Annotated in this window: 108 protein-coding genes (2 of these 108 only partly in view); 57 read left to right on the top strand and 51 right to left on the bottom strand. The window is 73.0% G+C overall.

Annotated elements, in window-relative coordinates; all coding sequences use genetic code 11:
• From AC6JBM_RS35850 to pspM, 3 genes are all read left to right on the top strand, one after another.
• Positions 1-819, top strand: partial view of a hypothetical protein gene (locus AC6JBM_RS35850; protein ID WP_497978382.1) — the 3' portion only. Its footprint begins 6 nt before the window's first position; the window shows 819 of its 825 coding nt (coding positions 7-825); its start codon lies beyond the left edge, outside the window; the stop codon is at positions 817-819.
• Between the two features lie 142 nt (positions 820-961).
• Positions 962-1,816: a PspA/IM30 family protein gene (locus AC6JBM_RS35845; RefSeq protein WP_497978381.1), complete on the top strand. Its 855-nt coding sequence runs from the start codon at positions 962-964 to the stop codon at positions 1,814-1,816.
• Between the two features lie 19 nt (positions 1,817-1,835).
• Positions 1,836-2,597 carry a phage shock envelope stress response protein PspM gene (gene pspM, locus AC6JBM_RS35840; protein ID WP_350621981.1) on the top strand — a complete coding sequence of 254 codons (762 nt, stop codon included), beginning with the start codon at positions 1,836-1,838 and terminating at the stop codon, positions 2,595-2,597.
• A gap of 411 nt (positions 2,598-3,008) precedes the next feature.
• Here the strand turns inward: pspM and AC6JBM_RS35835 are convergent, their stop codons facing one another.
• The 6 genes from AC6JBM_RS35835 to AC6JBM_RS35810 form a co-directional block, all read right to left on the bottom strand.
• Entirely contained in the window at positions 3,009-3,830 is an 822-nt protein-coding gene (locus AC6JBM_RS35835; protein ID WP_497978380.1) for a hypothetical protein, read from the bottom strand.
• Between the two features lie 265 nt (positions 3,831-4,095).
• Positions 4,096-4,908, bottom strand: coding sequence for a DNA-formamidopyrimidine glycosylase family protein (locus AC6JBM_RS35830; RefSeq protein WP_497978379.1), 813 nt, complete (start codon positions 4,906-4,908; stop codon positions 4,096-4,098).
• Positions 4,909-4,911: 3 nt separating this feature from the next.
• Positions 4,912-5,364 (bottom strand): hypothetical protein, encoded by a 453-nt coding sequence (locus AC6JBM_RS35825; protein WP_497978378.1) that lies wholly within the window; start codon positions 5,362-5,364, stop codon positions 4,912-4,914.
• A gap of 21 nt (positions 5,365-5,385) precedes the next feature.
• Positions 5,386-5,859 carry a GNAT family N-acetyltransferase gene (locus AC6JBM_RS35820; protein WP_497978377.1) on the bottom strand — a complete coding sequence of 158 codons (474 nt, stop codon included), beginning with the start codon at positions 5,857-5,859 and terminating at the stop codon, positions 5,386-5,388.
• Positions 5,860-7,032: a glycoside hydrolase family 5 protein gene (locus AC6JBM_RS35815; protein WP_497978376.1), complete on the bottom strand. Its 1,173-nt coding sequence runs from the start codon at positions 7,030-7,032 to the stop codon at positions 5,860-5,862.
• A gap of 440 nt (positions 7,033-7,472) precedes the next feature.
• Positions 7,473-8,405: an LLM class F420-dependent oxidoreductase gene (locus AC6JBM_RS35810; protein ID WP_497978375.1), complete on the bottom strand. Its 933-nt coding sequence runs from the start codon at positions 8,403-8,405 to the stop codon at positions 7,473-7,475.
• An 18-nt stretch (positions 8,406-8,423) separates the two neighbouring features.
• Between AC6JBM_RS35810 and AC6JBM_RS35805 the strand changes: the two genes are divergently transcribed.
• Positions 8,424-9,188, top strand: coding sequence for an SAM hydrolase/SAM-dependent halogenase family protein (locus AC6JBM_RS35805; protein ID WP_497978374.1), 765 nt, complete (start codon positions 8,424-8,426; stop codon positions 9,186-9,188).
• A gap of 268 nt (positions 9,189-9,456) precedes the next feature.
• Here AC6JBM_RS35805 and AC6JBM_RS35800 read toward each other — a convergent pair whose 3' ends face one another.
• The 3 genes from AC6JBM_RS35800 to AC6JBM_RS35790 form a co-directional block, all read right to left on the bottom strand.
• On the bottom strand, positions 9,457-13,959 hold the full coding sequence (locus AC6JBM_RS35800) for an ATP-dependent helicase (protein ID WP_497978373.1): 4,503 nt from the start codon (positions 13,957-13,959) through the stop codon (positions 9,457-9,459).
• Between the two features lie 187 nt (positions 13,960-14,146).
• On the bottom strand, positions 14,147-14,782 hold the full coding sequence (gene leuE / locus AC6JBM_RS35795) for a leucine efflux protein LeuE (protein WP_497978372.1): 636 nt from the start codon (positions 14,780-14,782) through the stop codon (positions 14,147-14,149).
• Positions 14,758-16,017, bottom strand: coding sequence for a bifunctional pyridoxamine 5'-phosphate oxidase family protein/GNAT family N-acetyltransferase (locus tag AC6JBM_RS35790; protein WP_497986585.1), 1,260 nt, complete (start codon positions 16,015-16,017; stop codon positions 14,758-14,760). The genes leuE and AC6JBM_RS35790 overlap by 25 nt, the downstream gene beginning before the upstream one ends.
• Before the next feature lie 679 nt (positions 16,018-16,696).
• On the opposite strand from AC6JBM_RS35790, the gene AC6JBM_RS35785 reads away from it, so the two are divergent.
• The 3 genes from AC6JBM_RS35785 (at position 16,697) to AC6JBM_RS35775 (ending at position 21,237) form a co-directional block, all read left to right on the top strand.
• Entirely contained in the window at positions 16,697-18,577 is a 1,881-nt protein-coding gene (locus tag AC6JBM_RS35785; RefSeq protein WP_497978371.1) for a hypothetical protein, read from the top strand.
• Between the two features lie 651 nt (positions 18,578-19,228).
• On the top strand, positions 19,229-19,795 hold the full coding sequence (locus tag AC6JBM_RS35780; RefSeq protein WP_497978370.1) for a hypothetical protein: 567 nt from the start codon (positions 19,229-19,231) through the stop codon (positions 19,793-19,795).
• A gap of 299 nt (positions 19,796-20,094) precedes the next feature.
• On the top strand, positions 20,095-21,237 hold the full coding sequence (locus tag AC6JBM_RS35775; protein ID WP_497978369.1) for an acyl-CoA dehydrogenase family protein: 1,143 nt from the start codon (positions 20,095-20,097) through the stop codon (positions 21,235-21,237).
• 63 nt (positions 21,238-21,300) lie between these two features.
• On the opposite strand, the gene dhaL is transcribed toward AC6JBM_RS35775, so the two are convergent.
• A complete protein-coding gene (gene dhaL, locus AC6JBM_RS35770; RefSeq protein ID WP_497978368.1) occupies positions 21,301-21,921 on the bottom strand; it encodes a dihydroxyacetone kinase subunit DhaL in 621 nt (206 codons plus the stop codon).
• Complete coding sequence (gene dhaK / locus AC6JBM_RS35765; RefSeq protein WP_497978367.1) at positions 21,918-22,913, bottom strand: dihydroxyacetone kinase subunit DhaK; 996 nt, start codon at positions 22,911-22,913, stop codon at positions 21,918-21,920. Before dhaK ends, dhaL begins: the two co-directional genes overlap by 4 nt.
• A gap of 18 nt (positions 22,914-22,931) precedes the next feature.
• Between dhaK and dhaM the strand changes: the two genes are divergently transcribed.
• The 8 genes from dhaM to rny all read left to right on the top strand — a co-directional run bounded on the left by dhaM (position 22,932) and on the right by rny (position 31,119).
• Positions 22,932-23,324, top strand: a complete 393-nt coding sequence (dhaM, locus tag AC6JBM_RS35760; protein WP_433614192.1) for a dihydroxyacetone kinase phosphoryl donor subunit DhaM — start codon at positions 22,932-22,934, stop codon at positions 23,322-23,324.
• Positions 23,308-23,562: an HPr family phosphocarrier protein gene (locus tag AC6JBM_RS35755; RefSeq protein ID WP_350622013.1), complete on the top strand. Its 255-nt coding sequence runs from the start codon at positions 23,308-23,310 to the stop codon at positions 23,560-23,562. The genes dhaM and AC6JBM_RS35755 overlap by 17 nt, the downstream gene beginning before the upstream one ends.
• Entirely contained in the window at positions 23,552-24,772 is a 1,221-nt protein-coding gene (locus tag AC6JBM_RS35750; RefSeq protein WP_497978366.1) for an MFS transporter, read from the top strand. Before AC6JBM_RS35755 ends, AC6JBM_RS35750 begins: the two co-directional genes overlap by 11 nt.
• A 9-nt stretch (positions 24,773-24,781) precedes the next feature.
• Positions 24,782-24,982, top strand: coding sequence for a DUF3046 domain-containing protein (locus AC6JBM_RS35745; RefSeq protein ID WP_350622017.1), 201 nt, complete (start codon positions 24,782-24,784; stop codon positions 24,980-24,982).
• 156 nt (positions 24,983-25,138) lie between these two features.
• The gene (gene recA, locus AC6JBM_RS35740) at positions 25,139-26,188 is read left to right on the top strand and encodes a recombinase RecA (protein ID WP_497978365.1); all 1,050 of its coding nucleotides are present in this window, start codon (positions 25,139-25,141) and stop codon (positions 26,186-26,188) included.
• 1,015 nt (positions 26,189-27,203) lie between these two features.
• Entirely contained in the window at positions 27,204-27,743 is a 540-nt protein-coding gene (locus AC6JBM_RS35735; RefSeq protein ID WP_497978364.1) for a regulatory protein RecX, read from the top strand.
• A 23-nt stretch (positions 27,744-27,766) separates the two neighbouring features.
• Positions 27,767-28,057 (top strand): hypothetical protein, encoded by a 291-nt coding sequence (locus AC6JBM_RS35730; RefSeq protein WP_497978363.1) that lies wholly within the window; start codon positions 27,767-27,769, stop codon positions 28,055-28,057.
• 1,280 nt (positions 28,058-29,337) lie between these two features.
• Positions 29,338-31,119 (top strand): ribonuclease Y, encoded by a 1,782-nt coding sequence (gene rny / locus AC6JBM_RS35725; RefSeq protein WP_497978362.1) that lies wholly within the window; start codon positions 29,338-29,340, stop codon positions 31,117-31,119.
• Between the two features lie 307 nt (positions 31,120-31,426).
• Here the strand turns inward: rny and AC6JBM_RS35720 are convergent, their stop codons facing one another.
• The 5 genes from AC6JBM_RS35720 to AC6JBM_RS35700 form a co-directional block, all read right to left on the bottom strand.
• Positions 31,427-34,132, bottom strand: a complete 2,706-nt coding sequence (locus AC6JBM_RS35720; protein WP_497978361.1) for an ABC transporter substrate-binding protein — start codon at positions 34,130-34,132, stop codon at positions 31,427-31,429.
• 53 nt (positions 34,133-34,185) lie between these two features.
• Complete coding sequence (locus tag AC6JBM_RS35715) at positions 34,186-35,058, bottom strand: amino acid ABC transporter permease (protein WP_497978360.1); 873 nt, start codon at positions 35,056-35,058, stop codon at positions 34,186-34,188.
• Entirely contained in the window at positions 35,055-35,711 is a 657-nt protein-coding gene (locus AC6JBM_RS35710) for an amino acid ABC transporter permease (protein ID WP_433084487.1), read from the bottom strand. Before AC6JBM_RS35710 ends, AC6JBM_RS35715 begins: the two co-directional genes overlap by 4 nt.
• An 82-nt stretch (positions 35,712-35,793) precedes the next feature.
• Positions 35,794-36,759: a glutamate ABC transporter substrate-binding protein gene (locus AC6JBM_RS35705; RefSeq protein ID WP_497978359.1), complete on the bottom strand. Its 966-nt coding sequence runs from the start codon at positions 36,757-36,759 to the stop codon at positions 35,794-35,796.
• Positions 36,760-36,872: 113 nt separating this feature from the next.
• On the bottom strand, positions 36,873-37,616 hold the full coding sequence (locus AC6JBM_RS35700; RefSeq protein WP_497978358.1) for an amino acid ABC transporter ATP-binding protein: 744 nt from the start codon (positions 37,614-37,616) through the stop codon (positions 36,873-36,875).
• Between the two features lie 222 nt (positions 37,617-37,838).
• Between AC6JBM_RS35700 and surE the strand changes: the two genes are divergently transcribed.
• On the top strand, positions 37,839-38,606 hold the full coding sequence (surE, locus tag AC6JBM_RS35695; RefSeq protein ID WP_497978357.1) for a 5'/3'-nucleotidase SurE: 768 nt from the start codon (positions 37,839-37,841) through the stop codon (positions 38,604-38,606).
• Between the two features lie 13 nt (positions 38,607-38,619).
• Positions 38,620-40,089, top strand: a complete 1,470-nt coding sequence (miaB, locus tag AC6JBM_RS35690; RefSeq protein ID WP_350622037.1) for a tRNA (N6-isopentenyl adenosine(37)-C2)-methylthiotransferase MiaB — start codon at positions 38,620-38,622, stop codon at positions 40,087-40,089.
• A gap of 135 nt (positions 40,090-40,224) precedes the next feature.
• Here the strand turns inward: miaB and AC6JBM_RS35685 are convergent, their stop codons facing one another.
• A complete protein-coding gene (locus AC6JBM_RS35685; protein WP_497978356.1) occupies positions 40,225-41,433 on the bottom strand; it encodes a DUF349 domain-containing protein in 1,209 nt (402 codons plus the stop codon).
• Positions 41,434-41,629: 196 nt separating this feature from the next.
• Between AC6JBM_RS35685 and AC6JBM_RS35680 the strand changes: the two genes are divergently transcribed.
• From AC6JBM_RS35680 to dapF, 3 genes are read left to right on the top strand one after another with little or no spacing between them, the layout of a single operon-like run.
• Positions 41,630-42,304 carry a class III extradiol ring-cleavage dioxygenase family protein gene (locus tag AC6JBM_RS35680; protein ID WP_497978355.1) on the top strand — a complete coding sequence of 225 codons (675 nt, stop codon included), beginning with the start codon at positions 41,630-41,632 and terminating at the stop codon, positions 42,302-42,304.
• Positions 42,301-43,203, top strand: a complete 903-nt coding sequence (gene miaA, locus AC6JBM_RS35675) for a tRNA (adenosine(37)-N6)-dimethylallyltransferase MiaA (RefSeq protein WP_497978354.1) — start codon at positions 42,301-42,303, stop codon at positions 43,201-43,203. The genes AC6JBM_RS35680 and miaA overlap by 4 nt, the downstream gene beginning before the upstream one ends.
• A 4-nt stretch (positions 43,204-43,207) precedes the next feature.
• Positions 43,208-44,062 (top strand): diaminopimelate epimerase, encoded by an 855-nt coding sequence (gene dapF / locus AC6JBM_RS35670; protein WP_497978353.1) that lies wholly within the window; start codon positions 43,208-43,210, stop codon positions 44,060-44,062.
• On the opposite strand, the gene AC6JBM_RS35665 is transcribed toward dapF, so the two are convergent.
• On the bottom strand, positions 44,053-45,495 hold the full coding sequence (locus AC6JBM_RS35665; RefSeq protein ID WP_497978352.1) for an NAD-dependent malic enzyme: 1,443 nt from the start codon (positions 45,493-45,495) through the stop codon (positions 44,053-44,055). The two genes, dapF and AC6JBM_RS35665, sit on opposite strands and share 10 nt — an antisense overlap.
• Positions 45,496-45,723: 228 nt before the next feature.
• Here AC6JBM_RS35665 and hflX point away from each other — a divergent pair, with 228 nt between their 5' ends.
• On the top strand, positions 45,724-47,055 hold the full coding sequence (gene hflX, locus AC6JBM_RS35660; protein WP_497986584.1) for a GTPase HflX: 1,332 nt from the start codon (positions 45,724-45,726) through the stop codon (positions 47,053-47,055).
• Positions 47,056-47,142: 87 nt separating this feature from the next.
• Complete coding sequence (locus AC6JBM_RS35655) at positions 47,143-48,795, top strand: hypothetical protein (RefSeq protein WP_497978351.1); 1,653 nt, start codon at positions 47,143-47,145, stop codon at positions 48,793-48,795.
• A 128-nt stretch (positions 48,796-48,923) separates the two neighbouring features.
• Here the strand turns inward: AC6JBM_RS35655 and AC6JBM_RS35650 are convergent, their stop codons facing one another.
• Both AC6JBM_RS35650 and lexA read right to left on the bottom strand, forming a co-directional pair.
• Positions 48,924-49,130, bottom strand: a complete 207-nt coding sequence (locus tag AC6JBM_RS35650; protein WP_497978350.1) for a peptidoglycan-binding domain-containing protein — start codon at positions 49,128-49,130, stop codon at positions 48,924-48,926.
• Positions 49,131-49,249: 119 nt separating this feature from the next.
• Positions 49,250-49,930, bottom strand: coding sequence for a transcriptional repressor LexA (gene lexA, locus AC6JBM_RS35645; protein WP_350622156.1), 681 nt, complete (start codon positions 49,928-49,930; stop codon positions 49,250-49,252).
• A gap of 508 nt (positions 49,931-50,438) precedes the next feature.
• Here lexA and AC6JBM_RS35640 point away from each other — a divergent pair.
• The 3 genes from AC6JBM_RS35640 to AC6JBM_RS35630 all read left to right on the top strand — a co-directional run bounded on the left by AC6JBM_RS35640 (position 50,439) and on the right by AC6JBM_RS35630 (position 54,586).
• A complete protein-coding gene (locus AC6JBM_RS35640; protein WP_497978349.1) occupies positions 50,439-50,762 on the top strand; it encodes a LysM peptidoglycan-binding domain-containing protein in 324 nt (107 codons plus the stop codon).
• Between the two features lie 338 nt (positions 50,763-51,100).
• On the top strand, positions 51,101-51,613 hold the full coding sequence (gene nrdR, locus AC6JBM_RS35635; protein WP_497978348.1) for a transcriptional regulator NrdR: 513 nt from the start codon (positions 51,101-51,103) through the stop codon (positions 51,611-51,613).
• Between the two features lie 120 nt (positions 51,614-51,733).
• Entirely contained in the window at positions 51,734-54,586 is a 2,853-nt protein-coding gene (locus tag AC6JBM_RS35630) for a vitamin B12-dependent ribonucleotide reductase (RefSeq protein ID WP_497978347.1), read from the top strand.
• Positions 54,587-54,635: 49 nt separating this feature from the next.
• Here the strand turns inward: AC6JBM_RS35630 and AC6JBM_RS35625 are convergent, their stop codons facing one another.
• The gene (locus AC6JBM_RS35625; protein ID WP_497978346.1) at positions 54,636-55,631 is read right to left on the bottom strand and encodes an ADP-ribosylglycohydrolase family protein; all 996 of its coding nucleotides are present in this window, start codon (positions 55,629-55,631) and stop codon (positions 54,636-54,638) included.
• Between the two features lie 9 nt (positions 55,632-55,640).
• Positions 55,641-57,515, bottom strand: a complete 1,875-nt coding sequence (locus AC6JBM_RS35620; protein ID WP_497978345.1) for a hypothetical protein — start codon at positions 57,513-57,515, stop codon at positions 55,641-55,643.
• A 49-nt stretch (positions 57,516-57,564) separates the two neighbouring features.
• Here AC6JBM_RS35620 and AC6JBM_RS35615 point away from each other — a divergent pair, with 49 nt between their 5' ends.
• Together AC6JBM_RS35615 and AC6JBM_RS35610 are read left to right on the top strand one after the other, a co-directional pair.
• A complete protein-coding gene (locus tag AC6JBM_RS35615) occupies positions 57,565-58,659 on the top strand; it encodes an acyltransferase family protein (RefSeq protein ID WP_497978344.1) in 1,095 nt (364 codons plus the stop codon).
• Complete coding sequence (locus tag AC6JBM_RS35610; protein WP_497978343.1) at positions 58,656-59,057, top strand: GNAT family N-acetyltransferase; 402 nt, start codon at positions 58,656-58,658, stop codon at positions 59,055-59,057. Before AC6JBM_RS35615 ends, AC6JBM_RS35610 begins: the two co-directional genes overlap by 4 nt.
• Here the strand turns inward: AC6JBM_RS35610 and AC6JBM_RS35605 are convergent.
• The 4 genes from AC6JBM_RS35605 to AC6JBM_RS35590 form a co-directional block, all read right to left on the bottom strand.
• A complete protein-coding gene (locus tag AC6JBM_RS35605; protein ID WP_497978342.1) occupies positions 59,040-59,606 on the bottom strand; it encodes a hypothetical protein in 567 nt (188 codons plus the stop codon). The genes AC6JBM_RS35610 and AC6JBM_RS35605 overlap by 18 nt on opposite strands.
• Complete coding sequence (locus AC6JBM_RS35600; RefSeq protein WP_497978341.1) at positions 59,606-59,836, bottom strand: hypothetical protein; 231 nt, start codon at positions 59,834-59,836, stop codon at positions 59,606-59,608. Before AC6JBM_RS35600 ends, AC6JBM_RS35605 begins: the two co-directional genes overlap by 1 nt.
• A gap of 233 nt (positions 59,837-60,069) precedes the next feature.
• Entirely contained in the window at positions 60,070-60,471 is a 402-nt protein-coding gene (locus tag AC6JBM_RS35595) for a RidA family protein (protein WP_497978340.1), read from the bottom strand.
• Positions 60,472-60,474: 3 nt separating this feature from the next.
• A complete protein-coding gene (locus AC6JBM_RS35590) occupies positions 60,475-61,434 on the bottom strand; it encodes an NAD(P)-dependent oxidoreductase (protein WP_497978339.1) in 960 nt (319 codons plus the stop codon).
• A gap of 31 nt (positions 61,435-61,465) precedes the next feature.
• Here AC6JBM_RS35590 and AC6JBM_RS35585 point away from each other — a divergent pair, with 31 nt between their 5' ends.
• Positions 61,466-62,488, top strand: coding sequence for a LysR family transcriptional regulator (locus tag AC6JBM_RS35585; RefSeq protein ID WP_497978338.1), 1,023 nt, complete (start codon positions 61,466-61,468; stop codon positions 62,486-62,488).
• Between the two features lie 287 nt (positions 62,489-62,775).
• Here AC6JBM_RS35585 and AC6JBM_RS35580 read toward each other — a convergent pair whose 3' ends face one another.
• Complete coding sequence (locus tag AC6JBM_RS35580) at positions 62,776-63,819, bottom strand: lysylphosphatidylglycerol synthase domain-containing protein (RefSeq protein ID WP_497978337.1); 1,044 nt, start codon at positions 63,817-63,819, stop codon at positions 62,776-62,778.
• A 67-nt stretch (positions 63,820-63,886) separates the two neighbouring features.
• On the opposite strand from AC6JBM_RS35580, the gene lhgD reads away from it, so the two are divergent.
• Both lhgD and AC6JBM_RS35570 read left to right on the top strand, forming a co-directional pair.
• Positions 63,887-65,068, top strand: coding sequence for an L-2-hydroxyglutarate dehydrogenase (lhgD, locus tag AC6JBM_RS35575; protein ID WP_497978336.1), 1,182 nt, complete (start codon positions 63,887-63,889; stop codon positions 65,066-65,068).
• Positions 65,069-65,078: 10 nt separating this feature from the next.
• A complete protein-coding gene (locus tag AC6JBM_RS35570; RefSeq protein WP_497978335.1) occupies positions 65,079-65,636 on the top strand; it encodes a hypothetical protein in 558 nt (185 codons plus the stop codon).
• 73 nt (positions 65,637-65,709) lie between these two features.
• Here AC6JBM_RS35570 and AC6JBM_RS35565 read toward each other — a convergent pair whose 3' ends face one another.
• The 3 genes from AC6JBM_RS35565 to AC6JBM_RS35555 form a co-directional block, all read right to left on the bottom strand.
• Complete coding sequence (locus AC6JBM_RS35565; RefSeq protein ID WP_497978334.1) at positions 65,710-66,648, bottom strand: hypothetical protein; 939 nt, start codon at positions 66,646-66,648, stop codon at positions 65,710-65,712.
• A 194-nt stretch (positions 66,649-66,842) separates the two neighbouring features.
• Positions 66,843-67,223, bottom strand: a complete 381-nt coding sequence (locus tag AC6JBM_RS35560; RefSeq protein WP_497978333.1) for a winged helix-turn-helix transcriptional regulator — start codon at positions 67,221-67,223, stop codon at positions 66,843-66,845.
• A gap of 36 nt (positions 67,224-67,259) precedes the next feature.
• Positions 67,260-67,937, bottom strand: a complete 678-nt coding sequence (locus tag AC6JBM_RS35555; protein WP_350622083.1) for an iron-dependent transcriptional repressor DtxR — start codon at positions 67,935-67,937, stop codon at positions 67,260-67,262.
• A gap of 55 nt (positions 67,938-67,992) precedes the next feature.
• Between AC6JBM_RS35555 and AC6JBM_RS35550 the strand changes: the two genes are divergently transcribed.
• Together AC6JBM_RS35550 and AC6JBM_RS35545 are read left to right on the top strand one after the other, a co-directional pair.
• Positions 67,993-68,796 (top strand): sulfurtransferase, encoded by an 804-nt coding sequence (locus AC6JBM_RS35550; RefSeq protein ID WP_497978332.1) that lies wholly within the window; start codon positions 67,993-67,995, stop codon positions 68,794-68,796.
• Entirely contained in the window at positions 68,793-69,968 is a 1,176-nt protein-coding gene (locus AC6JBM_RS35545; protein WP_497978331.1) for an acetoin utilization protein AcuC, read from the top strand. Before AC6JBM_RS35550 ends, AC6JBM_RS35545 begins: the two co-directional genes overlap by 4 nt.
• Here AC6JBM_RS35545 and AC6JBM_RS35540 read toward each other — a convergent pair.
• The gene (locus AC6JBM_RS35540) at positions 69,965-70,234 is read right to left on the bottom strand and encodes a DivIVA domain-containing protein (RefSeq protein WP_497978330.1); all 270 of its coding nucleotides are present in this window, start codon (positions 70,232-70,234) and stop codon (positions 69,965-69,967) included. The two genes, AC6JBM_RS35545 and AC6JBM_RS35540, sit on opposite strands and share 4 nt — an antisense overlap.
• Before the next feature lie 38 nt (positions 70,235-70,272).
• Here AC6JBM_RS35540 and AC6JBM_RS35535 point away from each other — a divergent pair, with 38 nt between their 5' ends.
• Entirely contained in the window at positions 70,273-72,885 is a 2,613-nt protein-coding gene (locus AC6JBM_RS35535) for a bifunctional acetate--CoA ligase family protein/GNAT family N-acetyltransferase (RefSeq protein WP_497978329.1), read from the top strand.
• Positions 72,886-72,906: 21 nt separating this feature from the next.
• Here the strand turns inward: AC6JBM_RS35535 and AC6JBM_RS35530 are convergent, their stop codons facing one another.
• The 11 genes from AC6JBM_RS35530 to AC6JBM_RS35480 form a co-directional block, all read right to left on the bottom strand.
• Entirely contained in the window at positions 72,907-73,263 is a 357-nt protein-coding gene (locus tag AC6JBM_RS35530) for a MerR family transcriptional regulator (RefSeq protein ID WP_497978328.1), read from the bottom strand.
• Positions 73,264-73,308: 45 nt separating this feature from the next.
• Entirely contained in the window at positions 73,309-74,067 is a 759-nt protein-coding gene (locus AC6JBM_RS35525) for an SDR family NAD(P)-dependent oxidoreductase (protein ID WP_497978327.1), read from the bottom strand.
• Positions 74,068-74,173: 106 nt separating this feature from the next.
• Complete coding sequence (gene sigB / locus AC6JBM_RS35520; RefSeq protein ID WP_497978326.1) at positions 74,174-75,178, bottom strand: RNA polymerase sigma factor SigB; 1,005 nt, start codon at positions 75,176-75,178, stop codon at positions 74,174-74,176.
• A gap of 118 nt (positions 75,179-75,296) precedes the next feature.
• The gene (gene dtd, locus AC6JBM_RS35515) at positions 75,297-75,719 is read right to left on the bottom strand and encodes a D-aminoacyl-tRNA deacylase (protein ID WP_497978325.1); all 423 of its coding nucleotides are present in this window, start codon (positions 75,717-75,719) and stop codon (positions 75,297-75,299) included.
• Positions 75,707-77,143 (bottom strand): DUF7782 domain-containing protein, encoded by a 1,437-nt coding sequence (locus tag AC6JBM_RS35510; protein WP_497986583.1) that lies wholly within the window; start codon positions 77,141-77,143, stop codon positions 75,707-75,709. The genes dtd and AC6JBM_RS35510 overlap by 13 nt, the downstream gene beginning before the upstream one ends.
• Positions 77,144-77,187: 44 nt before the next feature.
• A complete protein-coding gene (locus tag AC6JBM_RS35505; RefSeq protein ID WP_497978324.1) occupies positions 77,188-77,529 on the bottom strand; it encodes a hypothetical protein in 342 nt (113 codons plus the stop codon).
• Positions 77,530-77,568: 39 nt separating this feature from the next.
• A complete protein-coding gene (locus tag AC6JBM_RS35500) occupies positions 77,569-78,000 on the bottom strand; it encodes a hypothetical protein (RefSeq protein WP_497978323.1) in 432 nt (143 codons plus the stop codon).
• 27 nt (positions 78,001-78,027) lie between these two features.
• Complete coding sequence (locus AC6JBM_RS35495) at positions 78,028-78,513, bottom strand: hypothetical protein (protein WP_497978322.1); 486 nt, start codon at positions 78,511-78,513, stop codon at positions 78,028-78,030.
• Positions 78,514-78,557: 44 nt separating this feature from the next.
• Positions 78,558-79,025: a heme-degrading domain-containing protein gene (locus AC6JBM_RS35490; protein ID WP_433084561.1), complete on the bottom strand. Its 468-nt coding sequence runs from the start codon at positions 79,023-79,025 to the stop codon at positions 78,558-78,560.
• Positions 79,026-79,035: 10 nt separating this feature from the next.
• Positions 79,036-80,574: a glycosyltransferase 87 family protein gene (locus AC6JBM_RS35485; protein ID WP_497978321.1), complete on the bottom strand. Its 1,539-nt coding sequence runs from the start codon at positions 80,572-80,574 to the stop codon at positions 79,036-79,038.
• A 23-nt stretch (positions 80,575-80,597) separates the two neighbouring features.
• Positions 80,598-81,077 (bottom strand): toxin-antitoxin system HicB family antitoxin, encoded by a 480-nt coding sequence (locus AC6JBM_RS35480; protein ID WP_497978320.1) that lies wholly within the window; start codon positions 81,075-81,077, stop codon positions 80,598-80,600.
• 113 nt (positions 81,078-81,190) lie between these two features.
• Between AC6JBM_RS35480 and AC6JBM_RS35475 the strand changes: the two genes are divergently transcribed.
• Genes AC6JBM_RS35475 through AC6JBM_RS35450 form a run of 6 tightly spaced genes read left to right on the top strand, consistent with a single transcriptional unit; the run spans position 81,191 to position 85,474 of the window.
• Positions 81,191-82,240 (top strand): thiamine pyrophosphate-dependent dehydrogenase E1 component subunit alpha, encoded by a 1,050-nt coding sequence (locus AC6JBM_RS35475; protein WP_497978319.1) that lies wholly within the window; start codon positions 81,191-81,193, stop codon positions 82,238-82,240.
• Between the two features lie 40 nt (positions 82,241-82,280).
• The gene (locus AC6JBM_RS35470) at positions 82,281-83,228 is read left to right on the top strand and encodes an ATP-binding cassette domain-containing protein (RefSeq protein ID WP_497978318.1); all 948 of its coding nucleotides are present in this window, start codon (positions 82,281-82,283) and stop codon (positions 83,226-83,228) included.
• A complete protein-coding gene (locus AC6JBM_RS35465) occupies positions 83,225-83,974 on the top strand; it encodes an ABC transporter permease (protein WP_497978317.1) in 750 nt (249 codons plus the stop codon). The genes AC6JBM_RS35470 and AC6JBM_RS35465 overlap by 4 nt, the downstream gene beginning before the upstream one ends.
• Before the next feature lie 14 nt (positions 83,975-83,988).
• The gene (locus tag AC6JBM_RS35460) at positions 83,989-84,567 is read left to right on the top strand and encodes an HhH-GPD-type base excision DNA repair protein (RefSeq protein ID WP_497978316.1); all 579 of its coding nucleotides are present in this window, start codon (positions 83,989-83,991) and stop codon (positions 84,565-84,567) included.
• A gap of 56 nt (positions 84,568-84,623) precedes the next feature.
• The gene (gene mscL, locus AC6JBM_RS35455) at positions 84,624-85,073 is read left to right on the top strand and encodes a large conductance mechanosensitive channel protein MscL (protein WP_497978315.1); all 450 of its coding nucleotides are present in this window, start codon (positions 84,624-84,626) and stop codon (positions 85,071-85,073) included.
• Positions 85,074-85,111: 38 nt separating this feature from the next.
• Complete coding sequence (locus tag AC6JBM_RS35450; RefSeq protein ID WP_497978314.1) at positions 85,112-85,474, top strand: DUF3099 domain-containing protein; 363 nt, start codon at positions 85,112-85,114, stop codon at positions 85,472-85,474.
• Here AC6JBM_RS35450 and AC6JBM_RS35445 read toward each other — a convergent pair.
• On the bottom strand, positions 85,471-86,334 hold the full coding sequence (locus tag AC6JBM_RS35445) for a carbohydrate kinase family protein (protein ID WP_497978313.1): 864 nt from the start codon (positions 86,332-86,334) through the stop codon (positions 85,471-85,473). The two genes, AC6JBM_RS35450 and AC6JBM_RS35445, sit on opposite strands and share 4 nt — an antisense overlap.
• The gene (locus tag AC6JBM_RS35440; RefSeq protein ID WP_497978312.1) at positions 86,335-87,243 is read right to left on the bottom strand and encodes a pseudouridine-5'-phosphate glycosidase; all 909 of its coding nucleotides are present in this window, start codon (positions 87,241-87,243) and stop codon (positions 86,335-86,337) included. It abuts the gene before it with no gap.
• A 159-nt stretch (positions 87,244-87,402) separates the two neighbouring features.
• Here AC6JBM_RS35440 and AC6JBM_RS35435 point away from each other — a divergent pair, with 159 nt between their 5' ends.
• Both AC6JBM_RS35435 and AC6JBM_RS35430 read left to right on the top strand, forming a co-directional pair.
• Entirely contained in the window at positions 87,403-87,681 is a 279-nt protein-coding gene (locus AC6JBM_RS35435) for a DUF3039 domain-containing protein (RefSeq protein WP_350622123.1), read from the top strand.
• 244 nt (positions 87,682-87,925) lie between these two features.
• A complete protein-coding gene (locus AC6JBM_RS35430; RefSeq protein ID WP_497978311.1) occupies positions 87,926-89,650 on the top strand; it encodes a DEAD/DEAH box helicase in 1,725 nt (574 codons plus the stop codon).
• Between the two features lie 824 nt (positions 89,651-90,474).
• On the opposite strand, the gene AC6JBM_RS35425 is transcribed toward AC6JBM_RS35430, so the two are convergent.
• Together AC6JBM_RS35425 and AC6JBM_RS35420 are read right to left on the bottom strand one after the other, a co-directional pair.
• A complete protein-coding gene (locus tag AC6JBM_RS35425; RefSeq protein WP_350622164.1) occupies positions 90,475-90,708 on the bottom strand; it encodes a DUF7455 domain-containing protein in 234 nt (77 codons plus the stop codon).
• Between the two features lie 304 nt (positions 90,709-91,012).
• Positions 91,013-92,692, bottom strand: coding sequence for an RNA polymerase sigma factor (locus AC6JBM_RS35420; RefSeq protein ID WP_497978310.1), 1,680 nt, complete (start codon positions 92,690-92,692; stop codon positions 91,013-91,015).
• 256 nt (positions 92,693-92,948) lie between these two features.
• Between AC6JBM_RS35420 and AC6JBM_RS35415 the strand changes: the two genes are divergently transcribed.
• Entirely contained in the window at positions 92,949-93,755 is an 807-nt protein-coding gene (locus AC6JBM_RS35415; protein ID WP_497978309.1) for an inositol monophosphatase family protein, read from the top strand.
• Between the two features lie 74 nt (positions 93,756-93,829).
• On the opposite strand, the gene AC6JBM_RS35410 is transcribed toward AC6JBM_RS35415, so the two are convergent.
• On the bottom strand, positions 93,830-94,363 hold the full coding sequence (locus AC6JBM_RS35410) for a LytR C-terminal domain-containing protein (RefSeq protein ID WP_497978308.1): 534 nt from the start codon (positions 94,361-94,363) through the stop codon (positions 93,830-93,832).
• A 397-nt stretch (positions 94,364-94,760) separates the two neighbouring features.
• Between AC6JBM_RS35410 and AC6JBM_RS35405 the strand changes: the two genes are divergently transcribed.
• Positions 94,761-95,057, top strand: a complete 297-nt coding sequence (locus AC6JBM_RS35405) for a DUF4193 domain-containing protein (RefSeq protein WP_350622132.1) — start codon at positions 94,761-94,763, stop codon at positions 95,055-95,057.
• A 158-nt stretch (positions 95,058-95,215) separates the two neighbouring features.
• Entirely contained in the window at positions 95,216-96,061 is an 846-nt protein-coding gene (locus AC6JBM_RS35400; RefSeq protein WP_497978307.1) for a hypothetical protein, read from the top strand.
• On the opposite strand, the gene AC6JBM_RS35395 is transcribed toward AC6JBM_RS35400, so the two are convergent.
• A complete protein-coding gene (locus AC6JBM_RS35395) occupies positions 96,040-96,510 on the bottom strand; it encodes a DUF3093 domain-containing protein (protein WP_497978306.1) in 471 nt (156 codons plus the stop codon). The two genes, AC6JBM_RS35400 and AC6JBM_RS35395, sit on opposite strands and share 22 nt — an antisense overlap.
• Before the next feature lie 57 nt (positions 96,511-96,567).
• Here AC6JBM_RS35395 and dut point away from each other — a divergent pair, with 57 nt between their 5' ends.
• From dut to AC6JBM_RS35375, 4 genes are all read left to right on the top strand, one after another.
• On the top strand, positions 96,568-97,041 hold the full coding sequence (gene dut, locus AC6JBM_RS35390) for a dUTP diphosphatase (protein ID WP_433084595.1): 474 nt from the start codon (positions 96,568-96,570) through the stop codon (positions 97,039-97,041).
• Positions 97,038-97,823 carry a DUF3710 domain-containing protein gene (locus tag AC6JBM_RS35385; protein ID WP_497978305.1) on the top strand — a complete coding sequence of 262 codons (786 nt, stop codon included), beginning with the start codon at positions 97,038-97,040 and terminating at the stop codon, positions 97,821-97,823. The genes dut and AC6JBM_RS35385 overlap by 4 nt, the downstream gene beginning before the upstream one ends.
• A 138-nt stretch (positions 97,824-97,961) precedes the next feature.
• Complete coding sequence (locus AC6JBM_RS35380; RefSeq protein WP_497986582.1) at positions 97,962-98,354, top strand: OB-fold nucleic acid binding domain-containing protein; 393 nt, start codon at positions 97,962-97,964, stop codon at positions 98,352-98,354.
• A gap of 26 nt (positions 98,355-98,380) precedes the next feature.
• Positions 98,381-99,112 carry a DUF3159 domain-containing protein gene (locus AC6JBM_RS35375; RefSeq protein ID WP_497978304.1) on the top strand — a complete coding sequence of 244 codons (732 nt, stop codon included), beginning with the start codon at positions 98,381-98,383 and terminating at the stop codon, positions 99,110-99,112.
• A gap of 108 nt (positions 99,113-99,220) precedes the next feature.
• Here AC6JBM_RS35375 and AC6JBM_RS35370 read toward each other — a convergent pair whose 3' ends face one another.
• Both AC6JBM_RS35370 and AC6JBM_RS35365 read right to left on the bottom strand, forming a co-directional pair.
• Positions 99,221-99,919 carry a potassium channel family protein gene (locus AC6JBM_RS35370; RefSeq protein WP_433089910.1) on the bottom strand — a complete coding sequence of 233 codons (699 nt, stop codon included), beginning with the start codon at positions 99,917-99,919 and terminating at the stop codon, positions 99,221-99,223.
• Positions 99,916-100,581, bottom strand: coding sequence for a potassium channel family protein (locus tag AC6JBM_RS35365; protein WP_350622170.1), 666 nt, complete (start codon positions 100,579-100,581; stop codon positions 99,916-99,918). The genes AC6JBM_RS35370 and AC6JBM_RS35365 overlap by 4 nt, the downstream gene beginning before the upstream one ends.
• A gap of 100 nt (positions 100,582-100,681) precedes the next feature.
• Between AC6JBM_RS35365 and AC6JBM_RS35360 the strand changes: the two genes are divergently transcribed.
• The gene (locus tag AC6JBM_RS35360) at positions 100,682-102,685 is read left to right on the top strand and encodes an APC family permease (protein ID WP_497978303.1); all 2,004 of its coding nucleotides are present in this window, start codon (positions 100,682-100,684) and stop codon (positions 102,683-102,685) included.
• The gene (locus AC6JBM_RS35355; protein ID WP_497978302.1) at positions 102,682-103,863 is read left to right on the top strand and encodes a class I SAM-dependent RNA methyltransferase; all 1,182 of its coding nucleotides are present in this window, start codon (positions 102,682-102,684) and stop codon (positions 103,861-103,863) included. The genes AC6JBM_RS35360 and AC6JBM_RS35355 overlap by 4 nt, the downstream gene beginning before the upstream one ends.
• Here AC6JBM_RS35355 and AC6JBM_RS35350 read toward each other — a convergent pair.
• Positions 103,850-104,623, bottom strand: coding sequence for an RNA ligase family protein (locus tag AC6JBM_RS35350; protein ID WP_497978301.1), 774 nt, complete (start codon positions 104,621-104,623; stop codon positions 103,850-103,852). The genes AC6JBM_RS35355 and AC6JBM_RS35350 overlap by 14 nt on opposite strands.
• Before the next feature lie 66 nt (positions 104,624-104,689).
• On the opposite strand from AC6JBM_RS35350, the gene AC6JBM_RS35345 reads away from it, so the two are divergent.
• The 7 genes from AC6JBM_RS35345 to AC6JBM_RS35315 form a co-directional block, all read left to right on the top strand.
• Entirely contained in the window at positions 104,690-106,264 is a 1,575-nt protein-coding gene (locus AC6JBM_RS35345) for a vWA domain-containing protein (RefSeq protein ID WP_497978300.1), read from the top strand.
• Positions 106,265-106,306: 42 nt separating this feature from the next.
• Positions 106,307-107,047 carry a type I 3-dehydroquinate dehydratase gene (locus AC6JBM_RS35340; protein WP_497978299.1) on the top strand — a complete coding sequence of 247 codons (741 nt, stop codon included), beginning with the start codon at positions 106,307-106,309 and terminating at the stop codon, positions 107,045-107,047.
• Positions 107,044-107,391, top strand: a complete 348-nt coding sequence (locus AC6JBM_RS35335) for a hypothetical protein (protein WP_497978298.1) — start codon at positions 107,044-107,046, stop codon at positions 107,389-107,391. Before AC6JBM_RS35340 ends, AC6JBM_RS35335 begins: the two co-directional genes overlap by 4 nt.
• Positions 107,392-107,465: 74 nt before the next feature.
• Entirely contained in the window at positions 107,466-108,629 is a 1,164-nt protein-coding gene (locus AC6JBM_RS35330) for a hypothetical protein (protein ID WP_497978297.1), read from the top strand.
• A 60-nt stretch (positions 108,630-108,689) separates the two neighbouring features.
• Positions 108,690-109,943 carry an ABC transporter substrate-binding protein gene (locus AC6JBM_RS35325; protein ID WP_497978296.1) on the top strand — a complete coding sequence of 418 codons (1,254 nt, stop codon included), beginning with the start codon at positions 108,690-108,692 and terminating at the stop codon, positions 109,941-109,943.
• A gap of 86 nt (positions 109,944-110,029) precedes the next feature.
• Positions 110,030-111,994 (top strand): 1-deoxy-D-xylulose-5-phosphate synthase, encoded by a 1,965-nt coding sequence (dxs, locus tag AC6JBM_RS35320; RefSeq protein WP_497978295.1) that lies wholly within the window; start codon positions 110,030-110,032, stop codon positions 111,992-111,994.
• Positions 111,995-112,847: 853 nt separating this feature from the next.
• Positions 112,848-113,155, top strand: the start of a protein-coding gene (locus tag AC6JBM_RS35315; RefSeq protein ID WP_497978294.1) for an outer membrane protein assembly factor BamB family protein. Its footprint extends 1,084 nt past the window's final position; 308 of the gene's 1,392 nt are visible here — the first part of the coding sequence; it begins with the start codon at positions 112,848-112,850; its stop codon lies off the right edge, out of view.

The following is a 113,155-nucleotide window of genomic DNA, read 5'->3' as shown; positions in this document are numbered from 1 at the left end:
GTCAAGGAGCAGCTGACCGAGCCGTGGGGACTCGTCGCCGCGGGCGTGCTGGGGGGCATGGGCGGTGCGGTGGCGGCCGCCCTGGCCCCGGCCGGCCTGCTCGTCGGCGTGCCGGTCGGGCTCGCGGTCGCGGGCGCGGTGTACGGGATTCGGGTCGGCCTCGGCGTGCTCACCGACCGCGGCGGGTCATCGCCCCGGCCGGTGAACGCCGCGCCGCCCCCGAGCCTGCCCACCCCGCCGCGGGGCAGCGATGCCGAGCGGTTCCTCAAGCGCGCCGAGGCCGCGGTGCGCACGCTGCGCCGCCAGGCGGAGGGCACCGGCGATCCGATCCTGAGGAGCCAGATCTCCGAGGTCGACGACTCGGCCGCCGGTGCGCTCGGGGACCTCGCCCGCTTCGCGGGGCAGGTGACGCTGATCGACCAGACGGCGGCGGGGATCAACACGCAGCGGCTTCGGCAGGAGTACAACCAGCTCCAGCGCGGCCTGTCCGGCCTCGCCCCGGGACCGTTGCGCGACGAACGGGAGCGGGCCCGGCGCGCCGTCGCGGACCAGCTCGACGTCGGTCAGCGGCTGCGCGAGGCCCGCGAGATGCTCCTGGCCCGCATGCAGTCCGCGGTGCTGGGCATGGAAGGCCTGGTCGCGCGGATGGCGGAGCTGGTCGCTCTGCACGCGACCACGGTCGGCGGCGCACCGCTGACCGCGTCCAAGGTGGCGGAGCTCACGAACGACCTCGAGGGCCTGCGCGCCGGCCTGGCCGAGGCCGAGCGGCTGTCGCGCTCGGCGCTCTCGGGTGGGGATGTCCCGGGTCCACAGCCCTGAGATCCCCCTGACTTGTGTCCGCAATGTACGTGTTTGGCAGTGATTTTCCGGGGGTTGGCCCGCGACCGGACGTGACGCTCTAGCGCGAGCCTGACACGATAGAAGCTGCACGTCCCCGTGCTGGCCGAGAGAGGACCGCGAAATGGCGAATCCGTTCGCTAAGGGCTGGAAGTACCTCATGGCGCTGTTCGGTGCCAAGATCGACGAGTACGCCGATCCGAAGGTGCAGATCCAGCAGGCGATCGAGGACGCGCAGCGTCAGCACCAGGCGCTCGTGCAGCAGGCCGCGGCGGTGATCGGCAACCAGCGGCAGCTGGAGATGCGGCTGTCCCGGCAGATGTCCGAGGTCGAGAAGCTGCAGGGTTCCGCGCGGCAGGCGCTGATGCTCGCCGACAAGTCCCGCGCCGAGGGGGACGAGGCGAAGGCGACGCAGTACGAGCAGACGGCGCAGGTGTTCGCCACCCAGCTCGTCGCGGCCGAGCAGGGCATGGAGGACCTCAAGACCCTCCACGACCAGTCGCTCAACGCCGCCGCCCAGGCGCGCAAGGCGGTCGAGAACAACGCGATGATGCTCCAGCAGAAGCTCGCCGAGCGCACGAAGCTGCTCAGCCAGCTCGAGCAGGCGAAGATGCAGGAGACCGTCGCCAAGTCGCTCGAGTCGATGAGCGGCCTCGCCGCCCCCGGCAACACCCCGTCGCTGGACGAGGTGCGGGAGAAGATCGAGCGGCGGTACGCCAACGCGATGGGCCGCGCCGAGCTCGCCTCGAACTCGGTGGAGGGCCGCATGCTCGAGGTGCAGCGCTCGACCCTCGACATGGCCGGCAGCTCCCGCCTCGACCAGATCCGCGCGAGCATGGCCGGCGAGAAGCTCGCCGCCGCGCCGGAGTCGCCCTCGGTCGCCTCGGCCGGGCCGAAGGACGCCAGCATTTCCCGGCTCGACGAGATCCGGGCCAGCATGAAGGACAAGCAGGCGGGAGACTCGGCCAGCGCAGGCTGACCGGGATCGGGGGGCGGTCATGGCCAGCGATCGGACCAAGCACCTCAAGCGGCTGCGGAAACTGCACCGCTCTGCCCGCGGCTGGACCGTGCGCGCGGGCCTGCTCACCGGGGCGACCGCCGTCCTCGTGCCGTATGCCGGCCTCGGCCTGCCCGACGCGTTCTGGGCGGCCGCGGCCGGCGGCTCCATCGCCATCGCCTGGTGGCGCTGGCTGGACTTCCGGGCCTTCCGTGCGCTGCCGGTGCCGGCCGAGCCCGATCCGGCGCTCGCGGGCACCATGGCGCGGGAGAAGCTCGTCGGGCTCGTCCAGCGGCTTCCGGCCGGGCGCACCGCGATCGCCGAGTTCGACCGGCAGCGCGACGTGTTCAAGCTGCGGGGCCTCACCGTCGCCGAGCCCTGGCGGCGCCTGGACCGCGCCGCCACCATGCTCAGCGGGCTGGTCGGACGACTCGGGCCGGCCGCCGAGGGAGCCGTACTGGACGCGGCGGTGGCCGAGCGGCAGCTGCGCGATCTCGCCCAGCGGTGCGCGTCCGTCGAGCGCACGATGCGCATCGGGCCCTCGGGTGATGCGCTGCGGCCCGCTCATCGGATGCTCGCGGAGCAGCTCGAGCAGGGGGTCACCGCGTACGAGCAGTTCGTGACCGCGGCCGCTGGGTGTGTTGCCGAGGACAATGCGGCGGTGGGCAGTCTCGCGGATGCGACGGCGTTCTTGCGCGGGGTTGCGGAGGGGCTTGCGGATCTGCGCAGTCCTCAGGCTGCGCCTCGCCCGCAGACCGCTTGATTCCGGGGCTTGCGGACGGGGCTTGCGGATCTGCGCAGTCGTCGGGCCGCGCCGCGTCCGCAGACGGTTTGAGCCCGAGGTTGCGCCGCGGCAGGGTCGCGCGGAGGGGACTTGCGGAGCTGCGCAGTCCTCAGGCCGCACTGCGCCCGCAAACCGCTTCATTCTGAGCCCGCGCCGCGCCGGGCCTGATTCCGCGCCGCGCCGGGCCTGACTCCGCGCCGCGCCGGGCCTGACTCCGCGCCGCGCCGGGCCTGACTCCGCGCCGCGCCGCGCTTGGCCGCGGAATGGCGTTCCGTTCACCGAAAAGTCCGACACTTCGTGATCGGACTTTTCGCATTTATGCCCCGACAGGCGAAAAATCCGAAAAGTCGTGGCGCGGAGCGCCCGACTTTTCGAAGATCACTCGCGAGGTCACTCCGTCGGCAGCAGGTAACGCCAGCTCGCCCGGACCACGGTGCCGTCGGCCATACGGTACGTCGGCCAGGCCCCGCGCTGGTCCAGGTCCCGCGTGAGCATGCGCACCGCCGCCCGCGCCGCGTCGCCGTCCAAGTCGGTGCGGCGCAGGCCCTCCGCGTCGGGGGACGGCAGCGTGACGCCGCTCGGCCACGGGTTCACCGTCGCCGACGGGCTCGGGTCGGGCACGATCGGGGTGCCGGTGCCCGCCTGCCCTTCGAGCGCCGGAACGGCCACGACGCGGACGCGGGTGGCGAGGTACGGCTGCGCGGTCGCGGACACCGTCTTGTGCACGGCGGCGAGGCGGTCGCGGGCGTCGTAGAGCACATCGGCGTACACGTGATCGGATTTGAGCTCGTCGAGCCCCTCGGCCGTGAACGTCAGCGGCCCCGTCGGCGACCACACCGAGACCTTCGTCACGGGCGCGTCGGCGATCGTCATGGAGGGCGTCGGCTTCTTCTGCGAGGCGCCCGCGCGCAGGTCGTCCGCGATGCCGCCGGCGAGGGTGCGCAGCTGGTCGGGGTCCAGGCGGGAGCGGTACGTCGCGTCCGCGATGGCGTCGCCGTCGCCGTAGACGACCAGGCGGGGCGGGCGCAGCGCGGCGATCCCGGCCGCGGTGAACCCGCCGGTGAGCTCCCAGGTCGCGATCGGCTGGTCCTGAGGCGGGTTGAACGAGGTCGTCGGGGTGGGCGTCACCAGAGGCGCACCGTCGCACGCGGACAGCGTGGCCGCCGCGAAGAACCCGGCGAGCAGGCCGCGCCGGGTCATGCGGTGATCCATCGCGCCCCTCCCCATGAGACGTACCGGCCAGCACCCTACCCGGTGCGCGCGATCTCGAAGCACGCCGGTCACGGGGGTAACAACCGCCGAGCGGCCGATGCGGATACGTCGCGAAATAACGGGGCTTCAAATTTGGCTTAGGGAATGGGGCATTCCGGGGCAGGCTGGATAGCGTGACGAGGGTGCACATGCCGTACGACATCCAGCGCTTCTGGCTTGTCGACCTCGACGCCGAGGGCGACCTCGTGCTCGTGCGGCCGCGCGGTCACGTCCGGTCCGGGGGTCCGTTCCCCGGCTGGCAGTGCGGGCACCAGTACGTGATGCGATCGTGGTCACCGCCGGTCCAGCGGCGGATGGTGGTGCGGCACCGCCGGCAGGGCTGACCGGCGCGCTCGAACACCCAGTTGGTCTCGCCGCGGCGCAGCGAGCCCGTCGTGGTCTGGGTGAAGCGGCCCCGGTTCGAGTTGAGCAGCGCGTGGGCCTTCGCGACCAGCGCGCCCGGGTCCGCGACCTCGCCGGTGGGCGTCCACGGGGACACGCCGCGCAGGAACAGCGTTTCGGCCTTGTACAGGTTCCCGATCCCGGCGAGGTTGCGCTGGTCGAGCAGCGCGTCGGCGATCCAGCGCTCGGGCCTGGCCAGCAGCCGGCGCACCGCCTCGTCGGCGTCCCAGTCCTCGCCCATCAGGTCGGGGCCGAGGTGCCCGACGAGCCGCGCCTCCTCGCGCGTGGGCACCAGGTCGAGCTCGTGCAGGTGGAAGCCGACGGCGACCGCGGCCGGCGTGTGCAGCGCGACGCGGATCAGGTGCGCGGGGCGGCCGGTCCAGCGCTCGCCCGGCCCGTACGTGCGCCACGCGCCGTCCATGCGCAGGTGGGAGTGCAGGGTGAGCGGCTCCCGGCCGTCCTTCGTCAGCCGCAGCAGCAGGTGCTTGCCCCGGCACGCGGACTCGGCGACGGTCCAGCCGGACAGGTCGGCCGCCGCCAGCCGCGGCACCCGGAAGTCGCTGCGCGTGATGGTCTGGCCGGTGATCACCGAGCCGAGCACGCGCGCGGTGTTCCAGACGGTGTCACCCTCGGGCACGCGTCAGCCGCCGGCCGGGGCCACGGAGTAGCGCTGCAGGTGCCCGCGGGCCTCGAGCGCGGCGACGACCGAGTCGGCGTCCGAGCGCGACTCGAGGCGGGCCACCTCGTACCGCTCGCCGTCGTCGCCCTCGCGCAGCACGAGCCACAGCCCGGCCTCGACGCGGGCGCGCACCTTCCGGGCGTCCTTCTCGGCCTGCCGGAGGTGGCCGGCGGCCTGCTCCTCGGCGATGCGCAGGATCTGGTCGACCCGGGTGCCGAGACCGGAGAGCGTCGGGCGGCCGTCCTCGCCCTCCTCGCTCGGCTCGTAGGTCGCCGGCCCGCTCGCGGCGAGCATGACGAGCCCGATGACCGTCGCGGCGACGCCCGTCCACAGGGCCGTGGCCTGCGCCCGGGACGCGGCGAGCTGCGAGCCGGCGAACAGCCCCACGCCGAGCCCGATCAGCACCAACGCCACACGCCTCATGACACTGAGAGGCTAGCCGATCCGTTCCAGCTGCATGATCCCGTCGCCGGCGGGCAGCGCCGAGGTCCGCCCGGTCGGGCGGTACCCGGCCTTCTCGTAGAGCCGGCGCGCCCGCGCGTTGCTCGTGCGCGTCCACAGCGTGGTGCGGGCCCACCCGGCGGCGTGCAGCGCGTCGAGGACCAGGCCGCCGAGGCCCGCACCCCAGCGCGCGGGCGCGACGAAGACCATGGACACGTGGCCCTCCCCGGCGACCGGCGCCCCCGCGCCGTCGTCCGCCCGGCCCGGCTCGGCCAGCCCCATCGCCACCGTCTCGCCGTCGCCCTGGTCAACGGCCACGACGACGAGCGCGCCGGGCTCGCGGAGCTTGGCGCGCACCCGTTCCACGCGCGCGGGCGCGGGCGCGTGCCCGCGCGCCTCGTTGGCGGCCCGCCACACCTCCAGCGCGGGTTCGAGGTCGCCTGGTCCGGCCCGCCGCACATCGATCACCTACGCAGTGAGCACCTGGCGGCCCATCGGTGTCAACCGCTGGCACAGCGCGGGCGGGGGCCAGGTGACGCTGCGCAGCTCGTCGTCGTACGACATCCAGTAGTGCCCGCTGCCGTCGTGGTCGAAGTACGCGTGCGACTCGTAGGCGACCCGGTGCGCGGGGTCCCGGATCCAGGCGACCGGGTGCATCTCGCCCCACGAGGGCGGTCCGATGGGGGTGTACCCGCTGACGAGGATCGCCCGCCGGTCCCCGGTCGCGCGGATGGCGTCGACCGCCTCCTGGGCCGCACGCTGCCAGATCAGCGCGCCCGCGCGCCCGTCCGCGGCCAGCCGCGTCGGCTCGTTCAGCAGCCCGAGCCCGATCACCGACGGGTCGTCGGCCGCGACGCTCAGCCGCCGCCAGAAGTCGGCCAGGGCCGTCGTCGGCAGCGCGAACTCGCCGAGCCGCAGCATGCGCGGCGGCCCGTCCCGGCCGCCCCCGAGCGCGTAGTCGCCGTAGTTGTGCAGGTCGATGATGACCGCGAGCCCGGCCCGCCGCGCGTGCTCGAGCGCGTCGCGCACCCGCGCGAGCTCGGTCGCGTCCAGCGGCCCGAACGGCCGCGGCTGCAGCCGCTCCCAGTTGACCGCGAGCCGCACGAGGCGCACGCCGCGGCCGGCCAGGAACGCGTAGCTCGACGGCGTCTCGTACGTGTAGTCCAGGCCGTAGCGGCCCGGGTTCGTGGTGCCGAAGCCGCCGTCGCTGTCCGAGGCGGCGAACGAGCCCGCGGCCAGGTTCACGCCGCGCAGATATCCGGGTGTACTCGCATGCCGCTCGACGATGTGCGCCTGCGGCCCGGCCACGTCGACCCGCAGGCCCTGCGCGACCGGGCGGTACACGGCCATCGGGTAGTTCGCGGGCCACGTGCCGGCGGCCCAGGCGGTGACGGGGAGCCCGATCGCGTCGGCCGCCTCGTACCAGACCTCGGCGACCCGGCTCCACTGCTCCGCGTCCCGGTCGCCGGGCCAGCCGATCTCGCCGATGAACCCGGTCGCGTGGTTGCGCCGCAGCCAGGCGGAGAAGTTGGCGAGCCCGGCCACGGCGCGGGCCTGCACGACGTCGTCGACGCAGAGCACCTTGACGGGCCGGGGTTGCGCCATCGGTACCGCCAGCGCCGCCACCATGATCAGCAGCACGCCACCGAGCGCGAAGCCCCGTTGCAGCCTTCTCGCGACCGCCCCGGCACCGGGCCGTCCCCGGGTGACGCGCCGCCCGGGCGGCCTCGGCTGAGATCTCGGGCCACCCGGCGGCTCCGTCGCGCGATCGTCCCGCTCGGACGCGTCCTGGCCTTCGGACGCGTCGTCCCGCTCGGACGCATCGTCTTGCTCGGGCGCGTCGTCTCGCTCGGACGCGTCGTGCTGCTCCCGCGCGTCGTCTCGCTCGGGCGCGTCGTCTCGCTCGGACGCGTCGTGCTGCTCCCGCGTGTCGTCTCGCTCGGGCGCGTCCTCCCGTTGTCGCGCCTCATGTCGCTCGGGCGGCCGCGGTGTTCTCGGCGGGTGGGCGCTTTCGTGTGCTGCGTCGCTCCCGGGCACGCACGGGGACTGCCCACTTTTCGGCGTTGTATCGCCGCGCGGGCTCAGTCGAGCAGGGGTGCGACCTCGGTCGCGATCAGCTCCAGGTGCTCGAGGTCGCGCAGGTCCAGCACCTGCAGGAACGCGCGGGAGGCGCCCGCCTTCACGAAGCCGCGGATCTGCTCGGCGAGGCGTTGCGGCGTGCCGTACAGCTGACCGGCCTGCGGCCCGCCGGGGTTCAGGCCGACCGCCTCCGCGCGGCGACGGACCTCGGCCTCGGTCGCGCCGCACACGATCGTCTGCGCGAACGAGAACACGATCGGCGCGCGCCCGTCGCGACCCTCGGCCTCGATCGCCTCGACCACGCGCCGGTACTGCGCGTCGGTGTCGTCCAGCGACGCGAACGGGACGTTGAACTCGTCGGCGTACCGAGCGGCGAGCCGCGGCGTGCGCTTCGGCCCCGTCCCGCCGATGATCACCGGCGGCCCCGCGGGCTGCACGGGCTTGGGCAGCGCCGGGGACTCGACGATGTCGTAGTAGCGGCCTTCGAAGGAGTACGCCATCCCGGGCGGCGTCGCCCAGAGCCGCTTGATGATCTCCAGCTGCTCGGTGAGCCGGTCGAAGCGCTCGCCCACGGACGGGAACGGGATGCCGTACGCGGCGTGCTCCCGCTCGTACCAGCCCGTGCCCAGTCCCAGCTCGACCCGCCCGCCGCTCATCGCGTCGACCTGCGCCACCGCGATCGCGAGCGGCCCCGGGAGCCGGAACGTCGCCGAGGTCACGAGCGTGCCGAGCCGGATCGTCGAGGTCTCCCGCGCGAGCGCTCCGAGCGTCACCCACGAGTCGGTCGGCCCCGGCATCCCGTCGCCGGACTCGGTCAGATAGTGGTCGGACCGGAAGAACGCCTCAAAGCCGAGCTCCTCGGCCCGCCGCGCGATGGCAAGCTGGTCCTCGTACGTAGCCCCCAGCTGAGGCTCGGTGAACACGCAAAGCCGCATGGAGCGGACACTATCGCGATGATCTCGTTCACGACCGACTACGGCCTGTCGGACGGCTTCGTGGCGGCCTGCCACGGCGTGCTCGCCCGCCTCGCCCCGCAGGCCCGAGTCCTCGACATCACCCACCTGATCCCACCCGGCGACATCCGCCGCGGCGCCGCGATCCTGGCCCAGACGGTCCCGTCGCTGCCACGCGGCGTACACCTGGCCGTGGTCGACCCCGGCGTGGGCACGGCCCGCCGCCCGATCGCCATCGCCACGGCCGGCGGCAGCTTCCTCGTCGGCCCGGACAACGGCCTGCTCATCCCGGCGGCCCTAGCGCTGGGCGGCGTGACCACGGCCGTGGCATTGACGAACCGCTCGTGGTTCGCGCCGGAGGTCTCGCACACCTTCCACGGCCGCGACATCTTCGCCCCCGTGGCCGCCCGCCTGTCCGAGGGCGCGGCCCTGCTCGACGGGGGCGAGGAGATCACGGACTGGGTGACACTGCCGCAGCCGTACGTCGAGCAGACCCCCGGCCGCCTGGTCGCCGAAGTCCAGACGGTGGACCATTTCGGCAACGTCCAGCTGGCCGCCACGGCCGCGGCCCTGTCCCCGATTCCCGCCCACGCCGAGGTGAACGGCACCCCGGCCGTGCACACGACGACCTTCGGCAACGCGGACCCGAACGCCCTGGTACTCCTGGCCGACTCGGCGGGCTACGCGGCGATCGCGGTGAACGGCGGCAACGCGGCCCGGCGCCTGGCCCTGTCCCCGGGCGACCGCGTGACCATCACGTACTGACCCGCACCTCGCGCACATTCACCGCGCGCCGGGTCACGCCGGACCGCCGCGCGCCGGTTGCCTTCACGGCCGCCCCTTGCCGCGTTTCGCTTCCACCGCACGGCCATCGCGCTCGGCTCTGTCAGGTACCGCACGATTCCCGCGCACCGCACGCGACCCGATCCACCGGGCCGTCGCGAGCCGACCCGCCGGCCGCCGCGAGCCGCGTCGCCCCGGAGCGGCGAGCTGTTCTTCGTGCCAGCTCTTCGATTCGGTCAAAGGCCAGTCGTCAGCCGCGTAGTCGTAGTCCTCTCGGTGTGCTGCGGAATCCCGCGCTCGCCAGCGCATCGCGCAAGGACGACTGCAGGATCGACTCCCCGTCCGCGCGTTCGACCGACAGCGCCCCCAGCGCGCCCCCGTGCACCGCGTCCGCCAGCGCCTTCGCGGCCAGGGCGAGCAGCTCCGGGTCGTCGGCGTAGGACAGCAGGGTGCGGCCGCCGCGCTCGACGTAGAGGATCAGGTCGCCGCCCACGGTGACGACCAGCGAGCCGGCCTTGCGACCCGCGCGGTGGCCGGACCGCTCGCCGTCGCCTACGTCGACGACACGCTCGGGCCAGGGCAGGGCCGCGCCGTACGGGTTGGCCGGGTCGGTCGCGGCCAGCACGAGCGCGTCGCGGTGCTCGGTCCCGCCGCGCAGGCGGTCGACCGCGCCCGGCAGGGCGAACTGGGCGGCGCCGAGCCCCTCGACGAAGTAGCCGCGCCGGGCCGCGCCGCGCTCCTCCATCGCGGCGAGCACCGGGTAGACGCCGGCGAAGGCGCCCGGCAGGTCCTCGGCCATGACCGCGCCGCGGGTGACGACCCCGTGCCGGTCCAGCAGCAGCTCGGCGTTGGCGGTCGCGCGCCGGGTCGGGTCGAGGTCGCGCTCGGGCAGCCGATACCACCGGCCCGCGGCCGTCGGCGGGCCGCTGCGGGCGACGGCGAGCGCGGCGCGGCCGAGCGAGAGCGAGCCCGCCCGCCGGTACCGCGACTTCGGCGCCGAGGGCCGCGACCGGTGCGCCCCGCCGCCGCCGAGCTTCGTCCGCAGCGGCGCGATCGTGTCGTTGGACAGGTGGCCGGCCCAGACGAGGTCCCAGAGGGCGGCGACGAGCTCCTCCTCGGGCGCGTGGATGTGCTCGGCGAGCCCGCGGAAGAACAGCGCCTGCCCGCCGGCGAGGGCGTCGAGCACGGCCTCGTGCAGCGGCCCGCCCACCTCGGCGGCCGGCGGCAGGAGCAGCGGCGCGGCGTCGGCGAAGGCGAGGGTCACCCAGCCGTCGTGCTCGCCGATCGAGCCGGTGCCGGCCCACACCAGGTCGCCGGAGGCGGTGAGCTCGTCGAGGTAGGCCTGGCTGTAGTCCCCGACCCGGGCCGGCAGGATGAGCCGCTCCAGCGCCGAGGCGGGCATCGCCACCCCCTGCAGCTGCTCGATCGCCGACGCCACGGCCTCCACGCCGCGGGCCCGGGAGGAGCCGCTGATGTGGTGCCACTGCGGCAGGAACCGGGCCAGCACGCGTGGCGGCACCGGCTCGATCTCGCGGCGCAGCGCGGCCAGCGAGCGGCGGCGCAGCAGGCGCAGGATCTCGGCGTCGCACCACTCGGTGCCGGCGCCGTCGGGGGAGAACTCGCCGGACACGGCCGAGGGCAGCCGGCGCAGCGCCTGCTCGACGACGAACACCCCGAGCCCGAAGCGCGCCGCGCACGCCGCGGCGGTGAACGGCGCGTGGGTGCGCGCGTAGCGGCTCACCAGGTCGCCGAGCGGGTCCGCGACCGGCTCCAGGTAGGCGGAGGGCAGCCCGACCGGCAGCGCCACCCCCAGCGCGTCGCGGTATCGCCCGGCATCCTCGACGGCGATCCAGCGCGCCTCCCCGGCGACGCGGACCTGGATCGCACGCCGCCGGTCGGCCAGCTCCCGCGCCCAGGCCGGGTCGGCGCCGCGGGCCGCGAGCCCGTCGTCGCCGAGGTCGCCGAGCACCCGGAGCATCTCGGCGACGTCCTCGGCGTCGCGCGGGGTGCGCTGCTCGCCGAGCCACTGCAGGCTCGACTCGGTCTCGGCGACCACGGCCGGGTCGAGCAGCTCCCGCAGCTCCACCCGCCCGAGCAGCTCCGCGAGCAGGGTCGGGTCGAGCGCGAGGGCGGCGGCGCGGCGCTCGGCCAGCGGCGCGTCGCCCTCGTAGAGAAACGCCCCGACGTAGCCGAACAGCAGCGACCGGGCGAACGGGGAGGGCCGCTCGGTCTCGACCTCGACCAGCCGCAGCTTGCGCCCGGCCACGTCGCGCATCACCCCGACGAGCCCGGCCACGTCGAACACGTCCTGCAGGCACTCCCGCGCGGCCTCCAGCGTGATCGGGAAGTCGGCGTAGTCGCGGGCCACGTCGAGCAGCTGGGCGGAGCGCTGACGCTGCTGCCACAGCGGCTGCCGGCGGCGCGGGTCCCGCCGCGGCAGGAGCAGGGCCCGGGCCGCGCACTCGCGGAACCGCGCCGCGAACATCGCCGACGTGCCGACCGTCTCCTCGACGATCCCGGCGATCTCGTCCGGGTCGAAGGCGACCAGCTCGGCGCCGGGCGGCTCGTCGGCCACGTCGGGCAGCCGGACCACGATCCCGTCGTCGCTGGGCATGACCTGGGCATCCACCCCGTACCGCTCCTGCAGCCGCCGCCCGATCGCCAGCGCCCACGGCGCGTTGACGCGGGCCCCGAGGACACAGTGGACGGTCATCCGCCAGTCCCCGAGCTCGTCGCGGAACCGCTCGACCAGCACCGTGCGGTCGTCGGGCAGGTGCCGGGTCGCGGCCCGCTGCTCGCGCAGGTAGGCCAGCAGGTTGTCGGCCGCCCAGTCGTCGAGCCCGCCGGCCCGCAGGTGCGCCCGGGCCGCCTCGTCGCCGGACTTCACGAATCCGCGCAGCCGCGCCCCGATCGCCCGCCCCAGCTCCACCGGCCGCCCCGGCGAGTCGCCCTTCCAGAACGGCATCTTCGCCGCGGCGCCGGGCGCGGGGGAGACCAGCACCCGGTCGGGGGTGATGTCCTCGATCCGCCACGACGTCGAGCCGAGCAGGAACACGTCGCCGACCCGCGACTCGTAGACCATCTCCTCGTCGAGCTCGCCGACCCGGGCCGCCTTCTCCGCGCCCGCCAGGAACACGCCGAACATGCCCCGGTCGGGGATCGTGCCGCCGCTGGTGACCGCGAGCCGCTGGGCGCCGGGCCGGGCCGAGAGCTGCCCCTCGGTGCGGTCCCACACGAGCCGCGGCCGGAGTTCGGCGAAGGCGGTGGACGGGTAGCGCCCGGCCAGCATGTCCAGCACGGCGAACAGCGCCGAGTCGGGCAGATCGGCGTAGACCGCGGCCCGCCGCACGAGCTTGGCGAGGTCGTCGACGGACCAGGCCTCCATCGACACCATCGCGACGATCTGCTGGGCCAGGACGTCGAGCGGGTTGCGCGGGTAGCGCAGCTCCTCGATGCCGCCCTCCACCATGCGCTCGGCCACGACCGCGCACGAGACCAGGTCGCCGCGGTGCTTGGGGAAGACCACGCCGCGGGAGACGGCCCCGACCTGGTGCCCGGCCCGCCCGACCCGCTGCAGCCCGGCCGCGACGCTCGGCGGCGCCTCGATCTGCACCACCAGGTCGACGGCGCCCATGTCGATGCCCAGCTCCAGGCTGGAGGTGGCGACGACGGCCGGCAGCTGCCCGGACTTGAGCGCCTCCTCGATGTGCTTGCGCTCCTCGCGGGAGACGCTGCCGTGGTGCGCGCGGGCCACGACCGGCGGCGCGCCCCCGGCCATGCCGGCCTGGGCCATCATCTCGGCCGGGGTGCGGGCCGGCTCCGGCTGCGGCACCCCGGCGCGGGCCCCGGCCAGCTCGTTGATCCGGGCGCAGAGCCGCTCGGCGCCGCGCCGCGAGTTGGTGAACACGATGGTCGAGCGGTGGGCCTGGATCAGGTCGAGCACGCGCTCCTCGACGGCCGGCCAGATGGACGCCTGCCGGGGCGCCCCGTCGTCGTCCTCGCCGGGTGCGGCCTCGCCCAGCGCCGTCATGTCCTCGACCGGCACCTGGACCTCGACCTCGATGGTCTTGGCGCTGGGCGGCTGGACGATCTCCACCGACGCCGCCCCGCCCAGGAAGCGCGCGGTCTCGTCGATGGGGCGCACGGTCGCCGAGAGCCCGATGCGCTGCGCCGGCCGCTCCAGCAGCGCGTCGAGCCGTTCGAGTGACAGCGCCAGGTGCGCCCCGCGCTTGGTGGCGCAGACCGCGTGCACCTCGTCGATGATCACGGTCTCGACGCCGCGCAGCGACTCCCGCGCCTGCGAGGTGAGCAGCAGGAACAGCGACTCGGGGGTGGTGATCAGGATGTCCGGCGGGGTGCGGGCGAAGGCCCGGCGCTCGTCGGCCGGGGTGTCGCCGGTGCGCATGCCCACCCGGATGTCGGGCGGCTCCTGGCCCAGCCGCGCGGCGGCCTGCCGGATGCCGGCCAGCGGGGCCCGCAGGTTGCGCTCGACGTCGACGGCCAGGGCCTTGAGCGGGCTGACGTAGAGCACCCGGCACCGGCGGGCGGGCTCGACGGGCGGCTCGGCGGCCAGCTGATCGAGGGACCACAGGAACGCGGCGAGGGTCTTGCCGGAGCCGGTCGGCGCCACCACGAGCGCGTGCCGGCCGGCGCTGATCGCCCGCCACGCGCCCGCCTGTGCCCTGGTCGGTGCCGCGAACGCGGCGCGGAACCACTCGCGTGTCGCCGCTCCGAAACCATCCAGCTCTGCCATGCCCACAATCCTGCACCGGGGGTACGACACTTTTTGAGGGCGGCAGCGATTTGCCCGAATTGGTCCGTTTGGCTACTGTATTGCACACCCGAAGGGACACCCGAACTTGCCTGGCCGGGCAACGAGGGGTCCCCTGCCCGGCCAGGCGGGGGACCCCGATGCGGCCGCACGGCCCCAGGAGCGTGCCTCAGGAGAGGCTGGCCGTCGCGAGCTTCACGCTGAAGGCCAGGAACGCGCCCCCGACCAGCGTCGTCAGCCCCTTGGCGAGCCGGCGCCGCGCCCGGAAGCGATCGGCCAGGAACCGCCCGCCGAAGATCAGCCCCGTCAGGTACAGCGCGCTGAGCACCTCCGCGACCGCCCCGAGCACCAGGAAGCTGACCGCTGGGAGCGGGTACGACGGATCCACGAACAGGATGAAGAACGACACGAAGAACAGGATCGCCTTCGGGTTGAGCAGGCTGATCACGAGCGCCCGGCGGAAGGGCCGGTCCGCGGGCGCGGCCGCTGCCGTCGCGTCCTCGGCGCCCCCGCGCCGCAGCGTGCTCACGACGAGCCGGACGCCGACGAAGGCCAGGTACGCCGCGCCGACGTACTTCACGATGCCGAACAGCCACGGAGTGCTGTGCAGCAGCGAGGCGACCCCGCCGGCCGACAGCGTCATGAGCACCGCGTCGCCGAGCCACACCCCGGCCGCCGCCCGGTAGCCGTCGCGCACTCCGCGCCGCGCGGCGACGGAGAGCACGTACAGCGAGTTGGGCCCCGGCAGCAGCACGATCGCGAGGGTGCCGAGCACGTACGTCAGGGGGTTGGTGATGCCGAGCACGTGCCGCCTCCGTTGTCCAGCGCCGCGGCCAGCCGGTCTCGTGCGGCGGGCCATTCGTCGGTGATCATGGAGTACAGCACGGTGTCACGCTGGCTGCCATCAGCCCTTCGGCGGTGGCTGCGCAGGACGCCCTCCCGCTGCGCGCCGAGCCGCTCGATCGCCCGCTGGGAGCGCTCGTTGCGCACGTCCGTGTGCCACTCGACCCGCAGCGCGCCGAGGGTGTCGAAGGCGTGCCGCAGCATGAGCAGCTTCGACTCGGTGTTGACCGCGGTACGCCACCAGGGCCGGCCGATCATGGTGTGCCCGATGGCGACGCCTCGTTGCACCGGATTGACGGCGTAGTACGAGGTGCTGCCGACGATCCGCCCGGTCGCGACGTCGCGCTGCACGAAGGGCACCCGATCGGCGTCGGCCAGCGCCGCGGCGACGATCGCCGCCGTCTCCGCGACCGAGCGCGGCCGCGGGATCGTGAGGTGCGTCCAGACCTCGGCGTCGTCCAGCGCCGCGAACAGCCCGGGCGCGTGGGCGTGATCGAGCGGCTCGAGCACGATGTGGCGGCCCCGCAGCGCGCCCGGGTGCCGCCAAGGATCACTGTCCGGACGCAGATAACCCGGCAGCGGTACCTCCTGAGCCTCCGCCGGCACCGGAAGCCCCCGAGTGAGCACGAGCGGTACGACCCCTGCCCAGTGCGGCAACGAGGCGTCCTCGGGATCGTCCTTCGGGCCGCCGCGCCGGACCTTGGCCGAGGCCTCGGCGAGGGGCAGCGCGAGCAGCGACGTCTGCGCGGACTCGCGGCGGCTCGGGCGCCGGCTGTCGGCGTCGCGCCCGGGCGCCACCTTGTCCACGAGCGCGGCGAACGCGCGGGCGCGCTCGTCCTCGTCCGCGACCGGGCGCGCGATGCCGTGGACGATCACGGAGCGGTAGTTGGCGCTGTGGTTGAACTGCGAGCGGGCCAGCACGAGCCCGTCGATGATCGTCGCCGCGACGCACACGGGCAGCCCCTCCGCGCGCGCGGCGAGCATCGGGCGGCTGCCGGTGGAGCCGTGCAGGTACAGCGTGTCGCCGACGCGCGCGTGCAGCGTCGGCAGCACCCGCGGCTCGCCGTCGGCGACGTAGCTGAGGTGGCAGACGTACGCCTCGTCCAGCACCTCGTGCACCAGCTCGACGTCGTAGGAGGCCCGTTCGGGCATGCGCCGCGGCGTGCTGCGCGCCGTCTGCTGATACGTCTCCACGATGCTCCTTATGTACTAGTACAAAAGCGCGAATGTGGCAGTACAATAGCAGCCCGCCTCTGAGCAGCGGCAACCGAAAAATGTCGGACCCCCTCGCTAATGTCCCCACCGATCGGGGGCACCGCTCGCAAAACGGGGGCGAGCGGTGCCCGCATTCGGGGGAGGCACCACCATGCAGATCGTTCTCGCACTCCTGGCCGCATCGGCGCTCATCACGGCCCGCTTCGGCAACGGCCGCAAGAGGCGAGCCACGACAGAGCCCTGTGTCCCTCGCCGCCGACCCAGGTTCCGGGCGACCGCGATCGGCGGCGCGGTCCTGGCCGCACCAGCGCGCATCGGCCGGCCTGCTCCCGCGCTCCAGCAACCGCTTCCGCGGCGACGGCGGGAGGCGAGCCATCTCCGGACAGCCGCCGCCGAGGCGCTCGCCACGAAGGTGTCGCCCTCCCGCGTCGACTCCGACGCCGCCGAACGCCTCGACGCCCGGGCGGTCGCGGCCGAGAGGGCCCCTGACCTCGGCGAAGTTGATCGTGGCGGTCGTCGGCGGGCACGGGGACGACCGCGACTCCGGCCGTTTCCGAAATATTTGCGCACCCGCAACGGCCTATCGACGGTTGAAGGGGGAGTAGGCGGCCCCGCCGCAGGGTCCGGCCGCGCGCCGGCCGCTCACTCAGGGAGGAAGAGCATGCGACCCGACCACCCCCGGTCAATCCTCACGCCGACGATTCCTCGCCTGCCGGCGGCCCGGCTCCTGACCCTCCCGACCGCCCGGCGCTCGCCGGCCCCGCTGTCCGCGCGGACGACGTGCACGCTGGACTTCACGTCCACCGCCAACGCTCCAGCCCTCGCCACGCCCGCCTTGGCCCCAACTCTCGGCGCCGCCACGACATCCGCCCACGTCCTAGTCCTCAGCGCCGCCACGCCCGCCGTCGCCCCGGCCTTGCGCCCCGGACCCCGCCCGAAGCCGGAAGCCGCCAGCCCCGGGCTCGCCCGGCTCGTGCCGGTCGTCCGCGTCCTCGCCGCGCCGGGATCCCTCTTACCGGCCCGGGCCTGGTGCTCGCTCGACATGACCGCCCCGTCCGCGGCTCCCACACCTCTCGTCCACGGCCTCCCGCTCCCGCCGGCGTCACTCCCGTCCGCCCCGGCCGCCCGTACCCCGGCGCTGTCCGGCCGGACCTGGTGCTCGCTCGCGGTCGCGGCGCCCTGTCCGCCGCCCATCTCCTCGACCTTCCAGCCGTCGACGAAGACGAGCGCGGCGCCGGTGTCCGCGCGCGGGCTCGCGATTTCGCCGGCCCCGTGGCTCCTCGTTCCGGTCGGCCCCGCACCTGAGCTGCCGGCCCGCACCTCCTGCTCGCTCGACGTCGTCGACCCCGTCGCCGAACTCCTGCCCTCCGACTGGGGAATCAAGGGCGTCTACCCGGTGCTGGTCGCTCCCGCGATCGTCTCGGGCCGGCCTGGACTGTCGGCCCGGGCCTCGTGCGAGCTCGTCCCGCCACCGGCCCCCGCGGAAGCCGCCGCCCGGGTGCGTCTGCTCCTGCCCTTGGCCGCGAACGTCGAACCGCACGCACCCGTCGACGCCCAGCCGCCCGTGTCCGTGGCGCCCGTGTCCGTGGCGCACAGGGCTGCGGCGGAGCCGGTCGCGGCCGGAGACGTGCGGCGCGAACACGAAAATGCCGGGGAGCCGGTCGCGGCTGGGGGTGTGCGGCGGGAGCGTGAGAGCGCGGCGGAGCCGGTGCCGGGGCTTCGCGATCGAGGGCGCAACGGCGGGCGCGGGCAGTGGCGGCGCTTCGGTGGGCGGGCGAAGGAGCTCGCCGGGGTCGTGGTCGCGGTGCTCGTGGCGCTCGTGATGGGCGGGTGCGGGGTCGGCGGCGAGCAGCCCGGGTCGACCTCGGCGGCGGCGTCGACCGACCCGGCCGGGAAGGACGCGCTGGTGGGGGCGGTGAAGGCGCTGCAGGGGACGACGTACGGGTACACGATGAAGATCGACAACGGGACCGTCACCGGGGTCGTGGACCCGACCGGGAAGCGGCAGGCGCGGCTCGACTCGGTCGCGTCGGGGGTGAAGTTCTCGCTCGAGGGGATCGTGCTCGGGGGCGGGGAGCGGTACTTCCGCACGAGCATTCCGGCGGCCGGGGTGAGCTCGAAGAAGTGGTACCGGTTCGATCGGACCAAGGTGACGCGGACCGAGATCATCGGGCTGTTCGAGACCAAGGACCCGACCAGCAGCCAGGACTTCGTGGCCCGGGTCGCCCGGGCTCGGCTCGAGGACGGCGGGAAGATCACGGGCACCTACGACCTCACGCGCGGCGGTGACCTCGGGCTCGCGGACCAGGCGGGGCTCACGGCGCTCGGGGATCGCGCGAAGGCGGTGCCGTTCGTGGTGACGCTCGACGCGCAGGGGCGGCTGGCCTCGGTGCGGGTGACGGTGCCCGCCTACGCGGGGGCCGCCGAGCGCACGCTCACCGTCGACTACCGCGACCAGGGCAAGCCGGCGCAGGTCACGGTTCCGAAGGCGGCGGAGGTCGCACCCGCGAATGCCGCTGTCTACAACCTGTTGAACAACTGAACTTTGGCTTTGGCCGCGGGCCCAGGGCGCGCGGAGGCCGGTACGCTCCGCCGCGTGACGAGGACGACCGCCCGGCCGGCGCGACCCGAGGACACGGTGCGTCGCACGCACCGGAAGGACCGCGGCTCCGGAGCCGGCGGCTCGCATCGACGCGTGGCTCGAAGAAGACGGGACGGTGCTCGTCTCCGGCCCGGCTCTGGTTCGTCCGCGGCGGCCGCGCGCGAGGGTTCGGCGGGCGGGCCGCGGGTGCCTGGCCCGGCTGGCGCAACGGTCGGCGTCTGGATGCCTGCCCCGGGTGGCGGCGCACCGGTCGGCGCCCGGGTTCCTGCCCCGGGTGCTGCCCCGGTTGGTGCCCGGATATCTGGCCCGAGCCGTGCAAAGGTCGGCGTCCGGGTTCCTGGCCCGGACCATGCACCGGGCGGCGTCCGGGGGCGTGGTTTCGGTGCGGGGGCGGTTCGAGGGCTGGGCGCGGCCCGGGTGTGGAGTGCTCGGTGCGGGCGAGTGGTGGCTGCGGCTCTGCTCGTCGCGGTGGGTCTCGCGGGCTGTACGCACCAAGGGGCTCAGCCGGCGCCTACGGTCAGTGTCAAGCCGTCGCCCAGCGGGTTGGCGGCCGGGGTCTGGCATCTCGGGTTCAGCAGCTACCGGTTCAAGGTGGTCGCCAAGGAGGGCAGCTACACCGGCGGGATCGATCCGCTCGCGGACCTGCTCGACGCCTCGGTCTCCGTCAGCTCCAGCGGGGCCTCGCTCACGATCGACACCGTTGAGGTGCGGGGGAGCGCGTACACGCGGCTCACCGGGTTGCCGCTGCCGGGGTTCGACGGGCAGGCCTGGTATCGGATCGACTCGGCCCGGGTCACGAAGCCGGGGGCGCTCGGGCTCAGCGCCACCAAGGACCCTACCGGCGTGCAGGCGCTCATCGCGGCCTCGCACGACGTCCGGCGCGATGGGCGCACGTACTCCGGCACCGTCGACATGACCCGGATCGTCGCGTGGGGGCCGGTCAACGTCGGGCAGGTCATGCAGCTCGGGGACGCGGCCCGGGCGGTGCCGTTCGAGGCGAGCGTGGACGAGCAGGAGCGGCTGATCTCGGTCACGGTGCGCATCCCGGACAACCCGGTGACGGCGACCTACTCGGACTTCGGCACGGCGGTGAACGCCGTGGAGCCCAAGGACGCGCAGCCGCTGCCCGACCACCTCTACGGCATGCTCGGACTCTAGGCAGGACGCGAAGGCGGTGCGACCCCGCCAATCGCCGCCGGGGCGAGAGCCGAGGCGCAAGACGGTGAGGGCCGTGAAGGCGGTACGCCCACGTCGGCGCGCCGTCCGTTGCCGCCGGGGCGTTGCCGTCGGGGCGAGAGCCGAGGCGCAAGACGGTGAGGGCCGTGAAGGCGGTGCGCCCACGTCGGCGCGCCGTCCGTTGCCGCCGGGGCGGGAGCCGGGACGCGAGGCGGCGAAGGGCCGCGAAGCCAGGGTGCGAGGCTAGGCGAGACAGTGTCTCGCGTCGCACACTTGCGCCCATGGAGCAGCACCTGTACGAGGCCGAGCACCACGCGTTCCGGGACCTCTGCCGGGAGTTTCTCGCCCGCGAGGCCGTGCCGCACAACGACGAGTGGGACAAGGCCGGCATCGTCGACCGGGAGATCTGGCGCAAGGCCGGCGCGGCGGGGCTGCTCGGCATGGACGTCGACGAGGAGTACGGCGGCGGGGGGCAGCGGGACTTCCGGTTCAACGCGGTCCTCGTCGAGGAGATCATCGCGGCGGGGGCGTCGGGGCTCGGGTTCGGGCTGCACAACGACGTCGTCGCGCCGTACCTGACGGATCTCACCACCGGCGAGCAGAAGAAGCGCTGGCTGCCCGGCTTCTGCTCCGGCGACATCGTCACCGCGATCGCGATGAGCGAGCCGGGCGCGGGCAGCGACCTGGCCGGCATCCGTACGAACGCGGTGCGCGACGGCGACTCCTGGGTGCTCAACGGGCAGAAGACGTTCATCACCAACGGCGAGATGGCCGACCTGGTCGTGGTCGTGGCCAAGACCGACGCGTCCAAGGGCGCGCACGGCATCAGCCTGTTCGCGGTGGAGACGGGCACGCCCGGGTTCACGCGCGGGCGCCGGCTGGAGAAGGTCGGGCTCAAGGCGAACGACACGGCCGAGCTGTTCTTCGACGACTGCCGCATCCCCGCCGAGAACCTGATCGGCCAGGAGGACGCCGGCTTCTACCACCTGATGGCGAACCTGCCCCGGGAGCGGCTCGGCATCGCGGTGGCGGCGGTCGCGGCGGCGGAGTCGGTGCTCGCCATGACGCTGGAGTACGTCCGCGGGCGCGAGGCCTTCGGGCGCCCCATCGGCACGTTCCAGCACAACCGGTTCCTGCTCGCCGAGCTCGACACCGAGGTGACCATCGCGCGGACGTTCCTCAACCACTGCATCCTGGAGCAGAACGCGGGCCGGCTCAGCGTCGCCGACGCGGCCAAGGCGAAGTGGTGGACGACGGAGCTGCAGAACAAGGTCGCGGACCGGTGCGTGCAGCTGCACGGCGGGTACGGCTTCATGATGGAGTACCCGGTCGCCAAGGCGTGGCTCAACAGCCGGGTCCAGACCATCTACGGCGGCACCACCGAGATCATGAAGGAGATCATCGGTCGTTCGCTCGGGCTGTGATGAGTGCGGTCGATGTGGCGCCGGGGTCTGGGTGTCCGGCGCCGTGCTCGCCCGGGGCGAGCGTCATCGGTCGTTCGCCCGGGCTGTGACCCGGGCGAGGGCCTCGAAGATCAGCACCGTCGACGCGGCGCCGGGGTCGAGGTGGCCGGCGCTGCGTTCGCCCAGGTAGGAGGCGCGGCCTTTGCGGGCTACCAGCGGTACCGTCGAAGCTGCTCCTGTTTTTGCCGCTGCAGCGGCGGCTCGAGCGGCATCGGTCTCATCGGCTTCCGTCAAAGCGTAGGCGTCCACGGCGGGGGCCAGCGCGTCGACCATGGTCTTGTCGCCGACTTCCGCCTTGCCCAGTTGCCGCACGCCGTCCAGCGCCGCCCGCAGCCCCTCGGCGAACGTCCCGCCCTGGCGCATCGTCTTGCCCAGGGCGCGGAACACGGTGCCGTAGAGCGGCCCGGACGCGCCGCCGACCTTCGACAGCAGCGTGGTGCCGGTCTTGCCGAGCACGTCGCCGGCGGAGGCCGGCTCCAGGCCGCCGAGCGCGGTGGTCACGGCGTCGAAGCCGCGGCGCAGGTTCACGCCGTGGTCGCCGTCGCCGATCGCGGTGTCGAGGTCGGTGAGGTGCTGCGCCTCCGCGCGCACGGACTCGGCGACGGCGGCGATCCACTCCCGGGCCAGGGCCTCGTCCACGCTCACACCCCCCAGCGCAGCGCGGGCGTGCGCACGGGCGCGTCCCACAGGCGCAGCAGCTCGTCGTCGGCGCGGCACACGGTCAGGGAGATGCCGGCCATGTCGAGGCTGGTGACGTAGCTGCCGACGAGGGAGCGCGCGATGGTCGCCCCGGACTCCTCGAGCAGGCGGCTGATCTCGCCGAACATGAGGTACAACTCCATCAGCGGCGTGCCGCCCAGCCCGTTCACGAGCAGGATGAGGGGCTCGGAGCCGACCGGTTTCGCGGTGAGCACCGCGTCGACGACCAGCGCGGCCAGCTCCCGGGCCGGGCGCATCCGCTCGCGGCTGCGGCCGGGCTCGCCGTGGATGCCGACGCCCACCTCGATCTCGTCCGCGGCGAGCTCGAATCCGGGCTTTCCAGAAGCGGGAGTCGTACCGGCTGTGAGCGCGACGGCGAACGACGCCGAACGTTCGTTGACGGTGCGACCGATCGCGGTGACGGCATCGAGGTCCGCGCCCTCCTCGGCGAGCGCCCCGGCGATCTTCTCGACCAGCAGGGTCGCCCCGGTGCCGCGGCGCCCCGCGGTCCAGGTCGAGTCCTCGACCGCCACGTCGTCGTCGACGAGCACGGTGGTGACCCGCAGGCCCTCCTCGTCGGCGAGCTCGGCGGCCATCTGGAAGTTCATCACGTCGCCGGTGTAGTTCTTGACCACGTGCACCACCCCGGCGCCCGTGTCGGCGGCCTTGGTGGCGGCGAGGATCTGGTCCGGGACGGGGGAGGTGAACACCTCGCCCGGGCAGGCGGCGTCGAGCATCCCGAGCCCGACGAACCCGGCGTGCAGCGGCTCGTGCCCGGAGCCGCCGCCGGAGACCAGGCCGACCTTGCCCGGCCGCGGCGGCTCCGCCCGCGCGACGTACTGCTCCTCGAGGTCCACCCGCAGCTCGGGATGGGCGGCGGCGAGCCCGGCGAGCGCCTCCCGGACGACGTCGGCCGGGTCGTTGATGAACTTTTTCATGCACATAGCATGCCTGGTATGGCGCAACTGGTGGGGATCGTGTTGGTGTCGCACAGCGAGCGGCTGGCCCACGGCCTGCGGGACATGCTCGTGCAGGTCGCGGGCGAGGAGGTGCCGATCGAGGCGGCGGGCGGGACCGACGACGGAGGGCTCGGCACCAGCTACGACCGCATCCTCGTGGCCATCGACCGGGCCGACCGCGGGGCCGGGGTGCTCGTGCTCACCGACCTGGGCAGCGCCGTGCTCACCGCGCGTACGGTCCTCGAGGACCGGGTCGCCAACGACGCCGTGCTCGTCGACGCGCCGTTCGTCGAGGGCGCGGTCGCGGCGGCGGTGCTGGCCGGCACCGGGGCCCCGCTCGACGCGGTCACCGAGGCGGCGGTGGAGGCCCGCGATGTCCGCAAGCTCTGAGCGCTCGGTGGTGCTGCCCGAGGATCTGCACGCCCGGCCCGCCGGGGCGCTGGTGCGGGCGGCGGCGCGGTTTCGCAGTACCGTCGAGGTGATCTTCGGCGAGAAGTCCGCGAACGCTCGCAGCGTGCTCGCGGTGATGGGGCTCAACGCGACGGCGGGCTCCACGGTGCTGGTGCGCGCCGCCGGCGAGGACGCCGCCGAGGCCGCGGACGCGATAGTGTCTGTGCTTGCTCACTGAATCGGCCCCCGTCGACCTCGCGTCGCTGCAGCGCCGGACGCTCGGGCTGCTCGTCGGGGCGCAGATCGTGGGTGGGCTCGGCGTCGCCAGCGGCGTGTCCGTCGGGGCGCTGCTCGCCTCTTCGCTCGCCGGGCCGTGGGCCGCGGGCATCGCCGGCAGCTGCGCGGTCGTGGGCGCGGCGGTGATCGCGATCCCGGCGACCCGCCTGATGCGCACCGGCGGGCGGCGGCCGGGGCTGGTGTTCGCGTACTCCCTCGGGTCCCTCGGCGCGCTGCTGGTCGTCGTGTCGGTGTGGGCGGCGTCCGTACCGCTGCTGTTCCTCGGCACCCTGCTGTTCGGCGGCTCCAGCGCGGCGAACCTGCAGTCCCGCTACGCCGCCGTCGACCTCGCGGCGCCCGATCGGCGGGCCCGCCACCTGTCGGTCGTCGTCTGGGCCGCGACGGTCGGGGCGGTCGCGGGGCCCAACCTGGCGCCGCTGGCCGATCGGCTGCTCGGGCGCTGGGGCGTGCCGGAGTACGGCGGGCCGTACCTCTTCAGCGTGCTCGCCTTCGCGCTCACCGCGATCGTGATCTTCGTGGCCCTGCGCCCCGACCCGCTGCTCACCGCCGGGGGCACCCGGCCCGGGGAGAAGGCCGTCTGGCGCCAGGCCGCCCGCACCATCCGCGACAGCGCCGGCGCCCGGACCGGGGTCGCCGCCGTGGCGGTCGGGCACGTGGTGATGGTCGGCGTGATGTCGATGACGCCGGTGCACATCGGGGAGTACGTCCACGACCACGGCGACCTGCTGCGCGTCGTCGGCCTCGTGATCAGCGTGCACATCACCGGGATGTACGTGCTCTCGCCCGTCATGGGCCTGCTCGCCGACCGGTTCGGGCGCCGTCCGGTGATCCTCGGCGGGGTCGGGCTGCTGGTGGCGGCCTGCGTGTTCGCCGGGACCGCGGGCTCCGACACGGTCCGCCTCTCGATCGGGCTGGCCCTGCTCGGGATGGGCTGGAGCGGCACCATGGTGGCCGGATCGACGCTGCTGTCGGAGTCGGTGCCGACCGAGCAGCGGGCCGGCGTCCAGGGGCTCTCCGACGTGATCATGGGGGTCGCGGGGGCCTCGGCGGGCGCATTGTCCGGGGTAGTCGTTGATTTCTTCGGGTACCCCGTGCTGGCGCTCCTCGCCGGGGTGACCGTGATTCCGTTGATCGCCCGTGTACTCCGTTAGGTTGACCCCGTGCGTCTGACAGATTTTTGGCAGCGGCTCGAGGAGGTCTTCGGGCCCGCATACGCCCGAAGCATCGCCCACGACCAGGTGTTGTCCCAGCTCGGCGGCCTGACCATCGAGGAGGCCCTCGCGGGCCGCTTCGATACCGCGGAGGTGTGGCGCGCTGTAGTCGCCGCATATCCGGAGCGTGTTCCCGCACGTCTACGCTGATGTTTTTCGGCGTGTCGGCGTGCTAATCGTACAGATGTACGGGTACTCTTCTCGCTCGTTGGGCGTCGCTTCGAATTTTTTGTCATACCCGGCGCTTAACGTGTCAGCGTGACCAAGCGAACGCCGACGAAGACCGCGAACCCAGGGGTGACGGACATGGCAGTGCAACCTGACCGGGAGAAGGCGCTGGGACTCGCCCTCTCGCAGATCGACAAGCAGTTCGGCAAGGGCTCCGTGATGCGGCTCGGCGAGCGCGTCCAGCAGCCGCAGGCCATCATCCCGACCGGCTCCATCGCCCTTGACGTGGCGCTGGGCATCGGGGGCCTGCCGCGCGGCCGCGTGATCGAGGTCTTCGGCCCGGAGTCCAGCGGTAAGACCACCGTGGCGCTGCACGCGATCGCCAACGCGCAGGCCCAGGGCGGCATCGCGGCGTTCATCGACGCCGAGCACGCCCTCGACCCCGACTACGCCAAGGCCCTCGGTGTCGACACCGACGCGCTGCTCGTGTCCCAGCCCGACACCGGTGAGCAGGCCCTCGAGATCGTCGACATGCTGGTGCGCTCCGGCGCCCTCGACATCATCGTCATCGACTCCGTCGCCGCCCTCGTGCCGCGCGCCGAGATCGAGGGCGAGATGGGCGACAGTCACGTCGGCCTCCAGGCCCGCCTCATGAGCCAGGCGCTGCGCAAGATCACCGGTGCCCTCAACAACTCCGGCACCACGGCGATCTTCATCAACCAGCTCCGCGAGAAGATCGGCGTCATGTTCGGCAGCCCGGAGACCACGACCGGTGGCCGCGCGCTGAAGTTCTACGCCTCGGTGCGCCTCGACGTGCGGCGCATCGAGAGCCTCAAGGACGGCACCGACGTCGTGGGCAACCGCACGCGCGTCAAGGTGGTCAAGAACAAGGTGGCCTCGCCGTTCAAGCAGGCCGAGTTCGACATCATGTATGGCAAGGGCATCTCACGCGAGGGCTCGCTCATCGACGTGGGCGTCGAGCAGTCGATCATCCGCAAGTCCGGCGCCTGGTACACCTACGATGGCGACCAGCTCGGCCAGGGCAAGGAGAACTCGCGCAAGTTCCTGCGCGACAACCCCGACGTCGCCGCCGAGATCGAGAAGAAGATCAAGGAGAAGCTCGGGGTCGGGGTCGGCCAGTCCACGGACGCGGCCAGCGGCCCGGAGGCGGCTCCGGTCGACTTCTGATCCCGCTCGCGTCGCTTGGTCGCCGTCCCTGACGGCGTGGCTCTCGCCGCTCTTGCGGTCGCGTGGCTCTCGTTGCCGTTGTGGTGGCGCTGCTCTCGTCGCTCTTGCGGTCGCGTGGCTCTCGTCGCCCTCGTGGCGGCGTTGCTTGAGACCCCCGGTGCCGGTCCAGTGGGCCAAGCCGCTCGGGGCGGCACCGGGTCTCTTGCTCGTGTTTTGTTGTGCGTGGAGGTAGGGCTTGTCCGGCGAGGACGACGAGAACCCTTGGCTTACGGCCGAGGGGTCGGGGGAGCCGCGGGCGGCTCGCCGCTCCGATCGGTCCGTGCCTCCGGTGGCGCCGTGGACTGATCCCGGTGGCTCGAATCCTTGGACGACTCCCTCTTCCGGCTCGCCCTCCGCTTCCGCTGCCGGTCCGGCTTCGGGGGACGAGGTTGCTCGGCCGGCCTGGGAGCTCGAGCCTGGGAATCCCTGGGCGGCGGCCGATGATCCCGCGCTGTCGGACTCGGCTCGTCCTGTGTTCGAGCCGGGGCCGGGCAATCCGTGGGCCGATCCCGGCTCCGCGCCGCCTAGCCTTCCGCCTTCCGGCCCGGCCTCGGACCGGGCGTCGAAGTCGCTGCCGTGGGCTGATTCCGACTCGCCCTCTGGTTCATCTTCGGGTGGGCGTCGGGCGTCGAAGTCGGTGCCGTGGGCTGATTCTGACTCGCCTTCCGGTTCATCCTCGGGTGGGCGTCGGGCGTCGAGGTCGGTGCCGTGGGGTGATCCTGACTCGCCCTCCGGCTCCTCCTCCGGGCGGCGGGACTCGAGGTCTGCGTCGCGGACGCCTGGTGATTCGGCTGCCGGCTCGTCGTCGGGTGGGCGGCGGGCCTCTCGGTCGTTGCCGTGGAGTGCCCCCGCTTCGGACATTTCCGAAATTCCCGATTCGCGGGCCGAAGACGCCGACGAGCGTGCCGGGGGCGATGGGCGGCGGGGGCGGCGCGGGCGCGGCAAGCGGGATCGTGATGCTCCGCCGCCGAAGCCGATGGACCCGCGGGAGGCGGCCCGGGAGATCTGCCTGCGGCAGCTCGCCGTGCGGCCGCGGACCAGGGCCGAGCTCGCGACCGCGATGCGCAAGCGCGGTGTCGAGGACGAGATCGCGGCGGAGATTCTCGACCGGTACGACGAGGTCGGCATCATCGACGACGCCGCGTTCGCGCACGCGTGGGTGAGTAGCCGCCACCACGGCAAGGGGCTCTCGCGGCGGGCCCTCGCCGGCGAGCTGCGGCGCAAGGGTGTCTCCGCCGACGAGATGGGGGAGGCGCTGGAGGAGCTGACCCCGGACATGGAGGCCGAGACCGCGAAGGCGCTTGTCGTGCGGCGGCTCCGGAGCGAGACCCGCGCCACTCCGGAGGCGGTGTTCCGGCGGCTGGTCGGGATGCTGGGACGCAAGGGGTACCCGCCCGGCCTCGCCATCCGCCTCGTCAAGGAGGCCATGGCCGAACGCGACGACGCCGCCGAGTTCGCGGACTCCATCGACGCCGACGCGCTCGCCGACGCCGCCCTGGACCCGGACGCTCAGTAGCCCTTCGCCTCGTCAAGGAGGCCGTGGCCGAGCGCGACGACCCGCTCGCCGCCGCCGCGCACGCCGCCGACGCCGACGCCGACGCCGCCGCCGCCGACGCGCTCGCCGACGCCGACGCCGACGCCGCCGCCGCCGACGCGCTCGCCGACGCCGACGCCGACGCCGCCGCCGCCGACGCGCTCGCCGACGCCGACGCCGACGCCGCCGCCGCCGACGCGCTCGCCGACGCCGACGCCGACGCCGCCGCCGCCGCCGCCGACGCGCTCGCCGACGCCGACGCGCTCGGCGCCGCCTTGGACCCGGACGCTCGGTAGCCCTCCGCGATCTATCGATCAGCCATAAGGCCGACACTGCCTGCGACGACCCCGGACGTGGTGCACGCTCAGTAACCGTCGGGCCGGTCTGGGGTGATGGGTGTCGATGCCCATGTTGGTGGCGCACACCGTCTGTGGTGGAATGGTTGCAGCACCGCGCGGAGGCTCGTGTGCGCTCCGATTTCGGGCAGTTACTTGCTGTGGAAGTTTTCATCCGTGCAGCGACCGACATGCCGGAAAGGTCCGCACAAACGTGGCCGCTGGGGTGTTTCGGCTGGCGACGGTACTTGACGGACTTACGTCCCGTATGGTGCCCGATCATGAGTCCTTGACCGAAGCGCCCTTCACGACCTAGCCTCGGCGTTACCAGATGGAGACCGCCCAACCACCGCGGGTTTACCGCACAACATAGATCGCGTCACAGATCAGCATCACTTACTTGATCCATAGCGGATATGAGCGCCACGCCTTGCGGGAGGTGTCGGCGCTAGCAGCGACCCAGCAGCGGGGCCCCTTGGGCCTCGATATCGATATACCTTGATGCGCAGTGGTCGGGCGTCTCCTCCATAACCCCCGCCGTCGCAAGATGCGCGGCGCCGAGCGGAGCGAGGTGACGTCGTGACAGAGTGCGCTCGTGTCATCCTCTGCGACCCCGAAAGCACCGGCGGCCTGACAGCCCCGGGAGCCGGCGCGGGACGAGCCCGCGACGGCGCGCAATCGGTCACGGCCGCCGACGCTGACGGCGACGAGGGCGACAGAATCCGAAGCGCTGGGCGTGCCCGCGGCGGTGCGCGATCGGTCACGGCCGCCGACGGTGACGAGGGCGGCAGGACTCGAAGCGCTGAGCGTGCCCGCGGCGGTGCGCGATCGGTCACGGGCGCCGACGGTGACGAGGGCGGCAGGACTCGAAGCGCTGAGCGAGCCCGTGACGGCGCGCGATCGGCCACACCCCGAAGCGCGGGGAGCGCGCCGCGCGCGGAGCGTCAACGGTTCGAGATGGTGCGGACGGCGCCCCCGGCCGTCGGGGATGGTGATGTCCGCGGGCGAACCGCGCACATCGGCCTCGAGCGGCGAACCCGGGCGGCCGGCCCAAGTAGGGTGGCTTCGGGGGGCGGGACCGCCCGTGCGGACAGGGCGGTGGGCGTGAACAGAGCGTCAGGTGCGAACCGGGCACGAGTGGTGCCATGGGCCGGCCTTGGCTCGCGACCCGCCCTCGACCGGACCGTGCGGGAGCGGGCCGGGATGTCGGATGACGCGGCGGCTGTGCGGCAGGTGGCGGCGTGACCGGGGTGCAGATCGCGTTGACGGTGGCGCTCACCGTCCTCGTGGTCGTTGTCGTGGCGGTGCTCGTGGTGGCGCTGAAGGTCGTACGCCGGCTCGGGGGCGCCGTTCCCGCGGCCGCGCCCGTCGGGGACGACCCCGCGTTCCTGGCCGAGAAGGATCGGCAGGAGCACTCGCTCGCGTCGTTGCGCACGGCGGCCGAGGACGCTACGGCGGCCGTGGATGAGGCGCGGGCGGCGGCGGCCGCGGCGCGCACCGAGGCGGCGGCCGCGAAGGCGGAGGCCAGCGCGGCCCGCTCGGAGGCGCGGCGGATTCTCGACGGGGCCCGGGCCGAGGCCGACTCGCTGCTCGAACGCTCGCACCGGCAGGCCGAGATCGACGCCGAGCAGGCTCGGGCGACCGCGCGGCGGGCCGGGGAGCGCGAGGTCAACCAGCTCACCGCGGTCGCCAAGGAGCAGTCGCAGGACGCCGAGCGCCGGCAGCGCCGGCTCGACGAGCGGGAGCGGCTGCTGGCCGAGGAGGCCGAGCGGCTGGCGGAGCGGGATCGGCGCATTAGTGGTACCGAAGCGGATCTGTTGGAACGCGAAGCGTCCTTCGCCCGGAGGGAGTCCGAGCTCGCCGAGGGCGAGGAGCGGCACCGGGAGGAGCTGGAGCGCATCGCCGGGCTGACCGCCGACGCGGCCCGGATCGAGGTCGTCGAGACGATCGAGGCGCAGGCCAAGCGCGAGGCGGCGCTGCTCGTGCGGGACATCGAGAACGACGCGCGCAACACGGCCGAGCAGCGGGCGCGGCACATCGTCGTCGACGCGATCCAGCGGGTCGCCAGCGAGCAGACCGCCGAGAGCGTGGTCAGCGTGCTGCACCTGCCCAGCGACGAGATGAAGGGCCGGATCATCGGCCGCGAGGGGCGCAACATCCGCGCGTTCGAGTCGACGACCGGGGTGAACCTGATCATCGACGACACGCCGGAGGCCGTGCTGCTGTCGTGCTTCGATCCAGTACGCCGGGAAATCGGACGGCTCACGCTCGAGAAGCTCGTGCTCGACGGGCGGATCCACCCGCACCGCATCGAGGAGGTCTTCGACCAGGCCAAGCACGAGGTGGAGCGGCTGTGCCAGCGTGCCGCCGAGGACGCGCTGGTCGAGGTGGGCATCACCGACCTGCACCCCGAGCTCATGACGCTGCTGGGGCGGCTGCGGTACCGCACGTCGTATGGCCAGAACGTCCTCAAGCACCTCGTCGAGACCGCGCACATCGCCGGGATCATGGCCGCCGAGCTGCGCCTGGACCCTCCGCTCATCAAGCGGTGCGCGTTCCTGCACGACATCGGCAAGGCGCTCACCCACGAGGTGGAGGGCAGCCATGCGCTGATCGGGGCGGACGTCGCCCGCAAGTACGGCGAGCACGAGGACGTCGTCCACGCGATCGAGGCGCACCACAACGAGGTGCTGCCGCAGACCATCGAGGCGGTGCTCACCCAGGCCTCGGACGCGTGCTCCGGCGGGCGCCCGGGGGCGCGGCGGGAGAGCCTCGAGGCGTACGTCAAGCGCCTCGAACGCATCGAAGAGATCGCCGGTGGCAAGTCGGGCGTCGAGAAGGTCTTCGCGATGCAGGCGGGGCGCGAGATCCGGGTCATGGTGCGGCCCGACGACGTCGACGACATCGGGGCGGCGGTGCTGGCCCGCGATGTGGCCAAGCAGATCGAGGAGGAGCTGACCTATCCGGGTCAGATCCGCGTGACGGTCGTGCGCGAGTCCCGGGTCACTGAGATCGCCCGCTGACCCGCGGGCCGCGTTCGCTGCGGCTTCGGCGGCTTCAGCTTCGGGCGCCCGCTCTTTGTGGTCGGGTGGCTCCCGACTCGCGTGCCGCACCGAGTGTGGTGGCTTCGCGGTCTCGCGCGGCGACGGCCCGTGTGCCGCGCCAGCTGCGGCTTCGCGTGGCTCCCGACCCACGTGGCGCGGCGGCCTCCGTAAGCCCCGAGGCCCGAGGCCCACGTTTGCGCAGCCCCAGCCGCCATCACCCGGAAAAATGCTGATAAAGGAGAAAAGTCCGGATCACGAAGTGTCCGGACTTTTCTCTGTCAAGCCGTCACAGCGGCGCGATCGCGGAGTCCCCCACGATGAAGTCCTTCTTGACCTTGTACGCCCAGATCACCGGGTCCGCCCCGTCGAGGTTGCCGCTGCCGTCCCACTTGATCTCACGCCCCGTCGTGGCGCCCTTCGCCTTGTACGTGGCCATGAACTTCAGCATCTCCTCGCGCGTGCCCTTCCCGGCGAGGAAGCCGGCGAGGTAGACCGCCGCCGCGTCGTACGCCTCCGGGCCGTAGAAGCTGGCCTGCGCGCCGAAGGTGCCCTGGTACTTCGAGGCGAAGTCCGCCCCCGCGTCCTTCGACGGCACACACGGGCACGTCACGACCACGCCCTCCGCCTTGCCCTCGGTCTTGGTCACGAAGCTCTGCGTGAACAGCTTGTCCGAGCCGACGATGGGCAGGTCCGCCTTGGCCGCGCGCAGCGCCTTGACGAAGGGGATGCCGTCGGCCGACTGGCCCGCGAAGTACACCGCGTCCGGGCTGGAGTCGGTGACCTGCTTGACCGCCGAGGCGAAGTCGGTGTCGGTCTGGCGGATCGAGACCGACACGCCCGTGGCGCTGCCGAGCACGTTGGACACCTCGGTGCGGCCGATCGTGCCGTAGTCCGAGTCGTCGTACACGATCGCGGTCTTCTTGGCCTTGAGGGTGTTCTTGATGTACGCCGCGCCCGCGCGGGCCTGGTCGGCGTCGGAGCCGATGCCGCGGTGGAACGTGGCCCAGCCCTGCTTGGCGAGGCTCTCGTCCGGCGCGAACGGCGTGATCATCGGCAGCTTGGCCTTCTCCAGGATCGGGCCGGCCGCGAGGATCTCGTTGTCGTAGACGGGGCCGACCACGCCGATCACCTCGGGGTCGTCGACGGCCTGCTGGGCCTTGGTCTTGCTGCCGTCGTCGGTCCCGGTGGTGTCGAACTCCTTGAACTCGACCTTGCAGCCCGCGTGCGCGGCGTTGAAGTCGTCGATGGCGAGCCGGACGCTGTTGCGCATCATCACGCCGTCGTCGGAGTTGTCGCCGCTGGACATCCCCAGGTACGCGATCTTGTGCCCGCACGCCGGGGACGCCGCCGGGGCCACGACCGGGTTCGTCGGGTCGGGGCCGGGGTCGTCCGAGCCGTTGCGGTTGGCCGCCCACACGATCCCGCCGACGATCAGCAGCAGCGCGAGGGTGCCACCACCGACGGCCGCGATCAGCCCTCCGCGTCGTTTCGTCGGCGGTGGTACCGGCGGATAGCCCCCCGGCCACGCCGGAGCGGGGCTCGCCGGGATCGCGGTCACCGGCTGCGGCACCGGAGCCGGACGCACGGGCTGCTGCGGCATCACCGGCTGCGCGGGCGCGGGGAAGCCCACCGGCGGGCGCGGCTGCGGCGACGGCGACACGGGCTGCGGCGGGACAGCCGGCATCGCGCTCGTCTGGATCAGCGGCGGCAGGTGCGGCGTGTTCGAGGGCATGCTGAACCCGGGCGACACCGGCTGCCCCGACACCGGCGCGGCCGACACCGGGGCCGCGGCCACGTCGCCGCTGAGCTCGTGCGGGCGGGTGGCCGACGCCGGGCCGCCCGAGGTCGGCACCGGGGCGCCGGAGATGGGCGAGGTCGCGCCGCCGGCCGCCCCCGCGACCGGGGCCCGCCCCGTCGGCGGGGCCAGGTGCAGGGCGCCCTCGGCGACGACGAGCTCGGGCTGCTCGATCGCGGTCGGGGCCAGCCCGAACGCGCGGTGCAGCAGCGTCGCGGCGAGCGGGATGCGGCTCGAGCCGCCGACCAGGAACACCGCGGAGATGGGCCGGGCGCCGAGCGCCGCCGCGGTGACCGCGATCTGGGTGGCGGTGACGGTGCGGTCCAGGATCGGGCGGGCCAGCTGCTCGAGCTGCTCGCGGCCGATCGGGACGCTCTCGTCGAAGAGGGGCACGTGCACGTACGTGGTCGCGGCCCGGCTCAGCATCTCCTTGGCCAGGCGCGCGTCCTCCCAGAGCTGCCACGCGGCGCGCCGGTCGGTCTCGCTCTCCGGGTTGGTGAGCCGCTGCCAGCGGTCGCCCTCGCGGCCGGCGAAGTTGCGGCCGAGGTAGGCCACGACGGCCGCGTCGACGTCGAGGCCGCCCGCGTCCGGGAGGCCCTCGCTCGCGAGCACGTCGAAGCCCCCGCCCGCGTTGCGGCGCACGACGCTCGCGTCGAACGTGCCGGCGCCGAAGTCGTACACCACCGCGATGCCGCCGACGGGCACGTGGGTGCCGACCGTGCTCACGAAGTACGACGCCGCCGCCACCGGCTCGGAGGACAGCAGCGGCTCGGGGAGCCCCGCGGCGATCGCGGCGCGGGAGAGCGTCTGGCGCCGCTGCGGCGGCCAGGTCGCGGGGTGGGTGATCATCACGTGGGCGGGCTTGGCCCCGGCGACCCGCTCGGCCTCGGTCGCGACCCGCCGCAGGACGCTGGTGACGAGGTCGGCGACGGCCACGTCCCGCTCGCCGAGCCAGACGGTGCCCTCCTCGACGCGGCGCTTCGGGTAGGGCTCGAACCGGTGCGGCTGGAGCCGCGCGGAGTGGACCGCGTCACGCCCCGTCAGGATGCTGCCGTCGGCGTTGACGTACACCGCCGACGGCAGCAGGGGCGAGCCGTCGAAGAGGAGGGGCTTGGTGCGCCCGTCCGGCCAGCGCAGGACCCCGACCGTGGTCGAGGTTCCGAAGTCGATGCCCAACCGGAAGCCAGTGTCCGCCACTCGCGCAGCGTACGCACCGGACGCAACCTTGCCAATCGACCTCAGACCGTCGCTCAGGCGATGCCTCCGGCGCCCGGGTCGTTGCTCAGCGGCACCGGATCGGCCGTCGTCTTTTTGCGGCGCCCGCCGCTGAGCCGCTTCTGCAGCCAGAAGGCGAACCAGGACAGCAGGCCGCAGGTGCCGATGTAGATCGCGGCGACGACCAGGTAGCTGGGCACGTACGGCAGGCCGAAGGGCAGGCGGCCGCCGATCGACTTGCCGACGTACAGCAACTCCGGCAGCTGGATGAGGAAGCCCAGCGCGGTGTCCTTGAGCAGCACGACGACCTGGCTGACGATGGCCGGCAGCATGGCCCGGATCGCCTGCGGCAGCAGGATGGACGTCATCACCTGGGTCTTGCGCATGCCCAGCGCGTACGCGGCCTCCGACTGGCCCCTCGCCACGGCGTTCACGCCGGCCCGGAAGATCTCGGAGAGCACCGCGCCGTTGTAGAGCGTGAGCGCGATCACGAGCGGCCAGAACGGGCCGACCTTGTAGCCGAGCTGGATCGGGCCGTAGTACGCGAAGAAGATGAGCACGAGCAGCGGGATGGCCCGGAACAGCTCGACGACGAACGAGGTCGGGGCGCGGAAGTACAGATGGTCGCTGAGCCGTCCGGACGCCAGCAGGGCACCGAACAGCAGCGCGAGCACGGCCGCGGCGCCGGCGGTCTTGAGCGTGGTCAGGTATCCGTCGAGCAGCTGCTGCTGGATCGCGGCGTACTCGAACTGCTGCCACTTGATCGAGTCGAACTGGCCGGTGTCGTTGAAGCGCAGCACGATGTACACCAGCAGCGCCACGATCCCGATGAGGCTCGCGGCCCCGAGCAGGCGGTTGCGCAGCTTGGCCTTCGGGCCGGGCAGGTCGTAGAGAAGGTTCGTGCTCATCGGGCGACCCCCCAGCGGTTCTCGAGTCGGCGCTGCAGCACGATCAGCGGCAGGACCAGGATCAGGAAGCCGATCATGATCCAGAGGATCGTGTAGATCTGGTTCTCGCCGCGCTCGGAGAGGTACGCCTGGATCGCGCCGGCCTCGGCAACGGAGAAGCCGGCCGCGACCGTCGTGTTCTTCAGCATGGCGTTGAGGACGCTCACCATCGGCGGCACCACGGTGCGGAAGGCCTGCGGCAGCACGATGAGGCTGAGCACCTGGCCGAAGGTCATGCCCAGCGCGCGGGCGGCCTCGGCCTGCCCGACCGGCACCGTGTTGATGCCGGAGCGCAGCGCCTCGCACACGAACGCGCTCGTGTAGGCGGTGAGCGCGATGCAGGCGCTGGGGAAGTAGTCGATGTTGACGTCCAGTTTGGGCACCGCGAACACGAGCAGCGCGAAGACCAGCGTCAGCGGGCAGTTGCGCAGCAGCAGCACGTAGGTCGTGCCGAAGCCGCGCAGGGCGGGCACCGGCGACACGCGCATCGCGGTCAGCAGGGTGCCGAGCACCAGCGAGGCGACCCCGGCGATCAGGAACAGCTGGATCGTGACCCAGAAGTGCTGCCAGATGGTGGTCCAGTTGTCCGTGAGGACATGTAGAAACTCGTTCATCCGCTGCCCATCGGAAATGGATCGGAGGGGGGACCAATGCGGGAACGCCGCCCCGAGTGGGGCGGCGTCCCGGTCAGTGGGGTCAGTACTTCTCGAGCGGCGGAATCGTCGCGGACGAGCCGGACTTGCCCAGCGTGCCGTCGTAGATCTTCTGCCAGGTGCCGTCCTGCTCCGCGGCCTCCAGCGAGGCGTTGACGAAGTCGCGCAGCGCCTTGTCGTCGTGCGGCAGGCCGATGCCGTACTTCTCCGGGTACGCCTTGCCCGTCGCCGGGTCGGTGAACGGCTTGCCGACGACCTTGAGCATGCTCGGGTTCTGCGCCGCGTAGCCCTTGAGGATCGCGTCGTCGGTGGTGACCGCGTCGACCTTCTTGTCGATCAGCTGCGACACGCACTCCGAGTAGGTCTTGAACTCGACGATGTTGCTGTCCTCGGTGAGCTTCTGGTCGCGCACCCGCTGGATCGGCGTCGAGCCGGTGGCGGAGCAGACCTTCTTGCCCTTGAGCGACTCCGAGCCGGTGATGGACGTGTCGTCCTTGCGCACCAGCAGGTCCTGCGCGGCGATGAAGTACGGGCCGGCGAAGGAGACGTCGGCCTTGCGCTTGTCGGTGATCGAGTAGGTGCCGACGTAGTAGTCGACCTCGCCACCCTTGATCGACGTCTCGCGGTTCGCGGACGCGACCTCCTTGTACTCGATCTTCGCCGGGTCGATGCCGAGCTTCGACGCGATCAGCTGGGCGATCTCGATGTCGAAGCCGCAGCGCTTGCCCGAGGCGTCCTTGTAGCCGAGGTTCGGCTGGTCGAACTTGACGCCGACGACGACCTTGCCGGCCGTCTTGATCTTCGCGAAGGTCGGGCTGCCCGCGATGTCGACGCCCGAGGCGGGCGTGAGCGAGACGCCGGACGACGTGCAGGCGTCGCTCGCCGCCTGGGGGGCGCCGGACTGGCCCGCCGGGGTCTCCGGGGTGGGCGTGCCCTCCTTGCCGCAGGCGGCAAGGCCGAGCGAAAGCGTGGCGACGGCGGCGATGGCCGCGATGCGCGTGATTCGCATGTGCTTGTTTGCTCCTTCCGTATACCTCAAGGCCGTCCGGCGAGCCGGGCGGCCGCGTGGCGCACCGGGGGTGGTGCGCCGTCTCTCGTGTTCCGAGGTGGTGTGCGTGAACGTCAGTGCGTGAGGATCTTCGAGAGGAAGTCCTTGGCCCGGTCGGTGCGCGGGTTGGCGAAGAAGTCCGCCGGCGTCGCCTCCTCGACCAGCTGCCCGTCGGCCATGAACACGACGCGGTTGGCCGCGTGCCGGGCGAAGCCCATCTCGTGGGTGACGACGACCATCGTCATGCCCTCGCGGGCCAGGCCGGTCATCACCTCGAGCACCTCGCCGACCATCTCCGGGTCGAGCGCGCTCGTCGGCTCGTCGAACAGCATCGCCTTGGGCTGCATGGCCAGGGCGCGCGCGATCGCGGCGCGCTGCTGCTGGCCGCCGGAGAGCTGGGCCGGATACTTCTCGGCCTGCGCGGCGATGCCGACCCGCTGCAGCAGGCTCATCGCCCGCTCGCGGACCACGGCCGGCTTCTCCTTGCGGACCTTCACCGGGCCGAGCATCACGTTCTCGAGGATCGTCTTGTGCGCGAAGAGGTTGAACGACTGGAAGACCATGCCGACCTCGCTGCGCAGCCGGGCGAGGGGCTTGCCCTCGGCGGGCAGGCTGGTGCCGTCGAACACGATCTCGCCGTTGTTGATGGGCTCGAGCCGGTTGATCGCGCGGCAGAGCGTCGACTTGCCCGAGCCCGAGGGGCCGACCACCACGACGACCTCGCCCCGCCCGATCGACAGGTTGATGTCCTTCAACACGTGCAGCTCGCCGAACCACTTGTTCACGCCACTGAGCACGATCAAAGGCTCGTCCGTCATGTCCCTGCCCCACTGGAATAGCGACGCTTGTCTTCCTGTCTGGTGCGACTGACGTTAGCGGGGCAAAGGCCCTTGATCCGCGACACAGTGGTCACGGGGCGATAACGACGTCCGAATTGCGCGTCCGTGTCCCTGACAGCTTCCTGTCGCTCGGTTTCCTGTCGCGCTCGATTTCCTGTCGCTCGGTTTGATCACCGGGAGCAACCCGGCGATGCTGATGTCATGCGCATCCTCGTGACCAACGACGACGGCATCGACAGCCCCGGCCTGCTCACGCTCGCCGAGTGGGTGGCGCGCGCCGGGCACGAGACGGTGGTCGCCGCGCCGGCCGAGGAGTCCTCCGGCTCCAGCGCGGCCCTGCTCGCGGTCGACGAGGGCGGGCGCATTCAGATGCGGGACCGGGGCATCGACGGTACCGCCGCCGCTTTCGCGGTTTCGGCGACGCCGGCGTTCATCGTCCTGCTGGCCACGCGCGGTGCCTTCGGGCCGCCACCCGATGTTGTGCTGTCCGGCGTCAACCGGGGGCCCAACACCGGTGCCGCGGTGCTGCACTCCGGCACCGTCGGGGCCGCGCTCACGGCCGTGGCCAACGGCTGCCCGGCCCTGGCGGTCTCGCTCGACGTGGCCCCCGACGCCGAGCAGGCCAACTGGGACACCGCGGCCGAGGTCGCCGTCGGCCTGCTGCCGCTGCTCACCGGGGTGTTCGCGCTCAACGTCAACGTGCCCGACGTCGAGGCCGGGGCGCTGCGCGGCATTCGCCGGGCGCACCTGTCCGAGTTCGGGATGGTGCAGATGACCTTGCGCGACCAGGGCGAGGGGTTCGTGCGGATGTCCCTCGAGCAGGTGGGGGAGGTGCCCGAGCCGGGCAGCGACGACGGGTGGCTGCTGGACGGGTACGCCGCGGTCACGCCGCTCTTCCCGCCCGGCGAGGCCGCGGACGTGGAGCTGCCCGGGCTCGTGGATACGGCCGGTGAGCACATCGGGGGCTAGTATTTCCTTCGCCATGACTGAGACCCGTACCTTCCGCGTGATCACCTACGGCTGCCAGATGAACGCGCACGACTCCGAGCGCATCTCCGGGCTGCTGGAGGAGGCCGGCTACGTGCCGGCGGCCGGCGACGGCGAGCCCGACGTCGTCGTGTTCAACACGTGCGCGGTGCGGGAGAACGCGGACAACCGGCTCTACGGCAACCTCGGCCACCTGCGCCCCACGAAGCTCGCGCACCCCGGCATGCAGATCGCCGTCGGCGGCTGCCTGGCGCAGAAGGACCGCGGCGACATCGTGAAGAAGGCGCCCTGGGTGGACGTCGTCTTCGGCACCCACAACATCGGCTCGCTGCCGGTGCTGCTCGAGCGCGCCCGGCACAACGCCGCCGCCGAGGTCGAGATCCTCGAGTCGCTCGAGGTCTTCCCGTCGACGCTGCCGACCCGCCGCGAGTCGACCTACGCGGGCTGGGTCTCCATCTCCGTCGGCTGCAACAACACCTGCACGTTCTGCATCGTGCCCGCGCTGCGCGGCCGCGAGAAGGACCGCCGCCCCGGCGACGTGCTGGCCGAGGTCGAGGCGCTGGCGGCCGAGGGTGTGCTGGAGGTGACGCTGCTCGGCCAGAACGTGAACTCGTACGGGGTCGAGTTCGGCGACCGGTATGCCTTCGGCAAGCTCCTGCGCGCGTGCGGCTCGGTCGAGGGCCTGGAGCGGGTGCGGTTCACCAGCCCGCACCCGAAGGACTTCACCGACGACGTGATCGCGGCCATGGCCGAGACGCCGAACGTGTGCCACTCGCTGCACATGCCGCTGCAGTCGGGGTCGGACACCGTGCTGCGGGCCATGCGCCGGTCCTACCGGGCCGAGAAGTATCTGGGCATCATCGAGAAGGTCCGCGCCGCGATGCCCGACGCCGCCATCACGACCGACATCATCGTGGGCTTCCCCGGCGAGACGGACGCGGACTTCGAGCAGACGCTCGACGTGGTGCGCGAGGCCCGCTACTCCAGCGCGTTCACCTTCCAGTACTCCAAGCGTCCCGGCACCCCCGCGGCCTCGATGGACCTGCAGGTGCCGAAGGCCGTGGTGCAGGAGCGCTACGACCGGCTGATCGCCGTGCTGGAGGAGATCAGCTGGGCCGAGAACAAGCGCCTGGTCGGCTCGACGCTCGAGGTGCTGGCCGCCGTCGGCGAGGGGCGCAAGGACAACGCGACCGGCCGCCTTTCGGGCCGCGCGCGGGACGGCCGCCTGGTGCACTTCGCCGCCGATCCCGACGCCGGGATCCGGCCGGGCGACATCGTGCACACGACGGTGACGTATGCGGCGCCCCACCACCTCAACGCCGACGGCCCTCTGGTCTCGCACCGCCGCACGCGGGCCGGCGACGCCTGGGAGTCGGGCCGGGTGACGCGCACGCCGGGCGTGGCCCTGGGCATGCCGACGATCGGCGCCCCGCCGCCGCAGCCGGCGGCCGCGACCCACTGCTGAGCCGTTCCCGGCGCCGGGCGTTGGCCTCGGCGCAGCGTGACCTGGGCAGAAAAGCGTTGACCACTACACGCACGCGGCGTGTAGTGGTCAACTTTCTATGTCGGACGGGGCGCTGCCCGTCACCGGAGAAGTCCGTCAGCCGGTGTGCTCCGCCATGGCCAGGAACTTGCGCTTCGACTCGAGCGCCTTCTCGGCCTCCTTGATGCGCCGCTGGTCGCCGGCGGCCTGGGCACTCGCCAGCTGCTGCTCCGCCCGCGCCACCTGCTCGCGCATCTGGGCGAGCAGCGGGCTGGCCTCGGGCGGGGTGCGCCGCCACGCCGCGTCCATCGCGACCTTGACCTTGTCCTCGACGGCGCGGAGGCGGCGGTCCAGGCCGGCCTGCGACTCGCGGGGCACACGGCCGGCGTCGTGCCAGTTGCCCTGGATCTCGCGCAGCTTGTTCTGCGCGCCCTTCGGGTCGCCGTCGATGTCGAGGGCCTCGGCCTGGGCCAGGAGCTCCTGCTTGCGCTCGAGGTTGCCCTTGAACTCCGCGTCCCGCGCCGAGAATACCTCGCTGCGCCGCTTGAAGAAGGCGTCCTGAGCGGCCCGGAAGCGCTCCCAGAGCTTCTGCTCCGTGTCCTTCGCGGCGCGCGGGGCGGCCTTCCACTCGGTCATGAGGTCCTTGAGCCGGGCCGCCGTCGCGTTCCACTCGGTGGACTCGGACAGGCTCTCGGCCTCGACGACGAGCTCCTCCTTGCGGCCCTGGGCCTGCTTGCGGGAGGCGTCCAGGGTGGCGAAGTGGGCCCCGCGGCGGCGGGTGAAGGCGTCGCGAGCGGCGGCGTAGCGCTTCCAGAGCTCGCTCTCGGCCTTCTTCTCGACGCCGTGGATCGACTTCCACTCGTCGAGGATCTCCTTGAGCCGGTCGCCGGCCGTCTTCCAGCCGGTGGCGTCGGCCGCGATGGCCTCGGCCTCCTCGACCAGGGCGGTCTTGCGGGCGAGCGACTCGGCCCGGGCCGCGTCGCGGGCGGCCCGCGCGGCTCCGGCCTTCTCCTCGGCGATCGTCGTGAGCTTGTCCAGCCGAGCGGCGAGCCCGTCGATGTCGCCGACGACGTGGGCCTCGTCGAGGCCGCTGCGCAGGCGCCGGATGGTGGACAGGGACTGGCCGGCGTCGGCGGCGCCGCTGCCGAGCCTCGCCTCGATCAGGTCGACCTCGGTCACCAGGTCGGCGAACCGGCGGGCGAAGTGGGCCAGGCCCTCCTCGGGTGTCCCGGCCTGCCAGGACCCGATGGGGCGCTCACCGGCGGCCGTCTTCACGAAGACATTGCCGTCGGTGTCGATCCGTCCAAACTCCGTAGGGTCGCTCATCTGCCCATCCTCGCTCCCGGCGCCCGTAGGATCGGGTATCCCACCGTCACGCCGCCATCGCACAGCAAAGTTCCCCAGGGCATTCTCACAGGTGTGCCCCGGGGCCGGTCGAGGGCCTGCGGCCGAACCGTGACCATTCCGGTGCCATTCACAGGCCGCACGGTTGCGCAGAGACCGTCCCCGATAACGTTAAGCCGTGTCACTCGTCGCCGCCGCGGTCTGCCCACATCCGCCACTGCTCGTGCCGGACCTGGCCGCCGGGGCCGCGTCCGAGCTCGACGACCTGCGGGCGGCCTGCCGCGCCGCGGTGGCGCACCTGGCGGATGCCTTGATCGACTCGCTCATCGTTCTCGGTTCTGATACCACGACGGTACGCCGTGCGGCCCCGTTCGGGGGGACCCTATCCCCGTGGGGCATCGACCGGCCCATCGGCGACCCGTCGGGCGAGCCCCTGCCTCTCAGCCTGCTCATCGGTGCCTACCTGATGCCGGGCGCCGGAAACTTCCAATCCGTCGCCGCCGACGCCGCACCCGGCGAGTGCGCACGCCTCGGCCGCAGCCTCGCCGGCGAGGCCGAGCGCGTCGGGCTCCTGGTGCTCGGCGACGGCTCGGCCTGCCGTACGGACAAGGCACCCGGCTTCTTCGACCCGCGCGCGGAGGCCTTCGACGCGACCGTCGCCGCCGCCCTCGCCGGGGCCGATGCCGCCGCGCTCGCCGCGCTCGACCCGGCCCTGGCCGCCGAGCTGCTCGTCGCCGGCCGCGCGCCGTGGCAGGTCCTGGCCGGCGCGGCCGAGGGTGAGATGCGCGGGGAGTTGCTGTACGACTCCGCTCCGTACGGTGTCGCCTACTTCGTGGCCACGTGGGCGGCATGAGGCCGGTCATCGCGATCGTCGGGCCGACGGCCGCGGGCAAGTCCGCGCTGAGCCTGCGGCTCGCGGAGGAGCTCGGCGGCGAGGTCGTCAACGCCGACTCCATGCAGCTGTACCGCGGCATGGACATCGGCACCGCCAAGCTCACCGAGGCCGAGCGGGCCGGCGTCCCGCACCACGTCCTGGACATCTGGGACGTCACCGAGCCCGCCAGCGTGGCCGTCTACCAGGGGCTCGCCCGCGCCGCCATCGACGACATCGCCGCCCGCGGCCGCGTCCCGCTGCTCGTCGGCGGCTCGGGCCTCTATGTGCGGGCCGTGCTCGAGGACTTCGACTTCCCGGGCACCGACCCCGAGCTGCGCGCCGAGCTCGAGCGGGAGCTGGACGAGCACGGGCCCGCGCCGCTGTACGCCCGGCTGCAGGCCGCCGACCCGGTCGCGGCCGGGCGCATCCTGCCCAGCAACGGGCGGCGCATCGTGCGCGCCCTGGAGGTGAACGCGCTCACCGGCACCGCCTTCACCGCGCAGCTGCCGCAGCCCCGCCCGGTGTACGACGCCATCCAGCTCGGCGTCGACGTCGACACGGCGGTGCTGGACGCGCGGATCGACGCGCGGGTCGAGCACATGTGGGCGCTCGGCTTCGTGGCGGAGGTCCGCGGCCTGCTCGACCAGGGGCTGCGGGAGGGGCGCACGGCGAGCGGCGCCCTGGGGTACCGCCAGATCATGAACCTGCTCGACGGGCTCTGCGGCCCCGAGGAGGCCCGCGCGGAGACGGCCCGCGCCACCCGGCGCTTCGTGCGGCGGCAGCGCTCCTGGTTCCGCCGCGACGAGCGGATCATCTGGCTCGACGGCACGGCGGCCGACATCACGGGGGCGGCCCTGCGCGCCGTGCGGCAAGATTGACGCCATGCGCTTCGCGAAAGGCCACGGCACGGGCAACGACTTCGTCATCCTGCCCGACCTCGACGGCACCCTGCCCCTGACCCCGGCCCTCGTCGCCGCTCTGTGCGACCGGCGCCGCGGCATCGGCGCCGACGGCGTCCTGCGGGTCGTGCGCAGCGCCGCCCACCCGGACGCGGAGGCGTCCTCGGCGGGCGCCGAGTGGTTCATGGACTACTGGAACGCCGACGGCTCGCAGTCGGAGATGTGCGGCAACGGGGTCCGCGTCTACGCGCGCTACCTCGCCGAGGCCGGCCTGGTCGCCCCCGAGGGCACGTTCGACCTGGTGACCCGGGCCGGTGTCGTGCCGGTCACCATGGGCGAGGAGATCACGGCCGGCATGCCGGTGCCGCGGGTGTACGTCCAGAGTGAGGCCGTCACGACCGGCGCGAGCTTCGGCGGCACCGCGGTCGACGTCGGCAACCCGCACCTCGTGTGCCCCGTGGACGAGCCGACCCTGGACGGGCTCGACCTGACCCGGGCGCCCGTGATCGACCCGCTGATCTTCCCGGCCGGGGTGAACGTCGAGTTCGCCGCGGTGGGCCCGGCCCCGGCCGGCGCCGACCTCTACCGCCGGATGCGCGTCTACGAGCGCGGCTCCGGCGAGACCCAGTCCTGCGGCTCGGGCGCGTGCGCGGTCGCCGCGGTCGCGGTGCACCACGCCGGGCTCGAGTCCGGCACCGTGGTCGTCGACGTGCTCGGCGGCCGGCTCACCGTGACCGTGTCGCCGCTGGAGTGCCTGCTGCGGGGGCCTGCGGTCATCGTCGCGCACGGCGACGTCGACGCGCAGGCCGTCCGGCAGCTGGCGCCCACCTACTCCTGAGCCGGATGCCCCCCGTCGGGGGTCGAGTCCAGCGCGGGGCCCTTCGCCGCGGCCCGCACGGCCGCGGCGACCGCGGGGGAGACCCGCGAGTCGAACACGCTCGGCACGATGACCGTCGGGTTGAGCTTGTCCTCGCCGACCGTGTCCGCGATCGCCTGCGCGGCCGCGAGGGCCATCGCGTCGGTGAACTCGCGGGCCTGGGCGTCGAGCATGCCCCGGAACACGCCGGGGAACGCGAGCACGTTGTTGATCTGGTTCGGCTGGTCGGAGCGGCCGGTGGCGACGATCGCGGCGTGCTCGCGGGCCGCCCGCGGGTCGACCTCGGGGTCGGGGTTGGCCAGCGCGAAGACGATCGAGTCCTTGGCCATCGTGGCGATGTCGTCGCCGGTGAGCAGGTTCGGCGCGCTCACCCCGATGAACACGTCGGCGCCGCGCAGGGCCCCGCGCAGGTCACCCGCGTAGTTCTCCCGGTTGGTGTGCTCGGCGAGCCACTGCCACGCGCCCGACAGGCCGGTCATGCCGCGGTGCAGGGCACCGGGCCGGTCGGTCGCGATCACGTCGCCGACGCCCTGGCGGAGCAGGAGCTTCATGATGGCGGTACCGGCGGCGCCCGCCCCGCTCACCACGACCTTCACCTGGCCGATCGGCTTGCCCACCACGCGCAGCGCGTTCGTCAGCGCGGCCAGCACGCAGATGGCCGTGCCGTGCTGGTCGTCGTGGAAGACGGGGATGTCGAGCTGCTCGCGGAGCCGCTCCTCGATCTCGAAACAGCGCGGGGCGGCGATGTCCTCGAGGTTGATCCCGCCGTAGGCGGGGGCGATCGCCTTCACGATGGCGATGATCTCGTCGGTGTTCTGGGTGTCGAGCACGACCGGCCAGGCGTCGACCCCGCCGAAGCGCTTGAACAGCGCGGCCTTGCCCTCCATGACCGGCATCGCCGCATAGGGCCCGATGTTGCCGAGGCCGAGCACGGCCGAGCCGTCGGTGACCACGGCGACGGTGTTGCGCTTGATCGTGAGGCGGCGCGCGTCCTCGGGGTTCTCCGCGATGGCCAGGCACACCCGGGCGACCCCGGGGGTGTAGGCGCGGGAGAGCTCGTCGCGGTTGCGCAGCGCGACCTTGGGCGCGACCTCGATCTTGCCGCCCAGGTGCAGCAGGAACGTGCGGTCGGAGACCTTGCGCACGTCGACCCCGTCGAGCTTCTCGAGGTCGGCCACGACCTGTTCGGCGTGGGCGGAGTCGGCGGTGTCGCAGGTGAGGTCGACGACCACGTTGGCGCTGTCGGAGTCGACGACGTCCACGGCGGTGACGATCCCGCCCGACTCGCCGACCGAGGTGGTCAGGCGGCCGATGGCGGAGGCGTCGGCGATCACGGAGACACGGACGGTGATGGAGAACCCGGCGCTGGGTAATCTGTGTGTGGCTGGTGTCACCGGTCCATTCTCACCCTCCGCATCGCCCGGCGTTCGCACCGGGTGCGGATATCAAGTGCCGTCTTGCCCCCGCAGGTGTCACGATTGACGGGTCGATTGCCAGATCATCGAGGAGAGTTTGCTTTGCGCGCACGAACGAGCTTTTCCGCAGACGCCTACGACGCGGACGCCGAGGAGTTCGAGGACTTCGTTGACGACGGCGATCTCGAACTCGAGGAGCGGCACGCCCTGCGGCGCGTCGCCGGGCTGTCCACCGAGCTCTCGGACGTCACCGAGGTCGAATACCGCCAGCTGCGCCTCGAGCGCGTCGTGCTGGTCGGGGTCTGGACCGAGGGCACCGTCACCGACGCCGAGAACTCCCTCACCGAGCTGGCCGCGCTCGCCGAGACCGCCGGCTCCCAGGTCCTCGACGGGCTCATCCAGCGCCGCAGCCGGCCCGACTCGGCCACCTTCATCGGCCGGGGCAAGGTCGACGAGCTGCGCTCGGTGGTGCAGAGCAGCGGGGCCGACACCGTCATCTGCGACGGCGAGCTGTCCCCGTCGCAGCTGCGGCAGCTGGAGTCGCGGGTCAACGTCAAGGTCATCGACCGCACGGCGCTGATCCTCGACATCTTCGCCCAGCACGCCAAGAGCAAGGAGGGCAAGGCCCAGGTCGAGCTGGCGCAGCTGCAGTACTTCCTGCCGCGCCTGCGAGGCTGGGGTGAGGCGCTCAGCCGGCAGGCGGGTGGCTCGGCCAGCGGCAACGGCGGCGTGGGCCTGCGCGGCCCGGGTGAGACCAAGCTGGAGATCGACCGGCGGCGCATCCGCACGCGCATCTCGCGGCTCAAGCGGGAGATCGCGGCGATGGCGACGATCCGCGACACCAAGCGGGCGACGCGGCGGCGCAACCGGGTGCCCGCGGTGGCGATCGCCGGCTACACCAACGCCGGCAAGTCCAGCCTGCTCAACCGCCTCACCGGGGCGGGCGTGCTGGTCGAGGACGCGCTGTTCGCCACCCTGGACACCACCACGCGCCGGGCGCGGGCCGCCGACGGGCGGATCTACACGCTCTCGGACACCGTCGGGTTCGTCCGGCACCTGCCGCACCAGCTGGTCGAGGCCTTCCGCTCCACGCTGGAGGAGGTCGCCGAGGCCGACCTGGTCCTGCACGTGGTCGACGGCTCCCACCCCGACCCCGAGTCGCAGGTCCGGGCCGTGCGCGAGGTGCTCGCCGAGGTCGGCGCGGACGCGGTGCCGGAGCTGCTGGTCATCAACAAGGTCGACATGGCCGACGAGGAGACCCAGCTGCGGCTCAAGGGCCTGTGGCCCGCGGCCGTCTTCGCCTCCGCCCGCACGGGCGCCGGCATCGACGACGTGCGCGCGGCGATCGAGGCGGGGCTGCCGTGGCCGGCCATCGAGCTGACGGCCGTGGTGCCGTACGAGCGCGGCGACCTGGTCGCCCGCGTCCACTCGATCGGCGAGGTCCTCGAGACCAGTCACCTCGCCGAGGGCACCCGCATCCGGGCACGGGTCACCGAGGGCCTGGCCGCGGAGCTCGCCCCCTATGCCATGTCCTCGTGATTACGCTGCGTCGCTGACGGCAGTTACCTGGAGTGACAGCCGGACCGGGCAACCCCAAAGCCGGTCCGGCTCTGCCAGACTTGCGGGATGCGACGACGGGTGGTGCTCAGTTCGGCTGCGGTGATCTGTCTCTCCGCCAGCGTCTCCGCACCGGCCGCGGCCTATGCGCCGTCGCCCACCGCGGCGGCCGGAGCGGGCGCCACCGTCTGCACCCCGAACCCGAAGGAGGTGAACGAGGTCTCCGGCCTCGTCGCCATCCCCGACGGCGGCTACTACGCCATCCAGGACAGCCAGCCCGAGCCGGCCCGGTCCAAGATCTTTGTGCTCGACGGCAGCTGCAAGCTCACCAAGACGATCAAATACGACCCGGGCCGGGCGCTCGACCCCGAGGACGCCGCCCTGGACAAGAACGGCACGCTCTACGTCGCCGACATCGGCGACAACGACGAGGCCGCGGGCGGTTCGAAGACGGCGCGGCCGACGGTGGCGATCTGGACCCTGACGGCCGGCTCCACGACCCCCGTGATCAACCGCCTGACCTACCCGGACGGCAAGAAGCACGACGCCGAGGCCCTGCTGCTCACCGGCGACAACCTGCCGATCATCATCACCAAGGCGGCGCCCAACGAGATCTACGTCGCCGAGAGCGCGCTCGTGCCCAACACCAAGGAGGGCGTGAAGCTGCGCAAGGCCGGCGACTTCAAGGCGCTGGTGGACACCAAGACCGCCAACCCGCTCGGGCTGCTCGGCTGGAAGCTCATCACGGGCGCGGCGGCCTCGCCCGACGGCTCCAAGGTCGTCGTGCGCACGTCGTCGGACGCCTACGAGTTCGACGTTCCCGGCGGCGACGTCATCAAGGCCCTGACCAGCGGCAAGCCGCGCATCACGCCGCTGCCCAACGAGCCGCAGGGCGAGGCGATCACCTACACGCCGGACGGCAAGAACTACGTGACCGCCTCCGACCAGGACTCGTCGAAGAAGTCGGCGCTGCTGAAGTACACGCCGACGGACATCTCGGTCGCGGCCGGCAGCGGCGGGAACGTGCCCTCGCCGAAGGCCAAGGAGCAGTCGTTGCTGCAGTCGATCACCCTCCAGGACATCACCTACGCGGTCGCCGCGATCGGCATCGTCGGCCTCGGCCTCGTCATCGCGGGCGTGGTGGGCATCCGCCGCTCCCGCGCGGCCCGGCGCGCCGCGGGACCGGGCAACGGCCGCGGGGACGGGCCCGACGACGACTTCGCGATGCCGGCCGCGGTCGGCGGCGGTGCTCCCGGGGTCTACGGCGGTCCGGGCGGTGGCCCTGGTGGCCCTGGTGGCCCTGGTGTCTACGGCGGCGGTGGCCAGGGCGGTCTGAGCGGCGGCCGTGGTGGCCCCGGCGGCGGTGTCTACGGTGGCGGTGGCGGTGGTGGCGGCCGGGATGGCGGCGGCAACGTCTACGGCGGCGGTGGAGGCGGCGGCCAGGGTGGCGGCGGCGTCTACGGCGGCGGCGGTTCCGAGCGGCCGGGCAATCGCCAGGGCGGCGGCGTCTACGGCGGCGGTGGCGGTGGTGGCGGCGGCCGGGATGGCGGCGGCAACGTCTACGGCGGCGGTGGAGGCGGCAGCCAGGGTGGCGGTGGCGGCGTGTACGGCGGTGGCGACCAGCGTGGCTTCGCGCAGGGCCCCCCGCCGCGCGAGGGCCGCGGTGGCTACGGTCCGGGGGACCAGGGCGGCTACGACCGCGGCTACGCCCCGCACCGCTGACGGATCGACCCGGGCCGTTGACCGTCCTGGGTCGTCGACCGTCCTGGGCCGTTGACGGACCCGGGCCGGAAGGCTTCCGCCGGGGCTGAGGCGGGCGGGAAGCCTTCCGGATCGTGTTCAGGTCACGACTACGGCGACCGGTGGCCGCACGTGCCGAAGCCGTCGTCCCAGACGATCGCGCGGCGGGTGCCGGGTCCGCGGACGCCGTCGGCGGTCGTGCCGGCGATGCGCTGGGCGGCCGGCAGCGCGCTCTTGGTCTGCGGCCCGAACTCGCCGTCGGCCGAGATGGAGTTGCTCGGGTCCCGAGTGGCCCTGCTGCAGGTGGCAGTTCGCACGCTACCCGGGGTGCGCGTTATCGGCGTCAACGTCGGCCTGTCTGGGCAGACGAAACCGCCGCCCGGTGTGGTGACACGAGCGGCGGTCGGCGCGGGCGCTGGCCGGGGCGGGCCGCAGTTCAGATGCGGCGGACCACCGTCACGACGCGGCCCAGGATCGTCGCCTGGTCGCCCTGGATCGGGTCGAAGGCGGCGTTCTGCGGCATGAGCCAGACGTGGCCATCGCGGTTGCGGTAGGTCTTCACCGTCGCCTCGCCGTCGAGCATGGCGGCCACGATGTCGCCGTTGTTGGCGTTGGGCTGCTGGCGCACGACCACCCAGTCGCCGTCGCAGATGGCCGCGTCCAGCATCGAGTCGCCCTTGACCTGGAGCATGAAGAGCGTGCCCTCGCCGACGAGCTCGCGGGGCAGCGGGAAGACGTCCTCCACCGCCTGCTCGGCCAGGATCGGTCCACCGGCGGCGATGCGGCCGAGGACGGGCACGTAGGCGGGCGCGGGGCGCGCGGCGCGGGCGGCCTCCTCGTCGACCGTCACGAGCTCGCTCGGCGGCCGGACGTCCACGGCCCGGGGACGGTTGGGGTCGCGGCGCAGGTAGCCCTTCCGCTCCAGCTCCTTGAGCTGGTAGGCCACGCTCGAGGGCGACACCAGGCCGACGGCCTCGCCGATCTCGCGCACGCTCGGCGGGTAGCCGTTGCGCTCCACGGCGGCGCGGATGAACTCGAGGATGCGGCGCTGGCGGACGGTCAGGTCGGCCGCGAAGAGGTCGGGGAAGGCGCTGACCACGGCGGTGACCGCGCGCATCTCCGGCTCGCCGCCGCGGCGGCGGGTGGCGCGCTTGGCGCCCGCGCGGCCGGCGATGGCGGTGACCTCGGCGCCGGGGCCGTCGATGAGCTCGTCCGGCTCGCTCGCGGGTGCGTCGGTGCGGTCGTCGGCTGACACGTCGTCCTCCCTCGTGTTGGCAGTCGCGGGGCGTTCGCCGCGCCTGCTGACGAGCCGTGGGGTGGCCCGTCACCCGGGGGCCGCGCGGGTTGCGGTCCCGGTTGTCGCATCGGTGGCTCCCGCGCGCGCGGAAACCGGGGGTGTGGCGGCTCCCGCGGGTGCGGAGGCCCGGATGTCGCGTAGATCCGGTAATCCCGATCGAAAGCCGATCGTGTGTGGATCACCGTAACGCCGGGGTCGGGCAGTTTCAAACATCTGTACTACGTGGCGCGCCGATTTTTCGGCGAGTTGGCTCGACACGGGTCTTCTCCCTCTGATAGACCATCGTACGGCTGTTCGATCGAACGCGTGTACGCAAAAGGGGGCCGACATGGGACGGCGGGCCGAAAACGGGCACACAAACGCGCCGATTCGCCTCACCGGACGGGGCCGGGTCGTGGTGTTCTGCTTCCTGCTGGCGGTGGCCGGTGGCCTCGTGGCGCTCGTCTCCGCGCCCGGGCAGGCGGCCGATCCGCCGTCGGGGCCGCCGCCGACGGTCATCGTGCAGCCGGGCGACACGCTGTGGGACATCGCGACGCGCACCAAGGGCCGTGAGGGCCGCGACGCGACGGTGGAGGAGATCCGCCGCCTCAACAATCTCGGCGGCTACGACATCGACGCCGGGCAGCGGCTCGTCCTGCCTCGCCGCCGCTGACCGATCCGGAAAATCGTTCGCAATCACCCTTTGCCGGATATTTCGCCCGGCGAGGTATAAAACCGATACGTCAAGGCGCGCGCGGTCCGGTTCCTGAGACTCGCGACACAAAAGGGTCGGGATCCTCGTTTGACTTGCGTCGACGTAGGCATCGGCATAGCGTCTACCCCTAGATGTAGTAGTTACAGGGGTGTAAGTCGTCCACAGATTGTGGATTCGGCAGCCACTGTTCACCGACTGTAGTAAACCGGCGAGTAGGCCTCACGAGGGCGCTCGTCCGGTTCGGCGTGCCCGTTTGTCCGGACTGTCCGGCGTACTGTGGAGAGAGGTCCATCGACATGCGGTGCCCGTACTGCCGGCATGCCGACTCGCGGGTGGTCGACTCCCGGGAGGCCGAGGACGGTCAGATCATCCGGCGCCGCCGGTCCTGCCCGGAGTGCGGCCGGCGGTTCACCACCGTCGAGGAGGCGGTGCTCGCCGTGGTCAAGCGCAGCGGGGTCACCGAGCCGTTCAGCCGGACGAAGATCATCGCCGGGGTGCGCAAGGCGTGCCAGGGCCGGCCCGTCGACGAGGACGCCATCGCGGTGCTCGCGCAGAAGGTCGAGGAGACGGTCCGGGCCCGGGGAGCGGCGGAGCTGCCCAGCCACGAGGTCGGGCTGGCCATCCTCGCGCCGCTGCGGGACCTCGACGAGGTGGCCTACCTGCGCTTCGCCAGCGTGTACCGGTCGTTCGACTCGCTCGGCGACTTCGAGCGGGAGATCGCGGCGCTGCGGGCGGGGGCGGAGGCACCGGCCCGGGAGCACGAGTCGCCGGGGGACGGCTCCTCGGTGCCGGCCGCGCGCGTCGGCTGACAGCAACGTATTAGCACGGCACATGGGTCGAGTAGGCCCGGTAAAGCGGACAAAAAGCACAAAACACCAACCGGTACGCACATGCGGTACCGATGATGACGCTGACTGAGGGGGCCGCGCATGGCGGGGGAGACGAAGACGAAGGCAACGGCGCGCAAGGACCAGCGGGAGGGGCTGCGGGTCGAGCGCGTCTGGACGACCGAGGGGGTGCACCCCTATGACGAGGTGACGTGGGAGCGTCGCGACATCGTCATGACGAACTGGCGGGACGGCTCGATCAACTTCGAGCAGCGGGGCGTCGAGTTCCCGGCGTCGTGGAGCGTCAACGCCGCCAACATCGTCACCACCAAGTACTTCCGCGGCGCCGTCGGCACCCCGCAGCGCGAGCAGTCGCTGCGCCAGCTGATCGACCGCGTCGTGACGACCTACACGAAGGCCGGCCGGGAGCACGGCTACTTCGCGACCGAGCGCGACGCCGAGATCTTCGGCCACGAGCTGACCTGGATGCTGCTGCACCAGGTGTTCAGCTTCAACTCGCCGGTCTGGTTCAACGTCGGCACCACCTCGCCGCAGCAGGTCAGCGCCTGCTTCATCCTCGCGGTCGACGACTCGATGGACTCGATCCTCGACTGGTACAAGGAGGAGGGGCTGATCTTCAAGGGCGGCTCCGGCTCCGGCGTGAACCTGTCCCGGATCCGCTCCTCCAAGGAGCTGCTGACCAGCGGGGGCACGGCCAGCGGCCCGGTGTCGTTCATGCGCGGCGCGGACGCCTCGGCGGGGACGATCAAGAGCGGCGGCGCCACCCGCCGCGCGGCCAAGATGGTCATCCTCGACGTCGACCACCCCGACGTGGAGGAGTTCATCGAGACCAAGGCCCGCGAAGAGGACAAGATCCGGGCCCTGCGCGACGCCGGCTTCGACATGGACCTCGGCGGCCGCGACATCGTGAGCGTGCAGTACCAGAACGCCAACAACTCGGTGCGCGTCTCGGCCGAGTTCATGCAGTCCGTCGAGGACGACACAGAGTTCGGGCTGCGCTCGCGCCTCGACAACAGCGTCATCTCCACCGTCAAGGGCAAGGAGCTGTTCCACAAGCTCGCCCAGGCCGCGTGGGAGTGCGCCGACCCCGGCATCCAGTACGACGACACGATCAACGCCTGGCACACGTGCCCCGAGACCGGGCGGATCACCGCGTCGAACCCCTGCAGCGAGTACATGCACCTGGACAACTCCAGCTGCAACCTGGCCTCGCTGAACCTGCTCAAGTACCTCAACGCCGACGGCACGTTCGCCGTCGAGCAGTTCGTGAAGTCGGTCGAGCTGGTCATCACCGCGATGGACATCTCCATCTCCTTCGCCGACTTCCCGACCGACAAGATCGGCGAGACCAGCCGCGCGTACCGCCAGCTCGGCATCGGCTACGCGAACCTGGGCGCGCTGCTCATGGCCAGCGGCCTCGCGTACGACTCCGAGGGCGGCCGGGCCGTCGCGGCGTCGATCAGCAGCCTCATGACGGGCACCGCGTACCGGCGCTCGGCCGAGCTGGCCGGGGTCGTCGGCGCCTACGACGGCTACGCCCGCAACGCGACCGCGCACGCCCGCGTCATGCACAAGCACGCCGAGGCCAACGCCGTCATCGGTACCGTCGGCGCCGTCGACGCCGCCATCAAGGACGCGGCCACGGCCCAGTGGGCGCTCGGCAACGAGATCGGCGCCAAGAACGGCTGGCGCAACTCGCAGGCCAGCGTCCTCGCCCCGACCGGCACCATCGGCCTGATGATGGACTGCGACACCACCGGCGTCGAGCCCGACCTGGCCCTGGTCAAGTTCAAGAAGCTCGTCGGCGGCGGCTCGATGCAGATCGTCAACCAGACCGTGCCGCGCGCCCTGCGCACCCTCGGGTACCAGGAGGAGCAGGTCGAGGCGATCGTCGAGCACATCTCGGCGCACGGCCACGTCGTCGACGCGCCCGGGCTCAAGCTCGAGCACTACAGCGTCTTCGACTGCGCCATGGGCGAGCGGACCATCGCGCCCATGGGCCACGTGCGGATGATGGCGGCCATCCAGCCGTTCATCTCCGGCGCCATCTCCAAGACGGTCAACATGCCGGAGGCGGCGACCGTCGAGGACGTCGAGGAGATCTACTACCAGGGCTGGAAGCTCGGCCTCAAGGCGCTGGCGATCTACCGCGACAACTGCAAGGTCGGCCAGCCGCTCTCCGCGGTCTCCTCGTCGAAGAAGGAAGAACCGGCGCCGGTCGTCCAGGAGGTCGTGAAGACTGAGAAGGTGATCGAGTACCGTCCGGTCCGCAAGCGGCTGCCGAAGAAGCGGCCGAGCTCGACCGTGTCGTTCTCCGTCGCCGGGGCCGAGGGCTACCTGACCGCCTCGTCCTACCCGGACGACGGCCTCGGCGAGGTCTTCCTCAAGATGTCGAAGCAGGGCTCGACCCTCGCCGGCGTCATGGACGCGTTCTCGGTCGCCATCTCGATCGGCCTGCAGTACGGCGTGCCGCTGGAGACCTACGTCTCGAAGTTCGTGAACATGCGCTTCGAGCCGGCGGGCATGACCGACGACCCGGACATCCGCCTCGCCTCGTCGGTGATGGACTACATCTTCCGCCGCCTGGCGCTGGACTTCCTCGACTTCGACACCCGCTCGGAGCTGGGCATCCTGACCTCGGCGGAGCGCGCGGCCCAGCTGCGCGCCGAGGCCGCGGGCAACGGCGGCGACTCGGACGTGGACCTCACCGAGATGCGCAACTCGGCCCCGGTGGAGAAGCCGGCGGCCGCCGAGAAGTCCAAGCCGGCGGAGGTCGAGCCGCCGCGGCGGATCGGCTCCTCGACCGAGCTGCTGGAGCTGGTCCAGGGCAAGGCGGCCGACGCGCCGCTGTGCTTCACCTGCGGGACGAAGATGCGCCCCGCGGGCAGCTGCTACGTCTGCGAGGGCTGCGGCTCCACCAGCGGCTGCAGCTGACGTACGCCTGACGGTGCCCGGGTCCGCGCGGACCCGGGCACCGCTGTGTTCAGGACCAGGCGGTCGCGAGGCGGTCGAGGTCGGTGCGGTACTCGATCCGCTCGTACCAGTCCGCGGGGAAGCCCGCCTCGCCGTGGACCGCGCCGGCGAAGGCGCCCGCCAGGCAGGCGATCGAGTCCGAGTCGCCCGAGGAGGCGGCGCCGCGCGCGACCACGTCGACCGGGGAGCCGGGGAAGAGCAGCAGGCAGTACACCGCCGTGGCCAGGGCCTCCTCGGCGATCCAGCCCGCCCCGCCGGCCGTGCACGGGTCGGCGTCCGGGCCGACGAAGCGCACGGCGTCCTCCAGGCCGGTCAGCGCCGCCTTGCACTCGTCCCAGCCGGTCGCGATGAAGGCCTCCGGCGAGCCGGCCATCGAGCGCCGCCAGAGCTGGTCGCCGAGCCAGTCGCCGCGGTACACCTGCCGCTGCGAGTCACAGCGGGCGCGCAGGGCCGCCGGGAGCTCGGCCACGGCCAGCCCGTCGAGCAGCCAGCGCACGGCGAGGGCGGTCAGCTCGGAGGCGGCCAGGCCGGTCGGGTGGCCGTGGGTGAGCGCGGCCTGCAGCTGCGACGCGCCCGCGCGCTCGTCCTCGGACAGGCCCGGCACCAGGCCCAGTGGGGTGACGCGCATGTTCGCGCCGCAGCCCTTGGAGCCGGCCACCGTCGCCTCCCACCACGGCTTCCCGCGGGCGAGGTCTGCGCACGCCTGCATGCACGTGTTGCCGGGCGCCCGGTTGTTCTCGGGGCTGCGCGCCCACGCGACGAACAGCCGGTTCAGGTGCGGCTCGAGCCGGTCGGCGCTCAGCGGGCCCTCGGCGAGCGCGAGCTCGAGGGCGTCGCCGACGGCCAGGGCCATCTGCGTGTCGTCGGTGACCAGGGCGCCCGGCGGCAGGTCGCGGGGGCCGCGCGGGCCGAAGGTGGCCACGATGTCCTCGTAGGACCGGAACTCCGTGGGTTTGCCGAGCGCGTCGCCGAACGCGAGACCGAACAGGGAAGCCTTCACTGACATGCGCCGAAGCTATACCCGCACGACCTCCACGCGGGCCGCCGGGTGGCGGGCGCACACCGCGCGGGCGCGCTCCTCGGCCGCGTCGGACAGGGCCAGGAGGCGCACCGGGCCCGGCATCGACGCGACCGAGGCGTCGAGGCGGTCCGGGGCGGTCACCGGCAGGTGGTTGTAGATCGCGCCCGCGGTCGCGCCGGACGTGCGCTGGATCGTGGAGAGGAAGAGCGTCATCCGGTACGACTCGTAGCCCGTGTCATCCCCGACGACGAGCACGGGGGCGTCGCCGGGCAGCCGCGCGGACGCGCGCAGGAGCAGCCGGGCCTGGTCCGTGCGGGCCGCGACCGGACCGGCCAGCCAGGCGCGCCCCCAGGAGCCGCCCGGCTGGGGATGGTACGGCGTGTCGCCCCGCCCGGCCCCGGTGAGCGCCACGATCGCGACGAGGGCCGGCACCGCCGCCGGCAGCGAGCGGTGGCGCCGGGACACGGCCGGCGGCGGCAGATGCAGCGCGACCGCGCCCGCGCCCACGAGCAGCAGGGCGAAGACGAGGTAGAGCGCCTTGTTCGCGTAGTACCCGCTGCCGACCCCGAACATCCGCTGCCCGGCCAGCAGCACCCCGGCGAACGCGGCGACGGGGACGAACGCGAGCGCGTAACGCCGCCAGATCCGGCTGTGCCGCCCGCGCCGGGTCAGCAGCCCGGTCGCGACCAGCGCGGCGAGGGCGGCCAGGGCGTCGCGGCTCAGCACCAGGTACCCGATCGTGAACAGCGCGGCGGCCTGGTCGGCGAAGAGCAGCCCGTACGCCATCGGCGCGGCCGCGGCCACCCCGCACAGCGCGGCCAGGGCGAGCGCGACCGGGCGGCGGGCGGCCCGGCGCCAGTGCGTGCCCAGCCAGATCAGCGCGGCCAGCCCGACCGGCGGCAGGTAGAGGTAGTAGGTGAAGCCGACCGCCGTGAGCAGCGCGGCGACGAGCAGCAGCTGGTCGCGGACGCGCGGGAGCGGGCGCACGAGCAGCGCCAGCAGCAGGACGGCCTCGGCCAGGCCCAGCACCTGGCTCGGGTAGCCGAAGCTCAGCAGCTCCAGCATCTCCCCGGCCGCGCAGACGGCGGCGATGAGCGCGGCGAGCGGCAGGCACCGGGCCGGGGTCAGCGCGCCCGCGGCGACCCACTGGGCCGCCCAGACCAGAGCCAGGGCCAGGAAGGTGTACCCGGCGATCGTGAACCACAGATAGTGGGTCAGCATGGCGGTACCGCTGCCGAAATCGGAGCCCGAGGACCGGACGAACCCGTCGAGCAGCCCCGCCAGCAGGTGCGAGCCCTGCGGATAGTCGATCATGCCGCCGTAGACGTAGCGCCCGGCCCGCGCGTGGTCGGCGAACAGGTAGCCGCCGGTGCGCCGGATCGCGTCGAAGACCGCCGCGTGCCGGCCCAGGTCCTCGCCGTCGAGCATGATCGCCAGGCGCCGCTCGGCCCCCGCGTGCCACACCGGCCACGCCGCGACCAGGCCCACGACGCCGGCCGCGGCGAGCGCGACCGCGTCGGACCAGCGCGGCCGGGGCAGGCTCGGGCGCCGCCCGGTCGCGGCGGCGAGCAGGATCAGCGCGGTCGCGGCCGTCCCGCCCACGGCGACCGGGTGCAGCCCCCACGGCCAGACCGAGAACCCCAGCCCGGCCGCGCAGGTGGCGCCGAGCAGCAGGGCGGCCGCGAGCATCAGCCGATCGAGGAGGCTGCGGCCGCCGCGCAGCAGCGACGCCGTCGCGAGCAGCAGCAGGGGCGGCACGACGGCCGCCGCGTGGGCCGCGACGACGGCCGTGACCAGCAGCCACGCGGCCGCGACCAGGGCGGCGACGCGCAGTTGAACACGCCGGGGGGAGGGGCTCGGCACGTACATGTAACGATTTATCGGGAAACTTCGTGTCTGCCCGGTTCGTTAGTCCAACGTGACGACGCTGCGCGAGCGGTACGACCCCAAGGCCAACGGCCTCGGCCTGCTGCGGCTCACCCTGGCCCTGTCGGTGCTGGTCGCCCACGCCTGGCCGCTCGGCCTCGGCCGCCCCAACCCCGGCCAGGGCCTCACCCGCGGCCAGACCGACCTCGGCACCCTCGCCGTCGACGGGTTCTTCGTGCTCTCCGGGTTCCTCGTCGCCGCGTCCGCGCGCCGGGGCGGGGCGCTGCGCTTCGCCTGGCACCGCTTCCTGCGCATCTTCCCGGGCCTGTGGGTGTGCCTGGCCGCGACCGCGCTCGCCGCCGCCGTCACCGGGCACGGGGGCGGCCTCGGCTTCGTCCGCGGCAACGCCTCCGGCGCCGTGCACCAGTGGGGGATCGGCACCCTGTTCCTCGACACCCCCTACGGCCGGCTCGTGCAGGGCAGCGTCGCCAACGGGTCGCTGTGGAGCCTGGTGTACGAGCTGCTGTGCTACACCGGCCTCACGGTGCTCATCGCCGCCGGGCTGCCGCGCCGCGCCCCGTGGGCCGTGCCGGCGCTCGCCGCCGTCGCCTACCTCGTCATCGTCGTCGACGCGTGGCGGAACCCGACGACGCCGCAGTACCGCGGCGGGCTCGGCCCGTTCCCGCTGTGGGGCTACGTCGACCTGCAGCTCGCCTGCTACCTGGGGTTCCTGTTCCTGCTCGGCGCCTCCGCGCAGCTGTACGCGCACCGCGTCCCGCTGACGTGGCCGATCGCCGCCGCGGCCGGCCTCGTGCTGGTGGCGAGCCTCGTCTCCGGGGGCTTCTTCGTCGCCGGGTACCCGGCGTTCGCCTACCTGATCCTCTACGCCGCGTGCGCCGTCCCGCCCCGGCTGCACACGGTCGGCCGGGAGCACGACTACTCGTACGGCATCTACATCTACGCGTTCCCGGTCCAGCAGGCCGTCGCGCACCTCGGCGGCGCGGCCTGGGGCCTGGTGCCCTACATCGCGCTGTGCGTGCCCGCGGTGCTGCTCGTGGCCGCCGGCTCCTGGCACCTGATCGAGCGGCCCGCCCTGGCCCTCAAGCACCGCGCGTTCCCGGCGCGGCACCTAACCTTGGCCCGGTGACGCTGACCTTCTCCTGGCGGGGCGCCTTCACCTCGGCCGAGGTGTCCGCCCTGCACGCCCACTGCTTCTCGGCGCCGGGCGAGGCCGACTGGTGGGCCCGGGTCCAGGCCCACAGCCTCGGCTGGGTCGTCGCCCGCGACGGGGCCGCGCTCGCGGGCTTCGTGAACGTCGCGTGGGACGGCGGCGAGCACGCCTTCGTCCTCGACACGATGGTCGCCGCGCCCTACCGCCGCACGGGCGCCGGGACGCGACTGGTGGCCCTGGCCGCCGAGGAGGCCAGGGCCACCGGATGCCGCTGGCTCCACGTCGACTTCGAACCCCACCTCGCGAAGTTCTACCTGGAGTCCTGCGGCTTCACCCCGACGCCGGCCGGGGTCGTCTCACTGGTGCTTCCGTAGCGCCTTCAGGTCCTTGTGCGCGGTCTTGGCGGCCTCGCGGACCGGCGCCACCGCGGCCTTGATCGCGTCGCCGTCCGGCCCCGGCCGGATCGCCAGCAGCGCGTCGGCCTTCCCCGCGAGCGACTTCTGCACGGCGTCGGAGCCCGGCGTCCTGCCCGCCACCGCGAGCTCGGTGTCGATGGCGGCCGTCAGGCGCACCTTCGGCCCGGTGAGGATGAAGACGCGGTAGTCGTACACCATGCTCTGCGCGTCGGCCTTGAGCCCGGCGGCCGTCGTCTCGCCCTGGACCTTGGTCTTGAGCGCGGTCAGGCCGCCGCGCTGGTCGGCGACGAGCTTGGTGAGCGTGTCCTTGTGCGCGGCGGTGAGCTTCCCGGCACCGGCGATCGTGGCGTCGAGCTGCTTGAGCGCGTCGAGCCGCTTGTCGATCCGCGCCGCGATCGCCTGCTTGGCCTGATCGAGGGTGGGGGCCGCGGCCGCGGGTGCGGCGAGCGCGAGCGTGGCCCCGGCGGCGACGGCCGAGGCGAGCAGGGTCTTGACGATCCGGTGCATCAGTCCTCATCCTCCGGAGCCTGGGCGTCCTTGCTGAGCTGCTGCCCGACCTGGTCGAGCAGCCGGTCCACGTCCTCGTCGCCGTTGCCCGGGGCCTGCTGCCCGGCCGGCGCCGTGGTCGCGGTCGTTGCCGGCGGGGGCGCGGTCGCGGGCTGGTGCGTGCGGCTCCTGCCGCAGCCGCCCAGGAACAGCAGCCCCGCCGCCAGCGCGATGGCGAGCGTTCGTCTCATGACGGAGATGGTGCGGGCCGCGGGTAAGCGCAACCCGCGGCCCGATGTAAGCGTTTCGTCAGCGGCGCACGGCCGCGTTGATCGGCGTTTCGTCGGCGGCGCACGGCCGCGGTGATCGGCCTTTCGTCGGCGGCGCACGGCCGCGTTGATCGGCGTTTCGTCGCCGGCGCACGGCCGCGGTGATCTAGGCATTTTGTCGGCGGCGCACGGCCGCGGTGATTGTGGGCGTTTCGTCAGCGGCGCACGGCCGCGGTGACCTCCACCTCGAGGAGCGCGCCCGGCCGGAACAGCCTCGACACCTCGACCGTGGTGCTGGCCGGGGGCGTGCCGGGGAACAGCTCGCGCCGCACCGTCCCGTACGCCGGCAGCATCCCCAGATCGGTCACGAACGTCCGGATGTGCGCGACGTCGGCGAACCCGGCGCCGTGCGCCTCGAGGATGCCGAGGACGACGCGGAAGATGTGCCGCGCCTGGGCCGCCATGTCCCCCTCCCCGACGAGCACCCCGTCGTCGTCGACCGCGATCTGCCCGGCGAGGAACAGCAGCGTCGCGTCGCCGGTGTCGATGCGCGCGACGTGCGAGTAGGGCCCGGCGGGCGGCGTCACACCCGCGGGGCTGTCCAGCATCATGACCATGGTTCACGCCTCTCTGACAAGAACGGAAAGATCCGCATCCGGTACGGCCTGAGTCCCGCCCCGTTCCCGTGCGGCCCGGGCGAGCTTCAGCCGCGCGCCCTCCACGACGGGCACCTCCGCCTGCGCGTCCGCGCGGGGCCGTGCGCCCTCCACGACGGGGACGTTCGTCTGCGCGCCCGCGCGGGGCCGCGTGGCCTCCGCGACGGGGACATCCGCCTGCGCGTCCGCGTGGGGCCGCGTGGTGGCGATGGCCAGGCCGAGGTCCTTGGCGGCCAGCGCGACCGGGAAATGTGCGCCCCGGGCCGGCGCTCCGGCGCGTTCGACGGCGGCCCCGAGCGGCCCGTTGCGCAGCAGCTCGAGCGCGTCCGGGCGGGTGAGCCCGGCCGCCCCGGCGATCGTGAGCACGTCGGCGAGCGCCGCGACCGCGGTGATCATGGCCGCGTTGAGCACCAGCTTGGCCGCCGCGCCCGCGCCGAGGGGGCCGCGGTGCTCGACGGTGCCCAGCGCGTCGAGCACCGGCCGCACCCGCGCCACGTCCGCCGCGTCCCCGCCCGCGAGGATGCGCAACGTCCCCGCGGCCGCGGCCCCGACGCTGCCGCCGACCGGCGCGTCCACGAGCGCGACACCGGCGGGAAGGAGGGCCGCGACCGCGCGTACCGAATCCGGTCCGATCGTCGACATCTCCACGACCACCGTCCCGCGCCCGAGCGGCACGCGCCCGAGCACGTCGAGGACCGCCGCCCCGCCGGTGAGCATGGTGATCACGACCCCGGCCCCGGCCACGGCCGCGGCGAGATCGTCGGCGACGGCGACGCCCGGAAGCGTCCCGCGGGGCGTGCGATTCCAGCCGGTGACGCTCCACCCGGCACCGGCGAGCCGCACGGCGATCGCGGCCCCCATCCGCCCGAGCCCGAGCACGGCGACGTTCAGGTTCATGGGCCCGACACTATGGATCTTCCTCATATGCCACCAGCGAATGTCTGACATCGCGGCCATGCGCCGTGAGAATGTCTGGTTCGTGCAGACCGAGATGCTCGAGGTGTTCCGCGAGGTCGCGCGGCAGCGAACGATAACCGGGGCGGCGGCGACGCTGCGATACACGCAGTCGGCGGTGTCGCGGCAGATGGCCGCGCTGGAGGCCGAGTTCGGGGCGAGGCTGTTCGACCGGCTCCCGCGCGGGGTGGAGCTGACGGCGGAGGGGCGCTGCCTGCTGGAGCACGCGTCGGCGGTGCTCGACCGCCTGGGCGCGGCCCGCCGCGAGGTCCGGGCGGTCCGCGACGCCGAGACGGGCCGCCTGCGCGTGGGCGCCTTCGCGACCGCCGACGCGGCGGTGGTGCCACGGGCCATGGCGCGGTTGCGCTCGTCCCACCCGGATGTGGAGATCTCGCTGGTGGAGGGCGTCACCGCTCGGCTGCTGTCGGCGCTGCTGGTGGGGGACGCGGACGTGGTGCTGGTGAACGCCGGCGCGGATCGGCCGTTCGCGGACGAGCGGTTTCGGCTGCATCATCTGGTGGACGAGCCGTTGTTGCTGGGTGTCGGGGGCTCGCATCGGCTGGCTGGCGGTCGCGGGGGAGTCGGAGCTGATCCGACATCCTGGCGGATGTCGGAAATGTCGCCGGGGGATGGCGAAATCGGGCGGCGGGTCGTCCGGCTGCGGGAGGTGGCCGGCGAGGCGTGGGTCGCCGGGTCGGCGCGGGTGGAGGAGACGCTGCTCGGGGCGAGTGCGCGGCTCGGGTTCCGGCCGCGGATCGAGTTCGTGGTGCAGGAGTGGACGGCGAAGTTCGGGTTCGTGGCGGCCGGGCTCGGGGTGACGCTCGTGCCGGGGCTCGCCGCTCGGACCGCGCCGGCCGATGTCGTGCTCCTGCCGCTCGATCCCGCCGAGGTGCCGCCGCGAACCGTGGTGGCGGCGACGTTGGCCGGGCGCACGGTGCCGCCGGTCGTCGAGGCGTTCCTAGTGACCCTGCGGGTCGAGGTGGCGGCCGCGCTGCGGGACATTCCCCGGGCGGAGGTGCAATAGCGCGCCTTCGCGAGGGGAGGTGCAATTGCGCGCCGCGTGACCCGGCGCGCGTGGGGGATCGGGCGGGTCGAGGTGGCGGCCGCGCTGCGGGACATTCCCCGGGCGGAGGTGCAATAGCGCGCCTTCGCGAGGGGAGGTGCAATTGCGCGCCGCGTGACCCGGCGCGCGTGGGGGATCGGGCGGGTCGAGGTGACGGCCGCGCTGCGGAGCGCCGGGTGCGAGTCGCGGGTTGAACACCGCCCGGCATGGCGAGCGCGCGGCCGGGAAGTCGCGGCGGGGGAAGCCGGTCAGGCCTCCTCGGCCGTTGCCGGCTCCGGGAGCGGGGACGGGGTGTGGCGGATGCGCCGCAGGCCCACCGCGGCCGAGACGCCCGCGGCCGCCACGTCCGCGAGGGTGAACAGCAGGCGGGAGACGAGCGTCAGAGCCCAGGCCGTCGGCCACGGCAGGCCCAGACCGACCAGGGCGATCGCCATCAGGAACTCGCGCGCGCCGAGGCCCGACGGGGCGACGATCACGAACGTGCTGATGCTCATGGCCAGGGCCATGGCGAAGACGGAGCCGACCAGGCCGTGCACGCCGGGGAGGTGGGCGCGGACCAGGAACCAGATGTGCACGCCCGCGGCCAGGTAGCCCACGGCGCACCAGGCGCTGCTCACCAGGACCGCGCGCCAGGTGATCGGGCGGTCCAGGGCCGGGCGGCGCAGGATGCGCATGGCGCGGCCGACCAGGTACGTCAGCAGCGGCGGATAACAGCACGCCAGGCCGAACGGGAGCAGGATCACCGCGCACCAGACGGCCACGGCGGCGAAGGTCTGGTGCTTCGTCGCGTCGGCGCCGTCGAAGGCCACGCCGAAGCCGGGGGCGGTCAGCACCAGGCCGACCGTCACGCCCAAGCCGGTGACCACGGCCGAGCCGATGAAGACCTTCGCGCGCGAGACACCGACGCGGCGGCCGAGCTCCATCTGGACCACGTACGCCCACACGGTGCCCGGCAGATACTTGCCCAGGGCGCCGATGAGCTGGATGGGCGCGGCGTCGCGGATGCGCAGGGGGTGGTCGAGACTGCCGACCATCGAGCGCCAGGCCATCATCGTGGCCCAGAGGCACGCCACGGCGGCGGCCAGGGACGCGGCCAGCGACGGCCACGACAGGCTCCGGAACGTCGCCGAGACCGAGGACCACTGCTGGACCGTGGTGGCGATGATGAAGTACGCGATCGCGAGCGCCGCGAGGATGCGTACCACCTGAATCACGCGGGCGCGCCACGGGCGGGCCGGTTTCGCGGGAGCCGCCGGGGCCTGCGTGCCGTCGTCCATTGCCACCCCACTCACGGTCGGTCACGCTAGCACGCCATCCGAGACCCCTAAGATGGCGCGATCCGAGGTGAAGGAGTCTGCCGTGCGGTACGTCGTCATCGGAGGAGGCATCGTCGGACTGGCGACCGCCCATCGGCTGGTCCAGGACCGGCCCGACGCCCGGGTGACCGTGGTGGAGAAGGAGCCGGGCTGGGGTGCCCACCAGACCGGGCACAACTCCGGGGTGATCCACGCCGGGGTGTACTACAAGCCGGGTAGCCTCAAGGCCACGCTCTGCAAGGCCGGCAGCGCCTCGATGGTCGAGTTCTGCGCCGAGCACGGGATCGCCCACAAGGTCACCGGCAAGCTCATCGTCGCGACCGGGGAGGACGAGCTGCCGCGGCTGCGGGCGCTGTACGAGCGGGCCCTGGCCAACGGGCTCCCGGTGCGCATGGTGAGCCAGGGGGAGGCGCGGGAGTACGAGCCGGAGGTCGCCTGCGTCGAGGGCATCCACGTGGCCTCGACGGGGATCGCCGACTACAAGGCCGTGTGCGTGAAGCTCGCCGAGCTCGCCGAGAAGGCGGGCGCGACGCTGCGGCTCAACACCGCCGTGGTCGGCATCCGGGCCAACGGTCGCGAGGTCGTCGTACGCACGACGACCGGCGACATCACCGCCGACGTGCTCGTGAACTGCGCGGGCCTGCACGCCGACCGGGTCGCCCGGATGGCCGGGATCAGTCCGCCGGCGCGCATCATCCCGTTCCGCGGGGAGTACTACGAGCTGCGCCCCGACCGCCGCCATCTCGTCAACGGCCTCATCTATCCGGTGCCGGACCCGCAGTTCCCGTTTCTGGGAGTACACCTGACGAAAATGGTCGACGGGAGCGTGCACGCGGGACCGAACGCGGTGCTGGCGATGGCCCGCGAGGGCTACACGTGGGGGCGGATCCGGCCCCGGGACGTGGCCGACGCCGCCACCTATCGCGGGTTGTGGGCGCTGGGGCGCAAGCATCTGCGGTACGGCCTCACCGAGGTCCGCCGATCCCTGTCCAAGCGACGCTTCGCCGAGAGCCTGGCCCGGCTCGTGCCCGCGGTGACCGCGGCGGACCTGGTGCCGGCCGAGGCCGGGGTGCGCGCCCAGGCGATCACGCCGGCCGGCGACCTGGTCGACGACTTCCTCATCGTGACCGAGGGGCGGCAGGTGCACGTGCTCAACGCACCTTCCCCGGCGGCGACGAGCTCGCTGGAGATCGCCAAGTACATCACCGCGCGTCTGCCGGTATAGGGTGCCCGCTGTGCGAAGGGTGCTGATGGCCGTCGTTGCCCTCTCCGCCACGCTCGTCGCCGGGTGCGACGACGCCGGCGCGAGTCCGGCCGCCCCGCCTTCGACCGCCCCGGCGGCGGCCGCGGGCGGCGCGTGCCAGCTGCTGGACTTCGGCATGGTGAACGCGAAGCTCGGGCTGAACCTGAGCGTGGCCGCGGGCGCGTCGATGGACAACTCGTTCAGCTGCGTGCTGCAGACGGCGGCGGGCAGCTACCCGGACCTGGTGCTGTCGGTGACCACGACGACCATCGGGGCCGACGTGTTCAGCTCCAGCATCGCGCCCAAGGGCGCGCAGGCGGTGGAGGGGCTGGGCCTGGTCGGGTACCAGCGGCCGACGCCCGCCGCGGAGAACGCCGGCCCCGGCACGGAGAAGGCCGGCCCCGGCGTGGAGGTGGGCTGGCTGGCCGGCAACAAGCGGATCATCAAGCTGTCGCTGCGGCTGGCTCCCGATGCCGGGGACGACAAGGCCGCGGCGGAGATGCCCAAGATGGTTGAGCTGGCCAAACTCATCGACCTGAGCAGTCTGTGACGCTGATTTCACTGTGCGTTCGCGGTTTTTCGGCCCATGCTAGCGTTGAATTGAGCTGAACGGCCGACGCCGGTCAGCGGTGTGCCCGACGGAACTGCTCCTCCGGATCGCCGAAGTATCGCCACGGCCAGATCGCCGGCCGGTCGCCCCCGAGCTCGAGGTGCGTGCGCAGGCGCTCGGGTTCGCCGGCCTGGTGGTAGAGGGCCGCGAAGGCCTGGTGCGCGCTCATCGTCCACGGGTGCGTGGCGAAGTCGTCGTAGCCGGCGACGAGGCGGTCGGCGGCGGCATCGGTCTCGCGGCGGACCTTGGTGTCGGCGAAGTACCGCCAGGCACGCCAGAACCGGCCGACGACGTTGCCGCGCAGCATGCCGTCGACGTAGCCCTCGATGTGCGCGAGGGCAACGAGCGCGTGCAGCGGGTGACCGTCGGGGCGCTCGGCGCTTCGGGTCTGGGCGAAGGCGATAACCTTGTCCTGGCTGCCGTACCAGCGCCGGGTGAGGCCGGTCAGGTGCCGGGTGTGGGCCGCGTAGAGGTCGGGCTGCAGCACGCACGCCCGCTTGAACGCGTCGGCCGCCTCGGTCCTGTGCAGCGGGGCGCAGACGACGGCGCCGGCGAGTTCGCTCCACGGCACCGGGTCCTCCCGCGAGAGTGCGGCGGCCTGGCGGAGGGCGGTTCTGGCCTCGGCCACGAGGACCTGCTGCTCCTGGACCAGGCGGTCGGTCGCCAGCGGGCCGGTGTGGTTGTCCTCGCGGGCGGCCCAGGCGGCGGCGGAGAGTGCGGCGCCGAGGAGGAGCCAGCGTTCCGGGCGGTACGCCTGCTGCGCCGCCACCTCGCGGAGCCGGTCCAGGCGCCGGGTGCCGGCGGCGCCGAGGATCGCCACGACGTGTTCGCGGTGGGCCGGGTCGTCGGTGTCGGCGATCAGCTCCAGGGCCGGGGTCGGGTCGGCGTCGTCTGCCAGGGCCCAGTGGGCCTTCTCTAGGGGTTCGTCGAAGAAGGCCTGGTCGAATGCCACGTGCTCAGGTTAGGTGCGGGAATATCGGATTTGTTGGCTTGAGTGGGGATATCACCCGAGATTGAGGGATTAGCCCGCTTTGGGTGATATGCGGAGATCGGAGCCGGCGGGCGTCGGCGACGGGCGAGTAGGTGCGACATGGGCGGATCGCGGCCGAATTTGGCGTTATGTCGCTATGTGCGCATGGTGAATGATTAGAGCGTGCGCTCGTCGTAGCGGGCCCTCGCCGCCGCCACGTCGGCTCGGTGGCGTTCGGCCCAAGTCGTCAGGGCTGACAAGACGGCCTGGAGCTCCAGGGCCATCGGGGTCAGTGAATACTCCACCCGGGGCGGCACCGTCGGGTAGCTCGTGCGCAGGACCAGGCCGTCGCGTTCCAGGTTGCGCAGGGTCAGGGTCAGCATGCGCCGGCTGATGCTGGGAATCGTCCGTTCCAGGGCCGAGAAGCGGATCGGGCCGGGAGCCGCCGCCACCAGGATCGACACGCTCCACTTGGAGCCGACCCGGTCCAGCACGTCCTCGACGGAGCAGGGGCCGCACTCGGCAGAGGAGAAGGGCGGTGGTGGGTGTTGCGACATGCGCGGTCCCACCACCCCTCCCGAGCGTCAATGAACCTAGGCCGCCGCGACGAAGACGCGCGACGCCACCTCGCGCGGCAGGCGGATGCGCTCGCCCTCGCGGTCGATGGACACGCCGTCGCGCTCCTGGGCGACGGTGACCGTCGCGCCCGGGTCGATGCCCGCGGTGTGCAGCTGGCGCAGCACGTCGGCGTCCGTCTGGACCGACTCGCAGATGCGGCTCACGACCACGGAGCCGGCCAGGCCGGGGAAGGCCAGGTTGCGCTCCGGGTCGGCGTGCTCGCCGGGGGCCTCGCCCCGCAGGCCGTCCAGGCCGGGGATCGGGTTGCCGTAGGGCGAGCGCGTCGGGCGGCCGAGGAGCTCGTACACCCGCTGCTCGACGGCGTCGCTCATCACGTGCTCCCAGCGGCACGCCTCCTCGTGGGCCTCCTCGTAGGGCAGGCCGATCACGTTGACGAGCAGCAGCTCGGCGAGGCGGTGCTTGCGCATGACGGCGACCGCGTGCTCGCGGCCCTGGTCGGTGAGCGCCAGGTGGCGGTCGCCCTCGACGATGAGCAGGCCGTCACGCTCCATGCGGGCTACCGTCTGGCTCACGGTCGGGCCGCTCTGGTGCAGCCGCTCCGCGATGCGCGCACGCTTGGGGACGACACCCTCCTCTTCGAGCTCGAGGATCGTCTTCAAATACATCTCGGTGGTGTCGACTAGGTCGTTCACTGCCGTTGCCCTCCCGGTACGCGATGGTACTCGCTGCGTACGACAAGATTGGAGCGTGACAGCCAACCGGGCGATCTTGAACGTCGCCGCTCTCGCCGAGCTGGTGCGGTCCGCCCAACCGCCGACTCTTCTCGATGTGCGCTGGACCCTCGCGAAGGACGGCCGGGCCGCCTATGCGGCCGGTCATCTGCCTGGCGCGGTCTTCGTCGATCTCGACGAGGACCTCTGTGGGCCGCCCGGCGCCGGTGGGCGCCATCCGCTGCCCGATCCCGCCGCGCTGGAGGCCGCGCTGCGGAGACTTGGGGTCCGCGCCGAGCACCCGGTGGTGGTGTACGACGCAGGCGGGAGCAATCCTACCGGTGCCGCGGCGCGCGCCTGGTGGACGCTGCGCTGGGCGGGCATCGATGACGTGCGGGTGCTCGACGGCGGTTACGCGGCGTGGGTCGGGGCTGGACTCCCCGTGACGACCGAGGTGCCGGAACCGGACGAAGGCGACGTAACGGTGACACCCGGAGGGATGACGGTCTGGACCGAGGCCGAGGCGAGCGATCCGCGTAACACGTTGCTGGACGCCCGGGTCGAGCAGCGGTACCGCGGCGAGGCCGAGCCGGTGGATCCGGTCGCCGGGCACATCCCCGGTGCGATCAACCTGCCGGCCGCACGGACCGTCGACGAGCACGGGCTCCTGACGGCCATCGCCGCGCCGGCCGGGGCGGGCGCCTACTGCGGCTCCGGGGTCACGGCGGCGCAGCTGGTCCTCGCGCTGCACGAGCAGCAGCAGGAGGCGCCGCTCTACGTGGGATCCTGGAGCCATTGGATCACCGATCCCGAGCGCCCCATCGCGAAGGAGAACCCATGAGCACGCTGGTCGTGTGGGATGAGCGGCTCCTGCGGTACGACATGGGCGATCATCCCCTCGACCCCGTCCGGGTCGAGCTGACCATGGACCTCGCCCGCCGCCTCGGCGTCCTCGACCGCCCCGGCGTCGTGCTCGAGCGGGCGGAGCCGGCCACCGACGCCATGCTCGCCACCGTGCACGACCCCGACTACATCGCGGTGGTGAAGGCGGCCTCGACGGGCCGGCGGATCAATCTCATGGGCCTCGGTACCACCGACAACCCCACCTTCGCCGGCATGCACGACGCGAGCGCCCTGATCGCGGGCGCGACCCGGCGCGCGGCCGAGGCGGTGTGGACCGGCGAGGCCGAGCGCGCGGTCAGCGTCTCCGGCGGCCTGCACCACGCGATGCCGGACCGGGCCGCGGGCTTCTGCGTGTACAACGACCCCGCCGTCGCGATCAAGCGGGTGCTCGAGCTCGGGGCGGAGCGCGTGGCGTACGTCGACATCGACGTCCATCACGGCGACGGCGTGCAGGAGGTGTTCTGGAACGACCCCCGCGTGCTCACCGTCAGCCTCCACGAGTCGCCGCGCACGCTCTTCCCCGGCACCGGCTTCCCCGACGAGACCGGCGGCCCCGACGCGCCCGGCTCCGCCGTGAACGTCGCGCTGCCGCCCGGCACCGGCGACGGCGAGTGGCTGCGCGCCTTCCACGCCGTCGTGCCCGGGGTGCTGCGCGCGTTCCAGCCGCAGCTGCTCTTCACGCAGTGCGGCGCGGACACGTACCGCCACGACCCCCTCGCCAACCTCCGGCTCACCGTGGACGGGCAGCGGGCGGCGTACCTCGCGCTGCGCGACCTCGCCGCGGAGGTCGCCGGCGGCAAGTGGGTCGCGAGCGGGGGCGGCGGCTACGCGCTGGTCGAGTGCGTGCCCCGGGCCTGGACGCACCTGCTCGCGGTGCTGACCGGCGAGGCCCTCGACCCGGCACTGGAGCTGCCCGCGGCGTGGCGCGAGCTCGCCGAGCGGCGCCGGCCCGGCCACCCGCTGCCGGAGACGATGACCGACGGCGGGGTCACGAGCTACGAGCCGTGGGTGCCGGGCGAGTCACCGGACGCGGTCGACCGCACGATCATGGCGACCCGGCGCACGGTGTACCCCTTCTTCGGCCTGGATCCCCACGACCCGAGGGACTAATGGCGCACGGCGGCCTCGAGCCGGGTCAGGCGCTGCTTGATGCGGTCCAGCTCGGCGAGCATCTCCGTCTCGGCGGCGGCGGAGGTGCCGTAGGCCGTGTCCGGCGACGCGCTCGCCCGCAGCGTGGCGAGCTCGTCCTGCAGCGCGATCAGCGTCTGCGCGACCACGTCGAGGAACTGGTCGACCTCGTCCTCGTCGTAGCCACGCTTGCCGAACGGCGCCTTGGCGAACCGCAGCGCCTGCACGTCCGCCGGGGTCAGCATCATGGCAGACACGGTAACCCAGACGGGTGGAAACTATGCGGGTGAACGACGTTTCGGCCACGCGGGCCGCGGATGTGCTGCTCTCGGACGGGACCACCGTCCACTTGCGACCGATCCGGCCCGACGATGCGGAGCGGATCGTGGCGCTGCACTCGCGGTTCTCGGAGCGGACCCGATACCTGCGGTACTTCTCGGCGTACCCGCGCATCCCGCAGCGCGACCTGGACCGGTTCGTCAACGTCGACCATCACGACCGCGAGGCGTTCGTGGTCGAGCACTCGGGCGAGCTGATCGCGGTGGGCCGGTACGACCGCCTCGGCACCGGCTCCCACCAGGCCGAGGTCGCCTTCGTGGTCGAGGACGCGCACCAGGGCCGGGGCATCGGCTCGGTGCTCATCGAGCACCTCGTCGCCGCGGCCGGCACCGAGGGCATCACCGAGTTCGAGGCCGACGTGCTGCCGGTCAACCAGGCGATGCTGCGCGTGTTCATGGCGGCCGGCTTCCACATCGAGCGCGAGTTCGCCGACGGCGTCGTGCACCTGTGGTTCCCGATCAAGGCGACCCCCGACTCCCTGCGCGTGCAGCAGGCCCGCGAGCAGCGCGCCGAGGCCCGTTCGATCGCCCGGCTGCTCAACCCGCGCGCGGTCGCGGTCTACGGCGCGCGTTCGGGCGGCTCGGGCATCGGCGCGGCCCTCCTGGCCCACCTCAAGGGCGCCGGCTTCGCCGGAGAGCTGGTGCCGGTCCACCCGTCCGCGACGGTCGTCGGGGGCCTTCCCGCAAAACCGAGCCTCATCGGTACCGCCAATGCCGACCTCGCCGTCATCGCCGTACCCGTGGAGTCCGTGCCCGACGTGGTGGCCGACTGCGCCGCGGCCGGGGTGCACGGCCTGGTCATCGTCTCGGCCGGCTTCGCCGAGGCCGGCCCGGCCGGGGCGCGGGCCCAGGCCGCCCTGCTGCGGGCGGTGCGCGACCACGGGATGCGCCTGGTCGGGCCCAACTGCCTCGGGGTGGCCAACACCGATCCGGGGGTACGGCTCAATGCCACGCTCGCCCCCCTGCTGCCCCGCGCCGGGCGGGTCGGCTTCTTCAGCCAGTCCGCGGCGCTGGGCACGGCGCTGCTGGCCGAGGCCGACCGGCGCGGGCTGGGCCTGTCGACGTTCATCTCGGCCGGCAACCGGGCCGACGTGTCCGGCAACGACGCGCTGCAGTACTGGCGCGAGGACCCGCACACCGACGCCGTCCTGCTCTACCTGGAGACCTTCGGCAACCCGCGCAAGTTCGCCCGCATCGCCCGGGAGCTGGCCCGCCGCAAGCCGGTCGCGGCGGTGGCGAGCCCGGTGCGCCCGCCGGCCCTCGACGCGGTGACCGTCGGCCCCGACGCCCGCGGGGTGGCCGCGCTCTTCGCGAGCTCCGGCGTCATCCGCGTCGACACCGTCGGCGAGCTGTTCGACGTGGGCCTGCTCATCGCGGGGCGCCCGCTGCCGACCGGCGACCGCCTCGCCGTGGTCACCAACGCGGCCGCGCTGGGCGTGCTCACGGTCGCGAAGGCGCCGGCCGCGGGGCTGCGCATCGCCGAGGGGTACCCGCGCGACCTCGGCCCCGCCGTGAGCGACGTCGACTTCGTGCGGGCCGTGCACGCCGCCCTCGACGACGAGGGGGTGGACGCCGTCGTGGCCGCGTACGCCCCGGCGCTCGCCGAGCGCGACCAGCTCGGCGTGGCCGAGCTCCTGCGCGTGTCGACGGCCGGCGCGCCGCGCCCGCTCGCCGTGGTCATGCCGGCCGACCCGTCGTTCACGGTCGCGCCCGCGTACGGCGACGAGGACCCGCCCGCCCTGCCGATGTTCCCGGCGATCGAGGAGGCGGTGCGCGCCCTCGGCCGGGTCGCCCGCTACGCCGCGTGGCGCCGCGAGCCGATCGGCACGCTGCCCGACCTGCCCGGCGTCGACTCCGCGCGCGGCACCGAGGTCGCGACCGCCCTCGCGCTGCGCGGCGCCGGCGACGGGGGCGAGGCGGACGAGCTGCTGGCCGCCTACGGCATCCCGGTCGTGCCGAGCCGCTGGGCCTCCGGCGAGGGGGTGCCCGGCGTCGCGGTCGCGGTGGGCCTGCCGGTCGCCCTCAAGGTGGCGACGAAGCCCTGGCGGCACCGGATCGACCTGGGGGCGGTACGGCTGAATCTCACCTCCCCGGCCGCCGTCGCGGAGGCCTATGCCGAGCTCGAACGCCTCTTCGGCCGCGGGGTGGAGGTCGTCGTCCAGCCGATGGTCGCCCCCGGCGTCGCGTGCGTCGTGGAGGTCGTCGACGACCCGTCGTTCGGCCCGGTCGTCGGCTTCGGCCTCGGCGGCGAGGCGGCTGACCTGCTCGGCGACCGCGCGTGGCGCCCGGTCCCGCTGACCGACCGCGACGCGGCCGCCCTGGTCCGGGCCCCGCGGGCGGCGCCGCTGCTGACCGGTTACCGCGGCGCGGACCCGGTGGACCTGGACGCGCTGGCCGACCTGCTGGTGCGCGTCGGGCGCCTCGTGGACGAGCAGCCGGCCCTGTCGTCGCTGACCCTGAACCCTGTCCTGGCACGCCCGTCGGGCCTGGCGGTGCTGCACGCGAGCGCCGAGTTCGCGCCGCACCAGTCCCGCCCCGACAGCGGCCCGCGCCGCCTCTGACCGCTCCCGCGCGGCCCGTCCTCAGCCGGCCCTGCCCCGCAGGGCGGCCTCGAGCCGGTCGCGGGCCTCGGTCTGGGCGGCGATGCGTTCGTTGAGGATCGCCAGCCGTTCCCGGGCCACCCGCAGGCCCGCCGCCGAGGGCGGCACGGCGGTGACGTCGCCGTCGAGGCAGGGCAGGAACGCCCGCACGTCGTCCAGCGTGAGCCCGGCGGCCAGCAGGTGACGGATGTTGCGCACCCGCGCCGCGGCCCGCTCGTCGTAGACGCGGTAGCCGTTGGCGGCCCGCCCGGAGGAGATCAGCCCGGCCTGCTCGTAGTGCCGCAGCGCGCGGGCGGTCGTCCCGGTCGCCCGGGCCAGCTCGCCGATCCGCACCGCCACCTCCGGTCCTGTCGCGCCGCGGTGCCGCGCCGCCTCCGAGCCCGGTCACGCCACGGCCGCTCCGCCGTCGACCGGGAGCACCACGCCGGTGACGAACGATGCGGCCGGCGCGGCGAGCCGGGTGATCGCCCAGGCTATCTCCTCGGGGCGGCCGATCCGGCCCAGCGGCGTGTGTGCCAGCTGCCACTCCCGCAGCGCGGCCATCCGCTGGGGCGTCAGGCCCTGGTGCTCGCCGATCGGGGTGGCGACCGCGCCGGGGGCGACCGCCACCACCCGGATGCCGCGGGGCGCCAGCTCGACCGCCCAGCTGCGGGTCAGCAGGTCCAGGGCGGTCTTGGTCGCGGCGTACACCGCGTTGCCGGGCCAGGCCCGCTGCCCCACCGCCGTGCTGACGTTGACGATCACGCCGCCGGGCGCGGCCAGGAGCGGCAGCGCGGCCTGGGCCAGCAAGATCGGGGCGACGAGGTTGGTGGAGATCTGCGGCGCGATCAGGTGCGGGGTGAGGGTGCCAAGGGCGCCGCCGCGCACGATGCCGGCGTTGTTGACGAGCACGTCCAGCCGGCCGTGGGCCTGCGACACCGCCCGGATGACCCGCTCGGGCCCGTCCTCGGCGGTGATGTCGGCGGGCAGCGGCACGATCCGGTCGTGCCCGGCCGCGGTCTCCAGCAGCGGCTCGTGCCGCCGGCCGACCGCCACGACGTGCGCGCCCTCGGCGGCGAAGGCGTGCGCGGTGGCCCGGCCGATGCCGGTGCCGGCCCCGGTGACCACGACGACGCGGTCCCGCTGCGGTGCGTTGGTGTCCATGGCGCCGATCGTGCAACCCTGCCGCCTACGGCAAGGTCAAGACCGGTCGCCGGCGTACGCGACAGGGCCGCCCCGGAGATCCGGGGCGGCCCTGTGTTCAGCAGCTTCAGGAGGCGTACGCCTCGAGGCGCTTCGCGCGCGACGGGTGGCGCAGCTTCAGCAGCGTCACCTTCTCGATCTGGCGGATGCGCTCGCGGGACAGGCCGAACTCGCGGCCCACCTCGTCCAGGGTGCGCTGGCGGCCGTCGTCCAGGCCGAAGCGCAGCCGGATGACCGCCTGCTCGCGCTGCGACAGCGTCGAGAGCACGATCTCGACCTCGGAGCGCAGCATGCCCTGCGACACGCTGTCGGCCGGCTCCTCGCGCGGGTCGATGCGCGCCACGAAGTCGCCCAGGGCGCTCTCGCCGTCCTCGCCCACGGCCTGGTCCAGGCTCACCGGCTCGCGGTCGTAGGAGATCAGCTCGATGACCTGGTACTCCTCGACGCCCAGGGCCGCGGCGATCTCGGCCACGACGGGCTCGCGGCCCAGCGAGGCGGAGAGGTCCCGGCGGACCCGGACCATGCGGTTGACCTGCTCGACCATGTGCACCGGGATGCGGATGGTGCGGGCCTGGTCGGCCATGGCGCGGGTGATGGCCTGGCGGATCCACCAGGTGGCGTAGGTGGAGAACTTGTAGCCCTTGGTGTAGTCGAACTTCTCGACGGCGCGGATGAGGCCGAGGTTGCCCTCCTGGATGAGGTCCAGGAAGGCCATGCCGCGGCCGGTGTACCGCTTGGCGATGCTCACGACCAGGCGCAGGTTGGCCTCGAGCAGGTGGGCCTTGGCGGCGCGCCCCTCGCGGACCACGATCTCGTAGGTGTTCATCCACGCCGGGTGGACCGCGCCGCTCGAGAGCTTCTCCTCGGCGTACAGGCCGGCCTCGATCTTCTTGGAGAGATCGACCTCCTGCTCGGCGGTGAGGAGCTTGGTGCGGCCGATCGTGTTGAGGTACGCGCGAACCAGATCCGCTGAGACGCCCGTGTTGTCGAGCGCGTGCTCCTGCTCGTGCTGTTCGTCGGCCTCAACGTCGACGGCGTTGAACTCCGTGTTCTCACTCAGCGGCTGGGCCACTTCGCTCGCCTCCCGTGTGGATTGACAAGTGGCGCGATCATTCCTGCGAGAAGTAGCTTCGCTGAGCGGGCGTGAAGTGACGGTGAGGCGGCGCAGCCGTGGCACGAATCCGTGAGTCTCAGACCTCCAGCAATACGGTCCGCGGTCCGACGTTCACACTTTCGACGAGCATGTGCGTGCGGAATCGCCCGGTTTCCACGGTTGCGCCCCGGTTTCGCAGGGCGGCGCAGAAGGCCTCGATGAGCGGCTCGGCGGCCTCCGGGCGGGCCGCGGCGATCCAGGTCGGGCGCCGGCCCTTGCGCGCGTCGCCGTACAGGGTGAACTGCGAGACGACGAGCAGTGGCGCGCCGGTGTCGGCCGCGGACCGCTCGTCGTCGAGGATCCGCAGCTCGTGCACCTTGCGGGCCAGCGTTTCGGAGATTTCGGACGTGTCCGAATGGGTCACGCCGACGAGCACCAGCAGCCCGTCGGCGATCGAGCCGACGACCGTGTCCCCGACGGTGACGCTCGCCCGGCTGACGGTCTGGACTAGGGCGCGCACGGCAGCAGGACCCCCCGCTCGACCAGATGCGACACCAGGGGGACGGCCACGTCGGCGAGCACCCCGGCCGGTACGCCATGGGCGGCCGCCAGCAGGTCGACCTGGTCCTGCAGGGTCACGGAACCGTCGCACGCGCCCACGAGGGTCAGCGCGACCGGGTCCACCTCCTCGACCCACCGCAGCCCGTCGGGCAGGACGAGCAGCTGCTGCCCGACCTCCCAGCCGTCGGCCCCGAGCCCGGCCTCCTGGCGCAGCGTCAGCCCGGGCGCGGCGACGAGGCGGCTGCGCAGCAGGTCGGCGTGGCGCAGGAAGTCCTGGCGGTCGAACCAGTCGCCGATGAGCGGGCCGAGGTCGCCGCCGACGGTGTGCCGGAGGTCCTCGATGCGCACGGTCGGGTCGTCGTGCCCGCCGGCGCGCAGGGTGATCAGGCCGAAGCCGACCGCGTCGACGCGCTGGGCGTCGAACCAGTCGAGCCAGGCCGCGGCCAGGGCGGGCTGCCGCGACGGGTCCTCGGAGGCGTCGGCGAGCCACAGGTTGACGTACGCCAGCGGATCCGAGACCTCGCGCTGGATGACCCAGGCGTCCAGCCCGGTGCCGGCCAGCCAGTCGTTGACGCGCTCGGTCCAGTCCTCGCCCGCGACGTGCAGCCAGTTGGCCAGGAACTGCATGTGCCCGCCGTCGGCGAGCAGGCCAGGGGCGGCGGCGACGAGCTCGGCGCAGACGGCGTCGCCGGGGCGGCCGGAGTCGCGGTAGGTGTGCGCGGTGCTCCCGGGGCCGGCCACGAACGGCGGGTTGCTGACCACGAGGTCGAAGCGGCGGCCGGCGACCGGGCGGGTGAGGTCGCCCTCGAGCAGCTCCCACTCCAGGCCGTTGAGGGCCGCGGTGGTGGCCGCGAAGCGCAGGGCCCGCGGCAGCACGTCGGTCGCGGTGACCCGGCTCGCGTGGGTCGACAGGTGCAGCGCCTGCACGCCGCAGCCGGTGCCGAGGTCGAGCGCGGTGCCGACCGGGCGGCGCAGGGTGGCGGCGGCCAGGGTGCTCGACGCGCCGCCGATGCCGAGCACGTGGTCGCCGGGCAGCGGGCGGCCGGGGCGCATGCCGGCGGAGAGGTCGGCGACGACCCACCAGTCGCCGTACGGCTCCAGCTCCAGGGCGGCCCGGACGCCGTCCGGCTCGGCGGACAGCAGCGGGGCGGCCGACTCCAGCGGCAGCGGGGCGAGCGCCGCCGCGACCCGGTCGAGCGGCTCGGTCTGGCCGCAGATGAACAGCCGGATCAGGGTGTCGAGCCGGCCCCCGGCCTCGGTGACGCGCAGGGCGGCCCGGAAGTCGTTGCGCGCGCACGCGGCCGAGGCGTCCTCGCCGAGATGCCTGCGAATGCCGTCGGAGGTGTACCCGGCCGAGCCGAGCGCCTCGCGCAGCTGTGCCATGGCGGTGTTGTCCAGCAGAGCGTCCACCCTGCCATCCTGGTACGTCAGCGTTGATCGATGCTTATGCAGGCCACGACTCGCGACGCGTCCTCGGTGAGGAACAGCTGGAAGTGGGTCGGCGGGTTCTCGATCTTCGCCTCGCCGACCCGCAGCGGCCTGTCGCCCGAGGTCTGCAGCACGCCGATGGCCTCGGCGCTGCCGAGCATCGGGTTGCCGATCCGCTCCATGTGCTGGGCCCGCCGGGAGTAGCTGCGCGCGAGCTGGTCGGCGGGCAGGGTGTGGTCCCACACCACGTATTCGGCGCCGGCTCGGATCGCGGCGCGGCACGCCTCGAAGGCCGCTCCCGGCTCCTCGGCGAGGAGCCGGAGCAGTGCTTCACGCTCCATGAGCAATATGACCATAAAGCATGGAATTTGACCAGGTTCCTAACCGCAGTTCTTGAGCGCTTGACGGATCTCGGCCGGGGCCTTGTCGCACGCGTTCTTGGCGCCGGCCGCGACCGCGACCCACATCGCCTTGGCGTCGTCGAAGTGGAACAGGACCGTCGCGCGGTCGCCCTCGGTGCGGGCGGTGGCGTACCGCGCCACGCAGCTGACGTCCGTGAGTCCCTTGCCGAGCTGCACGGCCGCGGCGACCGTGGGGTCGGCGGCGAGGGCCTTCTCCAGCGCGGGCGCGTCGACGGGGCACCCGTTCGGCGCGCTGACACCGGGCTTGAGCGGCGCGGGGCCGGTCTGCGGCAGCAGGGAGGTCTGGTCCGGGGTCGGGAGGGCGGGGGACTGTGACTGGTCCGACCCGCCGGAGCAGGCCGCAAGGGTGACGGCCGCTCCGGCGAAGACAGCGAGGAGTGTGTATCTCACCCCGGCAATTTACGACACTCGATCGGGTTAGTTCTGGCAACCCTTGAGGTGTGTCGCGATGTCCTCGGGCACGGTCTCCCGGCAGACGCCGTCGGTGCCGCCGATGACCGCGGCCCACGTCTTCTTCGCGGCGTCGTACTTGAACAGCACGACGGCCGGGTCCAGGTTCGTCGGCTGCGTGACGGCGGTGGCCCAGCCGGCGTAGCAGCTGATGTCCTTGAGCCCCTTGCCGAGCACGAGGGCCCCGGCGACCTCGGCGTTGCCCTGGAACGCCTTCTGCAGCACGGCGGCCGTGACCGGGCAGCCGGAGGCCGCGCCGCTCGCGCCGGCCGCCGGTGCCTTGCTGCTCGCCGCGGCGCTCGGGGCCGGCGACGTGTACGTCGGCACCACGGGCGGGTTCGAGGCGGGCGGCGCCGCGGACTCGGCGGCGTCGCCGTCGGAACAGCCGGACAGTCCGGCCGCCGTGAGCAAGAAGACCGGCAACCAGACGGGTAATGCGAATCGAATATTCACACGCGGCATGGTGGGGCCTGGCCGCCCGCCCCCGCGCGTCGGCTTTACGACACTCGGGCGAGGAAGCGCTCGAGCACCTCGACGACCAGCGCGTGATCGTCCGCCTGGGGGAGCCCGGAGACGGTCACGACGCCGACCACGCCCACATTGCGGACACGGACGGGGAAGGCGCCGCCGTGGGTGGCGTAGTCCGCCGGGTCGACCCCGTACGCGGCGTCGAAGGTCTTGTCCCGGGCCGCGAGCCGGCGCCCCACGAGGTAGGAGGAGGCGTGCAGCCGCTCCACCACCCGGATCTTGCGCTCGATCCACCGGTCGTTGTCCGGCGCGGTGCCGGGCAGGGCGGCGTGGAAGAGCTGCTGGCCGCCGCGGCGGATGTCGATCGTGATGCCGAGGGAGCGCTCCTTGGCCGTCTCCACCAGCAGGCAGCCGAGCGCCCAGGCGTCGTCGTTGTCGAACCGGTCGAACAGCAGCCGGGCCTCCTGGGCCTCCAGCTCCTTGATCAAGTCTTCCATGGGGTCGAGCCTAGGCCCCGGGGGTGAACGAGGTGAACGTCGCCACGACGGTGCCGTCGGGGGCGAGGGCGTCGAGCCGGCCGTGGGCCAGGCTGGCGCTGCGGAACGAGAACGCCCGCGCCCCCGCCGCCGAGGTCAGCAGCGGGACGGTGCGGGACGCGCCGCCCGGGGCCGAGGACCAGCGCAGCGCGGCCACCCCGTCCGCCACGACGCCGTTGACGCGGGTCTTCGTCTTCTCGCGGCGGACCTGGAAGTCGACGGGCAGGCCGAGGCGGACGCCGGCCGGGGTGTAGTAGAAGTACCGCGGGTTGGCCAGGTCGGCCGCGGTGTACGCCTTGAACGTCGGGTCCGCCCCGGCGGGCAGCGGCGTCAGGGCCAGCACCACCAGCCCGGCCGCCACCGCGACCGCCGGCCGCGTCCAGGCCCGCCGCCGCACGGTGACCACGGCGCCGCCGAAGCCCGCGAGGCAGACGGCCACGACGCCCAGACTGCGGGCGTTCTCGAGCAGGAACTGCCATCCGGTGTACGGCGAGAGCCCCCGCAGCACCACGCCCAGCGACAGCGTCATGACGACCAGGAGCACGACCCCGGCCGCCCGCCGCCAGGCGCCCTCGGCCGCCACGAGCAGCATCGCCGCGAGCACCGTCCACACCTGGTGGTGCGTCCACGACACCGGCGAGGCCGCGACCGTCGCGCAGCCCACGAGCACCGCCGCCCGCACCCGCTCCCCGTGCGCGTCCAGCGTCCGCGCCCGCCACAGCGCCGCGGCGCACACGGCGGCGATGAGGACGGCCCAGACCAGCGGCAGCGCGGCGGGGGAGAGGCCGGCCCGCATGAGCATCCCCTGCACCGACTGGTTGCCCAGCGACGCGAGGTCGCCGATGCGCGACGTCTGCAGCATGGTGCCGGTCCAGTAGCGCAGGCTGTCGCCCGGGAGCACCAGCGCGCCGAGGGCCGCGGCCGCCGCGAACGCGCCGAGCGCCCGGGCGGCGTCCTTCCACCGGCCGGTCACGAGGAAGGAGACGACGAAGAGCAGCGGGGTGAGCTTGATCGCGGCGGCGAGGCCGACGAGCACCCCGCGGTACCGCTGCGGCACCAGACCCATGGCATCGACCAGCGCCAGCAGCACGATGAAGATGCTCACCTGGCCGAAGCGCAGGTTGCTCTGCACGGGCGCGGACACGAGCAGCCCGCAGGCGATGGCCGCCACGGCGAGGCGGGACGCGGACAGCCCCCGGCCGACCGCGACCGCCAGCGCGACGACGGCCGCGCAGGTCAGGGCCAGCCAGGCGACCTGCAGGGCGGTCTCGGGCAGCAGCGTGAGGGGGCGGAACAGCAGCACCGCGAACGGCGGGTAGGTGAACGGGCCGCCGTTGTCCGCGACGTAGTCGTAGAGCGGCCGTCCCTCGCGCACCGCCTCGGCCGCGCCGTAGTAGATGTGCAGGTCGGAGAGGCGCTGGCCGGCGGGGCGCAGCCAGACGAGCACGGCCGAGACGACCGCGGCGATCCCGAACACCGACCAGAGGCCGGCCACCCTGCGCTGCGACATCGGCCCAGGGTAGGAAGGCCTGTCTAGCCGACCCAGCCGACGAACGTGCCCTTCGAGGCGCGCGGCGCGGGCGGCTGCGCGGGCTCGCCGGCGACGACCGCGGACAGGGTGCGGGTCAGCCACGCGTTGACCGACAGGCCGTCGCGCGCGGCCGCCTCCTCGATGCGCTGCTTGAGCTGCTCCGGCGGCCGGAAGTTGATCCGGCCCACGGGGCCCTCCGGCGACGGCTCGGGCGCGCTCGCGGGCGCCGGCGGCGGCGCGGGCTCGCCGTCGGGGGTGGTGACCACGAAGTACGGGTTGCGGTCGCGCACCCGCACCTCGACGGAGCCGGGGGCCAGGTCGCGGGTGATCTCGTCGGCCGCGTCCGACAGCACGTCGAACATGGCCAGCCGGGTCGCCGAGGCCACCGCGGCGGCGAGCCGCTCGGCCAGCGCGGCCTCCTCGGGACCCGCGGCCGCGAGCAGTTCGGCGCGCAGGCCGTCGACGTAGCGGGTCAGGTCCATGCCCGCCAGTATCGCGCAACTATGGGAAATTCCATGGCGCCACCGGCGCCATCGACCGGCCCGCGCACGGCAGGATGAGGAGGGCACCCCCAGGCCATCCACGGGAGACGCACATGATCCAGTTGCTGGCGCCCGACGGGACGCTGCGGTCGGACCCGGAGGCACCGCTCGATGTGACCCCGCAACTGTGCCGCGACCTGCTGCGGGACATGGTGCTGGCGCGCCGGTTCGACGAGGAGGCGCACGCGCTGCAGCGCCAGGGCGAGCTCGGGCTGTGGCTCATGGCGCTCGGTCAGGAGGCGGCCCAGGTCGGCTCGGTGCGGGCCCTCGACCCGGCCGACTACGTGTTCCCCAGCTACCGCGAGCAGGCCGCCGCCCGCTGCCGCGGCATCACCCCGGCCGAGCTCATGGCGCAGTGGCGCGGGGTGGCGCACTCGGGGTGGGACCCGCGGCGGTACCGCTTCCACATCTACAGCCTCGTCCTGGGCACGCAGGCGCTGCACGCGACGGGGTACGCGGTCGGCGTACGGATGGACGGCTCCGACGAGGTGGTGCTCGCGTACTTCGGCGACGGCGCCAGCAGCCAGGGCGACGTGAACGAGGCGCTGAACTGGGCGGCGGTCGCGCACGCCCCGATCGTGTTCTTCTGCCAGAACAACCAGTGGGCCATCTCCACCGCGGTCGGCCGCCAGATGGGCGCCCCGCTGCACCGGCGGGCGGTGGGCTTCGGCCTCGAGTCGTTCCACGTCGACGGCAACGACGTGCTCGCGGTGCACGCGGTCACGGCCCGGGCCGCCGAGTCGGTGCGCCGCGGCGGGTCCCCGGTGCTCATCGAGGCGATGACGTACCGCATGGCCGGCCACAGCACCTCCGACGACCCGCGCCGGTACCGCTCCGACGCCGAGGTGCAGATGTGGCGCCAGCGGGACCCGATCGCCCGCCTCGAACGGCTCGTGCGCGAGCGCGGCTGGGCCGGCGACGACTGGTTCGCGGCCCTGGCCGCGGAGTCCGACGCGCTCGCCGCCGAGACCCGCGAGGCCTGCCTGTCGATGCCGGAGCCGCACGTCGGGGACATGTTCGCGCACGTGCTGCACGAGGAGATCGCGCTGGTGCGGGCGCAGCGCGAGTGGATGGACGCCTACCAGAAGACCTTGGCGCCATAGCGGCTTGAAATGGCGCCATCGATGGTGCCATAGTGATGCCATGACTGACTCGGGCATCACGGTCTCCGGGCTGCGCAAGTCCTACGGCGATCGGGCCGTCCTCGACGGCATCGACCTCACCGTCCCGGCCGGCGCCATCTTCGCGCTGCTCGGCCCCAACGGCGCCGGCAAGACCACGATGGTGCACATCCTGGCCACGCTGATCCCGCCGGACGCGGGCGGCGCCACCGTGGCCGGGCACGACCTGGCGACCGAGGCCGCGAAGGTCCGGGCCGCGATCGGCGTCACCGGCCAGTTCTCCGCCGTGGACAACCTGCTCACCGGCGAGGAGAACCTGCTGCTCATGGCCGACCTGCTGCACCTGCCGCGGCGGGCCGGCCGGCGGCGCGCGGCGGAGCTGCTGGAGCGCTTCGAGCTCACCGAGGCGGCGCGGCGCACCCCGCTGACGTACTCCGGCGGCATGAAGCGCCGCCTCGACCTGGCCATGACGCTGGTCGGCGAGCCGCGCGTGATCTTCCTGGACGAGCCGACCACCGGCCTGGACCCGCGCAGCCGCCGCACCGTGTGGGAGCTGGCGCGCGGGCTCGCGGCGGGCGGGGTGACGATCTTCCTGACCACGCAGTACCTGGAGGAGGCCGACCAGCTCGCCGGGCGCGTCGCCGTGCTCGACCAGGGCCGGATCGTCGCCGAGGGCCGCCCCGACGAGCTCAAGCGCCGCGTGCCCGGCGCGCACGTCCGGCTCGGCTTCACCGCCCCGGAGCCGCTCGCCGCCGCGGCCGCCCTGCTGCCCGCGGCGACCCCGGACGAGGAGGCGCTCGCGCTTCGGGTGCCGGGGGACGGTACCGCCGCGGATCTGCGCGCCCTGCTGGACCGCCTCGAGTCCGGCGGGGTCGAGCCCGACACCCTGACCGTGCACACCCCGGACCTGGACGACGTGTTCTTCGCCCTGACCGGCCACGCCGCCGCCACGAAGGAGCCGGTGCGATGAGTGACGCCCTGACCATGCTGCGGCGCGACCTGCTGCACAACCGCCGCAACCCGTCGACCATGTTCGGCGCCCTGATCGCCCCGATCCTGATGCTGCTCATGTTCGTCTACATCTTCGGCGCCGCCACCGACCTCGGCGAGGACTACCTCGGCTACCTGGTGCCGGGCATCCTCGTGCTCTGCATCGGCTACAGCGTCGGGCAGACCGCCGTCGCCGTGGCCACGGACATGAACGAGGGCATCATCAACCGGTTCCGCACGATGGGCATCTCGCGCGCGGCGGTGCTGACCGGCCGCGTCCTCGGCACGGTGCTGCGCACGCTGCTGTGCGTCGCGATCATCCTCGGCCTGACCGTGGCCATGGGCTACCGCCCGCACGCCGGGCTCACCGGCTGGCTGGTCGTGGCCGGGATCGTGGCCCTGGCCGCGTTCGCCGCGGCCTGGCTGACCACGGCGATGGGCCTGTCCGTGCGCACCGTGGTGGCCGCGAGCTACGCGTCCCTGCCGGTGACCCTGCTGCCGATCCTGAGCAGCGCGTTCTCGCCCACGGCGCGGATGTCGCCGGGCGTGCGGGCCTTCACGGAGCACCAGCCCTTCACGCCGATCATCGAGACGCTGCGGGGCGCGCTGAACGGGACCCCGATCGGCGGGCACCTCTGGTGGGCGGTCGGCTGGTCGGCGGCGATTGCCCTGGGCGGATATCTGTGGGCCCGGGCGCGCTTCACGCGCCCACCAACCCCGCGGTGAGGCAGGATGTGCGCATGGCCATCACGCTGCCGATCGACGACGCCGCGAACGACTATCTCACCCGCAGCCCCCTCGCGCTGCTCGTCGGCATGACGCTCGACCAGCAGATCCCGCTCGAGAAGGCGTTCTCCTCGCCGTACGTGCTGGCCCAGCGCCTCGGGCACGAGCCCACCGCGCACGAGCTGGCCGAGTTCGACCCCGAGGCGCTGATCGCGATCTTCGCCACGCCGCCGGCGTTGCACCGGTTCCCCAAGGCGATGGCCGCGCGGGTGCAGGAGGTGTGCCGCGCGCTCGCCGAGCGCTACGACGGCGACCCGGCCGGGCTGTGGGACGGCGTCGCGGACGGCGGCGAGCTGCTGCGCCGGGTGCAGGGGCTGCCCGGGTTCGGCAAGCAGAAGGCGCAGATCTTCGTGGCGCTGCTCGGCAAGCAGTACGGCGTGCGGCCCGACGGCTGGCGCGCGGCCGCGGGCGGGTACGGCGAGGAGGGCTCGCACCGCTCCGTCGCCGACATCGTGGACGGGCCGTCGCTGGCCAAGGTGCGTGAGTACAAGAAGCAGGTCAAGGCCGAGGCGAAGGCGGCCAAGGGCAACTAGGCAGATATGGCGCGCCAATGGATGCGGATGGGGTCGGCCGGCCGTAAGGTGCATCCGTGCTGAAGGGATTCCGGGATTTCATCTCTCGTGGCAACGTCATCGAGCTGGCCGTGGCCGTCGTCATCGGTGCCGCGTTCAACAACGTCGTCACCGCGTTCACGGACGGCTTCCTCAAACCGCTGATCAGCCTGACCGGCGGCATCGGTGTCGACGACAAGCAGGGCCTGCACATCGGCAAGCAGGTGCTCGCCTGGCCCAGCTTCGTCAACGCGGTCATCACGTTCCTGCTGACCGCCGCCACCGTGTACTTCCTGGTGGTACTGCCCATGAACAAGCTCGCCGAGCGGCGCAAGCGGGGCCTCGCGCCCGAGCCGGCGGCGCCCAGCGACGAGATCCGGCTCCTCACCGAGATCCGCGACCTGCTCGCCACCGGCACCACCGAGCGCGAGCAGGCCACGGTCGGCGGGGTGAACCCCGGCGCGCCGGTCAAGCCCACCGACCTCTGATGCGACGTCTGTCACGCGTACGTGGCAGACTCGAACCAATGGCCCGCAGGGATCGCCCACAGCTGATCACCGACGCGCCGCGGAGCCCCGAGCAGGAGCTTCGCGCCCGCGAGGTGCGTTATGTCCTGATGATGCTCCTGCGCGCCGCGTGCGTCGTGGTCGCCGCCATCCTGGTGGCGACCCGCCCGCCGCTGCTGTGGCTGTGGCTCTCGCTGTGCGTCGCCGGCGGGGTCTTCCTGCCGATGATCGCGGTCCTGCTCGCCAATGACGCTCCCGTACGCCCCGAGAACCGCTTCCGCAACCGCTTCAAGCGGCGGCAGACCTCGCATCCGGACCCGGGGCACGCGCTGACCGAACGCGAGCACAAGGTCATCGACGCCGACTCGGAACCGAAGGGTTAGGGCCTCGCGCCCAGCTTGGTGACCGCTCGGGCGCCCAGCTCGTTGCCCGCCTCGAGCGATGCCCGGGGCCCGTGCCCGGCCAGCCACGCCGTGAGGAAGCCCGCCGCGAACGCGTCGCCGGCTCCCGTCGGGTCCACGATGCCGCCGACCCGCCGGCCGGGCGCCCGCGCGGTGCCGTCCGCGTCCGCCCACGCCGCGCCGGCCGCGCCCGACTTCACCACCACCCCGTCCGCGTGGGCCAGGAGCTCCGCGGGGTCGTCCGAGCCGAGGACCCCGGCCTCGTCGCGGTTGGCGAACAGCAGGTTCGGGCGCGGTACCGCGGCCAGGAAGCCGGCCCCGCCACGCTCCCGCAGCGGGGCCGCGGACGCCGCGTCGAGGCTCGTGGTCAGCCCCCGGCGGCGGGCCTCGGCCAGCGCGAACCGCCCGGCCGGCGCGCAGTCGGCGTCGAAGAGCACGTAGGCCGACAGGTGCAGGTGGCGCAGGCCCGGCAGCGCGAGCGCCCGCTCCACGTCGGCCCGCTCCAGCAGCCGGTTGGCGCCGCGGTCGGTGAACATCGTGCGCTCGGCGTCGGAGGTCAGCACCACCACGGTGCCCGTCGCCACCCCCGGCACCCGGCGCACGCTGGTGGTCACCCCGGCCTCGTCCAGCTCGGCGACGCGCGCGTCCCCGGGCTCGTCGAGCCCCGCGACCCCCGCGAACGCGACCGGGCAGCCGGCGGCGGCGAGCCAGACCGCGGTGTTCGCGGCCGACCCGCCGCCGGCGATGCGCACCGCGGCGATCGTGTCCGAGCCGATGGCGAGCGGCCCCTCGTGCACGGTGAGGATGTCGGTGACCACGTCACCGATGACGAGGACCGTCATCTAGATCGCGGCGGCGATGCGGGCCGCGAGCTCGGCGTTGCGCAGGATGATGCGCACGTTGACGTCGAGGCTCTTGCCCTCGGTCGCGGTGTGGAAGTGCGAGAGCAGGTACGGCGTGACGTCCTTGCCCGTGACGCCCTCCCGCTCGAGCCCGGCCAGCCCCTCGGCCAGCACCCGGTCGTGCAGCGCGGGGTCCAGCTGCTCCTCGGCGGGCAGCGGGTTGGCCACCACCAGTGCCCCGCGGTGCACGTCGTGCCCGCGAGCGGCCCGGATGATCTCGGCGACGGCGCCCGGGTCGCCGGCCGACCAGTCGAGGTCGAACCCGGCGTCGGTGAGGTAGAACCCCGGGAAGCGGCGGGTGCCGTAGCCGACGACCCCGACCCCGAGCGTCTCGAGCCGCTCGAGCGTGGCGCCCACGTCGAGAATCGACTTCACGCCCGCGCAGACGATCGCGATCGGCAGGCGCGACAGCGCGGTCAGGTCCGCGGACTCGTCGAAGGTCGTGGCGGCGCCCCGGTGCACGCCCCCGAGCCCGCCGGTGGCGAACACGGAGATCCCGGCGCGCACCGCGATCGCCGAGGTGGCCGCGACGGTCGTGGCCCCGTCGGCCCGGGCGGCGGCGGCCGGCGCGAGGTCGCGCACGGACAGCTTGACCACGTCATCGCGCTCGGCCAGGTGCCGGATCTCGTCCTCGGACAGCCCGACGACGATCTCGCCGCCGATCATCCCGATGGTGGCCGGCACGGCACCGGCCGCCCGGACGGTGGCTTCGATCTCCTTGGCGACGGTGAGGTTGGCCGGCCGCGGGAGCCCGTGCGAGATGATGGTGCTTTCGAGCGCGACGATGGGCGCACCGCTGCGGCGGGCGCTGTCGACCTCGCTTCCGAACCGAATGGCATGGTTGATCACCAGCTCACGATAGCCGCTGCGCTTCGCGGCATTTCCCGTGCTCGTTCGCCCCTTTCGTCCCCCGCGCACGCCGCCGCTCACCCGGCCGCCGGAGGTGGGTTGTCCACAGGGCCACGGCGATGCGGGCTTATTCCGGGCGGGCCTGGCAGACTGGGGGTTGTGACGACCACTCCCGAGAACGGTGGCGGGACTCTCACCGACGAGCGCGTCGACGAGCAGACCAGCACCGATTACCGCTACGACGCCGGCGACCACGAGAAGTTCTCGCACTACGCGCCGAAGGACAAGATCATGCAGGCCATGATCGAGGGCACGCCGGTGCGGGCGCTCTGCGGGAAGCTCTGGGTGCCATCGCGCGACCCGAGCCGGTTCCCCGTGTGCCCGGTGTGCAAGGACATCTACGAGAACGTCGTGCAGAACGACGACCCGAGTTCGTGACGTTCGGCTCGGTTCGGCGCATCGCCGGCCGATGCCCGCTAGGCTGTCAACGCCTTCGCGGTCCGCGCTGACGCGAGGGCGTTTTCATGCGCCTGGCTGGGTGCACCGGGCCGTTCCCCTCCTGCTGGGTGCATCGCCGCGCCGGTAGCTCGTGGCCCGGCGCCGCTGCGGCGCGAGCGTGACGGTGGAGGGCGGCCCGGGGGAGTGCCCGGGGCGTGAGGTCCGTATCGGGGAGGGGTGCCGCATGCCGCCGCGTCCGGTGGTGCAGCAAGGTCAGTCGCTTCGGGTGTGGCAGCGCAAGGCGCTCATGGAGTATCTGCGGGGCAAGCGCGAGGACTTTCTCGCGGTCGCCACGCCCGGCGCCGGGAAGACCACGTTCGCGCTGCGCGTGGCGTTGGAGCTGTTCGGCGACGGCACCATCGACAACCTGACCGTGGTCACGCCCACCGAGCATCTCAAGACGCAGTGGGCGCAGGCGGCCGCGCGGGTCGGGATCGACCTCGACGCCGGGTTCCGCAACTCCGACGTGCACACGTCGAGCGACTTCCACGGCACCGTGGTGACCTACGCGCAGGTGGGGATTGCTCCTGCCGTACACAAGCGGCGCACCGTGACGCGAAGGACCCTCGTGGTGCTGGACGAGATCCACCACGCGGGAGACTCGAAGTCCTGGGGCGACGGGGTCAAGGCGGCGTTCGAGCCCGCCGTGCGGCGCCTGATGCTCACCGGCACGCCGTTTCGCTCCGACGAGAATCCGATCCCGTTCGTCGAGTACGAGCGCGGGTCCGACGGCATCCAGCGATCGCGCTCCGACACCGTGTACGGCTACTCGGACGCCCTCCGCGACGGCGTCGTGCGCCCGGTGATCTTCCTGGCGTACTCCGGGGAGACCCGCTGGCGCACCTCCGCCGGCGACGAGCTGTCCGCCCGGCTCGGCGAGCCGATGACGCAGGACCTCATCTCCCAGGCCTGGCGCACGGCCCTGGACCCCAAGGGCGACTGGATGCCGCAGGTCCTGCGGGCCGCCGACGCGCGCCTCGACAAGCTGCGGGCCGGGGGCATGCCGGACGCGGGCGGCCTCGTGATCGCCAGCGACCAGCAGAACGCGCGGGCGTACGCGAAGGTGCTCGGCGAGCTCACGGGCGAGAAGGCCGTCGTCGTGCTCTCCGACGACGTGGGGGCGTCGGGCCGGATCGCCGCGTTCTCCGCGTCGCAGGACAAGTGGATGGTCGCGGTGCGGATGGTGTCCGAGGGGGTGGACATTCCGCGGCTCGCCGTGGGGGTGTACGCCACCAGCGCCTCCACCCCGCTGTTCTTCGCCCAGGCCATCGGCCGCTTCGTGCGCGCGCGCCGCACCGGCGAGACGGCCACCGTCTTCGTGCCGAGCGTCCCGCACCTGCTGGAGCTGGCCAGCGAGATGGAGGCCCAGCGCAACCACGTCCTCGGCGAGCCCAAGACCAAGGAGGGCTACGACGACGACGAGATGGAGCGGGCCAACCGCGAGGAGAAGGCCAGCGGCGAGCTCGAAGGCGCCTTCGAGGCCCTGGGCGCCACCGCGGAGCTGGACCAGATCATCTTCGACGGCGCGACCTTCGGCATGCCGGCGGCTACCGGGACCGCGGAGGAGGAGGAGTACCTCGGGCTGCCCGGCCTGCTCACCCCCGACCAGGTCACCGCGCTGCTGAACAAGCGCCAGGCGGAGCAGATGGCGGCCGAGAAGCGCCGCTCCGCCGTCGCTCCCGCGGGTCCGGCCGCGCCGGAGATCCCGGCTCAGCCGCGTACGGCCGGCGAGAAGCGCATCGTCCTGCGCCGCCAGCTCAACACCCTGGTCGCGGCGCACCACCACCGCACCGGCCTCCCGCACGGCAAAATCCATGCGGAGCTGCGCCGGCTGTGCGGGGGGCCGCCCAGCGCCCAGGCGACGATCGAGCAGCTCGAGGAGCGGATCGCGACCATTCAGACCCTCTGACGCCCTCTGAGAGTCCCTCCCGCACCCGCCCTGGCCAACTTTGGCCAGCCGCGGCGGCGAGTCGCTCCAGCGCGGCTCTGCGCCTGTCTCCGGGGTCACGGTGTTCGGGCGGGTGTCGGTCGCCGCGGCTCATTCGGTCGCAGGCCGTCTGTGTGCGTGAACTTCGAATCCCGCTCCGCCTCCGAGCCCGCGACGGACCCGAGGTTCGCGAATGCCGCGTATGCCCCGCGCCTACGGTGCCCAAGGTTCGTGCATGCCGGGCGGGCCGCACAGGCCCTGAGCCGACGTGCGGCGTGTTTGGTGGTCGCGGACCGGTCTGGGGCCGTGCGAGCGGCTGCTCAACGGCTGCGGCGCGCCGTGCAGGCCCGAGCTGACGTGTGGCGTGCGGCCCGAGGCCGTGCGAGCAGTTGCCCGGTGGCTGCGGCGCGCCGTGCAGGCCCGAGCTGACGTGTGGCGTGCGGCCCGAGGCCGTGCGAGCAGTTGCCCGGTGGCTGCGGCGCGCCGTGCGGGCGGGAGCTGACGTGCGGTGTGCCGGGCCGCCGCGCGGGGGGTCGCGACCGCCTGGCGGTGTGGATCAGCCCGCCGGTCGGGCGAAATGGCGGTCGCGAACCGGCCCGAGGCCGTGCGAGCGGCTGCTCAACGGCGGTGCGACGCACCCGGTGGCGGGCCGCAAAATTCGACCAATCGGACTTGTCGCCTGACAGGGTATAAATCCGATATGTCGTGGCGCGCCAGCGCCCGACATATCGCGCCCAACCGGCCCCCGGGCACAAAAAAGACCGCAGGGGACCCGGAGGGTCGCCCTGCGGTCAGGCGTATTGGTCTCAGCCGGCCGAGAGTTCGGAGCCGCGCCACGAGAAGTCCGGGGCCACGGCGTACTCGACAGCGATCTTGACCAGCTGGTCGGCGTACTTGTTGGCGTGATGTCCACAGAAGATCAGATCGCCGCCTTCGGCGAGCCGAACTCGAAGTTTCCCTGCCGCGTTGCAGCGGTCGCACCGTTCCTCGGCGGCGGGGGGCGCCGCCGTCTCCGGCGGCGGCGTGAGGGTCGGGGTCATCGCCTTCCTCCTCTGATCGTCACCGACGAACGCTTCCTTGCGTCGTTCACAGATGGTTCAACACCGTCTTGCCCGAACTCGTTCCCACTTTATCGGCGGGACCGATGTCACATTTGCGTCGTACTTCGCGGGGCCGGTCCAGCTACGAACCGAATACCCGCTACGTGCTTCCTATCGCGCCAGGCTTGCGATCACAAGTGGGTTGGCGCGCCGCCACGGGTCTGTAATGCCCGCGGTGACCCGAAACACACCCGGGCCGCCCCTTTTGGGACGGCCCGGTTCGCGCAGAGCGAAAAACGATCGTTCAGTCCAAGTAGTCCCGCAGAACCTGGGAACGCGACGGGTGGCGCAGCTTCGACATCGTCTTGGACTCGATCTGCCGGATGCGCTCGCGGGTCACGCCGTAGACCTGGCCGATCTCGTCCAGGGTGCGCGGCTGGCCGTCGGTGAGGCCGAAGCGCAGCCGCACCACGCCCGCCTCGCGCTCGGACAGGGTCTGCAGCACCTGCTGGAGCTGGTCCTGCAGCAGCGAGAAGGAGACCGCGTCGACGGCCACGACCGCCTCGGAGTCCTCGATGAAGTCGCCGAGCTGGCTGTCGCCCTCGTCGCCGATGGTCTGGTCGAGGGAGATGGGCTCACGCGCATACTGCTGGATCTCCAGCACCTTCTCCGGCGTGATGTCCATTTCCTTGGCCAGCTCCTCCGGGGTGGGCTCGCGGCCCAGGTCCTGGAGCAGCTCGCGCTGGATGCGGCCGAGCTTGTTGATGACCTCGACCATGTGCACCGGGATGCGGATGGTGCGGGCCTGGTCGGCCATGGCGCGGGTGATGGCCTGGCGGATCCACCAGGTGGCGTAGGTGGAGAACTTGTAGCCCTTGGTGTAGTCGAACTTCTCGACGGCGCGGATGAGGCCGAGGTTGCCCTCCTGGATGAGGTCCAGGAAGGCCATGCCGCGGCCGGTGTACCGCTTGGCGAGCGACACGACCAGGCGCAGGTTGGCCTCGAGCAGGTGGTTCTTGGCCCGCTCGCCGTCGCGCGAGATCCACAGGAAGTCGCGGCGGGCCGGCATCTGCATCGGCTCGCCGGCGTCCTCGGCCGCGCGCAGGCGCTCGGCCGCGTAGAGCCCGGCCTCGATGCGCTTGGCCAGCTCGACCTCCTGCTCCGCGTTGAGCAGCGGAACCTTGCCGATCTGCTTGAGATAGGCGCGGACCGAGTCGGCCGAGGCGGTGAGCTCGGCGTCGCGCCGGGCCTGCTTGAGCGCCTCGGACTCGTCGTCGTCCCACGCGAAGTCGTCGTCGGTGGCGGTCGCCTCCGCGTCGGCCTCGGCGGCCTGGGTCTCCTCGACCGGCTCGTCGACGACGACGTCCTCGATCTCGGCGGCCAGGGCCGCGTCGTCGATCTCCTCGAGCTCGGGATCGCCCTCGCCCGGCGTGCCGGTCGGGTTCGCCGGGTCGGCGGCGGTGCCGGGCGCCGCCTTGGCACCCGGTGTGGCCTTCGCCGGTGCGGCCTTCTTCACCGCCTTCTTCACCGGCGCGGCCTTCTTGGCCGGTGCCGTGGCCGAGGCGGCGGGCGCGGCGGCAGCCGCGGCGGATGCGGTGGGCGCCGATGGCGCGGCCTTCTTCACGGGGACCTTCTTCGCCGCCGCCGGCTCCGGCGAAGCGGATTCGACGGCTGTGAGCGGCTTGGCAACGGGTGCCTTGCGGGCCGGCGCGGCCTTGGCGGTGGCCGCCTTGGACGCTGGAGTGGCGGAGCGGGCGGCGGCGACGCGGCGGCGGCTGTGCGCGGAGTCGTCGACCACGACGGTCACGCCCGCCTCGGCCAGGCTCCTCAGCAGCTTCTTGGCGTGCGCCGGTGTTACGTCTGCGGTGTCGACCGCCTGCGCGACCTCCGCCGACGTCAGGTGCCCGCCGTTGGCGGCGGCACGCGCGATCAGCGTGTCGGCGAGGGAACGTACGTCAACGCTGGGCTGGTGAGCTGCTGTCACGAACGACCTTCCGGTGCGATGAGCGAGCGACGGCCGATGCGGCCGGGTTCGCGCACGGCGCGGCCGTGCTGAGTGGCCGGGTTGCTTGTCTGGTGGCGCCCGTGTGGGTCGTGGCTCCGGGCGGATTCACGAACGACAGCGGGCAGCGCGTGAATTGTAACGCTCTCTCGCCCCAACATCCCCTCTTGAGGGGGCGGGACGCGCGTCTTGTGACCGAACGGATGGGCTGTGCGGTGCTTTCCCGGGCTTTGCCAGGATGGTGACCATGGAACAACCGGCCGAACTTCTGGCCCTCGCCGTCTCCGTCGCCCGTTCCGCGGGCGACCTGGCCAACCGCATGCGAGCCGAGGGCGTCGACGTCGCCGCGACCAAGTCGACCGCGACCGATGTGGTCACCGCGGCCGATCGCGCGGTCGAGCAGCACGTCCGCGACGAGCTGCACAAGGCGCGCCCGGGCGACGCCGTGCTCGGGGAGGAGTACGGCGGCGGGCAGGCCCGCTCCGCCGTGCGCTGGATCCTCGACCCGATCGACGGGACCGTGAACTACCTGTACGACCTGCCGCAATACGCGGTGTCGCTGGCCGCCGAGGTCGACGGGGTGGTCGTGGCCGGGGTGGTGCGCAACGCCGCGACCGGCCGCGAGTGGACCGCGACCCTGGGCGGGGGCGCCTTCTGCGACGGGCGGCGGCTGCGGGTCTCCGGGGAGACCGAGCTCGGTCAGGCCCTCGTCGGCACCGGGTTCGGCTACGCGGCCGAGCGCCGGCTGCACCAGGCCCGCGTGCTGGCCGGGCTGATCGGGCACATCCGCGACATCCGCCGGCTCGGGGCCGCCTCGCTGGACCTGTGCCTGGTCGCGGAGGGGGTCCTGGACGCCTACTACGAGAAGGGCCTCAACCCTTGGGACCGCGCGGCCGGCGGGCTCGTCGCGGCCGAGGCGGGCGCGCTGGTGACCGGGATGGACGGCAACCCGCCCGGCCTCGACATGGTCATCGCGGCGCCGCCGGCCCTGCACCCGCGGCTGCACCGGCTGCTCAGCGAGCTGGACGCGGCCGGGGGCCCGTGAGCGAAGCGCCGACGGCGTCATGGCCGGGAGCCGTAAGGCTTCCGGCCTCAGGAAACCGTGACCGTACTGGTACCTCAGCCCTCGTCCTTGGCGCAGGTGCCCTCGGGCAGCTCCGGGTTGCCCAGCGCCGCGATCGCCTGGTTGACCTCGGTCGTCGTCGGCAGCTGGCGGAACTTTCCGCCGAGGATGATCTCGACCTTGTCGTCCTGCCGCGCCTTGTCGAACTCCGGGCGGGCCTGGTCCAGGAAGTACGCCCGCACGAGCCAGGCCGCGCCGACCGTCGCCGGGCCGTAGCGGATGATCGCGACGACGTCGTTGGGCTTGTTCGCCGGCGGGTTGGGCGCGGCGGTGACCACCTTCGCCTCCTTGAAGCGGCGGCTCAGGAAGTCGTTCGCGACGTCGGAGGCAGCGCCGGGCCGGTTGGTCGCGTTGAAGATGGTGACCTTCACGTCCTCCTGCGTGGGCAGCTTCGCATTGGCCATCACGGAGCCCTCGGCGCACTGCTTGGCGTCACCGGCGGGGCCGGTCTGATGGTCCTTGACGACCGCGACGATCACGAACACCGCCGCGGCGACGATGAGGACGCCGACCACCGCGAGTGCTCTCACCCGCGCAAAACTCATGGCTCGCTCCCCGCGCCGCTCTCTTGCTGTCACCAGAGAAGACGCTCTGGCTGCCGGAGAGGTTAGCGCCTGGGCCGGAGAAGCGCTGAAGTCCCCACCGGACATACCACAAAGTTCCTCCTCGCCGTTGCGGTACGACTCCGGGCGGGACGCAGCGCCGGAAGGTATCGTTCCATCGCCGCGGGGCGGGTCTGCGGGCGCGTTCGACCCGCGCGAGGCATGATCGTTGTGTCGCCTCGGTCACAGTGGGAACAACTTTCCGCGAGCGGGCGTACAACTAGCGCACAAGAGCGGTAAGGTACGCCGCCCTTGGACGTTGAAGACGACGTCGCTTCGGGCGCCCAACCTGCCCGGCGACATGAAATTGGGAGTGTGAACACCGATGGCCACCGACTACGACGCGCCACGTCGCGACGAGGTCGACCTCGGCGAGGACAGCCTCGAGGAGCTCAAGTCCCGCCGCACCGACGCGCAGTCCGCGACCGTCGATGTCGACGAGACCGACCTCTCCGAGAACTTCGAGCTGCCGGGTGGCGACCTCGCCGACGAGGACCTGACGGTGAAGGTCCTGCCGATGCAGTCCGACGAGTTCCGCTGCTCGCGGTGCTTCCTGGTGCACCACCGCAGCCAGCTCGCGACCGAGCGCAACGGGGAGCTGATCTGCCGCGAGTGTGCGTGACCGCGGTCACGCATGCCCGCGGCGTGAAACGGGCATGAACACGTCGGGCCCGCGCGACGCGAGTCGATCACGCGGCACTGGCGCCGGCGTGCTGCAGTGGTGAACGTGCCGCAGTGGTGAAGCGGCCGAACACGGCGTGGACCAACACGGAGGTTCCCATGGTCGAGCAGCCGGTGCCCGCCGACGAGGCGGCCGAGAACGCGCCCGTCCAGCCGGAGGGGCAGGCCGGGCCAGGTTCACTGGCCGGCCCGGCGGACGACGCGGAGCTTTCCCGGGCCGTGGTCGCGCTGACCGGCGACGACGTGCCGGTCAAGGACCGCCGCCGCCTGCTCGGGCGCCTGGTGCGCCTCGAGGTCGGCGAGCGCGGCGTGAAGGACCTGTTCCAGCCGCGCAAGGCGATCGGCTGGGTCACCGACTCGGTGACCAGGGTCGCGCCGCACATCCCCGTGCGCGACCTGGAGACCCTGCGCGCCCATTACCCCGGCCTCGAGGGCGACACGCTGGCCGAGCGGCTCATCCGCAACGCGTCGATGGTCACGGCCGGCATCGGCGCGGCCGGCGGCGGCGTCGCCGCGGTCGAGTGGGTCGCGACCCCGAGCCTGCTCTCGGCGCCCGTCCTGCTGGCGGCCGAGACGGTCGCGGTCGTCGCGGTGGAGATGAAGCTGATCGGGGAGCTGCACGCGGTGTACGGGCGCCCGATCTCCGGCTCCGGCACCCAGCGCGCGCTCGCGCTCATCCAGGCCTGGGCCGAGCGGCGGGGCGTCAACCCGCTGCGGGTCGGCGGCAGCGTGGCGGCGGCGATGGGCACCGCGCTGCGCAAGGAGCTGCGCGACCGGCTCCTCAAGCGCTTCGGGCGCAATCTGAGCACCATGGGACCGTTCCTGACCGGCGCGGCCGTGGGCGGCTTCCTGAACCGGCGGGCCACGCTGTCCTTGGGCGACGAGGTCCGCAAGGACCTCAAGAAGGGCCCCGGCGGGGGCGATCAGCGCGCGATCGAGGCCTGAGCGGCCTCGCGCAGCGCCGCGGCGAGCTCGTCCGGGTGGCGGGTGCTGATCAGCCAGTACGGCGTCGGGTCGGCCTCGTCGCGGACCTCCACGCGCACGGCCGGGCCGATCCAGGGCCGCTGGATCACGAACGCCTCCGGATCCGCATACGGCCCCAGCAGGTCGTGCTTGTCCGACGGGCCCACCGTCGTCACCTCACCGACGTACCGCAGCGGGATCCGCGCGTCGTCGACCCGCAGCTCCCCGTTGGACACCTCGATGCGGATGCGGCCCAGCCACCAGAGCCCGGCGACGGTCAGCGGCAGCAGCACCAGGTAGGCGACCCAGGTCGCCGCGCCCGGGGCGCCCAGCTTGACCTCGGCGGCGAGCGCCGCGGCGACGGCCACGGCGGGCAGCCACAGCCACCACGACAGGCTGAGCCGCTCGCGGTACGGGTTCGGTGCTGCCACACAGCCGAGGGTACGTGAACGCGCCCGCACACGACCCGGCAGGATGGAGGCATGGGGATGGACGTGCTCGTGCGGCAACTCGACCCGGGCCTGCCGCTGCCCGCCTACGCGCACCCCGGCGACGCCGGCGCCGACCTCTACGCGGCGCAGGACGTGGAGCTGGGGCCGGGTGAGCGGGCGCTGGTGCGCACCGGGATCGCGATCGCGCTCCCGGAGGGGTACGTCGGCCTGGTGCACCCGCGCTCCGGGCTCGCCGCGAAGATGGGCGTGACCGTGGTCAACGCCCCCGGCACCGTGGACGCGGGCTACAGGGGCGAAATCCTGGTGAACCTCATCAATCACGATCGAGTGATATCGGCGAAGATATCCCGTGGTGACCGAATTGCGCAGCTTGTGATCCAGCGCGTGGAGCGGGCACACTTCCACGTCGTCGAGGACCTTCCCGATACTGTGCGCGGGGCCGGCGGCCACGGGTCGACCGGCGGGCATGCCGGGCTCGTCCCGGCAGCGAACTTGGAGGCAGAGCAGTGATCTTCTCGCGCAAGGGCGGCAACGGCCAGCACGCCAAGTCGGACCCGCGCGGCTCGGCCGGCCGGGAGTCGTTCGACCTCGACGATCTCGACGAAGGCCCGGACGCGGCCGGGGACGACGAGCCGCGCGCCGGCAAGTCGAACCGGATCGAGGGGCCTTACGACATCAGCGAGGCGCCCGAGGGCATCGCCCAGCTCGACCTCGGCTCCCTCAAGGTGCCCGCGGTCGAGGGCGTCGAGGTGCGGGTCCAGGCCGACAACGACGGCAAGATCCAGCAGATCGTCCTCGTCTCCGAGGACAGCGCGCTGCAGCTGGGCGTGTTCGCCGCGCCGCGCAGCGAGGGCATCTGGGGCGAGGTCCGCGCCGAGATCCGCAAGCAGCTGTTCACCGACGGCGTCGCGGCCGAGGAGGCCGAGGGCGATTACGGCACCGAGCTGCGCGCCCGGGTCCGGACCCCGGAGGGGCTGACCGACATCCGCTTCGTCGGCGTCGACGGGCCCCGCTGGCTGGTGCGCGCGGTGTTCCAGGGCCCGGCCGCGGTCGACCCGGAGGTCGCCCCGCCGCTGCTGGAGTGCCTGCGCAACCTGGTCGTCGAGCGCGGCAACGAGGCCATGCCGGTGCGCGAGCCGCTGCCGCTGCACCTGCCCAAGGAGGTCACCGAGGGCGGCGAGGCGGCGCAGGCCGAGCCGGCCGCCGCCGGGGCGAACGGGGCCGGCGGGGCGAACGGGGCCGACGGCGGGACCCCGCCGCGCCGGCGGCCGTCGCCGCGTCCGCGCAAGTAGGCCGGGAAGACGGGCGGCATGGTAGCGCCTGAGCGCGCCGAAAGCCGTCACCGAGGCCACGTAGCCAGCAGCGAAAAAACGCGTACCGTTTTTGATGAAGGTGTCATGGCAGCCGAAAGGGAGGGTGGCACCGTCATCATGGCCACGGACAGTGAGAGCGCGGTCGGGGAACGCGGCCTGCGAAAGTTTCTTCGCCGGCTCACCGCGAGCGACTCCGAGCTCGACGCGGAGGAGCTCCAGCGCGACGCCAAGCAGTGCGGCAGCATGCCGGCCCTGCGGTGCCAGCGCGGACAGGTCGTTCGGCTCAAGGGGCGGCTGCGCACGGTGGTCTACACCCCGCGCACCAACCTGCCCACGCTCGAGGCCGAGCTCTTCGACGGCAGCGACCTGGTCACCCTGGTGTGGCTGGGGCGGCGGCACATCGCGGGCATCGAGCCGGGTCGAGCAATCACCGCGAAGGGGCGCATCGCCCTGCGGGATGGTCGTAAGGTGCTCTACAACCCGTACTACGAGCTCGACACGCCACGTTGAGCCTCGACACACCACGATGAGGGCGGATGCAGCCAGGACACCCAGGTAGCCGGACCACCCCCGCGGCCGAGACGGACGAGGAGGAGCCGCTTCCCCCGTTCTCGGTGCAGATGGCGCAGCAGCTCGGCGGCGTGCGCGGGCTCGTGGAGTCCAGCATCCCGATCACGCTGTTCATCGTGGTCAACTTCCTGGGCGACCACTACAAGTGGTGGTCGCTGCAGACGTCGCTCATCATCGCCGTGGGCGCGGCGCTGTCCCTGGCCGTGTACCGCCTCACGCGGCGCGAGTCCGTCCGGCACGCGCTCAACGGCGTCTTCGGCATCGCGCTGGGCGCCTACATCGCCTGGAAGAGCGGCGACGCCAAGGACGTGTACCTGCCCGGCATGCTGCTCACCGTCGGTTACGTCGTCGGCATGCTCGTCTCGGTGCTGATCCGCCGGCCGCTCGTCGGCTGGCTGTGGTCGGTGACCCTCGACGGGGGCACCACCCGGTGGTACGACAACCTGCGCCTGCGCCGCGCCTTCATGTGGCTGACGGTGCTGTGGGCGGTGGTCTACGCGCTCAAGCTCGGCGTGCAGATCCTCATCTACCGCGACACCAGCGCCGACTCCGACGACCTGCTCGGCATCGCGCGGCTGGCGCTGGGGTGGCCGCCCTACGCGCTGCTGGCCGCGCTCACCGTCTGGCGGGCCCGCCGCATCCTGCGCGACGAGCCCGAGCCCGAGGCGGACGGCGACGAGGTGCCGTCGACGGGCTGACATCCGGGCAGGGTGACCAGCCGCGGACCTGGCAGCGACGGCGCGCCAGCGCCGAGCGGTGTCTCGCGGGAGGAACGGTCCGCACCACGGCGGACCCGAGTCCCGCGCCTAAAGGATCTTGCCCCGCGTCTTCTCGACGCTGTCCTCGCCGAGGATCACGGCGCGGACCGTGTCCTCCATCTCGGACGTGACGACGAACACCAGCTCGTCGCCGGCCTCCAGCGGATCGTCGGGGGTCGGCACGAGCACCCGGCGGCCGCGCAGCACCGCCACCAGGGCGGAGTCGTGCGGCAGCGGGACGTCGCGCACGGGGTGGCCGACGTACGGCGCGGTCTCCGGCAGCGTGATCTCGACCAGGTTGGCCTCGGACTGCCGGAACGTCATCAGGCGGACGAGGTCGCCGACCGACACCGCCTCCTCGACCAGCGCCGCCATGAGCCGCGGCTTGCTGACCGAGACGTCCACGCCCCACTGCTCGTTGAAGAGCCACTCGTTCTCGGCCCGGTTGATGCGGGCCACCACCCGCGGGACCGCGAACTCGGTCTTGGCCAGCAGCGACACGACCAGGTTGACCTTGTCGTCGCCGGTCGCCGCGACCACCACGTCGCACGAGGACAGGTCGGCCTCCTGCAGGCTGGTCAGCTCGCAGGCGTCGGCCAGGATCCACTCGGCGGCGGGCACCCGCTCGGGGCGCACCATCTTCGGCACGCGCTCGATCAGCATGACCTGGTGGCCGTTGTCGACGAGCTCCTTGGCGATGGAGCGGCCCACGTTGCCGGCCCCGGCGATCGCGATGCGCATGGTCAGTGTCCCCCTTCGGGCGCCGAGCCGGTGACCTTCGTCACGGGTGCGGCCAGCTCGTCGGTCAGCAGCATGAAGGCCAGGTCACCGTCCTGGATCACGGTCGACTCGGTCGGCAGCATCGCCAGGCCGAAGCGCATGAGGTAGGCCAGCCGCGCGCCGCTGCGCGCCTCGAGCTGGCCGACGGAGTGGCCGATCCAGTCCGGGTGCATCGGCACCTCGACGATCGACACGGTGCTGGTCGGGTCGCGCCAGATCTCGACGTTGCCCTCGGGGACCAGGTGGCGCAGCATCCGGTCGGCGGTCCAGCGCACGGTCGCCACGGTCGGTATGCCGAGGCGCTCGTAGACCTCCGCGCGCTTCGGGTCGTAGATGCGGGCCACGACCCGGTCCACGCCGAAGGTCTCCCGGGCCACCCGGGCGGAGATGATGTTCGAGTTGTCGCCCGAGGAGACGGCGGCGAAGGCGTCGGCCCGCTCGATGCCGGCCTGCAACAGCACATCGCGGTCGAAACCCACCCCGGTGACCGTGGTGCCGTGGAACTCGCCGCCGAGCCGGCGGAACGCGTCCGCGTCGACGTCGATCACCGCGACCGTGTGTCCGCGCTGCTCGAGACTCTGCGCCAGCGTGGAGCCCACGCGGCCGCAGCCCATGATCACGACGTGCACGTCCCCGCCTTTCGAGTCCTCATGCATTTCGTCATGAGGATGTCATGTGCGGACCCGACCGGTGCAACGGGATGACGGCCGACCCGTACGCTTAGGCGTCGTGGCCAGTCCCACCTCCCTCATGAAGCGGCTGCTCCTGGGCCGGCCGTTCCGCTCGGACCGGCTGAAACACACGCTGCTGCCCAAGCGCATCGCGCTGCCGGTGTTCGCCTCCGACGCGCTGTCGTCGGTCGCCTACGCCCCCGACGAGATCCTGCTGACCCTGTCCATCGCCGGCGTCTCGGCCCTGACGATCTCCCCGTGGATCGGTCTCGCCGTCGCCGTGGTGATGCTCACAGTCGTCGCCAGCTACCGCCAGAACGTGCACGCCTACCCGTCCGGCGGCGGCGACTACGAGGTGGCCTCGGTCAATCTCGGCCCCCGCTTCGGCGTCGCGGTGGCCAGCGCCCTGCTCGTCGACTACGTGCTCACCGTGGCGGTGTCGACCGCGTCCGGCGTGGCCAACCTCGGCTCCGTCGTGCCCTGGGTCGCCACCCACAAGGTCGCGATCTCGATCATCGCCATCGCCGTGCTCACGGCGATGAACCTGCGCGGCATCCGGGAGTCCGGGGGCGCGTTCGCGATCCCGACGTACGGGTTCATGATCGTCATGATCGGGATGGTGCTCACCGGCTTCTTCAAGATCTTCGTGCTCGGCGAGGACCTGCGGGCCCCGAGCGCGGGGCTGGTCATCCACGCCGAGCACACCAACATGACCGGCGCGGCCATGGCGTTCCTGCTCTTGCGGACGTTCTCGTCGGGCTGCGCGGCACTGACCGGCGTCGAGGCCATCTCCAACGGCGTGCCGGCGTTCAAGGAGCCCAAGAGCAGGAACGCGGCCACCACGCTGCTGCTGCTCGGCTCGATCTCGATCACGATGCTGCTCGGCATCATCCTGCTGGCCGACAAGACCGGGCTGAAGTTCGTCGAGAACCCGAGCCAGATCGAGAGCGGGCCGGCCAACTACGTGCAGAAGACGGTGACCACCCAGCTCGGCGAGACCGTCTTCGGGTCCGGGTCGGTGCTGCTCTTCGTGGTGGCCGTGATCACCGCGCTGATCCTCTTCCTCGCCGCGAACACCGCGTTCAACGGGTTCCCGGTGCTGGGCTCGATCCTCGCGCAGGACCGGTACCTGCCGCGGCAGCTGCACACCCGCGGCGACCGGCTCGCCTTCTCCAACGGGATCATCCTGCTCGCCCTGGCCGCGATGGTGCTCATCATCGGGTTCAACGGCGAGGTGACGCGGCTCATCCAGCTGTACATCGTCGGCGTCTTCGTGTCCTTCACGCTCTCCCAGGCCGGCATGATCCGGCACTGGAACCGGCTGCTGCGCACCGTGCGCGACAAGCCGACCCGCAACCGGATGATCCGCTCGCGGACGATCAACATGATCGGCCTGACCCTCACCGGCGCCGTGCTCATCGTGGTGCTCATCACCAAGTTCCTGCTCGGGGCGTACATCGCCATCATCGCGATGATCGTCATCTACTTCCTGATGGTCGGCATCAAGAAGCACTACGACACGGTGGCCCGCGAGCTGGAGCCCTCCGAGGTCCGGCCGGTGCTGCCGGCGCGCAACCACGCGGTGGTGCTCGTGTCCAAGGTGCACCGCCCGACCCTGCGCGCGGTGGCGTACGCCCAGGCCACGCGGCCCGACTCGCTGACCGCGCTCACCGTGAACGTCGACGACCACGACACGCGGGCGCTGCAGGAGGAGTGGGAGCGGCGCGGGATTCCGGTGGCGCTGACCGTGGTCGACAGCCCGTACCGCGAGATCAACCGGCCCATCCTCGACTTCGTGCGCACCAAGCGGCAGGACTCGCCGCGCGACGTCGTGACGGTGTTCATCCCCGAGTACGTGGTCGGCAAGTGGTGGGAGCACCTGCTGCACAACCAGAGCGCGCTGCGGCTCAAGGGCCGGCTGCTGTTCGAGCCCGGCGTGATGGTGACCTCGGTGCCGTGGCAGCTCAGCTCGATCGAAGGGGTGGACATCGACCGGCTCGACGCGACGCTGAGCCGCGGCCCGAAGCGGGGGCCGCGCTCCTCGGCCGGCACCGACTCGTGACGGCGCCCGCGGAGTCGCTCGAGCTCGAGGTCGGGGCGGTCGCCCACGGCGGGTTCTGCGTCGCCCGGCACGACGGGCAGGCGGTGTTCGTCCGGCACGCGCTGCCGGGGGAGCGGGTGCGGGCGGTGGTCACCGAGCGGCGCAAGGGCTTCCTGCGCGCGGACGCGGTCGAGATCCTGCTGCCCTCGCCGGACCGCGTGATCCCGCCGTGCCCGTTCGCCGGCCCGGGGGCCTGCGGCGGCTGTGACTGGCAGCACGCCTCCTGGGACGCCCAGCGCCGGATGAAGGCGCAGGTCCTGGCCGAGCAGCTGACCCGCCTCGGCGGCCTGACCGATATTCCGGACATCACCGTGGAGGCCCTGCCCGGCGGGCCGTTGTCGTGGCGGACGCGCGTGCAGTACGCGGTCGACGGCGCCGGGCACGCGGGCTTCCACCGGCACCGGTCCTCCGAGGTGCTGCCCGTGGACCGGTGCCGCATCGCCCACCCCGCGATCCAGGCCCTGCCGCTGCTGGAGCGGCAGTGGCCGCCCGGCTCGGTGATCGAGGCGGCCGCGGCGTCCACGGGCGAGACCGCGGTGCTGACCCGCGGCTCCCGCACCGGCCCGCCGTCCGGGCCGGTGCCGAAGCTGCGCGAGCGGGCCGCCGGGCACGAGTGGACCCTCGACGCCGGCGGCTTCTGGCAGGTGCATCCGCACGCGGTCGAGGCGTTCACCGGCACCGTCGTCGAGCAGCTCGCGCCCGAGCCGGCCGAGCGGGCGTGGGACCTCTACGGCGGCGCGGGCGTGTTCGCGGCCGCCCTGGCCCCGCACTGCGGCCCGGTGACCGTGGTCGAGTCCGACCACCGCGCGGTCGCGGCCGGGCGCCGGGCGCTGTCCGGCCTGACGAACGTGACCTTCGCCCGCGGCGACGTGGCCCAGGTGCTGGGCAACCCGCGCTGGCGGCGGGTCGACCTGGTGGTCCTGGACCCGCCGCGCTCGGGCGCGGGCCGCGCCGTGGTGGAGGCGATCGCCGCGCGGGCGCCGCGGGCCGTGTCCTACGTGGCCTGCGACCCGGCCGCCTTCGCCCGCGACGTGCGGACGTTCGGCGAGCTCGGCTTCGGCCTCACCGGGCTGCGCGCGTTCGACAGCTTCCCCATGACCCAGCATTTCGAGACGATCGGGCTGTTCACCCCGCGGTAGGGCGCCGCTTCGCGGTGCGGGCGTAGTCCTGGAAGCGGGCCTTGGCGATCACCTTGCGATCCGGCGCGCGGAACACGATGCCCTCGGCCCGGCCCTTCGCGCCGTCGAGGCCGACCAGGGTCTCGGGCAGGCGCTCGGCGAGCAGCGCCCGCATGCCCGCGATCGACTCCGGCAGGGAGCCGGCACGGAAGAGGCGCGGCGTCAGCTCGACGTCCGCGTCCGCCGCGAGCGCGACCAGCTGCTCCTCGGTCGCGAAGGGCTGGCCGCCGGACTCGCGCCACGCCGAGATCGCGGGCGGGGCCCAGGTCAGCGCGGTCGCCCAGTCGTCGAGGAGGACCACGTCGAAGAGGCGCCGGCCGAAGCGGGCCGGGTCCGCGGTGTACTGCCGCGCCGCGCCGCCGATCCGGCCGCCGTAGAGCTCGAGGTAGTACACGCGCAGCGAGCCGCGGGACGCCAGCCGCTCGGCCAGCGGGCGCAGCTGCTCCACGATGCCCAGGGCCGGGTTGGCGACGATGTCCCCGCGGGCGTGCAGGAACTCCTCGCGCGAGCCGATGAGGTAGCCGCCGTCGGGGAGCAGGACGATGCGGCTGTTGGTGCCGTCGACCTTCTCGGTGGCGATGACGTCGCCCGGGAACGCGGTCGCGGACTCCAGCAGGACACCGTCGCGCGGGTCGAGCTCGTGGTAGGTGGGGATCGACGGGTACTTCGTCAGCGAGTTGAGCGCCCGCAGATCCGCCGTGCGCAGGTCGAAGCGAGTCATCGGGCCAGGATGGGGCACGAGAAAACATCGGTCACCGCATTTTGCCGCGGCGTACCGTCCCGGCCCATGGCGAAGCTCAACGTTGCGAAGGTACGCGCCGCGATCGGACGGGGTCCGGTCGCCGGCCCGAGCCAGATGGCCGGGCCGACCCACGAGGGTGGCGCCGGATACGCCCGCGACCTCAAGTCGGAGCTGTTCCTGCTGGCCGTGACGAACATGGTCGGCGAGCAGACGTTCTACGAGGCGGCGGGCGAGCGCGACGAGCGCTACTCCCGCCTGGTGCGCGCGGCCGCGGTCGCCGACCCGGCGTGGACGGAGCGCTTCCTGGGGTGGCTGCGCACGGGCGCGAACCTGCGCACCGCGGCGATCGTGGGCGCGGCCGAGTTCGTGGCCGGGCGGCTGGCCGCGAACGCGGTGTCGGACGGCGAGAACCGCCGGGTGGTCGCCGGGGTGCTGCGGCGCGCCGACGAGCCGGGGGAGCTGCTGGCGTACTGGATCTCCCGCCACGGCCGCGCGATCCCGAAGCCGGTCAAGCGCGGCATCGCCGACGCGGTACGGCGGCTCTACACCGAGCGGAACCTGCTCAAGTACGACACCGCGAGCCACGCGTTCCGCTTCGGCGACGTCATCGACCTCACCCACCCGAGCCCGGCCGCGCCGTGGCAGGGCGACCTGTTCGCCTATGCGCTCGGCCGCCGCCACGGCCGCGAGGACCTGACGGCGCCGGCGTCGCTGCCCGTGCTGGCCGCCAACGAGCGGCTGCGCGCGGACGCGGCCGCCGACCCGGGCGTGCTGCTCGACCCCGAGCGGCTGCGGGCCGCGGGAATGACGTGGGAGGACGCGCTGTCGATGAGCGGCGGCACCGGCCTTGCCAAGGATGCGCTGTGGACCGCGCTGCTGCCGTCGATGGGCTACATGGCGCGGCTGCGCAACCTGCGCAACCTCGACCAGGCCGGGGTGTCCGACGACGCCGCGGCGGGGGTCGCGGCCGCCCTGGCCGACCCGGACGAGGTGGCCCGCTCGCGGCAGCTGCCGATGCGGTTCCTCTCGGCGTACCGGGCCGCGCCCTCGCTGCGCTGGTCGTGGGCGCTGGAGCGGGCGCTGACGCTGAGCCTGGCCAACGTGCCGGCCCTCGCCGGGCGGACGCTGGTGCTCATCGACACCTCCGGCTCGATGCACGCCGGCTTCTCGCGCGACGGCACGCTGATGCGCTGGGACGCGGCCGTGGTCTTCGGCGTGGCCCTGGCCACCCGGTGCGCGGACGCGGACGTGGTGTCGTTCTCGACGGGCTCGACGGTGTTCAAGCTCCGGCCGGGCGAGTCGGTGCTGAAGGCGATCGAGCGGTTCCGGGCCGAGGGGCACTTCCACGGGGGCGGTACCAACACCGCCACGGCGGCGCGCAAGCACTTCAAGCGCCATGACCGGGTGGTGATCCTGACCGACGAGCAGGCGTCCTACCAGGGCGCGGTGTCGGAGTCGGTCCCCGCGCACGTGCCGATCTTCACGTGGAACCTGGCCGGCTACCGCCTCGGCCACACGCCGTCGACGGCGAACCGCTGGACGTTCGGGGGCCTGTCCGACGCGGGCTTCGGGATGATCCCGCTGCTCGAGGCCGGGCGCGCCGGAGCCTGGCCGTTCTGAGCCCGTAGACTCCCCCTGTCCGATCCGGCAGGGGGAGTCCCATTGGCAACGCAGACGCTGCGGGAGCGGCTTTCCGGCGGGGCGCCGCTGGTCGCGGTGAGCTTCGGCGACGAGGACCCCGCGGGGGACGCCGCGCGCGCCCGCGACCTCGGTGTCGACCTGGCCGAGCTGCGCATCGACTGGAACCGCAGCGCCGAGCCGGCCGACGTGCTGGCCGCCATCGAGCCCTTCCGCGCGGCCGGGCTGCGCATCCTGGCCACCATCCGCTCCCGCGCCGAGGGCGGGCGCTGGGCCCACGACGAGGACGCGCGGCTGCGGCTGTTCGAGGCGATCCTGCCCGCGGTCGACGCGGTCGACGTCGAGCTGTCCGCGGCCGGGATCCTGCCCGGGGTGATCGCGGCCGCGCGCGCGGCGGACCGGCCGGTCGTGGTGTCGTACCACGACTTCGACAAGACCCCCGGCGAGGAGTCCCTGGCCGGGACCGTCGAGGCCGCGAAGGCCGCCGGCGCCGACGTGGTGAAGATCAGCACCATGGCGCACGGGCCCGAGGACCTGCGGCGGCTGGCGGGGCTGCTGCTGCGGTACGAGTCGCTGATCGTGATCGGGATGGGCGCGGAGGGGTCCGCGACGCGCGTGTTCTTCCCGGTGCTCGGCTCCCGGGTCACCTACTCGGCCGACGGGGACCGGCCCTCCGCCCCCGGGCAGCTGCCCTTCGAGGAGACGGTGCGGCTGCTGAAGACGTTCTCGCCCGCCTACGCCGCCGCCCGCGGGGCCGGTGCATGAGCGGTCCGGAGCCGGAGGAGCCGCGGCGCGATCCGCTGCGCGCGCTGCGCAAGACGGTCGCCCAGACGGTCTGCGTGTTCACCATCCCGTTCGTGTTCGCGATCGGGCGGGCCGCGCTCGGGCTCACCAAGCTCAAGGTCGACCGCAGCCCCGCCGCCTGGACGGTGTGGGGGATCGGGATCGCGCTGATGCTCGCGGCCTCGGCCCTGGCGGTGCAGACGCTGCGGGGCAAGGCGCCCGCGGCCCTGGGGCAGCGCGCCGCGTGGGTGGCCGGCGGCGTCTGGCTGGCCGGGCTCGCGTTCACGATCGTCTACTCGCAGATGGTCCCGCCGCCCACCCGCTGACCGGGACAGCGGAACTGGCGGGCTGGCCCTATCTTCTGTGTCGTGCGGCAGCGCGCCCGCGATACGGAGGAGTCATGACCCAGCCCCCGACCACCCCGGGACCCGACGAGCCGGCGGGCCTGCCGTCCCTGCGGCCGTCCGCGCCGGGCGGGCCCGAGGACGAGCCGGCGCCGCCGTTGTTCGCCCCGCCGCCGGCGCCTCCGGTGCCGCCCGCGGCCCCGGCCGAGCCGGTCGGCTACGACCCCTCGCAGTCCTACCTCGTCTACCAGGCCGCGCCCAGCTTCGGCTACGGCGTGCCCACCGCGGGCGGCCAGGCGGGCTACGACCCGATGATCAGCCCGGACTACGGCGGCTGGTGGCAGCGCAGCCTCACGATCTTCAAGGGCGCCTGGAAGCAGCTCGCGATCCTGCAGGCCATCGGCTTCGTGCTCACCCTCGCCGTGGTCATCCCCGAGGCCGTCTGGTCGGTCAAGGCGAGCGCCGACCTGCTCGACGCCGCGGACTCGGGCGACGGCCAGCCCTCGCTGACCCCGCTGCTGGCGCCGTTCGCGCTGCTCTTCGTCGGGGCGGTGGTGGCCGGGATGGTCGGCTCGCTGATCACGGTGGCGGCCAACCAGCTCGCGGTCACGGTCGCGGCCGGGCAGCCGCCGCGGCTCGGGCCGGCCTTCGCGGTGGCCGCGCGCCGGTTCCTGCCGCTGTGGGGCTGGCAGATCCTCTCCGCGCTGATGATCGGCGTCGGGCTGTGCCTGTGCGTGCTGCCGGGCATCTACCTGTACGCGATCTTCCTCATCCTCCCGGCCGTGGTCACGTTCGAGCGCGGCGGCTCGGCGATCTCGCGCTGCTTCCAGCTCGTGCACCGCGACTTCGGCGGCGCGGTCGCCCGGATCGCGAGCATCATCGGCCTGTCGGTGCTGGTCGGGATCGTGTCGTACTTCGTCGGCCGGATCATCGAGCTGGCCATGGGCGCGGAGGTCACGCCGGACTCGCGGACCGGCACCGGCGTGGTGCTGACCTCGTCGCTGATGGCCGCGCTCGTGGTGAGCCGGCTCGTCACCACGCTGCTCGAGAGCGGCGTGAAGATGCTCACCGACGTGCTCACCGTGACCGCGTACGCCGACATGCGCGCCCGCAACGAGCCGCTCTCCACCGCGGCGCTCGCGGCCGAGGTGGGTGTGCGGCCGGCGTCGTCGTCCATGGGCGAGACGGAGTGGACGGTTCCGCCGGGGGCCGCGCGCTGAGCCGGGAGCGCTTTTCCGGTACCGCACCATAAGCCCGATTTGCCGGACGATACTGCTGGCATGGGAGTCAGCCGCAGGGGCCTGCTCGCCGCCGGTCTCGCGGCGCTGGCCCTGCCCGGGTGCGGCGACGGCGAGACCGCGACGGAGGCCCCGGACCGCAAGGTCGAGGTCTTCTCGTGGTGGGCCGGCCCGGGGGAGAAGGAGGGGCTGGAGGCCCTCGTCGCCGACTTCGCCAAGCGCAACGCGGGCATCGCGTTCGACAACGCGGCGGTGGCGGGCGGCGCCGGCACGATCGCCCGCTCGGTGCTGACCACCCGGCTGCAGAACGACGACCCGCCGGACTCCTACCAGATCCACGCCGGGCGGGAGCTCGCCGACGACATCAAGCACGGCTACGTCGAGGACCTGCGCGACCTCTACACCGAGCAGGAGTGGCTGGACAAGCTGCCCGCCGGGCTGGTCCAGGCGATCACGGTCGACGGGGCGATCTACTGCGTCCCGGTCAACATCCACCGGTCCAACCTGCTCTGGTACAACCCGAAGATCCTGGCCGGCCTGGACCTCACGCCGCCGTCGACCTGGGCCGACTTCCTGACCCAGGCCGACGCGATCGCGCGGCGCGGGCTCACGCCCCTGTCGATCGGGCCCGCCTGGACGCAGAAGCACCTGCTGGAGAACGTGCTGCTGGGCCAGCTCGGCGCGCAGACCTACGCGGAGCTGTGGACCGGCGGCACCGACTGGGAGGGCGCCGCGGTGCTGGCCGCGCTGCGGCTGTTCACCGAGGTGCTCGCCCGCACCGACGCGGCCGCGCCGGCCGGGGACTGGCAGCCCGCGCTGGACAAGGTGGTCGACGGCGGCGCGGCGTACAACTGCATGGGTGACTGGGCGGACGCCTATCTGCGCTCCCGGGGCCTGGTGTTCACCGAGGGTTACGGGGTCGTGGCGAGCCCGGGCACGGACCGCGTCTACAACTTCCTGTCCGACTCCTTCACCCTGCCGAAGGGTGCGCCCCACCCCGGCGCGGCCCGCAAGTGGCTCGTCGAGTGCGGGTCGGTGAGCGGGCAGGACGCGTTCAACCCGCAGAAGGGTTCGGTGCCGGCGCGGACGGACACCGACCGGTCGAAGTACACGGGCTACCTGGCGGCCGCGGTCGCCGAATGGGCCGACGCGGGCACCCGGGTGGTCGGCTCGCTCACCCACGGGGTGGTCGCGGACACCGCCTGGAGCACCGCGATCGATACGGCGCTGGCCGCGTTCGTGCAGGACAAGGACGCGGTGAAGTTCGCCCGGGCCGTCGTCGCCGGGCGGAGATGAACCGGGACCGAGCCGGATGTGTGGAACCTGTCAAGATTCGTCCGGCCAAGGTGCGCGACTTGGCGGCCCCATTAGACTCGGCGGGCATGAGCACAGAAGAGAACGAGGCCGCGTCCCTGCTGAGCACGGTCCAGGCCCCGGGTGATCTTCGTAGTCTGACCGCCGAGCAGCTCGACGTGCTCGCCGCGGAGATCCGCGACTTCCTCATCGCGAAGGTCTCGCGCACCGGCGGACATCTGGGCCCGAACCTCGGTGTGGTCGAGCTGACCCTGGCCCTGCACCGCGTCTTCGACTCGCCCAAGGACCGCATCCTCTTCGACACGGGCCACCAGGCGTACGTGCACAAGATCGTCACCGGCCGGCAGGACGGCTTCGACCTGCTGCGCAGCCGCGGCGGGCTCACGGGCTACCCGAGCCAGGCCGAGAGCGAGCACGACATCATCGAGAACTCGCACGCCTCGACCGCGCTGTCGTATGCCGACGGGCTCTCCAAGGCGTTCGCGCTGCGGGGCGAGCCGCGGCACACCGTCGCCGTGGTCGGCGACGGCGCGCTCACCGGCGGCATGTGCTGGGAGGCCCTGAACAACATCGCGGCCGCCAAGAACCCGGTGGTCATCGTCGTCAACGACAACGGCCGCTCCTACTCCCCGACCATCGGCGGGCTCGCCGACCACCTCTCCCACCTGCGGCTCAACCCGGGCTACGAGAAGGTGCTCGACCTCGTCAAGGACTCCCTCGGCCGCACCCCGCTCGTCGGGCCGCCGCTCTACGAGGTGCTGCACGCGGTCAAGAAGGGCATCAAGGACGCCGTCGCGCCGCAGGCCATGTTCGAGGACCTGGGGATCAAGTACGTCGGGCCGGTCGACGGCCACGACCGCGAGGCCGTCGAGTCGGCGCTGCGCAAGGCCAAGAACTTCGGCGGCCCGGTCATCGTGCACGCCGTGACCCGCAAGGGCTTCGGCTACCGCCCGGCGATGGAGGACGAGGCCGACTGCCTGCACGGCCCGGGCGCCTTCGACATCGAGACGGGCAGGCTGCTCGCCCCGGCCTCGCTCAAGTGGACCGGCGTCTTCGCCGACGAGCTCGTCGCGATCGCCGACGAGCGCGCGGACGTGGTCGGCATCACCGCCGCCATGGCCGAGCCGACCGGGATCGCGAAGCTCATGCGGAAGTACCCGGAGCGCGCCTACGACGTCGGCATCGCCGAGCAGCACGCGGCGACCTCCGCGGCCGGCCTGGCCATCGGCGGCCTGCACCCGGTCGTCGCCGTCTACGCGACCTTCCTCAACCGCGCCTTCGACCAGGTCCTGCTCGACGTGGCCATGCACCGCCTGCCGGTCACGTTCGTGCTCGACCGGGCCGGCGTCACCGGCCCCGACGGCCCGTCGCACTACGGCATCTGGGACATGTCGGTCTTCGGCGTGGTGCCGGGCCTGCGCCTGGCCGCGCCGCGCGACGCCCAGACGGTGCGCGAGGAGCTGCGCGAGGCGGTCGGCATCGACGACGGCCCGACGATCCTGCGCTTCCCGACCGGCACGGTCCCGGCCGACCTGCCCGCCGTGCGCCGCGTGGGCGGCGTCGACGGCTTCGGCGGCGTGGACGTGCTCGCCGAGCACGAGCGCAAGGACGTGCTGCTGGTCAGCGTCGGCGCCTTCGCGCACATGGGGGTCGACGTGGCGGCCCGCCTGGCCGAGCAGGGCTACGGCGTGACCGTGGTCGACCCGCGCTGGGTGCGCCCGGTGCCGGTCGAGCTCGTCGCCCTCGCCCGCGAGCACCGGCTCGTCGTGACCCTCGAGGACGGCGTGCGGACGGGCGGCGTGGGCGACGCCATCGCGAAGTCCCTGCGCGACGCCGACGTGTGGGTGCCGCTGAAGGACCTCGGCGTCGAGCAGGGGTGGCACCCGCACGGGTCGCGCAACGAGATCCTGGCCGACCTGGGGCTGACCGCGCAGGACGTGGCGCGGCAGGTCACCGAGTGGGTGAGCCGCATCGAGGAGCCGACGCCGCTGACGTCGGCGCCGCCGGCCCGGGCCCGGGCGCCGCGCCGCTAGGTTGTGGTTCCCTGGTCGCGGGCCGCTCTGGTCCGCGACCAGGGCTCTTTTCTCGCGGCTCTGCCCGGGCTGCCGCCCGTCGGGGTATAAATCCGACATGTCGTGACGCGGGGAGCGTCCGATCTTTGCTCGGGTCCGTCGTGGTGCGGACCGCCGCTCCCGCCAGACACCGCTCGGCGCTGGCGCGCCGTCGCTGCCAGGTCCGCCGAGGGTCACCCTCGATCGATCCATCGTGAGCCGCTCCCGTGCGAGCCTCCGACACCCGGCGCCCGGCACCTGGCACCCGGCGCCCGGCACCTGGCACCTGGCACCCGGCGCTCGGCGCCCGGCGCCCGGCGCCCGGCGTCCGGCACTCGGCGCCCTGCGGTCGGCACCCGGCGGCCCGGCGGCTCGGTGCGTGGCGTCTGCGGGTTCTCGGGGTGGGGGCGGCCATTCGGGCCAGGTTCGCCGAGGGTCACGTTCGAGCCTCAGGCGCCTGGCGGCTCGGCGCGCAGCGTCCGCCGGTTCTCGGGGTAGGGGGCGGCCATCCGCCACGTTCGCCGAGGGCCACCTTCCAGCCTCCGGTGCCCGGCGGCTCGGCGCGCAGCGTCCGCCGGTTCTCGGGGTAGGCGTGACCATCCGCGGGCCTGGCAGCGTCGGCGCGCAGCGCCCAGCGGTGCCTGGCGGGAGCAACGGTCCGCGCCCCCGCGAGCCCGAGTCCGGCTTTGCCCGGGCAGCGGGCCATGCATCCCGTCGTGCCGCCCGTCGGGGTATAAATCCGACATGTCGAGACGCGGAGCGTCCGACATGTCGCGGCGCACGCAACCTGGACGGTGTGCGGAAGACTCTCTTCTGACGGAGAGAGAGGAGGCCCGTGGCCGACGCCATCATCGAGCTCGACGTCAGTGTGCCCTGGGAACCGCCCGAGCGGCCCGGGCCCGCCGTCGCGCGGCGGCGGCGCGGGTGGCGGCGCGCCCTCCTCGGGGTGGTCGTGCTCGGGATCGCCGCGGTGCTGCCCGGCGGGGCGGACCGCCGGCCCGGGCTGGAGCCGCTGTGGACGGCCGAGTTCCAGGTGCTCGGGTTCGACACGGCGGGCGGGCGGATCCTCGTGCACCGGTACCGGACCGCCGGCGCCGACCCGCTCACCGAGGCGCTCGACGCGCGGACCGGGCGGGTGCTCTG

The sequence above is a fragment of the Dactylosporangium thailandense genome (genome assembly GCF_059739745.1).
The sequence above is the reverse complement of the archived record's forward strand: the minus strand, read 5'-3'. Positions and strand labels throughout refer to the sequence as shown.

Coding starts and splice junctions, on each gene's coding strand:
- miaA (WP_497978354.1), top strand. CDS start 42,301: ATGAGGCCGGTCATCGCGATCGTCGGGCCGACGGCCGCGGGCAAGTCC.
- AC6JBM_RS35785 (WP_497978371.1), top strand. CDS start 16,697: ATGCGACCCGACCACCCCCGGTCAATCCTCACGCCGACGATTCCTCGC.
- nrdR (WP_497978348.1), top strand. CDS start 51,101: ATGCGGTGCCCGTACTGCCGGCATGCCGACTCGCGGGTGGTCGACTCC.
- AC6JBM_RS35485 (WP_497978321.1), bottom strand. CDS start 80,574: ATGTCGCAGCGCAGGGTGGCCGGCCTCTGGTCGGTGTTCGGGATCGCC.
- AC6JBM_RS35325 (WP_497978296.1), top strand. CDS start 108,690: ATGGGAGTCAGCCGCAGGGGCCTGCTCGCCGCCGGTCTCGCGGCGCTG.
- AC6JBM_RS35430 (WP_497978311.1), top strand. CDS start 87,926: ATGCCGCCGCGTCCGGTGGTGCAGCAAGGTCAGTCGCTTCGGGTGTGG.
- AC6JBM_RS35845 (WP_497978381.1), top strand. CDS start 962: ATGGCGAATCCGTTCGCTAAGGGCTGGAAGTACCTCATGGCGCTGTTC.
- AC6JBM_RS35590 (WP_497978339.1), bottom strand. CDS start 61,434: ATGAGGAAGATCCATAGTGTCGGGCCCATGAACCTGAACGTCGCCGTG.
- lexA (WP_350622156.1), bottom strand. CDS start 49,930: ATGCGCGCGGTCACCGCCGTGGTCAGCGCCTTCCCCGACCTCTTCGCG.
- AC6JBM_RS35475 (WP_497978319.1), top strand. CDS start 81,191: ATGATCCAGTTGCTGGCGCCCGACGGGACGCTGCGGTCGGACCCGGAG.
- AC6JBM_RS35400 (WP_497978307.1), top strand. CDS start 95,216: ATGGTCGAGCAGCCGGTGCCCGCCGACGAGGCGGCCGAGAACGCGCCC.
- dut (WP_433084595.1), top strand. CDS start 96,568: ATGGACGTGCTCGTGCGGCAACTCGACCCGGGCCTGCCGCTGCCCGCC.
- dhaM (WP_433614192.1), top strand. CDS start 22,932: ATGGCGCAACTGGTGGGGATCGTGTTGGTGTCGCACAGCGAGCGGCTG.
- AC6JBM_RS35490 (WP_433084561.1), bottom strand. CDS start 79,025: ATGGAAGACTTGATCAAGGAGCTGGAGGCCCAGGAGGCCCGGCTGCTG.
- surE (WP_497978357.1), top strand. CDS start 37,839: ATGCGCATCCTCGTGACCAACGACGACGGCATCGACAGCCCCGGCCTG.
- AC6JBM_RS35835 (WP_497978380.1), bottom strand. CDS start 3,830: ATGGATCACCGCATGACCCGGCGCGGCCTGCTCGCCGGGTTCTTCGCG.
- AC6JBM_RS35775 (WP_497978369.1), top strand. CDS start 20,095: ATGGAGCAGCACCTGTACGAGGCCGAGCACCACGCGTTCCGGGACCTC.
- AC6JBM_RS35380 (WP_497986582.1), top strand. CDS start 97,962: ATGGCCACGGACAGTGAGAGCGCGGTCGGGGAACGCGGCCTGCGAAAG.
- AC6JBM_RS35560 (WP_497978333.1), bottom strand. CDS start 67,223: ATGTCGCAACACCCACCACCGCCCTTCTCCTCTGCCGAGTGCGGCCCC.
- recA (WP_497978365.1), top strand. CDS start 25,139: ATGGCAGTGCAACCTGACCGGGAGAAGGCGCTGGGACTCGCCCTCTCG.
- AC6JBM_RS35685 (WP_497978356.1), bottom strand. CDS start 41,433: ATGAGCGACCCTACGGAGTTTGGACGGATCGACACCGACGGCAATGTC.
- AC6JBM_RS35655 (WP_497978351.1), top strand. CDS start 47,143: ATGCGACGACGGGTGGTGCTCAGTTCGGCTGCGGTGATCTGTCTCTCC.
- AC6JBM_RS35595 (WP_497978340.1), bottom strand. CDS start 60,471: ATGGTCATGATGCTGGACAGCCCCGCGGGTGTGACGCCGCCCGCCGGG.
- AC6JBM_RS35505 (WP_497978324.1), bottom strand. CDS start 77,529: ATGGAGCGTGAAGCACTGCTCCGGCTCCTCGCCGAGGAGCCGGGAGCG.
- AC6JBM_RS35625 (WP_497978346.1), bottom strand. CDS start 55,631: ATGTCAGTGAAGGCTTCCCTGTTCGGTCTCGCGTTCGGCGACGCGCTC.
- dapF (WP_497978353.1), top strand. CDS start 43,208: ATGCGCTTCGCGAAAGGCCACGGCACGGGCAACGACTTCGTCATCCTG.
- AC6JBM_RS35705 (WP_497978359.1), bottom strand. CDS start 36,759: ATGCGAATCACGCGCATCGCGGCCATCGCCGCCGTCGCCACGCTTTCG.
- AC6JBM_RS35460 (WP_497978316.1), top strand. CDS start 83,989: ATGGCCATCACGCTGCCGATCGACGACGCCGCGAACGACTATCTCACC.
- AC6JBM_RS35445 (WP_497978313.1), bottom strand. CDS start 86,334: ATGACGGTCCTCGTCATCGGTGACGTGGTCACCGACATCCTCACCGTG.
- AC6JBM_RS35585 (WP_497978338.1), top strand. CDS start 61,466: ATGCGCCGTGAGAATGTCTGGTTCGTGCAGACCGAGATGCTCGAGGTG.
- AC6JBM_RS35510 (WP_497986583.1), bottom strand. CDS start 77,143: ATGGCACAGCTGCGCGAGGCGCTCGGCTCGGCCGGGTACACCTCCGAC.
- AC6JBM_RS35415 (WP_497978309.1), top strand. CDS start 92,949: ATGGTGACCATGGAACAACCGGCCGAACTTCTGGCCCTCGCCGTCTCC.
- AC6JBM_RS35345 (WP_497978300.1), top strand. CDS start 104,690: ATGGCGAAGCTCAACGTTGCGAAGGTACGCGCCGCGATCGGACGGGGT.
- AC6JBM_RS35470 (WP_497978318.1), top strand. CDS start 82,281: ATGACTGACTCGGGCATCACGGTCTCCGGGCTGCGCAAGTCCTACGGC.
- dxs (WP_497978295.1), top strand. CDS start 110,030: ATGAGCACAGAAGAGAACGAGGCCGCGTCCCTGCTGAGCACGGTCCAG.
- AC6JBM_RS35805 (WP_497978374.1), top strand. CDS start 8,424: ATGATCTCGTTCACGACCGACTACGGCCTGTCGGACGGCTTCGTGGCG.
- AC6JBM_RS35640 (WP_497978349.1), top strand. CDS start 50,439: ATGGGACGGCGGGCCGAAAACGGGCACACAAACGCGCCGATTCGCCTC.
- AC6JBM_RS35335 (WP_497978298.1), top strand. CDS start 107,044: ATGAGCGGTCCGGAGCCGGAGGAGCCGCGGCGCGATCCGCTGCGCGCG.
- miaB (WP_350622037.1), top strand. CDS start 38,620: ATGACTGAGACCCGTACCTTCCGCGTGATCACCTACGGCTGCCAGATG.
- AC6JBM_RS35700 (WP_497978358.1), bottom strand. CDS start 37,616: ATGACGGACGAGCCTTTGATCGTGCTCAGTGGCGTGAACAAGTGGTTC.
- AC6JBM_RS35465 (WP_497978317.1), top strand. CDS start 83,225: ATGAGTGACGCCCTGACCATGCTGCGGCGCGACCTGCTGCACAACCGC.
- AC6JBM_RS35450 (WP_497978314.1), top strand. CDS start 85,112: ATGGCCCGCAGGGATCGCCCACAGCTGATCACCGACGCGCCGCGGAGC.
- AC6JBM_RS35605 (WP_497978342.1), bottom strand. CDS start 59,606: ATGCACCGGATCGTCAAGACCCTGCTCGCCTCGGCCGTCGCCGCCGGG.
- pspM (WP_350621981.1), top strand. CDS start 1,836: ATGGCCAGCGATCGGACCAAGCACCTCAAGCGGCTGCGGAAACTGCAC.
- AC6JBM_RS35540 (WP_497978330.1), bottom strand. CDS start 70,234: ATGATGCTGACCCCGGCGGACGTGCAGGCGCTGCGGTTCGCCAAGGCG.
- AC6JBM_RS35710 (WP_433084487.1), bottom strand. CDS start 35,711: ATGAACGAGTTTCTACATGTCCTCACGGACAACTGGACCACCATCTGG.
- AC6JBM_RS35810 (WP_497978375.1), bottom strand. CDS start 8,405: ATGCGGCTTTGCGTGTTCACCGAGCCTCAGCTGGGGGCTACGTACGAG.
- AC6JBM_RS35755 (WP_350622013.1), top strand. CDS start 23,308: ATGTCCGCAAGCTCTGAGCGCTCGGTGGTGCTGCCCGAGGATCTGCAC.
- AC6JBM_RS35715 (WP_497978360.1), bottom strand. CDS start 35,058: ATGAGCACGAACCTTCTCTACGACCTGCCCGGCCCGAAGGCCAAGCTG.
- dhaK (WP_497978367.1), bottom strand. CDS start 22,913: ATGAAAAAGTTCATCAACGACCCGGCCGACGTCGTCCGGGAGGCGCTC.
- AC6JBM_RS35405 (WP_350622132.1), top strand. CDS start 94,761: ATGGCCACCGACTACGACGCGCCACGTCGCGACGAGGTCGACCTCGGC.
- AC6JBM_RS35330 (WP_497978297.1), top strand. CDS start 107,466: ATGACCCAGCCCCCGACCACCCCGGGACCCGACGAGCCGGCGGGCCTG.
- AC6JBM_RS35630 (WP_497978347.1), top strand. CDS start 51,734: ATGGCGGGGGAGACGAAGACGAAGGCAACGGCGCGCAAGGACCAGCGG.
- AC6JBM_RS35350 (WP_497978301.1), bottom strand. CDS start 104,623: ATGACTCGCTTCGACCTGCGCACGGCGGATCTGCGGGCGCTCAACTCG.
- AC6JBM_RS35800 (WP_497978373.1), bottom strand. CDS start 13,959: ATGGCAGAGCTGGATGGTTTCGGAGCGGCGACACGCGAGTGGTTCCGC.
- AC6JBM_RS35600 (WP_497978341.1), bottom strand. CDS start 59,836: ATGAGACGAACGCTCGCCATCGCGCTGGCGGCGGGGCTGCTGTTCCTG.
- AC6JBM_RS35545 (WP_497978331.1), top strand. CDS start 68,793: ATGAGCACGCTGGTCGTGTGGGATGAGCGGCTCCTGCGGTACGACATG.
- AC6JBM_RS35735 (WP_497978364.1), top strand. CDS start 27,204: ATGGACCCGCGGGAGGCGGCCCGGGAGATCTGCCTGCGGCAGCTCGCC.
- AC6JBM_RS35525 (WP_497978327.1), bottom strand. CDS start 74,067: ATGGACACCAACGCACCGCAGCGGGACCGCGTCGTCGTGGTCACCGGG.
- AC6JBM_RS35375 (WP_497978304.1), top strand. CDS start 98,381: ATGCAGCCAGGACACCCAGGTAGCCGGACCACCCCCGCGGCCGAGACG.
- AC6JBM_RS35480 (WP_497978320.1), bottom strand. CDS start 81,077: ATGGACCTGACCCGCTACGTCGACGGCCTGCGCGCCGAACTGCTCGCG.
- AC6JBM_RS35425 (WP_350622164.1), bottom strand. CDS start 90,708: ATGACCCCGACCCTCACGCCGCCGCCGGAGACGGCGGCGCCCCCCGCC.
- AC6JBM_RS35620 (WP_497978345.1), bottom strand. CDS start 57,515: ATGTACGTGCCGAGCCCCTCCCCCCGGCGTGTTCAACTGCGCGTCGCC.